88 protein-coding genes, 1 rRNA gene and 1 riboswitch (1 of these 90 running past the window's edge) are annotated in these 115,343 nt (G+C 67.1%); of the genes, 41 read left to right on the forward strand and 48 right to left on the reverse strand.

Annotated features, from left to right (window positions below):
- Positions 1-4 precede the first annotated feature (4 nt).
- Positions 5-117, forward strand: a 5S ribosomal RNA gene (gene rrf, locus CFB45_RS17770).
- A 645-nt stretch (positions 118-762) separates the two neighbouring features.
- A complete protein-coding gene (locus CFB45_RS17775; RefSeq protein WP_089426681.1) occupies positions 763-2,187 on the forward strand; it encodes an MFS transporter in 1,425 nt (474 codons plus the stop codon).
- A gap of 224 nt (positions 2,188-2,411) precedes the next feature.
- Here the strand turns inward: CFB45_RS17775 and CFB45_RS17780 are convergent, their stop codons facing one another.
- From CFB45_RS17780 to CFB45_RS17790, 3 genes are all read right to left on the reverse strand, one after another.
- Positions 2,412-3,155, reverse strand: coding sequence for a 2OG-Fe(II) oxygenase (locus CFB45_RS17780; protein WP_179255079.1), 744 nt, complete (start codon positions 3,153-3,155; stop codon positions 2,412-2,414).
- Between the two features lie 382 nt (positions 3,156-3,537).
- Positions 3,538-5,130, reverse strand: coding sequence for an inorganic phosphate transporter (locus CFB45_RS17785; RefSeq protein WP_089426683.1), 1,593 nt, complete (start codon positions 5,128-5,130; stop codon positions 3,538-3,540).
- Positions 5,131-5,291: 161 nt separating this feature from the next.
- Positions 5,292-5,897, reverse strand: a complete 606-nt coding sequence (locus tag CFB45_RS17790; RefSeq protein WP_089426684.1) for a histidine phosphatase family protein — start codon at positions 5,895-5,897, stop codon at positions 5,292-5,294.
- Between the two features lie 55 nt (positions 5,898-5,952).
- Positions 5,953-6,090, forward strand: a riboswitch (cobalamin riboswitch).
- Between the two features lie 33 nt (positions 6,091-6,123).
- On the opposite strand from CFB45_RS17790, the gene CFB45_RS17795 reads away from it, so the two are divergent.
- Together CFB45_RS17795 and CFB45_RS17800 are read left to right on the forward strand one after the other, a co-directional pair.
- Positions 6,124-6,333, forward strand: a complete 210-nt coding sequence (locus CFB45_RS17795; protein ID WP_006488502.1) for a CbtB domain-containing protein — start codon at positions 6,124-6,126, stop codon at positions 6,331-6,333.
- Between the two features lie 13 nt (positions 6,334-6,346).
- Entirely contained in the window at positions 6,347-7,069 is a 723-nt protein-coding gene (locus CFB45_RS17800; RefSeq protein WP_089426685.1) for a CbtA family protein, read from the forward strand.
- A 22-nt stretch (positions 7,070-7,091) separates the two neighbouring features.
- Here the strand turns inward: CFB45_RS17800 and CFB45_RS17805 are convergent, their stop codons facing one another.
- Entirely contained in the window at positions 7,092-8,000 is a 909-nt protein-coding gene (locus CFB45_RS17805; protein WP_089426686.1) for a LysR family transcriptional regulator, read from the reverse strand.
- Between the two features lie 128 nt (positions 8,001-8,128).
- Between CFB45_RS17805 and metE the strand changes: the two genes are divergently transcribed.
- Entirely contained in the window at positions 8,129-10,423 is a 2,295-nt protein-coding gene (gene metE / locus CFB45_RS17810) for a 5-methyltetrahydropteroyltriglutamate--homocysteine S-methyltransferase (protein WP_089426687.1), read from the forward strand.
- 106 nt (positions 10,424-10,529) lie between these two features.
- Here metE and CFB45_RS17815 read toward each other — a convergent pair whose 3' ends face one another.
- The 3 genes from CFB45_RS17815 to speB form a co-directional block, all read right to left on the reverse strand.
- Positions 10,530-12,032 carry a purine-cytosine permease family protein gene (locus tag CFB45_RS17815; RefSeq protein ID WP_089426688.1) on the reverse strand — a complete coding sequence of 501 codons (1,503 nt, stop codon included), beginning with the start codon at positions 12,030-12,032 and terminating at the stop codon, positions 10,530-10,532.
- A 173-nt stretch (positions 12,033-12,205) separates the two neighbouring features.
- Positions 12,206-13,531 carry an MFS transporter gene (locus CFB45_RS17820; RefSeq protein ID WP_089426689.1) on the reverse strand — a complete coding sequence of 442 codons (1,326 nt, stop codon included), beginning with the start codon at positions 13,529-13,531 and terminating at the stop codon, positions 12,206-12,208.
- A gap of 54 nt (positions 13,532-13,585) precedes the next feature.
- The gene (gene speB, locus CFB45_RS17825) at positions 13,586-14,542 is read right to left on the reverse strand and encodes an agmatinase (RefSeq protein ID WP_011353980.1); all 957 of its coding nucleotides are present in this window, start codon (positions 14,540-14,542) and stop codon (positions 13,586-13,588) included.
- A gap of 140 nt (positions 14,543-14,682) precedes the next feature.
- Between speB and CFB45_RS17830 the strand changes: the two genes are divergently transcribed.
- A complete protein-coding gene (locus tag CFB45_RS17830; RefSeq protein WP_089429028.1) occupies positions 14,683-15,594 on the forward strand; it encodes a LysR family transcriptional regulator in 912 nt (303 codons plus the stop codon).
- A gap of 125 nt (positions 15,595-15,719) precedes the next feature.
- Here CFB45_RS17830 and CFB45_RS17835 read toward each other — a convergent pair whose 3' ends face one another.
- Positions 15,720-16,184: an Lrp/AsnC family transcriptional regulator gene (locus CFB45_RS17835; protein ID WP_046549763.1), complete on the reverse strand. Its 465-nt coding sequence runs from the start codon at positions 16,182-16,184 to the stop codon at positions 15,720-15,722.
- Between the two features lie 134 nt (positions 16,185-16,318).
- Between CFB45_RS17835 and CFB45_RS17840 the strand changes: the two genes are divergently transcribed.
- The 3 genes from CFB45_RS17840 (at position 16,319) to CFB45_RS17850 (ending at position 20,553) form a co-directional block, all read left to right on the forward strand.
- Complete coding sequence (locus tag CFB45_RS17840) at positions 16,319-16,945, forward strand: LysE family translocator (protein WP_043180813.1); 627 nt, start codon at positions 16,319-16,321, stop codon at positions 16,943-16,945.
- A 248-nt stretch (positions 16,946-17,193) separates the two neighbouring features.
- Positions 17,194-18,801 (forward strand): S53 family peptidase, encoded by a 1,608-nt coding sequence (locus tag CFB45_RS17845; RefSeq protein ID WP_089426690.1) that lies wholly within the window; start codon positions 17,194-17,196, stop codon positions 18,799-18,801.
- A 75-nt stretch (positions 18,802-18,876) separates the two neighbouring features.
- Complete coding sequence (locus tag CFB45_RS17850) at positions 18,877-20,553, forward strand: S10 family peptidase (protein ID WP_089426691.1); 1,677 nt, start codon at positions 18,877-18,879, stop codon at positions 20,551-20,553.
- 75 nt (positions 20,554-20,628) lie between these two features.
- Here the strand turns inward: CFB45_RS17850 and nadE are convergent, their stop codons facing one another.
- The 3 genes from nadE to CFB45_RS17865 all read right to left on the reverse strand — a co-directional run bounded on the left by nadE (position 20,629) and on the right by CFB45_RS17865 (position 22,953).
- The gene (gene nadE / locus CFB45_RS17855; protein WP_089426692.1) at positions 20,629-21,477 is read right to left on the reverse strand and encodes an ammonia-dependent NAD(+) synthetase; all 849 of its coding nucleotides are present in this window, start codon (positions 21,475-21,477) and stop codon (positions 20,629-20,631) included.
- A gap of 243 nt (positions 21,478-21,720) precedes the next feature.
- Entirely contained in the window at positions 21,721-22,590 is an 870-nt protein-coding gene (locus CFB45_RS17860) for a DMT family transporter (protein WP_089426693.1), read from the reverse strand.
- Between the two features lie 177 nt (positions 22,591-22,767).
- The gene (locus CFB45_RS17865) at positions 22,768-22,953 is read right to left on the reverse strand and encodes a hypothetical protein (RefSeq protein WP_006480515.1); all 186 of its coding nucleotides are present in this window, start codon (positions 22,951-22,953) and stop codon (positions 22,768-22,770) included.
- Positions 22,954-23,161: 208 nt separating this feature from the next.
- Here CFB45_RS17865 and CFB45_RS17870 point away from each other — a divergent pair, with 208 nt between their 5' ends.
- Both CFB45_RS17870 and CFB45_RS17875 read left to right on the forward strand, forming a co-directional pair.
- Positions 23,162-23,920: a DeoR/GlpR family DNA-binding transcription regulator gene (locus tag CFB45_RS17870; protein WP_039339705.1), complete on the forward strand. Its 759-nt coding sequence runs from the start codon at positions 23,162-23,164 to the stop codon at positions 23,918-23,920.
- A gap of 105 nt (positions 23,921-24,025) precedes the next feature.
- Positions 24,026-25,819, forward strand: a complete 1,794-nt coding sequence (locus CFB45_RS17875; RefSeq protein WP_089426694.1) for a phospholipase D-like domain-containing protein — start codon at positions 24,026-24,028, stop codon at positions 25,817-25,819.
- Positions 25,820-25,894: 75 nt separating this feature from the next.
- Here the strand turns inward: CFB45_RS17875 and CFB45_RS17880 are convergent, their stop codons facing one another.
- The 3 genes from CFB45_RS17880 to CFB45_RS17890 form a co-directional block, all read right to left on the reverse strand.
- Positions 25,895-26,569: a TetR family transcriptional regulator gene (locus CFB45_RS17880; RefSeq protein WP_089426695.1), complete on the reverse strand. Its 675-nt coding sequence runs from the start codon at positions 26,567-26,569 to the stop codon at positions 25,895-25,897.
- Positions 26,570-26,685: 116 nt separating this feature from the next.
- On the reverse strand, positions 26,686-27,954 hold the full coding sequence (locus CFB45_RS17885; protein WP_089426696.1) for an NAD(P)/FAD-dependent oxidoreductase: 1,269 nt from the start codon (positions 27,952-27,954) through the stop codon (positions 26,686-26,688).
- A gap of 156 nt (positions 27,955-28,110) precedes the next feature.
- Entirely contained in the window at positions 28,111-29,691 is a 1,581-nt protein-coding gene (locus tag CFB45_RS17890) for an amino acid permease (RefSeq protein WP_089426697.1), read from the reverse strand.
- Between the two features lie 621 nt (positions 29,692-30,312).
- On the opposite strand from CFB45_RS17890, the gene amaB reads away from it, so the two are divergent.
- Positions 30,313-31,824 carry an L-piperidine-6-carboxylate dehydrogenase gene (gene amaB, locus CFB45_RS17900; RefSeq protein WP_069252500.1) on the forward strand — a complete coding sequence of 504 codons (1,512 nt, stop codon included), beginning with the start codon at positions 30,313-30,315 and terminating at the stop codon, positions 31,822-31,824.
- A gap of 163 nt (positions 31,825-31,987) precedes the next feature.
- A complete protein-coding gene (locus tag CFB45_RS17905; protein ID WP_089426699.1) occupies positions 31,988-32,482 on the forward strand; it encodes a hypothetical protein in 495 nt (164 codons plus the stop codon).
- 117 nt (positions 32,483-32,599) lie between these two features.
- On the opposite strand, the gene CFB45_RS17910 is transcribed toward CFB45_RS17905, so the two are convergent.
- Entirely contained in the window at positions 32,600-35,044 is a 2,445-nt protein-coding gene (locus CFB45_RS17910; RefSeq protein ID WP_089426700.1) for a DUF3772 domain-containing protein, read from the reverse strand.
- 449 nt (positions 35,045-35,493) lie between these two features.
- On the opposite strand from CFB45_RS17910, the gene CFB45_RS17920 reads away from it, so the two are divergent.
- The 4 genes from CFB45_RS17920 (at position 35,494) to CFB45_RS17935 (ending at position 40,964) form a co-directional block, all read left to right on the forward strand.
- Positions 35,494-36,912 (forward strand): MFS transporter, encoded by a 1,419-nt coding sequence (locus CFB45_RS17920; RefSeq protein WP_089426702.1) that lies wholly within the window; start codon positions 35,494-35,496, stop codon positions 36,910-36,912.
- Positions 36,913-37,308: 396 nt separating this feature from the next.
- Positions 37,309-38,628 (forward strand): hypothetical protein, encoded by a 1,320-nt coding sequence (locus CFB45_RS17925; protein WP_089426703.1) that lies wholly within the window; start codon positions 37,309-37,311, stop codon positions 38,626-38,628.
- Between the two features lie 160 nt (positions 38,629-38,788).
- On the forward strand, positions 38,789-39,901 hold the full coding sequence (locus CFB45_RS17930) for a porin (protein WP_089426704.1): 1,113 nt from the start codon (positions 38,789-38,791) through the stop codon (positions 39,899-39,901).
- 10 nt (positions 39,902-39,911) lie between these two features.
- Positions 39,912-40,964, forward strand: a complete 1,053-nt coding sequence (locus tag CFB45_RS17935) for a nucleoside hydrolase (RefSeq protein ID WP_089426705.1) — start codon at positions 39,912-39,914, stop codon at positions 40,962-40,964.
- 6 nt (positions 40,965-40,970) lie between these two features.
- Here CFB45_RS17935 and CFB45_RS17940 read toward each other — a convergent pair whose 3' ends face one another.
- Positions 40,971-41,882: a LysR family transcriptional regulator gene (locus tag CFB45_RS17940; protein ID WP_089426706.1), complete on the reverse strand. Its 912-nt coding sequence runs from the start codon at positions 41,880-41,882 to the stop codon at positions 40,971-40,973.
- Between the two features lie 94 nt (positions 41,883-41,976).
- Here CFB45_RS17940 and CFB45_RS17945 point away from each other — a divergent pair, with 94 nt between their 5' ends.
- The 4 genes from CFB45_RS17945 to CFB45_RS17960 all read left to right on the forward strand — a co-directional run bounded on the left by CFB45_RS17945 (position 41,977) and on the right by CFB45_RS17960 (position 48,127).
- Positions 41,977-43,326, forward strand: a complete 1,350-nt coding sequence (locus CFB45_RS17945; protein WP_089426707.1) for an NCS2 family permease — start codon at positions 41,977-41,979, stop codon at positions 43,324-43,326.
- Between the two features lie 46 nt (positions 43,327-43,372).
- Positions 43,373-44,473: an adenosine deaminase gene (add, locus tag CFB45_RS17950; RefSeq protein ID WP_089426708.1), complete on the forward strand. Its 1,101-nt coding sequence runs from the start codon at positions 43,373-43,375 to the stop codon at positions 44,471-44,473.
- A gap of 408 nt (positions 44,474-44,881) precedes the next feature.
- Positions 44,882-46,144: a hypothetical protein gene (locus CFB45_RS39480; RefSeq protein WP_256978262.1), complete on the forward strand. Its 1,263-nt coding sequence runs from the start codon at positions 44,882-44,884 to the stop codon at positions 46,142-46,144.
- A 54-nt stretch (positions 46,145-46,198) separates the two neighbouring features.
- A complete protein-coding gene (locus CFB45_RS17960; RefSeq protein WP_089426709.1) occupies positions 46,199-48,127 on the forward strand; it encodes a WG repeat-containing protein in 1,929 nt (642 codons plus the stop codon).
- A gap of 46 nt (positions 48,128-48,173) precedes the next feature.
- Here CFB45_RS17960 and CFB45_RS17965 read toward each other — a convergent pair whose 3' ends face one another.
- Entirely contained in the window at positions 48,174-50,402 is a 2,229-nt protein-coding gene (locus CFB45_RS17965; RefSeq protein ID WP_089426710.1) for a penicillin-binding protein 1A, read from the reverse strand.
- A 192-nt stretch (positions 50,403-50,594) separates the two neighbouring features.
- Entirely contained in the window at positions 50,595-52,109 is a 1,515-nt protein-coding gene (pdxR, locus tag CFB45_RS17970; RefSeq protein WP_089426711.1) for a MocR-like pyridoxine biosynthesis transcription factor PdxR, read from the reverse strand.
- Between the two features lie 123 nt (positions 52,110-52,232).
- Between pdxR and CFB45_RS17975 the strand changes: the two genes are divergently transcribed.
- A complete protein-coding gene (locus CFB45_RS17975; protein WP_089426712.1) occupies positions 52,233-52,871 on the forward strand; it encodes an FMN-binding negative transcriptional regulator in 639 nt (212 codons plus the stop codon).
- A gap of 55 nt (positions 52,872-52,926) precedes the next feature.
- Here the strand turns inward: CFB45_RS17975 and CFB45_RS17980 are convergent, their stop codons facing one another.
- Positions 52,927-53,508, reverse strand: coding sequence for a thioredoxin family protein (locus CFB45_RS17980; protein WP_089426713.1), 582 nt, complete (start codon positions 53,506-53,508; stop codon positions 52,927-52,929).
- A 226-nt stretch (positions 53,509-53,734) separates the two neighbouring features.
- On the opposite strand from CFB45_RS17980, the gene CFB45_RS17990 reads away from it, so the two are divergent.
- Positions 53,735-54,475 (forward strand): response regulator, encoded by a 741-nt coding sequence (locus CFB45_RS17990; protein WP_089426714.1) that lies wholly within the window; start codon positions 53,735-53,737, stop codon positions 54,473-54,475.
- Complete coding sequence (locus CFB45_RS17995; protein WP_089426715.1) at positions 54,472-55,794, forward strand: ATP-binding protein; 1,323 nt, start codon at positions 54,472-54,474, stop codon at positions 55,792-55,794. Before CFB45_RS17990 ends, CFB45_RS17995 begins: the two co-directional genes overlap by 4 nt.
- Positions 55,795-55,854: 60 nt before the next feature.
- Here CFB45_RS17995 and CFB45_RS18000 read toward each other — a convergent pair whose 3' ends face one another.
- From CFB45_RS18000 to CFB45_RS18015, 4 genes are all read right to left on the reverse strand, one after another.
- Positions 55,855-56,466 carry an alpha/beta fold hydrolase gene (locus CFB45_RS18000; RefSeq protein ID WP_089426716.1) on the reverse strand — a complete coding sequence of 204 codons (612 nt, stop codon included), beginning with the start codon at positions 56,464-56,466 and terminating at the stop codon, positions 55,855-55,857.
- A 62-nt stretch (positions 56,467-56,528) separates the two neighbouring features.
- Entirely contained in the window at positions 56,529-57,263 is a 735-nt protein-coding gene (locus CFB45_RS18005) for a metallophosphoesterase family protein (protein WP_089426717.1), read from the reverse strand.
- 111 nt (positions 57,264-57,374) lie between these two features.
- Positions 57,375-57,908, reverse strand: coding sequence for a GNAT family N-acetyltransferase (locus tag CFB45_RS18010; RefSeq protein ID WP_089429029.1), 534 nt, complete (start codon positions 57,906-57,908; stop codon positions 57,375-57,377).
- Between the two features lie 12 nt (positions 57,909-57,920).
- The gene (locus CFB45_RS18015; protein ID WP_089426718.1) at positions 57,921-58,553 is read right to left on the reverse strand and encodes a LysE family translocator; all 633 of its coding nucleotides are present in this window, start codon (positions 58,551-58,553) and stop codon (positions 57,921-57,923) included.
- Positions 58,554-58,859: 306 nt separating this feature from the next.
- Here CFB45_RS18015 and CFB45_RS18025 point away from each other — a divergent pair, with 306 nt between their 5' ends.
- The 3 genes from CFB45_RS18025 (at position 58,860) to CFB45_RS18030 (ending at position 62,608) form a co-directional block, all read left to right on the forward strand.
- A complete protein-coding gene (locus tag CFB45_RS18025; RefSeq protein ID WP_089426719.1) occupies positions 58,860-60,053 on the forward strand; it encodes a porin in 1,194 nt (397 codons plus the stop codon).
- Positions 60,054-60,109: 56 nt separating this feature from the next.
- Positions 60,110-60,247: a hypothetical protein gene (locus CFB45_RS39035; protein WP_179255080.1), complete on the forward strand. Its 138-nt coding sequence runs from the start codon at positions 60,110-60,112 to the stop codon at positions 60,245-60,247.
- Between the two features lie 438 nt (positions 60,248-60,685).
- Positions 60,686-62,608, forward strand: a complete 1,923-nt coding sequence (locus CFB45_RS18030) for an SMP-30/gluconolactonase/LRE family protein (RefSeq protein ID WP_089426720.1) — start codon at positions 60,686-60,688, stop codon at positions 62,606-62,608.
- A 52-nt stretch (positions 62,609-62,660) separates the two neighbouring features.
- Here the strand turns inward: CFB45_RS18030 and CFB45_RS18035 are convergent, their stop codons facing one another.
- The 5 genes from CFB45_RS18035 to CFB45_RS18055 all read right to left on the reverse strand — a co-directional run bounded on the left by CFB45_RS18035 (position 62,661) and on the right by CFB45_RS18055 (position 68,814).
- Positions 62,661-63,596: a c-type cytochrome gene (locus CFB45_RS18035; protein WP_089426721.1), complete on the reverse strand. Its 936-nt coding sequence runs from the start codon at positions 63,594-63,596 to the stop codon at positions 62,661-62,663.
- On the reverse strand, positions 63,593-64,279 hold the full coding sequence (locus CFB45_RS18040; protein WP_089426722.1) for a c-type cytochrome: 687 nt from the start codon (positions 64,277-64,279) through the stop codon (positions 63,593-63,595). Before CFB45_RS18040 ends, CFB45_RS18035 begins: the two co-directional genes overlap by 4 nt.
- A gap of 58 nt (positions 64,280-64,337) precedes the next feature.
- Positions 64,338-65,402 (reverse strand): molybdate ABC transporter substrate-binding protein, encoded by a 1,065-nt coding sequence (locus CFB45_RS18045; protein ID WP_089429031.1) that lies wholly within the window; start codon positions 65,400-65,402, stop codon positions 64,338-64,340.
- Between the two features lie 8 nt (positions 65,403-65,410).
- A complete protein-coding gene (gene tetH / locus CFB45_RS18050) occupies positions 65,411-66,202 on the reverse strand; it encodes a thiosulfate dehydrogenase (RefSeq protein ID WP_089426723.1) in 792 nt (263 codons plus the stop codon).
- 422 nt (positions 66,203-66,624) lie between these two features.
- Positions 66,625-68,814 carry a TonB-dependent siderophore receptor gene (locus tag CFB45_RS18055; RefSeq protein WP_089426724.1) on the reverse strand — a complete coding sequence of 730 codons (2,190 nt, stop codon included), beginning with the start codon at positions 68,812-68,814 and terminating at the stop codon, positions 66,625-66,627.
- Positions 68,815-69,213: 399 nt separating this feature from the next.
- Here CFB45_RS18055 and CFB45_RS18060 point away from each other — a divergent pair, with 399 nt between their 5' ends.
- Entirely contained in the window at positions 69,214-69,660 is a 447-nt protein-coding gene (locus CFB45_RS18060; protein WP_089426725.1) for a hypothetical protein, read from the forward strand.
- 25 nt (positions 69,661-69,685) lie between these two features.
- On the opposite strand, the gene CFB45_RS18065 is transcribed toward CFB45_RS18060, so the two are convergent.
- From CFB45_RS18065 to CFB45_RS18085, 5 genes are all read right to left on the reverse strand, one after another.
- Positions 69,686-70,777: a porin gene (locus CFB45_RS18065; protein WP_089426726.1), complete on the reverse strand. Its 1,092-nt coding sequence runs from the start codon at positions 70,775-70,777 to the stop codon at positions 69,686-69,688.
- Between the two features lie 102 nt (positions 70,778-70,879).
- On the reverse strand, positions 70,880-72,223 hold the full coding sequence (locus CFB45_RS18070) for an MFS transporter (protein WP_089426727.1): 1,344 nt from the start codon (positions 72,221-72,223) through the stop codon (positions 70,880-70,882).
- A gap of 155 nt (positions 72,224-72,378) precedes the next feature.
- Entirely contained in the window at positions 72,379-73,440 is a 1,062-nt protein-coding gene (locus CFB45_RS18075) for an aromatic ring-hydroxylating dioxygenase subunit alpha (RefSeq protein WP_089426728.1), read from the reverse strand.
- A gap of 49 nt (positions 73,441-73,489) precedes the next feature.
- Positions 73,490-74,455, reverse strand: a complete 966-nt coding sequence (locus CFB45_RS18080; protein WP_089426729.1) for a PDR/VanB family oxidoreductase — start codon at positions 74,453-74,455, stop codon at positions 73,490-73,492.
- Positions 74,452-75,531 carry an aromatic ring-hydroxylating dioxygenase subunit alpha gene (locus CFB45_RS18085; protein WP_089429032.1) on the reverse strand — a complete coding sequence of 360 codons (1,080 nt, stop codon included), beginning with the start codon at positions 75,529-75,531 and terminating at the stop codon, positions 74,452-74,454. Before CFB45_RS18085 ends, CFB45_RS18080 begins: the two co-directional genes overlap by 4 nt.
- Before the next feature lie 199 nt (positions 75,532-75,730).
- On the opposite strand from CFB45_RS18085, the gene CFB45_RS18090 reads away from it, so the two are divergent.
- Positions 75,731-76,219 (forward strand): MarR family winged helix-turn-helix transcriptional regulator, encoded by a 489-nt coding sequence (locus tag CFB45_RS18090; protein ID WP_089426730.1) that lies wholly within the window; start codon positions 75,731-75,733, stop codon positions 76,217-76,219.
- A 55-nt stretch (positions 76,220-76,274) separates the two neighbouring features.
- Here CFB45_RS18090 and CFB45_RS18095 read toward each other — a convergent pair whose 3' ends face one another.
- Positions 76,275-77,021 (reverse strand): TetR/AcrR family transcriptional regulator, encoded by a 747-nt coding sequence (locus tag CFB45_RS18095; RefSeq protein WP_089426731.1) that lies wholly within the window; start codon positions 77,019-77,021, stop codon positions 76,275-76,277.
- Positions 77,022-77,191: 170 nt separating this feature from the next.
- Here CFB45_RS18095 and CFB45_RS18100 point away from each other — a divergent pair, with 170 nt between their 5' ends.
- The 6 genes from CFB45_RS18100 to CFB45_RS18125 all read left to right on the forward strand — a co-directional run bounded on the left by CFB45_RS18100 (position 77,192) and on the right by CFB45_RS18125 (position 85,548).
- Positions 77,192-78,373 carry an isovaleryl-CoA dehydrogenase gene (locus CFB45_RS18100; protein ID WP_039339638.1) on the forward strand — a complete coding sequence of 394 codons (1,182 nt, stop codon included), beginning with the start codon at positions 77,192-77,194 and terminating at the stop codon, positions 78,371-78,373.
- 31 nt (positions 78,374-78,404) lie between these two features.
- Complete coding sequence (locus CFB45_RS18105) at positions 78,405-80,012, forward strand: carboxyl transferase domain-containing protein (RefSeq protein WP_089426732.1); 1,608 nt, start codon at positions 78,405-78,407, stop codon at positions 80,010-80,012.
- A 19-nt stretch (positions 80,013-80,031) separates the two neighbouring features.
- Positions 80,032-80,817, forward strand: a complete 786-nt coding sequence (locus CFB45_RS18110) for an enoyl-CoA hydratase/isomerase family protein (RefSeq protein ID WP_089426733.1) — start codon at positions 80,032-80,034, stop codon at positions 80,815-80,817.
- A gap of 45 nt (positions 80,818-80,862) precedes the next feature.
- The gene (locus CFB45_RS18115; RefSeq protein ID WP_089426734.1) at positions 80,863-82,860 is read left to right on the forward strand and encodes an acetyl/propionyl/methylcrotonyl-CoA carboxylase subunit alpha; all 1,998 of its coding nucleotides are present in this window, start codon (positions 80,863-80,865) and stop codon (positions 82,858-82,860) included.
- A 327-nt stretch (positions 82,861-83,187) separates the two neighbouring features.
- Entirely contained in the window at positions 83,188-83,391 is a 204-nt protein-coding gene (locus CFB45_RS18120) for a hypothetical protein (RefSeq protein ID WP_039339629.1), read from the forward strand.
- A gap of 42 nt (positions 83,392-83,433) precedes the next feature.
- Positions 83,434-85,548, forward strand: coding sequence for a phosphocholine-specific phospholipase C (locus CFB45_RS18125; RefSeq protein WP_089426735.1), 2,115 nt, complete (start codon positions 83,434-83,436; stop codon positions 85,546-85,548).
- A gap of 104 nt (positions 85,549-85,652) precedes the next feature.
- On the opposite strand, the gene CFB45_RS18130 is transcribed toward CFB45_RS18125, so the two are convergent.
- Positions 85,653-86,975: a galactosyl transferase GMA12/MNN10 domain protein gene (locus CFB45_RS18130; RefSeq protein ID WP_089426736.1), complete on the reverse strand. Its 1,323-nt coding sequence runs from the start codon at positions 86,973-86,975 to the stop codon at positions 85,653-85,655.
- Between the two features lie 445 nt (positions 86,976-87,420).
- Between CFB45_RS18130 and CFB45_RS18135 the strand changes: the two genes are divergently transcribed.
- The 3 genes from CFB45_RS18135 (at position 87,421) to CFB45_RS18145 (ending at position 90,654) form a co-directional block, all read left to right on the forward strand.
- Positions 87,421-88,563 (forward strand): DUF2827 domain-containing protein, encoded by a 1,143-nt coding sequence (locus CFB45_RS18135; RefSeq protein WP_089426737.1) that lies wholly within the window; start codon positions 87,421-87,423, stop codon positions 88,561-88,563.
- A gap of 778 nt (positions 88,564-89,341) precedes the next feature.
- Positions 89,342-90,145: an EAL domain-containing protein gene (locus tag CFB45_RS18140; protein ID WP_089426738.1), complete on the forward strand. Its 804-nt coding sequence runs from the start codon at positions 89,342-89,344 to the stop codon at positions 90,143-90,145.
- A gap of 92 nt (positions 90,146-90,237) precedes the next feature.
- Entirely contained in the window at positions 90,238-90,654 is a 417-nt protein-coding gene (locus tag CFB45_RS18145) for a hypothetical protein (RefSeq protein ID WP_089429033.1), read from the forward strand.
- Between the two features lie 98 nt (positions 90,655-90,752).
- Here the strand turns inward: CFB45_RS18145 and CFB45_RS18150 are convergent, their stop codons facing one another.
- The 11 genes from CFB45_RS18150 to CFB45_RS18235 all read right to left on the reverse strand — a co-directional run bounded on the left by CFB45_RS18150 (position 90,753) and on the right by CFB45_RS18235 (position 109,324).
- Entirely contained in the window at positions 90,753-92,732 is a 1,980-nt protein-coding gene (locus CFB45_RS18150) for an FkbM family methyltransferase (RefSeq protein WP_089426739.1), read from the reverse strand.
- A gap of 23 nt (positions 92,733-92,755) precedes the next feature.
- A complete protein-coding gene (locus CFB45_RS18155) occupies positions 92,756-93,892 on the reverse strand; it encodes a DUF2827 family protein (protein ID WP_089426740.1) in 1,137 nt (378 codons plus the stop codon).
- Positions 93,893-93,923: 31 nt separating this feature from the next.
- On the reverse strand, positions 93,924-94,388 hold the full coding sequence (locus CFB45_RS18160) for a DUF4019 domain-containing protein (RefSeq protein WP_089426741.1): 465 nt from the start codon (positions 94,386-94,388) through the stop codon (positions 93,924-93,926).
- A gap of 25 nt (positions 94,389-94,413) precedes the next feature.
- Entirely contained in the window at positions 94,414-95,568 is a 1,155-nt protein-coding gene (locus CFB45_RS18165; RefSeq protein WP_089426742.1) for a DUF2827 domain-containing protein, read from the reverse strand.
- A 14-nt stretch (positions 95,569-95,582) separates the two neighbouring features.
- Positions 95,583-96,728, reverse strand: a complete 1,146-nt coding sequence (locus tag CFB45_RS18170; protein ID WP_089426743.1) for a DUF2827 domain-containing protein — start codon at positions 96,726-96,728, stop codon at positions 95,583-95,585.
- A gap of 402 nt (positions 96,729-97,130) precedes the next feature.
- Positions 97,131-97,793, reverse strand: a complete 663-nt coding sequence (locus CFB45_RS18175; protein WP_089426744.1) for an OmpA family protein — start codon at positions 97,791-97,793, stop codon at positions 97,131-97,133.
- A 124-nt stretch (positions 97,794-97,917) separates the two neighbouring features.
- Positions 97,918-105,603, reverse strand: coding sequence for an ESPR-type extended signal peptide-containing protein (locus CFB45_RS38455; RefSeq protein ID WP_144025248.1), 7,686 nt, complete (start codon positions 105,601-105,603; stop codon positions 97,918-97,920).
- Positions 105,604-106,611: 1,008 nt separating this feature from the next.
- Positions 106,612-107,514 carry an aminomethyltransferase gene (locus tag CFB45_RS18220; RefSeq protein WP_089426749.1) on the reverse strand — a complete coding sequence of 301 codons (903 nt, stop codon included), beginning with the start codon at positions 107,512-107,514 and terminating at the stop codon, positions 106,612-106,614.
- Between the two features lie 95 nt (positions 107,515-107,609).
- Complete coding sequence (locus CFB45_RS18225) at positions 107,610-107,828, reverse strand: hypothetical protein (protein ID WP_011354057.1); 219 nt, start codon at positions 107,826-107,828, stop codon at positions 107,610-107,612.
- Positions 107,829-108,056: 228 nt separating this feature from the next.
- Positions 108,057-108,707, reverse strand: coding sequence for an NADPH-dependent FMN reductase (locus tag CFB45_RS18230; RefSeq protein WP_089426750.1), 651 nt, complete (start codon positions 108,705-108,707; stop codon positions 108,057-108,059).
- 311 nt (positions 108,708-109,018) lie between these two features.
- Positions 109,019-109,324: an NIPSNAP family protein gene (locus CFB45_RS18235; RefSeq protein WP_089426751.1), complete on the reverse strand. Its 306-nt coding sequence runs from the start codon at positions 109,322-109,324 to the stop codon at positions 109,019-109,021.
- A gap of 279 nt (positions 109,325-109,603) precedes the next feature.
- Here CFB45_RS18235 and CFB45_RS18240 point away from each other — a divergent pair, with 279 nt between their 5' ends.
- The 3 genes from CFB45_RS18240 to CFB45_RS18250 all read left to right on the forward strand — a co-directional run bounded on the left by CFB45_RS18240 (position 109,604) and on the right by CFB45_RS18250 (position 113,548).
- Positions 109,604-110,392 (forward strand): GNAT family N-acetyltransferase, encoded by a 789-nt coding sequence (locus CFB45_RS18240; RefSeq protein ID WP_089426752.1) that lies wholly within the window; start codon positions 109,604-109,606, stop codon positions 110,390-110,392.
- Between the two features lie 359 nt (positions 110,393-110,751).
- Positions 110,752-112,809 (forward strand): potassium-transporting ATPase subunit KdpB, encoded by a 2,058-nt coding sequence (gene kdpB / locus CFB45_RS18245; protein ID WP_089426753.1) that lies wholly within the window; start codon positions 110,752-110,754, stop codon positions 112,807-112,809.
- A gap of 40 nt (positions 112,810-112,849) precedes the next feature.
- Positions 112,850-113,548: a winged helix-turn-helix domain-containing protein gene (locus CFB45_RS18250; protein ID WP_089426754.1), complete on the forward strand. Its 699-nt coding sequence runs from the start codon at positions 112,850-112,852 to the stop codon at positions 113,546-113,548.
- 8 nt (positions 113,549-113,556) lie between these two features.
- Here CFB45_RS18250 and CFB45_RS18255 read toward each other — a convergent pair whose 3' ends face one another.
- Entirely contained in the window at positions 113,557-114,210 is a 654-nt protein-coding gene (locus CFB45_RS18255; protein WP_089426755.1) for a lytic transglycosylase domain-containing protein, read from the reverse strand.
- Positions 114,211-114,331: 121 nt separating this feature from the next.
- Positions 114,332-115,343: the 3' portion of a DUF3999 domain-containing protein gene (locus CFB45_RS18260; protein ID WP_089426756.1), read on the reverse strand. Its footprint extends 332 nt past the window's final position; the window shows 1,012 of its 1,344 coding nt (coding positions 333-1,344); its start codon lies off the right edge, out of view; its stop codon occupies positions 114,332-114,334.

Consider the following 115,343-nt stretch of genomic DNA (forward strand, 5'->3'; position numbering starts at 1 on the left):
TTTGCCTGATGACCATAGCGAGTCGGTCCCACCCCTTCCCATCCCGAACAGGACCGTGAAACGACTCTACGCCGATGATAGTGCGGATTCCCGTGTGAAAGTAGGTAATCGTCAGGCTCCCTAAGCCAGAAACCCCCGCCCGAAAGGCGGGGGTTTTTGCATTGGCGCGGCGGAAATGCATGGGCGCGCGGAGTGGACGGCCTGGCTGGAGTTTCCTCATCGCCTACTCCCCAATTAGAAGCGCTCGCAGCTCCCGGCACGCCAATCGGCCAGTATCATCCGCGATCCCTTGGCCTATTGCTGCTATCTCCGATCAAAGCTGCAATTTCTCTCTGCGACGCCTCGGTTGGTCTTGAGCGATCTACAGCTCGGTGCCACCGACATCTCCCGGTGCGCTCTCTACATCAACCGACACGCAGTGAGTGCTCATCTAACGTTGAGCCATCCATAAATGGCCAAAAAATGGCCGACGATGAGCGATGTTTGTCGAAAATTGCCTGAAATTGATGAGTCTGGACGAAAACCCACTAGACCATCCACTGGTCCTTCGACACGTTGTGCCAACATGATCATCGAAGCACGCAACGCACACAGCGCTAAATCATCACAAAAATCTATGCGCATAAAGTCCATTCGGGCGACATGCCCTGCAGAGCGGGGTGCAAGCCCTTCGGGGTAATATCACCATTCGTCCCGATTCCCGGTGCTTCCAGGCAACCGCCGGCGGTCGGGGTTCGCCGTATCCCGTCTCCCGCACCGTTCATGACTGATAGCCCTGCCCAAAGTGGTCAGACGACCGACTTCTTGCCGTATCTCGTCGCCGCAACGTTCTTCATGGAGTATCTCGACACGACCGTGATCGCGACCGCGCTACCGCAAATGGCGCGCTCGTTCGATGTCGGGCCGAACGCGCTGAGCCTCGGGATGACCGCCTATATGCTGGCGCTGGCAGTGTTCATCCCGATCAGCGGCTGGATCGCGGACCGCTATGGCTCGCGCACGGTGTTCGCCAGTGCAATCGTCGTCTTTACCGGTGCGTCGGTGCTGTGCGGGTTGTCCGAAGGTGTCGTGACATTCACCGCTGCGCGCCTGCTGCAAGGCGTCGGCGGGGCGATGATGGTGCCGGTCGGGCGCATGATCGTCGTTCGCAGCACCGAGAAGGCGAAGCTGATGCGCGCGATCGCGACGATCACGTGGCCAGGCATCGTCGCGCCTGTCGTCGGGCCGCCGATCGGCGGCTTCATCACGACCTATGCGTCATGGCGGTGGATCTTCCTGCTGAACGTCCCGTTCGGCATTGCCGCACTAGTCTGCACCTGGCTGATCGTCCGGAACACGCGGGCCGACGAGCAACGACCGCTCGACTGGGGCGGCTTCGTGCTCGCCGGGGGCGCGCTGACCTGTCTGCTGATCGGCACCGAAGCGGCCGGCCAGCAGGACGTCCACTTTACGCGCGCAGCCGTCCTGGTGGGCGCGAGCGTGCTGTTCGGCATCGCCGCCTGGTGGCATGCGCAACGTTGCGCGCATCCGCTGCTCGACTTCACGACATTGAACGTACCGACGTTCTCGGTGACCGTGATTACCGGGTCGATCACGAGAATGGCCATCAATGCGGTGCCGTACCTGCTGCCGCTGCTGTTCCAGATCGGTTTCGGGCTGTCGCCGTTCCAGTCCGGCCTGCTGCTGCTCGCGAGTGCGCTCGGCAATCTCGGGATGAAGGCGGGAACGTCGTGGATTCTCGACCGCTACGGCTTCCGGCGCGTCGCACTCGTCGACGTGACGATAGTCGGCCTCTTCACGATCGCGTGCGGCTGGCTGACTGCATCGACGCCACTGGCGATCACGCTGTTCGTCGTATTCGTCTATGGACTGACGCGGTCGATGCAGTTCACGACGCTCGCGACGCTAGCCTATGCGGATATCCCGGCCCAGCAGACAAGCGCGGCCAGCACGTTGTGGAGTGCTGCTCAGCAGATGACGATCGGGATGGGCATCGCGTTCGGTGCGTTGTCGCTTCGACTCGCGGCGTTGGTGCGGGGCGATGCGGCCGGCATGCACTACGTACTCGACGACTTTCGCTGGGCGTTCGTTGCAGCGGGCGTACTCGCATTGCTGACGTTGCCGGGCTATGCTCGGCTCGCCTCCGATGCGGGCGACCGGCTGCGGGCAAATGTGGCACGCGGGTAGGACGGGCCTTCTGTCGACTGTGTGCTGCGACAGGTGAGCGTCTGGGCGCTCTGTCGCTCACGCCAAACAGGGGCCCAGCGCGCCGCGACGGGCTGACGAGAAACGAAAAGGTCATCTGCCATGGTGGCTGCCTGAACTGATCGCCTGGTGATACCCGTTCGCGAAGAACCCTGGTCGATCACGCGCGATTGACACGTCGGATGCGCAGCATGTCCCGCTCGCCGTCACTGCGCGTCATGGAAGATGATGCCGACCGTGTGGCGGTGGCCGCTCCGAATCCGGCTGACGCCGTGGCGCAGGTTGACGCGATAGACGCCGCGCGTTCCCTGCACCGGCCTGCCGTGCACGGCGAAGATGACGGCGTCGCCTTGTGTCAGCGGCACCACTTCCGCGCGCGATTGCATGCGTGGTCGCTGTTCCGTCAGCACGAACTCCCCACCTGTGAAATCGCGGCCGGGCGCCGACAGCAGGATCGCGACCTGGAGCGGAAAGACGTGCTCGCCATACAGATCCTGATGGAGGCAGTTGTAGTCGTCGGCGCCGTATTGCAGGATCAGCGGCGTCGGTCGCGTCTGTCCTGCTGCGTGGCAGCGATCGAGGAAGGCCGCGTGGCCTGCCGGATAGCGGACGTCGATCCCGAGTGCCGTGTTCCAGCGATTGGCGATTGGCGCGAGATGCGGGTAGAGCGTCGCACGCAACTCGGCGATGACCGCGGGGAGCGGATACGCGAAATACTTGTATTCGCCGCGGCCGAACCCGTGCCGCGCCATCACGACGCGCGAGCGATAGAGTGCATCGTGTGGATAGAGTGACGCGAGCGTCGTACATTCGCTGGCCGAGAGCAGGCCCGGCACGCGCGCGCATCCGTAGCGATCGAGATCGGCATCGACAGTCATCCAGTCGATCGCGTCGACGCGTTGCGCAATTTCCAGTGAATCGACGGCAGGTTGCAGGTCGGCAATGTTCACGGGCATTCCTCGGTTCGTCAGCAATGTGGCGCCATGCGGTCGTGCGGAATGCTTGGGGCACGTCGTCCGCACGGTCGAGTCCACGGTAAATGTTGATGAGCCCAGTCTACAAATGTCCATGCGCCGGCGCGCTCCAGATCTTGCGCTTCAATTCTGGAAAGGAAGAGGGTGAGCATTCGCGACGGCATGGGCGCACCGAATGCCTCGACGAGTCGAATTGGAGAGACGGAGAGACGGAGAGACGGAGAGACGGAGAGACGGAGAGACGGAGAGACGGAGAGACGGAGAGACGGAGAGACGGAGAGACGGGACGACGAGGGACGTGGAACGAATATTCGCCAGCAGGTAGCCGGCTCCGTCCGGCCACCCGCTGCATCACCGCTTACGCCACCGACCGGAACAGCCAATAGAGCCCGCCGGCAAGCACGATCGACGCCGGCAGCGTCAGCACCCACGCCAGCACGAGGCTGCGCACCGTGCCCCACTGCAAGCCCGATCCGTTCGCCGCCATCGTGCCCGCGACGCCCGACGACAACACATGCGTCGTCGACACCGGCAATCCGTACACGTCGGCCGCGCCGATCGTGAGCATCGCGACGAGTTCGGCCGATGCACCCTGTCCGTACGTCAGATGCTGCTTGCCGATTTTCTCGCCGACGGTCACGACGATCCGCTTCCAGCCCACCATCGTGCCGAGGCCCAGTGCGATCGCGACCGCCACCTTCACCCACGTCGGAATGAACTTGGTCGCGTGGTCGAGCTGCTTGCGATAGTTGTCGATCGCGAGCTTGTCGTCGGCGGCGAATGCGGGCTGACCGGACTTCTCGATCAGGCGGATGGCTTCGGATACCAGATACATCGTGTTGCGCACGTTGTCGACGTCACGTTGCGGCACGGCCGCCATCGAGCCCGATGCACCGACGGCGGTCGCGAGCGACGTCGACAATTGCTGTACGGCGGGGATCACGGCCGGCGTCAGTTCGCGATGCTGGACGTAAAGCTCGACGTCGGCGCGCGGGTTCGCGGACGGTGCAACGCCGTTCGTGTACTTCCCGAACGTCGCGGCTGCCTGGTTCGCGACTGCCACGAAGGTCTGCGTCTCGGCCGGCGTGACGGCCTTGTTCAGCGCATAGGCGGTCGGCACCGTGCCGATCAGGATCAGCATGATGAGCCCCATCCCTTTCTGGCCGTCGTTCGAGCCGTGCGCGAACGACACGCCCGTGCAGGTCAGGATCAGCAGGCAACGAATCCAGAACGGCGGCGGCTGGTCCTTCGGCGGCTCCTTGTACAGCTCCGGAATCCGCACGAGGGTTTTCAGCACGAGCAGCAGCAGCGCCGCGCACAGGAAGCCGACGAGCGGCGAGAGCAGTAGCGACTTGCCGACGCCGAGCGCCTGGCCCCAGTCGACGCCGCTCGTGCCGGACGGCCCGTGCATCAGCTGGTTCATCAGCCCGACGCCGATGATCGACCCGATCAGCGTATGCGAGCTCGACGACGGCAACCCGAAATACCAGGTCGCGAGGTTCCATACGATCGCGGCGATCAGCAGCGCGAACACCATCGCGAAGCCCGCGCCGCTGCCGACCTGCAGGATCAGCTCGACCGGCAGCAGCTGCAGGATGCCGAACGCGACGGCGCCGCTCGAGATCATCACGCCGAGGAAGTTCCACAGGCCGGACCAGATCACCGCGACGTTCGGTGTCAGCGAGTGCGTATAGATCACGGTGGCCACCGCGTTCGCGGTGTCGTGGAAACCGTTGACGAATTCGAAGCCGAGCGCGATCAGCAGCGCGGCGCCGAGCATCAGGTACGGGAACAGCGATCCTTCGCGCATCGGCGACAGATCGTCGATCAGGTGCGTGGCGATATAGATCGCGCCGATCGCGAGCACCAGCAGGAAGACGGCATAGCCGAGCTGCTTGGTGCGCTCGACGGAACCCGAATTGCTCGGGGCAGACGAAGCAGGTTGATTCATGACGGTATCTCGTAAGGGAACCGCGACCGATCCTAGCTTCGGCTAGCAGTCAGTTTGATGACAGCTGGGACAACGAATGGGGTGTCTTACAGCGACGTAAGGTGAACATCGCCGGGCAATTGCGATACGACGCGACACGTCGGCTCGTGTCGTGGTCGATATCACGAACGCGACACGGCAGGCGGCCAGGTCGCAGTGTCGCGCCGATCGTCGTCGGCGATCAACGTCCATCCGTGCGGCGACGCAGCGAATGTCGTGCACGACAGCGGTGCGACGTCGATGCGTGTTGCCGCGTCGGGGTCCATCCGCAGCGCATGCGCGACGGCCGCGCGAACGATCGGCGCATGCGTGATGGCGACGATGTCGCGGCCGTGTTGCAGCGCGTTCAACCATGTGCCGACGCGACGCATCGCTGCATCGAACGATTCGCCGCCGTGCGGCGACGCGGAAGGATCGCCGATCCACGCGCCCAGTTCGCCAGGCAGGTCGCGCGCGAGGTCGTGCAGCCGCTTGCCGCGCCAGTTTCCGTAGTCGATGTCGCGCAGCGCGTCATCGATGTCGGCATGCAGGCCGAGCGCATCGGCGGTCTGCACCGCACAGCGGGCCGGGCTGCACAGCACGAGCGCGCCGGTCACGCGTGCCCACCGGTCGTGCAGCGCCGCGGCGTCGGCGAGCCCGTGCGCGTCGAGCGGGTCGTCGTCGGGAAACGTACCGGTGCGCATTGCCCGGGTCGAGGCGTGTGCGATCAGGCGCAGCGAGGCAGGCATGTTCGTGTCGTGTTTCGGATGATCCGGGACGAGTGAATTCGATCACCCGTCGCCGCTTCAATACGCGAACGTTCGCGCGTACAATTCGCCCGATACGAAACGCGGAAGCCGGTGCAATCCCGGCGCGGTCGCGCCACTGTAACCGGTGATCCATGATCCTGGAAGCCAGACCTGCCTTCGTACCCATCCAACATTTGTCGGGGCGCGATTCCCCTGAGGTGCATCCATGAGCGAAGCAGTGCTGAAGCCGGCGGTCGTGCCGGCACCCATCCCCGTCCGCGAACTGTTGCCGTGGGCCGTGTTCGTCGGCCTGATCCTGTTGCTCGCGCTGTATTTCGTCGGTGCGGAACAAGGGGCGACGTCGCTGGTGCCGGGCATGTATGTCCACGAGTTCGTCCACGACGGCCGCCATCTGCTCGGCTTCCCCTGCCACTGACGCGGAGTTCACGATGATCGGAAAGCTGCTCATGCGCGGGATGCTCGCAGGCATCGCCGCAGGCCTCCTCACGTTCGGTTTCGCGAAAATCGTCGGCGAACCGCAAGTCGATCAGGCAATCTCCTTCGAAGAAAAAACCGAAGCCGCCCGAGGCGAAGCACCGGAACCCGAACTGGTCAGCCGCCACACGCAAGCCGGCCTCGGTCTGCTGACGGGCGTCGTGACCTACGGCGCGGCATTCGGCGGGCTGTTCTCGCTCGTCTTTGCGTATGCGTATGGCCGAGGCAGCCGTCTCCCGGCCCGGCCGCTGGCTGCGTGGCTTGCGCTGGCGTCGTTCGTCGCGCTCGTGATCGTGCCGAACCTCAAGTACCCGGCCAATCCGCCGTCGGTTGGCGACCCCGACACGATCGGCTATCGCACGGGGTTGTTCTTCCTGATGATCGCGATCTCGGTCGCGACGATGGTGTTCTCGGTCAGCGTGCGCCGCCATCTGCTGGCGAAGCTCGGGCAGTGGAATGCGTCGATCGTCGCCGGGCTCGTGTTCGTCGCGATCATCGCGGCCGTGCAGATCGGGCTGCCGTCGGTCAGCGAGTTGCCGGCCGATTTTCCGGCGGCCTTGCTGTGGAAGTTCCGCGTGGCGGCCATCGGCATGCAGGTGATCATGTGGACGACGATCGGCCTGCTGTTCGGCGCATGGGTCGAGCGCGGCGAACGAATCGGCATGCGCGCCGCCTGACGCGCATTGCCACGGATCGCGCCTAGCGCAGCATGCGCGGTGCGCTCCACGTCGATTCGCGCGCCAGCGCGACGAACGCGGCCAGATAGTCGATCGATGCATCTGCTTCGCGGATGCCGAGGAAGATCTGCTTCGCGATCCCCTTCTTGCCCAGCTTGACCGGCACGACCGGCATCCGGTCCGCGTATTCGTCGGCAAGCCATCTCGGCAGCGCGGCCACGCCGCGCCCGCTCGCCACCATCTGCAGCATGATGTCGGTCGTTTCGATCGACTTGTGTCGCCTCGGCACGATGCCGGCCGGCGTCAGGAACTGGTTGTAGATGTCGAGCCGGTCGGTTTCGACCGGGTAGGTGATCAGGATCTCGTCGGTCAGCTGCTCGGGCGTCACGTAGTCGGCGTTCGCGAACCGGTGTGAATCGGCGACCACCAGCACCTGCTCGTAATCGAACACAGGGTCGAAGCGCAGGCCCGGCTTGTTCAGCGGATCGGGCGTCACGAGCACGTCGATGTCATAGCCGAACAGCGCGCCGATGCCGCCGAACTGGAAGCGCTGCTTCACGTCGACGTCGACGTCGGGCCAGCGCGACAGGTAGGGCGACACGACCTTCAGCAGCCACTGGTAGCACGGGTGGCACTCCATCCCGATGCGCAGCGTGCCGCGCTCGCCCTTCGCGTACTGCTTCATCCGCTCCTCGGCGAGCTCGAACTGCGGCAGCAGCCGGTGCGCCAGCTTCAGCAGATACTGCCCGCCCTGCGTGAGCCGCAGGCCGTGACCCTCCCGATCCCAGATCGGCGTGCCGAGCTGCTGCTCGATTTTCCGGACGGTATGACTGAGCGCCGATTGCGTGAGGTGCAGCGCATGGGCGGCCGCGGTCAGCGAGCCCTGGCGCTCGACCTCACGAATGACGACGAGATGGAATCGTTCCAGCATGGATATCGCTCGCGCAACAAATGCATGAGTAACTTTAATGGATGAATGAAATAATGCCATTTTATTTCATGATTTGATATCCCTATCATGGCTCCCGGACATTCAATTTCTCTTCTGGACGGCAGCTCATGGTCACGACACACAACCTCGGTTTTCCGCGCATCGGCGCGAAGCGCGAACTCAAGTTCGGTCTCGAACGCTACTGGAAAGGCGAATCGTCGCGCGACGAGCTGAAGGCGCTTGGCGCCGAGCTGCGCCAGCGTCACTGGAACGATCAGCGCGGCCTGGACCTGGCGCCGATCGGCGACTTCGCGTTCTACGATCAGGTGCTGGACATGAGCTTCACGCTCGGCAACCTGCCGAAGCGCGTGCAGGGCTTCCAAGGCGACGTGCTCGACAACTATTTCCGTGTCGCGCGCGGCCGTTCGGTGGAGTCGGCCGAAGCGCATGCCGCGTGCTGCGGCGGCGTCGCGGCCGGTGAAATGACGAAGTGGTTCGATACGAACTACCACTACATCGTGCCGGAATTCCATGCGGACACGAACTTCTCGCTCGACCCGTCGCGCCTGCTCCAGCAACTGGCGGAAGCGCAGGCGCAGGGTGTGGCCGCGAAGCCGGTGATCCTCGGCCCCGTCACGTATCTGTGGCTCGGCAAGGCGAAGGACGATTCCGACCGCCTCGCGCTGCTGCCGAAGCTGCTGCCGGTATACGGCGCGCTGCTCGACACGCTGACCGCGCAGGGCGTCGAATGGGTGCAGATCGACGAGCCGATCCTCGTCACCGAACTCGACGCCGAGTGGCAACAAGCCTTCGAGACCGCCTACGCCGCGCTCGAAACGCGTCGCATCAAGGTCCTGCTCGCGACGTACTTTGGCCAACTGCAAGGCAATCTGGCGCTCGCGCGTTCGCTGTCGGTCGACGGCCTGCATGTCGATGCGATCAACGCACGCGACGAAGTCGACGCGCTGGCGCGTGACCTGCCGGCCGGGCGCGTGCTGTCGGTGGGTGCGATCAACGGCCGCAACATCTGGAAGACCGACCTGAACGCGACGCTCGACTGGCTCGAGCCGCTCGCGAAGCAACTGGGCGATCGCCTGTGGCTCGCACCGTCGTGCTCGCTGCTGCACGTGCCGGTCGATCTCGCGAGCGAAGAGAAGCTCGATGCGGAAATCCGTTCATGGCTCGCATTCGCGCTGCAGAAGCTCGACGAGCTGAAGGTCCTCGCGACCGCACTGAACGAAGGCCGCGACAAGGTGGCCGACGCGCTGGCCGCGAACGCCGCCGCGATTCATTCGCGCCGCCAGTCGCCGCGCGTGAACAACCCGGCGGTGAAGGCCGCGATCGCCCGGATCGACGCGCAGCTCGGCAACCGCGCGAGCCCCTATCCGCAACGCGCGCCGAAGCAGTCGGCACGCCTGAACCTGCCGGCGTTCCCGACGACGACGATCGGCTCGTTCCCGCAGACCGGCGAAATCCGCCAGGCCCGCAGCCAGTTCAAGGCCGGCGCGCTGGATGAAGCCGGTTACCGCGCGGCGATGCAGGCCGAGATCGAACGCAGCGTGCGCGAACAGGAATCGCTCGAACTCGACGTGCTCGTGCACGGCGAAGCCGAGCGCAACGACATGGTCGAGTACTTCGGCGAACAGCTCGACGGCTACGCGTTCAGCCAGTTCGGCTGGGTGCAGTCGTACGGTTCGCGCTGCGTGAAGCCGCCGATCCTGTTCGGCGACATCAGCCGCCCGAAGGCGATGACGGTCGAGTGGATCACGTACGCGCAGTCGCTGACGAACAAGCCGATGAAGGGCATGCTGACCGGCCCGGTGACGATCCTGAACTGGTCGTTCGTCCGTGACGACCAGCCGCGCTCGGTGTCGTGCTACCAGCTCGCACTGGCGATTCGTGAAGAAGCGCTCGATCTCGAGAAGGCCGGCGTGCGCGTGATCCAGATCGACGAGGCCGCGCTGCGCGAAGGGCTGCCGCTGCGCCGCGCGCAGTGGGGCGAGTACCTGAAGTGGGCGGTCGAATCGTTCCGCATCACCGCGAACGGCGTGCGGGACGATACGCAGATCCACACGCACATGTGCTATTCGGAGTTCAACGACATCATCGCGTCGATCGCCGACATGGATGCGGACGTGATCACGATCGAGACGTCGCGCTCGGACATGGAGCTGCTCGACGCGTTCGACACTTTCAAGTATCCGAACGAAATCGGGCCGGGCGTGTACGACATTCATTCGCCGAACATCCCGACGCAGGAGCACATCGTCGGCCTGATGAAGAAGGCGGCCGAGCGGATTCCGGCGGAACGCCTGTGGGTGAACCCGGACTGCGGCCTGAAGACGCGCCAGTGGGCGGAGGTGATTCCGGCGCTGACGAACATGGTCGCCGCCGCGAAGACGCTGCGCAACGCGGTGCAATAACGCGCGCAGGTTGCGTGCCGGCCGCCGCGCTCGATGGTCGGGCGGGGCGGCCGGCGGCGTGACTCATTCCGTGACGGGCTGGCCCGGCGTCACGGGCAGTGCGGGATCATGCGCGCTCGTGTTCGAGGGGGCCCGCGAGCGTCTCGGGTGATGGCGTCTCGGCAATGATGCGGCGTTCGCGTGCGAGGTCGAGCGACCGCGACAGCAGCCAGTACGCAGCGCCCGCGACGACCAGGCCGACGAGCCACGCGATATCCACGCCGCCGAGCATGCGAGCGAACGGCCCGACGAAAATCTCGCGGTTTGCTTCGGCGTCGAAGATGTAGAAGAACGGCACCATCGCCGCGAAGCCGACGAGGTAGGCGACGATGCCGCGCGGTTGCCACGCGCCGTAGAGCCCGTTCGGCATGAAGAAGTGCGCGATCGCATAGTGACCGCGGCGCACGAAGAAATAGTCGACGAGATTCACGGCGGTCCACGGCACGAGGAAGTAGAGCATCAGCGTCAGGAACGTCTGCAGCAGCGCGATGCCGTTGCCGCGGATCGCGAATACGCAGGCAAGCACGAACGTGCTGATCGCGATGATCGATGCAACGCGCGCGCGGCGCGTCGGCCGGATCGGCACGATCGAATCGGCGGCGGTCAGTACGGTCAGCATCGCGCTGTACGCGTTGAGCGCGATGATCGGCAGGAAGCCGACCACTGAGACGATCGCGATCAGCTTGCCGAGGCCCGGCATGAGTGACGTGCCGACGGCGTTCATCGCGACCAGCGCATCGGCCGCATGCAGCTTCTGCGCGAGCCACGCGCCGAGGCCGATCATCCAGGTGCCCGACAGCGACGCGCCGGCGAAGATCACGGCGATCAGCTTCGCACGGCGCGTGTGTTTCGGCAGATACCGCGAATAGTCCGACACATACGGGGCATACGAAATGTTGTAGCTCGCGGCGATCGCGAATTGCGTGGCGAACGCGATCCAGTTGAAGCCTGGCGCGGCAACCGGTGCGACGGCGGTGGGTGCCGGCGTCACATGGCCGAACGCGAGCGCGAGTGTCACGAGCGCATAGAGCGGCAGTGTCGCGATCAGCGCCCACGTGAAAGTCCGATGCATCAGGTCGTGGCCGTAGATGGCGAGCAGTGCGCCCGTCGTCACGGCGGCGACGGCGACGAAGCCGCCATCGATCCCGAATACGTTGTGCACGCCGTCGACCATCAACGACACGTTGACGACATTGAAGCCGACGAACACGAACAACGTCGCGAGCAGTGCGACGATCACGCCGCGATAGCCGAACTGCGCGCGCGACTGGATCATCTGCGGCAGCCCCATTTCGGGCCCCTGCGAGCCGTGAAACGCCATGAAGATCGTGCCGAACATGATCCCGAGCGCGCCCGCGAGCGTCGTCCAGCCGGCGGACAGGCCCATGCCGGGCCCGACGAAGCCGATCGAGATCGTGAAGAAATGGAAGTTGCCGAGGAACCAGAACGGCCCCTGGCTGGCGAGCTTCGCGTGGCGCTCGTGTTCCGGAATGTAGTCGATCGAGTGGTGCTCGATCGCAAGGCCGGCCGATTCGGTGCGACCGAGATCGAGGGTGTCGGGGCGGGTCATGACGACTTGTCTCCTGGGTCGTGCGCGGTTCGGCGGGGCGACCGCGTGCGCCGGCCTGCCGCGACGTCCGCGTGGCAAGCGATGAATAGCGTGGAACCGGAGGGCGGTGCGACGCACCGCACGAGGCGTGCAACGAAAAACGGGCAGGCGAGGGGCCTGCCCGTTGCGAGCGGTTACGCGGTGCGTGCGCCGCGCGGCAGCGGCGTTTCCTTCCGGTCCGCCGCGCCCGCATCGTCGATGCTCACGCGGCGCGAGATCAGCCACACGCACAGCGACGACAGGATCGCGGCGCTCGTGTACTGGAGCGCAAGCGGCCACCATTGCGGCGCGGTGTTCTGCGCGATGATGGTCGCGACGAGCGGCGTGAGGCCGCCGGCGAGCGCGCCGCACACCTGGTACGCGATCGAGATCGCCGTGTAGCGGATGCGTGCGACGAAGATGCCGCTGACGAAGCCTGCGACCACCGAGTAGTAGCCGGATTCCGCGAGCGTCGCGAGGCCGACGCCGACCGTGATCGACAGCGGCGTGCCCATGTGCACGAGCGGCAGCATGACGAACGGGACGATCGCGGCCCATGCGCCGGTGATCAGCAGCACGCGCGTGGTGCCGAAGCGCTGCGCGAGGAACGCGGCCGCGAGCTGCACGACGAACTGCAGCACGGCGACGATCGTCATGCAATGCAGCACCATCGACCGGTCGAGCGACAGGAACTGCGTCGCGTAGCTGATCATGAAGATGTTGCTGAAATACACGCCGGCGATGCCGTACACGTTCGCACCGATCGCGAGCAGCAGCAGCGGCCAGTACTTGAGCGCCTCGCGCAGCGGCTTTTGCGCGATGTTGCCGCTCTTCTTGACTTCCTCGAACTCGGGCGACTCCGACACGCTCGCGCGGATCACGAAGCCGACGATCAGCAGCACGGAGCTCGCCAGGAACGGCACGCGCCAGCCCCAGCTCATCATGTCTTCCTTCGACAGCGTGCTGATCGCGCCGAACGCGAGCATCGACAGGATCAGGCCGCTTGCGCTGCCGAGCTGCGCGAACGATGCGAAGAACGTGCGCTTGCCTTCCGGCGCATGCTCGCCGGCGAGCAGCACCGCGCCGCCCCATTCGCCGCCGACCGCGATGCCTTGCAGCACGCGCATCAGCACGAGCAGGATCGGTGCGATCACACCGGCTTGCGCATGGGTCGGCAGCAGGCCGATCGCAACCGTCGACACGGCCATCAGCATCAGCGTCGCGAGCAGCGAGCGCTTGCGGCCGAAGCGGTCGCCGAGGTAGCCGAACATCACGCCGCCGAGCGGCCGCGCGAAGAAGCCGACCGCGAACGAGCCGAACGACGCGAGCAGGCTGATGAAGCGGTTTTCGCCGGGAAAGAACAGCGGCCCGAACACGATGGCGGCGGCGGTCGCGTAGCTATAGAAGTCGTACCACTCGATCGTGGTGCCGACGAACGACGCGAGCGCCGCCCGCTTGGGTTGCTTGACGGAAGTCCCCATCTTTATGTGTGCTCCTCTGAATCCTCTGATTTGGAATAGGTGGCGGCGCGAGGATCAGTCGCGGTACGCGACGCCCGGCAGCACGCACAGCAGCTCGTACGCGAGGTTCGCGCCGAGCAGCGCCGTGGTGCCGAACGGGTCGTACGGCGGCGCGACTTCGACGAGATCGCAGCCGACGATGTTCAGCCCCTTCGCGCCGCGGATGATCTCGAGCGCCTGCGGCACCGTGAGGCCCGCGATTTCCGGCGTGCCGGTGCCCGGCGCGTACGCCGGATCGATGCCGTCGATGTCGAAGCTGATGTAGACGGGCGTGTCGCCGACGCGTGCGCGCACTTCTTCCATCAGCGGCGCGAGCGACTTGTTCCAGCATTCCTCGGCCTGGACGACGCGGAAGCCCTGCTCGCGGCACCAGTCGAAATCCTCGGCGGCGTAGCCGGTGCCGCGCAGGCCGATCTGCGTGACCTTGTCGCCGTGCAGCAGGCCTTCCTCGACCGCGCGGCGGAACGGCGTGCCGTGCGCGATCTTTTCGCCCATCATCGTGTCGTTCACGTCGGCGTGTGCATCGACGTGGATCAATGCAACCTTGCCGTGCTTGCGGTGGATCGCGCGCAGGATCGGCAGCGCGATCGTATGGTCGCCGCCGAGCGTGATCGGCTTGCAGTCGTGCTCGAGGATCGCGTCGTACGCCGCTTCGATGCGCGCGATGGAATCGTGCAGGTTGTACGGATTGATCGCGACGTCGCCGATGTCGGCGATCTGCAGCGAATCGAACGGTGCGGCGCGCGTGGCCATGTTGTACGGGCGCAGCAGCACGGATTCGGTACGGATCTGGCGCGGGCCGAAGCGCGCGCCGGTGCGGTTGGAGGTGCCGAGATCGAACGGCACGCCGACGAAACAGGCGTCGAGGCCTTCGGCGCTCGCCACGTGCGGCAGGCGCATCATCGTCGCGATGCCGCCGCAGCGCGGCATTTCATTGCCGCCGAGCGGCTGGAAATGAGTGTGGTCGTTCATGGGGCTGTCTCTTCCGATGTGGGGTTGCCGTATCATGCGACGCGGCTTGACGCACAGTTTTACGCGCTCGGCCCGCAAAGAAGAATGCGAAGATATCGACGTAAACATCGATTTTCATCGATGTATGGAAGGGGATGAACGTGCTGGGGAATCTGTCGACCCTCGATCTGCGGTTGATCCGCGTATTTCTCGCGGTCACGGACGCGGGCGGCGTCTCGGCCGCGCAGGCCGTGCTGAACGTCGGCCAGTCGACGATCAGCGCGCAGCTTTCGTCGCTCGAGACGCGGCTCGGCTACCGTCTCTGCGAGCGCGGCCGTAGCGGTTTCCGGCTCACGCCGAAGGGCGAGCGGTTTCACGCGATGAGCCGCAAGCTGCTCGCCGCGCTTGACGAATTCGGGATGGCCGCGCGGCACATGGACCGCCAGCTGGTCGGTACATTGCACATCGGCCTGATCGGCCATACGCCTGTGAGCCAGAACGCGCGGATTGCCGAAGCGATCGCCGCGTTCCGCACCCGCGACGAGGCTGTGCGTTTCTCGATTTCCGTGCGCGCGCCGGGCGATCTCGAGGAGAAGCTGCTGAGCGACGAGATCCAGATCGCGGTCGGCTACTTCTGGCACCGGGTGCCGTCGCTGCACTACACGCCGCTGTTCATCGAGCGCCAGGTCGCGTACTGCGGGCGCGGCCATCCGCTGTTCGACGGCGCCGGCGCGCTGACGCCGGCCGATGTCGCGGGCTTCGAATGGGCGTGGCGCTCGTATCCGCTGCCCGAAGCGCAGATGTCGACGACGCCCGACCGCGTGACCGCGACCGCCGACAACATGGAGGCCGTCGCGCTGCTGATCCTGTCCGGCCACCACCTCGGCTACCTGCCGCAGCACTTCGCGGCGCCGTACGTCGCGCAGGGCCTGCTCGCGCCGCTCAATCCGGAGCAGCTGCGCTACGACGTGACGTTCCACATGGTCGTCGCGCGCAACGGGCGCGGCAATCCGCTCGTGGAAGCGTTTCTCGAGGATCTCGAACGCGCGCACCAGCCGCCCGACTTCGCATAGGCTGCCGGCCTCAACAATGTGGACGAGTGTTGCGGCGGCGCGGCCTGACGCGGCCCACATCGATCGGCGTCGACGTGACGAACCGGGCGACGGGATCGGCTTGTGCGTGGCGGCCACCACCGGCATCACGGCACCGGCAGCCCAGCGTCGTGCTTGACCTCGCGCAGCGACAGTGCCGATTCGATCGACGTCACGCCCGGCAGCATCCGCAGCGATTCGCGCAGGAACGTGCCGTAGTCGTCGAGGTCACGCGCCACGACCTGCAGCAGATAGTCGGCCGTGCCCGCCACGTTGTGGCACGCCAGGATCCGCTCGATGCCAAGGACTTCCCGCTCGAAGCGGTCGGCGGTCTTGCGATCGTGCGTCGCGAACCGCACGAGCACGAATGCGACGACACCGAAGCCGAGCGCCTGGCGTGACAACTGCGCGCGGTAGCGCTCGATGTAGCCGTCGTTTTCGAGACGCTTCAGGCGCCGCGCGCAAGGCGTCTCGGAAAGACCCACGGAATCGGCGAGGCGCGCGATCGGCAGGCGGCCGTCGCGCTGCACCGCGGCAAGGATGGCGCGGTCGGTTTTGTCGAGTTCGGTCATGTTGGCGGAATCCTTTTATGGATTGCATGATTGTGGCGGATTCCCCTACGGATCGCCAATCCTGAACCAAATATGGCCAATAATCCCTCGCCCTCTGGCGGCAATATATCGTCGTAAGAGGACAGGGGCGGACCATGATTTCCACGCATTTGCTGTTGATTTATCTCGCCGCGCTGGCGGCCATCTACGCGGTGCCGGGGCCCGACATGGCGCTGGTGCTGCAGACCAGCATCGGCCGCGGCGTGCGGCCGGGGATGGCGGCGGCGGCCGGCCTGTCGCTCGCGCGCACCGCGCACGTGACGCTGTCCGCCTGCGGCGTCGCGGCGCTGATTCGCAGCGCACCGTGGCTGTACGAAGTGATCCGCTACGGCGGCGCGCTCTATCTCGCCTATGTCGCGATCCAGGTGTTCCGCTCGCCCGTGTTCGCGCTCGGCGACGGCGATGCGGCGGCCTCGGCGGGCGAGCTGCGCCAGTCGTTCGTGAAGGGCCTGCTCACCAACCTGCTGAACCCGAAGGCGCTGCTGTTCTGTTCGGTGCTGCTGCCGCAGTTCGTGCGTCCCGAGGCCGGGCCGGTCGTGTTGCAGATGTTCGAGCTGGGCGCACTGCTGGTGGCGGCCGGCGTGTGCTTCGACCTCGCGTGCGTGTTCGGCGCGTCGCGGATCGCCGCGTGGATGCGCGCGCATCCGCTCGCGCAGACGGTGCAGCGCTGGACGTTTTCCGCGGCACTGATCGGCTTCGCGCTGCGCCTGTCGATGGACTGAGTGCCGATGCGGCGGCGCGCCGGCGCAGGTCGCGCGGCGCGTCGCCGCACTCGATGCAGGCCGTGCGCAACGCCGGCCCGTGCGTGCGCCCCGTCGCAGAAGGGCGTGCGCGCAAATCGTCTGACTGTTCTAAACTCCCTGTTACTTCGCGCTGCGCGAACCCGACCGACCGAACGGAACCGTCTCCCGCCGGCCCTGTCCGATTTCCTGGCTGTTCCGTGCAACGCGGTACCAAGGAGGGTCTGAACATGGCAAGGCATCTTCACGCCGACCGTGAACCCCGAATCGTCGCCGAGTCCAAGTGCCTCGGCCCGTGCGATCCGGCAGAACGCATCCACGTCACGATCATGTTGCGGCGGCAGGAAGAAGGGCAACTCGATACGCTGCTTCACCAGCTCGCCACCGGCGACGCGCAAGCGAAACCGGTGTCGCGCGCCACCTTCGCGCAACGCTTTTCCGCCAATCCCGACGATATTCGCAAGGCCGAGGACTTCGCGCATCGTCATCAGCTGACGGTCGATCGCGTCGATCCCGTTGAAAGCGTCGTCGTGCTGTCCGGCACGATCCAGCAGTTCGAAGCCGCGTTCAGCGTCAAGCTCGAGCGCTTCGAGCATCGGTCGATCGGCCAGTATCGCGGCCGCTCCGGCCCGATCGCGCTGCCCGACGATCTCGGCGATGCCGTCACGGCCGTGCTCGGCCTCGACAGCCGCCCGCAGGCACGGCCGCACTTCCGGCTGCGACCGCCGTTCAAGCCCGCGCGCGGCGGTGCGGCGGGCGTCACGTTCACCCCGATCCAGCTGGCCTCGCTGTACGGCTTCCCGGCCGGCGACGGCGCCGGGCAATGCATCGCGATCATCGAGCTCGGCGGCGGCTACCGCGCGGCCGACATCCAGCAATATTTCCGCGGGCTCGGCATCACGACGCCGCCGACGCTCGTCGACGTGAACGTCGGCACCGGCCGCAACACGCCCACCGGCGACCCGAGCGGCCCGGACGGCGAAGTCGCGCTCGACATCGAGATCGCCGGCGCGATCGCGCCGGCCGCGAAGATTGCCGTGTACTTCGCGCCGAACAGCGACGCGGGCTTCATCCAGGCCGTCAACGCGGCCGTCAGCGACACGACCAACAAGCCGTCGGTGATCTCGATCAGCTGGGGCGGGCCGGAAGCGATCTGGCAGGCGCAGTCCGCGCAGGCGTTCAACCGCGTGCTGCAGGCGGCGGCCGCGCAGGGCATCACGGTGTGCGCGGCATCGGGCGACAGCGGTTCGGGCGACGGGCTGCAGGACGGCGCCGATCATGTCGACTTCCCCGCATCGAGCCCGTACGTGCTCGGCTGCGGCGGCACGCAGCTCGACGCGCTGCCCGGGCAGGGCATCCGCAGCGAGGTCACGTGGAACGACGAGGCGGCCGGCGGCGGCGCGGGCGGGGGCGGCGTCAGCACGCTGTTCGACCTGCCGGCGTGGCAGCAGGGGCTGAAGCTCACGCGCGCCGACGGCAGCAGCGCACCGCTCGCGAAGCGGGGCGTGCCGGATGTGGCGGGCGACGCGTCGCCGCAGACGGGCTACGAAGTGTCGATCGCGGGCACGGCCACGGTGATGGGCGGCACGAGCGCGGTCGCGCCGCTGTGGGCCGCGTTGATTGCACGGATCAATGCGGCGGCGAGTGCGGCGGCGGGCGGTGCGACTGCCGGCTGGATCAATCCGGTGCTTTACAAGAATCCGGGTGCGCTGCGCGACATCACGCAAGGATCGAACGGTACGTACGCGGCCGCGCAGGGCTGGGATGCGTGCACGGGCCTCGGCAGCCCGAACGGCGCGCAGCTCGCCGCGATCCTGACGCGCAAGCCGTCGAGCTGACGGCCGCGTTACACGTCTTTCCGTATGGCGCGGGCTTCCTGTCCGCGCCTTTTTCTCACCTCCAGGAGCAGCACGATGGGCATCGATTCCGCATCTTCCGGCGGCGTGTATCCGCTGCATCACGGCGACCACAATTCGCATGGCGTGCCGCCGACCATCAACCCGGTCGCGCTGAGCCACGGCCGCGACCAGCCGTTCTTCGATCCGGTCGCGTACGGCAATGGTCCCGACGACTCGGTGACCGACACGACCGAGGCGGCCGCGATCACGCATCACACGATCCTGATCGACGGGAAGCGCATCGCGTACACGGCGACGGCCGGCCACCTCGTGACGGTCGACCCGAGCAGTTCGCAGCCGGCCGCGAAGCTCTTCTACGTCGCGTTCACGGCCGACGGCGCGAAGGAAGAAACGCGGCCCGTGACGTTCTTCTATAACGGCGGGCCGGGCTCGTCGTCGGTGTTCGTGCTGCTGGGCTCGTTCGCGCCGAAGCGCATCAAGACGTCGATGCCGGGGTTCACGCCGCCCGCGCCGTACCAGATGGAAGACAACCCGGACAGCATGATCGACCACAGCGACCTGGTGTTCATCAACCCGGTCGGCACCGGCTATTCGGCAGCCGTCGCGCCGAACAAGAATCGCAACTTCTGGGGCGTCGATCAGGATGCGGATTCGCTGAAGCAGTTCATCAAGCGCTACCTGACGAAAAACAACCGCTGGAATTCGCCGAAATACCTGTTCGGCGAATCCTATGGCACCGCGCGCAGCTGCGTGCTCGCGTACAAGCTGCACGAGGACGGCGTCGACCTGAACGGCATCACGCTGCAATCGTCGATCCTCGACTACCGGCAGGCCGGCAACCCGGTCGGCGCGCTGCCGACTGCCGCGGCCGATGCGTGGTATCACAAGAAACTCGGCGTCACGCCGGCACCGACCGATCTCGGCGCGTTCGTCGAGGAAGTCGCGCAGTTCGCGCGCACCGACTATCTGACCGCATTGCGCAACGTGCCGCATGCCGACCCCGCCGCCGTGAAGAAGCTGTCGCAATACACGGGCATCGACACGGCGACGCTGCAGACGTGGGGGCTCGACATTGCGGGTTACAACGCGCGCGGCAATTCGCTGTTCCTGACGACGTTGCTCCAGGCACAGGGGCTCGCGCTCGGTTCGTACGACGGCCGCGTGACCGGGATCTCGTCGGGCATCGCCGGCAAGATCGACCCGAACTCCGGCGGCAACGATCCGACGATGACGGCCGTGACGGGCGTCTATACGGCGATGTGGAACAGTTACCTGAACGAGCAGTTGAAGTTCACGTCGAGTTCCGCGTTCACCGACCTGAACGACCAGGCGTTCCAGAACTGGGATTTCCATCACACCGACCCGACCGGCGCGCAGCAAGGCATCGATGCGCAAGGGAACGTGATCCTCTACACGGCCGGCGACCTCGCGGCGGTGATGGCGTTGAACGTCGACCTGAAGGTGCTGTCGGCGAACGGCCTCTATGATTTCGTCACGCCGTTCTACCAGACCGTGATCGACCTGCAGCAGATGCCGCTCGAGGATCAGAAGGTGCGGCAGAACCTGTCCGCGCGTTTCTATCCGTCGGGGCACATGGTGTATCTCGACGGCGGCTCGCGCACCGCGCTCAAGCGCGATCTCGCGGCGATGTACGACGCGACGGTCAGCGATACGGGTGCGCGGATGCGGATTCGTGCGCTGCAGGCGACGAAGACGGGCGGGCACGCATAACGGTGCCCATCAGTAATACGCCGCGCGCAGCCAGGACGGTGCGCGCGGCGTTGTTTTTTTGCGTGGGCGGCCGGCTTACGCGGCCGGCCAGTCGAACATCGTGTACGGCAGCGCGCGCTTGTGGCGCGACGCGTCGTAGAAGCGCAGCACGGTTTCGTACACGTGGTCGGCGACGGGCTTGCCTTCGAGGAAATCGTCGATCTCGTCGTAGGTGACGCCGTACGCGTGCTCGTCGGGGCGCAGCGGGCGCAGTTCCTCGAGGTCGGCCGTCGGCACCTTCATCACGATCAGTTCGTCGCCGCCGAGCGCACGGGCCACCGCGCGCACGCGACGCTTGTTCAGCCCCGCGAGCGGCAGGATGTCCGCGCCGCCGTCACCGAACTTCGTGAAGAAACCCATCAGCGACTCGGCCGCGTGATCGGTGCCGATCACGATGCCGCGCCGCGCGCCGGCCACCGCGTACTGCGCGATCATGCGCTCGCGTGCCTTGACGTTGCCGTGCACAAAGTCCTGCTGGGCCGGCGTCTCGAACGCATGGCCGGACGCGACCAGCGCGCCGAGCATCGCGTCGGCGGCCGGCTTCACGTTGACGGTCAATTCCTCGTCCGCACGGACGAACGCGAGCGCGCGCTGTGCATCGGCTTCGTCGTTCTGCACGCCGTTCGGCAAGCGCATCGCGATGAAGCGGGCATCGTAGCCGCCGGCGCGCAGCTTTTCGACCGACAGCTGGGCGAGCCGGCCGGCCGTCGACGAATCGACGCCGCCGCTGATGCCGAGCACGTAGGTCCGCAGGCCGGTTGAACGAAGGTATTGCGCGAGGAACTCGACGCGGCGGGCGATTTCGGCCTCGGCGTCGAAGTGCGGGGCGACGTTCAGTTCGGCAATGATCGCGCGTTGGCGGCTGGCGTAATCGGCGGATGTCATGAAAGGAGTTCCGGAACGAAATCAAGGCGCCCATCATAAGCGCAATCGCGGCGCGGTGCCGCGCCAGGCGTGCGATCCGGCGATTTCGCGTTGCTTCGGCGAGACGGGCCGCATCGCCGTGGTGCACGGTGCGCCGGGCGGGTGCGACGATGCCGCGGAACGGGCGTTCGCGCGGCCGGTATTCGATGCGCGTGGCGGCTGGTGTGGGCGCGGCCGCATGGCGCCCCCACACGGTCGGCCGCGTCAGCGCCGCGCGAGCACGACGCCCACCAGCGCGAGCGCGAAGCCGGCGAGCTGGATCGCCGCGAGCGTTTCGCCGAACAGCCAGTAGCCCTGCAGCGCGGCCAGCGGCGGTGCGAGGAACAGCAGCGACGTCGCGCGTGCGGCGTTGCCGCGCCGCAGCATCCACATCAGCATCGTGACCGCGCCGCCGGACAGGAACACGACACCCCACACGAGCGACACCCACAGCGCCGGCGCGCCGATCCAGCGCGTCTCGTGCAGCAGCGCGACGAAGATGGCCGCGACGATGGCCGCACCGAAGTTCTGGATGGCCACCGCCGTGCGCAGGTCGCTCTGCGCGAGCTTGCCTTTCTGGTACAGCGAGCCGGCGGTGATCGACCCGACCGCGAGCACCGAGACGGCAACGACCAGCCACGCGGGCGCGGCGCCCGGCGGCGGCGCGACACCGCCCGTGACCTTCGGCGCCAGCACGAGCGCGACGCCGGCGAGGCCGAGCGCCATCCCGAACCAGCCGCGCGCCGGCAGGCGCTCGTTGAACAGCGGGACGGCGAGCACGGCGGTGGCGAGCGGCTGCAGTGCGCCGAGCAGCGCCATGACGCCGGCGTTCAGCCCTTGCGCGACGGCCCAGTAGCTCGCGCCGAGATAGACGCCCTGCAGCAGCGCGCCCGCGATCAGGTGGCGCGGCCATTCGCGCCGGGCCGGCCATGGCGCGCGCGAGACGAGCGCGACCGCGCCGAACAGCGCGGCGGTGCCCGCGAAGCGCGCGAGCAGGAACAGGTTGGGATCGGCGTAGGGCTTGATTGCCCGCGCAACGATGAAGCCGGTGGACCAGAGGGCGACGAAAGCGGCGGCGACGAGCGAGGTCAGCATGCGTGGCGGGCCGCGACGCGGCCGGACAGAATCGTGAAGTCGGCCAGTATCGGGGGAAGCGACGCGGGCGTCTTGTCGAATCCTGCACTCATGCCGCGTGCCGCGCAGGCGGCCGCCGGTGCCGGGAGAAGGCGGGGCGTCGCCCCGGGATGCGGAGTGAGCGTGAAGCCGCGGCGATCAGTCGATCGAGAACGTGTCGAGCGGCTGGTTGGCGCGTGCGTCGGTCGCGAAACGCGCGGCGAGCTGTTCGTAGAGCCGGCGGGCCTCGTCGAGCGTCAGGTCGATCCAGTACGGATCGCCGGCCGCGTCGTTGAGACGTTCGGGCGGAAACTGGATTTCGATCACACTGCCTTTGCGATACATGGCGCGAGCCCCTTTGCTTGGTCGGTCGTTCGGCGAAGCGCAAAGTGTAGCAACCGGCGCCGCGCCGATTCGCGCGCGTCAGGCAATACAGAATTTCGCTTTCGGGAAACGCGGCCCGGCGCGTTTCCCGCCGCAGTCAAATGCCGGTCAAACGGCCGTAATACAATGGTCGGCTTACCCATTACCAGTCGCCTCGGGCGCACACGCGATGCTGGCGGAACAACGTCATCAATTCATCCTGTCGGAACTCGGACGGTCGGGCGCATTGTCGGTCGCGGAACTCGTCCGCTCGCTCGACGTGTCGCGCGAGACCGTGCGGCGCGACCTGAACGCACTGGCCGCACGCGGCCTGCTCGTGATGACGCACGGCGGCGCGCTGGCCGCGGATCGCCGCGAGCCGAGCCTGTCCGAGCGCGAAGCCGCGAACGCGGAGGCGAAGCGCACGATCGGGCGGCGCGCGGCCGAGTTCGTGCCCGATGATGCGTCGGTGCTGATCGACTCGGGCAGTACGCCGCATGCGGTCGCGCTCGCGCTCGCCGACCGGCACCGGCTGTCGATCTACACGAACGACTGGCGCACCGCGTTCGTGCTCGCGCGGCGCAACGGCAACCGCGTGACGCTGCTCGGCGGCGAGCTGTCCGACGACGAGGACGCCACCTTCGGGCTCGACACGATCCAGCAGCTTGCGCAGTACCACGTCGATTTCGCGTTCGTCGGCGCCGGCGGCATCACGCCCGACGGCGAATGCACCGACTACTCGCGGCTCGCGGCCGAGGTGCGCAGCCGGATGATCGCGGCGGCCGGCACCGCGATGATCGTCGCCGACCATTCGAAATTCGGCCGCGTGACGCCGGTGCGGATCAACGGCACGGCGGCGGCCCGCTATCTCGTGACCGAGCGCGCGCCCGACAAGGCCGTGCGCCGCGCGCTGACCGCGCGCGGGATCGAGCTGCTCGTGTGCGACTGACGCGCGTCCGACATACAAGGTTCATCGAACCGTCATCCGCAGGGAAGAACTGCCGTCAAGACTGACCCATTCACCTCGACCGGCCGCCAGGCCAGGGAGCAACGAATGACCGTCAGCGTGCGCAGCTATCTTTCCCCCACCCTGGTCCTGCTGGCCTTCGACTGGCCCGATGCGGCGTCGCGTTCCGATTTCCTCGGCTTCGCGATCCGGCGCACGCCGGGGTTCTGGTCGGCCGACGGCAAGACGCGCGCGCCGGACAGCTGGCTGCCGAACCGCCTGACGTTCGATGGCCCGGCCGCACACACGCAGGGCGATGCGCCGACCGACCAGGCGCCGATCCAGAAATTCATGTGGTGGGATGCACGCATCGATCCGCAGGACCGCGGTGCGGCGTTCCGCTACGACGTGTATCCGGTCGTCGGCACGCCGGCGAACCTGCAGGTGCTCGACGTCCAAGCCGGCGTGTGCGACGTGGTGCTGCCCGCGCACATCGAGGACGGCATCGGCACGTGGTTCAACCGTGCGGTGGTCAGCTCGCAGGCCTTCGCGAGGCAGGTGGCGGCGCTGGGCCTCGCGCCGAATGCGGCGCCGAGCGCCGCGCAGGCGCTGAAGCTGCGCACGTGGCTCGCGAACGACATGGAGCAGGTGTTCGCGGAGATGCTCGACCCCGCGTCGCGCGCGGCGTCGGCCGTCTATCACCTGACCGACACGCTGTGGGCGCTGCCCGCGTTCGAAGCGTTCGGACGCCAGCACGGCGAAGCGTCGCTCGCGATCGTCTACGACGCGCACACGACGGCGCGCAAGGGCAAGCCGCCGCTGCCGTCGCCGAACCAGCCGGCCGTCGACGCGCTGCAGGGTCTCGCGACGCTCGCGCCGCGCGACAAGACGCACATCATGCACGACAAGTTCATCGTGACCGATGCGTCGGCGAATGCGGCGCCCTCGCGCGTGCTGACCGGTTCCGCGAATTTCACGACCGAAGGGCTCACGGAGCAGGCGAACGTGCTGCACGCATTCGATTCGCCCGCGCTCGCCGCGCTGTACAACGATCGCGCGCATGCGCTGGCCGGGAATCCGTCGATCGCGGAGACGGCGAAGCTGTCGCCGGGCTGGTCGGCACCGATGACGATCGGCAGCGCGCAGGTGCGGCTCGCGTTTTCGCCGGAGCCGGCGGGGCAGCGCACCGAGATCGACACGATCGTCGCCGCGATCGCGGCCGCGAAGCATTCGGTGTCGTTCTGCCTGTTCATGCCGACCGACGCGGCGCTGCGCGACGCGTGTTTCGCGGCCGGTGACCGCGGGCTGATGATGTTCGGGCTGGTGAACAAGATCAACGTCGGCAGCGCGACGAAGGCCGATGCCGGGCAGCAGGCCGGCCAGACGCTCGATGCGGCCACGCTCGCGAACCTCGAGCTGTACCACCGCAGCCGCGACAACCACGACGTGATCGATGCCCAGTATTTCTCGCCGGCCACCGTGCCGCAGGGTTTCGAGCCGGAATTACGGTTGTTTCCGGGGGAGCCGGCGCCGGCTTTTCCGCCCGTCGTGATCCATCACAAGTTCATCGTGATCGATGCGGAGGGCGCGAATCCGGTCGTCTATACGGGCTCGGCGAACATGAGCCGCAATTCCGAGCAGTTCAACGACGAGAACCTGCTCGAGATCCGTGATCAGCGGATCGCGGCGATCTATCTCGCGGAATTCCTGCGGCTGTACGAGCACTACCGCGCGCGGGCACTGGCGATCCATGCGAAGCAGCACGGCACGGACGGGGGCACGGGCGCGCATGCGCGACTCGCGCTTGCACCCGATTCGAGCTGGGCGAAGAAGTACTACGTGGCGGGAAGCCCGGAAGAGAAGGCGAGGATCGCACTGGCGTCGACCGCGCCGACGGATTGACCCACGAGAGAAGGCCGGGCGCGGATGTCGCGCGCCCGGCCTGAGTCCGGCAGGGAAACCGGCTGCCGCCGCCGCTTACGCGGCGACGTAGCGCAGCACGGCGTCGGCGATCGTGTCGCGGTGCCGCGCGCGCAGGCGCGGCGCCGACGGATCGCGGCCGAATGCGGCGCCGAACGTGTAACGGTTCGACACGCGGTGGAAGCAGAACGAGCTGATCAGCAGGTGCAGGTCGAATGCGTCGATGTCCTTGCGGAACGCGCCGCTCGCCGCGCCGCGCTCGACCAGTTCCTCGAGCGTCTTGATGATGCTGACGTTGCGGTTCTTGAACGACTTGAGCTGTTCGAGATACTTCGCGCCGTGGATGTTCTCGATCGACACGAGGCGAACGAAGTCGCGATGCTTGTCGTGATAGTCGAACGTGAATTCGACGAGGCGGCGCATGCCCTCGCGCGGCTCCATGTCGCCGACGTGCAGCTCCTGCTCGAGCGCGCGGATGTCGCCGTACACCTTCTCCAGCACGGCTTCGTACAAGCCTTCCTTGCTTTCGAAGTAGTAGTAGAGCATCCGCTTCGTCGTGTTCGTGCGCTCGGCGATGGCATCGACGCGTGCGCCGGCGAGGCCCATCGCAGAGAATTCCTGCGTGGCGACGTCGAGGATGTTGCGCTTGGTTTGCTCGGGATCGTATTTGCGCCGCGCATCGGACGGAAGCGCGCGGGGGTCGGACGTGGCGGCCTTGCTTCCTGCTTTCATGTGGCTTTATTGTGGCTTCGGCGGCTTGGAAAAGCCATTCTAGCATGTGGGAAATTCCCGCCCGGCCGACCTTCCGCTCTAATCGACGGGGCGGTTTCGGCCGCCGTGGCCGCCGCTCAGCGGCGGCAGGACGCGAGCGCGTCGCGGGCCTGGTACGCCGTGTACGTGAGCTGGGCGGCAGCGAGGCCCGCCAGCCCGAACGTGCGCGTGAGCCCGAACGCGTTGAAGCCTTCCGGCACCGGCCGGCCTTCGGCCAGCGTGGCCGCGAGCACTTCGCCGGCCACCGTGGTCGGCGCCATCCCGTGGCCGCCGAACGCGATCGTGTGCCACACGCCGTCCGCGTCGCGGCCGATCTGCGGCATCTTGTGCCGCGCATAGCTCATCAGCCCGCCCCACGCGTAGTCGACCTTCACGCCTTCCAGTTGCGGATACACGCGCAGCAGGTCGCGCCGCAGCAGGCGCGCGATCGCGTCGGGGCCGCGGTCGAGCACGGAGATCCGGCCGCCCCACAGGATGCGCGTGTCCTTCAGCGGACGGTAATAGTCGAACGCGAAACGCGTGTCGTAGATCGCGTACGGCGCGTCGATCGCGTCCGGCAGGCGCGCGCCGAGCGGTTCGGTCGCGATCACGTAGGTCGCGATCGGCAGCACCGCGCGCTCGATGCGCGGCGACACGCCGCGCGCGTAGCCGCCGCCGGCGAACACGACGTCCTTCGCGCGCACCGTGCCCTGCGCCGTGCGCACGACGTACCCGGCGCCTTCGCGCGCGATGCCGAGCGCGGCCGAGCGTTCGTACACCCGCGCACCGCCGCGCGACGCGGCCGCCGCGACGCCGAGCACGTACTTGAGCGGATGGAAGTGGAAGGCGTTCGGCTCGAACAGGCCGCCGTAGTAGCGCTGCGTCTTCAGCCGCTTGCGCAGCGCGTCCGTCGAAACGGGTTCCCAGTCGACGCCGAGTTCGTCCTTCATCAGCGTGCGCACGCTGTCGAGCCGGGACGGATCGTCGAACCAGTTCGCGAGCATCACGCCCTGGTCGACGATGTCGCAGTCGATGCCATAGCGCGCGATCCGTGCGCGGATCAGGTCGACCGCGTCGACGGTGAGCCGGTACAGCCGGCGCCCTTCGTCGCGGCCGAGCGTGCGCAGCAGGTCGGCGTTGTCGAGGCTGTAGCCGCCGAAGACGAAGCCGCCGTTGCGGCCCGATGCGCCGAAGCCGACGCGTTCGCTGTCGAGCACGACGACGTCATGCACGCCGCGCTCGACGAGGCCGAGCGCCGTGCACAGGCCGGCGAGGCCGCCGCCGACGATGCAGACCTGCGTGTCGATCGTGCCGGTCAGTTGCGGGTAGGGCTGGCGGGTAACGGTGGCTTCGTAGAAGTTCTGCATGCGATTTCGTTGACTCTTGACGGCGGAAAAACAGACGGCGCGCGTCGATCTTGCCTGAACGTGCGCGCCGCGTCGAATAGGGGTTGTCTGGGCACCGGCCGCCGCACTCGCATGGCGGCCGGTGCGATCCGGATTGATCCAGGCCGATCCGCGCGATCAGGCGCCCGGCGTCGGGTTGGCCGGACGGGCGCCGTAGCTCGCGTAGCCGGTTTCAGCTTGGCGGGCGGGCTCGGGCGTCGCGTTGCGTTCGATCCAGGGAGCGATCTCCATGTCTTCGTAGCGCACGAGACGGCATTTGCGCACGATCGCGTAGCCGAGCCAGATCGCGAGGAAGAACGGCAGGCCGATGTAGGTCGCGGCGACGCCGACCCAGTCGATCTTGTCGGAGAGGAACGCCTGGTAGTCCTGGCCGAGCGCGATCACCGCGCACAGCGCGAACGCGAACAGCGGGCCGAACGGGAACCACTTCGACCGGTACGGCAACTGGTCGAGCCGGTAGCCCTGCTTCAGGAAGCCCTTGCGGAAGCGGTAGTGGCTGACCGCGATGCCGAGCCACGTGATGAAGCCGGCCATGCCCGACGTGTTCAGCAGCCACAGGTACACGGTCTTGTCGCCATACAGCGACGTGAGGAAGCACAAGGCGCCGACGGCCGTCGTCGCATACAGCGCATTGCGCGGCACGCCGCCGCGCGACAGCTTCGCGAAGATCTTCGGCGCACGGCCTTCGACCGCGAGGTTGTAGAGCATTCGCGTCGATGCATACATGCCCGAGTTGCCGGCCGACAGCACGGCCGTCAGGATCACCGCGTTCATCACGCCGGCGGCGAATGCGAGGCCCGCGTGGCGGAACACGAGCGTGAACGGGCTCACGCCGATGTCGGTCACGTCGCTCTTCAGCAGGCTCGGGTCGGTGTAGGGAATCAGCACGCCGATCACGAAGATCGCCAGCACGTAGAACAGCAGGATGCGCCAGAAGATCTGGCTCACCGCACGCGGGATCGTCGTGCGCGGGTTTTCCGATTCGCCGGCGGCGACCCCGATCATCTCGGTGCCCTGGAACGAGAAGCCCGCGATCATCGCGACGCCGAGCATCGTCGCCCAGCCGCCGGCGAACGGCGCGTCGCCGATCGTGAAGTTGCCCCAGCCCGCGCTCGGGCCGCCCTGCATGATCCCGAAGATCATCAGCAGGCCGACGCCGACGAACGCGAGCACCGTCAGCACCTTGATCAGCGCGAACCAGTATTCGGCTTCGCCGAAGCCGCGCACCGACAGCGCGTTGAGCGCGAAGATCAGCGTGAGGAACAGCGCGCTCCACCAGACGCCCGGTACATGCGGGAACCAGTAGTTCATCACGAGCTGCCCGGCGACGAGCTCCACGGCCAATGTCACGGCCCAGCTGTACCAGTAGTTCCAGCCGAGCGCGAAGCCGAAGCCTTCGTCGACGAACTTCGCGCCGTAGGTCGCGAACGAGCCCGACACCGGCATGAACGCGGCCATCTCGCCGAGGCTCGTCATCAGGAAATAGACCATCAGGCCGATCACCATGTACGCGAGCATGGCTCCGCCGGGGCCGGCCTGCGAGATCGACGCGCCGGACGCGACGAACAGGCCCGTGCCGATCGAGCCGCCGATGGCGATCATCCGCAGATGGCGTGCCTGCAGCGCGCGGTGGAGGGACGGCTTCGCGGGCGGCGAGCCGGAGGGGCGGGGCGAATCGGGGCGGGCATCTGAATGCATGGCGGGCGCTGGGCGCTGTCTCCGGGATTGTATTTTCGGTGACGAAGCGCGACGCGTTGCCGGCAGCGGTGATGCGGTGCTGAAACGGGCCGGGTGAGCGGGCCGCGATGCGTGTCGCCTTCGTCTGTCGTCCGGCAGCCGTGATGGCGGCCGGCGGCGCGCCGGGTGCGGTGCACCCCGACGTCGCAACGATTGTGTGTGCCCCGTGCACGGGCGGCAAACGATATTTCCGAATAGGGTGATGCGGGATTGTCATCAACTTGCGTCGTACCGCGATGCGTCCGATGGCCCCGCCACGGGCTTTGGAAACGTCCCGTGTCGGCGCCCAAACGCATCCGGTCGATCCGTCGAGGTATTGCGTTTTCGGAATGAAGTCGTGAGTTAATATCAATAGCGGCCCGACTTGTGGCCACCGACAATGTGTTTCATGGATCGTGCCCTGCGAGGCGGGAGCGCGCCGTCCGGCGGGCTTCCGGCGGCGGCGCGGCGCGATGCGCCCGACGGCGCACCGGGCCTGCCGCGCGGCGCATCCGCTTGCACAGGGCGCGCGAACGCGCTCCAATCGAATCACGTGGGCGGCGTTGCCGCCGCACCGATCAATCTGTCCCTGAAGAGGAAGTGATGCAATTCAACGACATTCTTGCCGCGCTCGACATCGATCTCGCCCAGTGGAAAGGCAATGCGCTGACCGCGCGTTCGCCGCTCGACGGCGCGACGCTCGCGACGCTGGCCGTCGACACGCCCGCCGACGCCGAGCGCAAGATCGACGCCGCGCACGACGCATTCCTCAAGTGGCGCACGGTGCCGGCACCGGTGCGCGGCGAACTCGTGCGCGTGTTCGGCAACGTGCTGCGCGAGCACAAGGCCGAACTCGGCCGCCTCGTCACGCTCGAAGCCGGCAAGATCACGTCGGAAGGCCTCGGCGAAGTGCAGGAAATGATCGACATCTGCGATTTCGCGGTCGGTCTGTCGCGCCAGCTTTACGGCCTCACGATCGCCTCGGAGCGCCCGGGCCACCGGATGATGGAAACGTGGCACCCGATCGGCGTGTGCGGCGTGATCTCGGCGTTCAACTTCCCGGTCGCCGTGTGGGCATGGAACGCGGCGCTCGCATTCGTGTGCGGCGATTCGGTCGTGTGGAAGCCGTCCGAGAAGACGCCGCTGACCGCGATCGCATGCCACGTGCTGCTGCAGAAGGCGATCCGCGAATTCGAGAAGACCCACCCGGGCGTCGCGCCGGCGGAACTGAGCCAGCTGGTGCTCGGCATGCGCGATGTCGGCGAGGTGCTGACGGCATCGAAGAAGGTGCCGGTCGTGAGCGCGACGGGCAGCGTGCGGATGGGCCAGGAAGTCGCGAAGGTGCTGAGCCAGCGTCTTGCGCGCGGCATCCTCGAACTCGGCGGCAACAACGGGATGATCGTCGCGCCGAGCGCCGATCTGGATCTCGTGGTGCGCGCGGTCACGTTCGCTGCGGTCGGCACGGCCGGCCAGCGCTGCACGACGCTGCGCCGCCTGATCGTGCATCGCAGCCTGGTCGAGCAGCTGCTGCCGCGCATCGAGAAGGCCTACGCGTCGGTGAAGGTCGGCAACCCGCTTGAAGAAGGCACGCTGGTCGGTCCGCTGGTCGATCGCGCGTCGTTCGATGCGATGCAGAAGGCGCTGGGCGATGCACGCGAGCAGGGCGGCGAAGTGAAGGGCGGCGAGCGCGTCGACGTCGGTCACGCGGATGCGTACTACGTGCGTCCGGCCATCGTGCGGATGCCGAAGCAATCGGCGGTGGTCGAGCGCGAGACGTTCGCACCGATCCTGTACGTGATGGTCTACGACAACTTCGACGACGCGATCGAACTGCACAACGCGGTGCCGCAAGGCCTGTCGTCGGCGATCTTCACGAACGACATGCGCGAGGCCGAGCAGTTCATGTCGGCAGCGGGCAGCGACTGCGGGATCGTCAACGTGAACATCGGCACGAGCGGCGCGGAGATCGGCGGCGCGTTCGGCGGCGAGAAGGAAACGGGCGGCGGCCGCGAGTCGGGTTCGGATGCGTGGAAGGCTTACATGCGCCGCGCGACGAACACGATCAACTACAGCCGTCAGTTGCCGCTGGCGCAGGGCGTGAAGTTCGACGTTTGATGCGGGGCGCCCGGGAGGGCGCTGCGTAGAAGGAGAAAGGGCCGGCTGCCGCGTTGCGGTGCCGGCCCTTTATGTTTGGAGCGGGGAATACGGTATCGTGCGCGTAGGCGTCGATTGGGGCGATTGGCGCGGGTGATTAATCGATGACCGGCCGGGAACGCGTATGGGCGACACGTCGACAGACTCTTTCTCGGGCAAAACGGATCAGCCGACCCCGGTTGATGGTACCGAGATCGTGAACGGAAAAGAGCTTCTCGAGAGACTGGCGATGTTGTCGCCGGTCGGGATGCAAGTCTATGCGTCTTCGTGTTTGCGTCGCTATTGCGACGCAAACGGGTTTTCGCACGCGGCCATCGACGCGCTTCTCGCTCATCTCGATTCCATCGCTGTCGCCGGAAGCTTGCCCGAGTGGGAGTACAGCGGAGCTTTGCTCGAACTCAACGGCAGAGGCGATCCCGTTCCGGCAGGAATCGAATCGGCACTGCCGGAGGGCGAGTTGCAAAGATTCATGACGTTGGTCGAAGCCGTCGTCGAAGTCGGGATCGTCGATTTGTACGGCACGAGAACCGATCAGCCGCTGGCCTTTCTTCGCAAGGCCATCGCCGTCCTGGAGCAGGGCGGGATTCCCTTGCCGCCATTGACGAATGCGTCGGGTTGATCGGCATCCGGCCGAATACCGGCAAACCAACCGCAGGCGAGCGGGACGATATCGCGAACCTTCGCACCGCCTGCGGACAGCTCGCCTAGCGTGAATGCGCGCGGCGCGGAACGTGAATCACTGCTCCGCCGCCGGCATGTTCTGCACGACCAGCATCTGCGGGCTCGACAGCGTGATGCCCGCCGCGCGCAACTGCTTCAGGATCTCGAACAGCAGGTCGCTCTTCGTCGAGCCGGCGATCCGCGGGCTCGACACGTAGCCCGTCACGCTCAGCGTGATGCCGTCCGGCGTGAGCTGGCTGAACGTGACCGACGGCGCCGGCTTCTCGAGAATCGCCGCATGCGAGCGATAGGCTTCGAGCAGCAGGTCGCGCACCTGCTCGGGATCGGTGTTCAGCGGGAACGTCAGCACCAGCGTCGCGACGCCCTGCGTGCTGTTGCCCATCGTCACGTTGCGCAGGTTCTGCGAGATCAGTTGCGAGTTCGGCACGATCACGGTCGAGCGATCGCTGAGCTGGATCTCGGTCGCGCGCACGTTGATGCGGCGGATGTCGCCTTCGACGCCCGCGATGCTGATCATGTCGCCCACCTTCACCGGGCGCTCGGTCAACAGGATCAGCCCCGACACGAAGTTCTTCACGATCTCCTGCAGGCCGAAACCGATACCCACCGACAACGCACTGACGATCCACGCGAGGTTGTTCCACCGGACGCCGAGCAGCCCGAGCGTCATCAGCACGAGCAGCACGTAGCCGACGTTGGTGAACAGCGTGATCAGCGACACGCGCATCCCGGTATCCATGCCGAGCGCGGGCATGAACTCGCTGTCGAGCCAGCGGCGCAGCGAGCGCAGCAGGTAGAAGCCGATCGCGAACCCGATCACGGCGTTCATGATCCGGTCGGGCATGATGTTCAGGCTCTGCAGCCGCTGGCTGCCGATCATCGCGACTGCACTGTCCATCAGGTCGCCCGGCGTCGTGCCGAAGCCGCCCGTCAGCAGCGCGATGGCCGCGATCAGCATCAGCAGGCTCGTGCCGAAGCCGGACAGGACCGTGCGAGCCTGATCGAGGTGACGATCCTCGAGTGCGAACAGGTGCTTGATCTGCTGGCCCGTCGTCAGGCTCGACGAGAACAGGCTTTCGCTCGCGTCACGCGTCAACTGGATCAGGATGTAGGTGGCGCCCAGCACGATCTCGAACCACACGAGCTCGTAGGTAATGAAGCGCGCGACCGTGATGTAGCCGATCAGGAGCGCGATCAGGGTCGCGATGATGGCGAGCGTGACGGCGGCATGGATCAGCCCGGCGAGCGTCGAGCGCTGCTCGGGCGCTTCGCCGGCAGCCGCGAGCGCGCTGCGCGCGCGGTTCGAGCGCAGCAACGATGCACCGACCGTCACCGCGACGACGAGCGACACGATCCCGCGGCCGAACAGCGTGACCGACAGGCTGGTGTCGACGATCCGGTTGATCGATTCGAGCGTGCCGGATACCAGCAGCAGCGCGGCCAGGATGCCGGGGAACGGCTTCATCGCGAGCGCGACCGGATCGGCGAGCGCGGGCAGGCGCCACGACGGATGCTTCGTGCAGAGCAGCGCACGGCCGAGTCCGGCGATCAGGGCGCAGGTCGCGGCAAGCTTCGCGAACTGGTCCCACAGATCGTTCAGCGCCGGCGTGAGGTCGTAATGGCGCGCGACGGCGAGGTAAAAGATCTGGACGGCAATGGCGGTTGCCAGCAGCGTCGACAGCGCGGTCGACAACGCCAGCGCGCTGCGGCGCAAACGCGTGGCCGGCAGGCGGTTCACGCAGAACCACGCGAGCCCGCGCTCGATGAGCCGGCGGCCGCCCAACCATGCCGCGAACGCGGCAACCAGCAGCACCACCGTGATCGCCTTTTGCCCGGGCACCCACGACGAGCGCAGCATGTCGAGCATTTCTTCGTCGAAATCCCCGAGCCGCTGGGTGTCGTCCGGCGAAAGATGGAACAGCGGCAGCCAGAACTGCGCGCTGAAAATGCCGCCCGAACGGAACGCGAGCTGGTTCTTCAGCAGGCCGCGATGCAGCTTCGCGAACTGCTCGTTCAGGTTCGTGAGGCTGGCCTTCTGGTCGGCGGCCTGCTTCAGCGCTGCATCGAGCTGCGTCTTGCGCGCGTTCAGCGTGGCCCGTTGCTTCGCGACGGCCGGCGTTTCCGGCGCGGCGCCTTCCGCAGGCGCGGGGCCGAGCACGTCGAGCTGCCCCTGGATCTGCGCACGCTGCGGCACGAGATCGCTCTGCAGCTTCTCGACATCGGTGCTCAGCTCCTGCGTCGAGTCGCTGAGCCCGTCCAGCTCCTTGCTGTTGGACGCGGTCGAGGTCTGTTGCTTGATGCGGTCGAGTTCGGCCTGCATCTGCTTGAGCTGCGCGACCGCGTCGTTCAGCGAGATGGCCGGGACGGGCGCGCCGACGCCGCTCGCGTTCGGGGCCGAGGCGGCCGCCGGAAACGCCGACGCGGTCGCGATCGCCGCGAACTGCAGCAGCGCGATCAGGGCGATCCGCCGAGCGTAGGTGGATAGTCGTTGTATGAACATGGAATGCTTACGATTTGCCGACAATACCGGTCGCCGAAAGGCGCCCGGAAGCCGGTGGTTGGCCCGGTAGCATGTTACCGGGGTGTGGAACGCGTGGTTGTACCGATTGGGTCCCCCGTTTGTGGTGATTCCGGTGGTGCGTGCCCGCGCGAAACGGCGCACCAGGCCCGGACGGTGGGGCCGGCGCCGCCGCGATGTGACGCCGGATAGCCGTTCCGGCGCGTTTCTCGTACCCGACAGACGGTTACGCAAGTTACACAATATCTGACGCAAAAATGGGGTATCCGAAGCGGTTCGGCGGCCGGGGGCTGCACGTCATCGCGTTCGGGATATCGGGGCCGGGGTGCGCTCGCACCGGACGGACCTGCCGGTACAATGCAGCGATTCGCCCGACGGCGGCTCGCGGGTCGCCGGACAACAACACGACACGATCAGGAGACGCGCCCACGATGGCCTCAACGGACAGCCTTTCGCAGGCACCTGCCCAATCCCCACCCGTCGACCCCGGCTCCATTTCGGCCCGCCTGGATCGCCTGCCGCCCACCCGCACCGTCTGGAAGCTCGTCGTCCTGCTGAGCCTCGGCTTCTTCTTCGAGCTCTACGACCTGCTCTATAGCGGCTACGTCGCCCCCGGCCTCGTGAAAGGCGGAATCCTGTCGGCAACGACGCACGGCCTGTTCGGCACCACGGGCGTCGCGAGCTTCATCGCCGCGCTGTTCTCCGGGCTCTTCATCGGCACGATCGCGTGCGGCTTCCTCGCCGACCGTTTCGGCCGCCGCGCGATCTTCACGTGGTCACTGCTGTGGTACACGGCCGCCAACGTCGTGATGGCGTTCCAGGACACCGCCGCCGGGCTGAACTTCTGGCGCTTCGTCGTCGGTCTCGGCCTCGGCGTCGAGATGGTGACGATCGGCACGTACATCTCCGAGCTCGTCCCGAAGCAGATCCGCGGCCGCGCATTCGCGTGCGAGCAGGCGGTCGGGTTCGTCGCGGTGCCGGTGGTCGCGTTCCTCGCGTACCTGCTCGTGCCGCACGCCCCGTTCGGCCTCGACGGCTGGCGCTGGGTCGTGCTGATCGGCGCGCACGGCGCGCTGTTCGTATGGTGGATTCGCCGCGAACTGCCGGAAAGCCCGCGCTGGCTCGCGCAGCAGGGCCGGGTCGAAGAAGCTGACCGCATCATGCGTGCGCTCGAGGCGAAGGTCGAAGCCGAATACGGCCGGCCGCTGCCGCCGCCCGCGCCTGCCGAGCCCGTGCCGCCGCGCGGCAGCTTCCGCGACATGTGGGTGCAGCCATATCGCAGCCGCACGATCATGATGACGATCTTCAACGTGTTCCAGACGGTCGGCTTCTACGGCTTCGCGAACTGGGTGCCGACGCTGTTGATCAAGCAGGGCATCACCATCACGTCGAGCCTGATGTATTCGAGCGTGATCGCGCTCGCCGCGCCGATCGGCCCGCTGATCGGTCTCGTGATCGCCGACCGCTTCGAGCGCAAGTCGGTGATCGTCGCGATGGCGGCGGCGATCGTCGTCTGTGGGCTGCTGTTCAGCCAGACGACGGTGGGTGCATTCCTGATCGTGCTCGGCATCGGCCTCACGCTCGCCAGCAACATCATGTCGTACAGCTTCCACGCGTATCAGGCCGAGCTGTTCCCGACGTCGATCCGCGCACGGGCCGTCGGCTTCGTCTATTCGTGGAGCCGCTTCTCGGCGATCTTCTCGTCGTTCGTGATCGCGGCGGTGCTGAAGGGATTCGGCACGTTCGGCGTGTTCGCGTTCATCGCGGGCGCGATGGTGATCGTGATGGCCGCGATCGGGTTCATGGGGCCGCGCACGAAGGGCATCGCGCTCGAAACCATCTCGAAGTAACCGGTGGTTGCGCACGCATGTCGCACGGTTCGTGCGGCGTGCGTGCGTGCGTGTGATGCGATGGCGATTGCATCGCGCTTACGGCATGTACCGCGTATCTGGAGTGATCTGGCATCCGAATTGATTTGAAGACCCAGTCGTGCCTTGGCGAATCACACCGCTTCCTGTATCGATCGCGCACGCCCAATAAATCAGACTGCCACGTAACGAACAAGCAAGCGGCAACGAGTTGAAACAAAGCGTGACGAAGCGCAAAACCGCGACGTTCGCCCCTGCCGATTCTTGCTCGGACGCGTAGAATGAAGGGCCTGACGACTCATTAGCCGCCATCGGACCGACCGCGTTGCAACAGCGAACGGCTCCGCCGCGAAGAGGCGTCGGCGCCGGGCGCACACGATGCGCCGGACGTGTCGATGGCTTGCGCGGAAGATGCGCCGCCCGCAACAGCAGCATGCGGCGGCCGGATCGGCCGATGGCTTCGAACGTATGATGCCTTTCAGCTTCACGCGGCGATTTGCGAAGCCGCGTTGCCTTGCCCGTGTCGCCGCTGCGTGTATCGGGATCGCCGCGGCACTGCCGATCTCCATGCTCGTCGAGCGGCCTGCCTTGGCGGCGTCCGACGCATCGGCGCCCGTCGCTACGTCATCCTCATCAGTCGAGTCACCCGCATCGGCAGCTTCTCGGGCGCATCCCGCTTCGGCGGCGCATGCATCGTCGGGTGCGTCGGCGGCCAGGCCCGCGCCTGCCGCATCACACGTGCATCCCGTGGAGCCTGCCAGCCCGGCGTCGGGCGCAGCGAATGCATCGGGCGCATCCGCACCTTCCGCAGCTTCCGCCGCCGCACCTGCATCGGCCGCTTCCGCTGCGGCCGCCAGCGAAGCCGAGCCACCCGCACCGACACCGCCGCGCCAGCATCCTCCCCTGTCGGCCGAAGAGGCAAAAGATGCGACGGCGCGCGCGATCGACATGCGCAAGCGCTTCACGCAGGAAGTCACGCGGCGCCTGAACGTGCCCGCAAGTGAGCAACGCGCGTACGGCGAGCGTCTCCAGAAAGCGCTCGTCGATGCGAACCTCGGCGACCTCGCCGGCGAATACATCGCGATGGTCGACCGCGCGCCGAACGTCCAGGCGCTGTTCATCTACTTCCGCGCGACGCCGGCCAACGCGTGGATGATGATTGGCGCATCGCCGGTCGGCACCGGGCTGCCGGGCACGTACGACCATTTCCTGACGCCGCTCGGCGTGTTCCATCACTCGCCGGACAACATGGATTTCCGCGCGGAAGGCACGACGAACGAGAACGGCATTCGCGGCTATGGGCACCGCGACATGCGCATCTACGACTTCGGCTGGGTGGACGGCGAGCGTGGGTGGGGCAAGGGCGGCGTGTCGCCGATGCGCTTCCAGATGCATGCGACCGATCCCGATCGCCTCGAAGCGCTGCTGGGCATCCGGCACTCGAAAGGGTGCGTGCGCATTCCCGCCTCGCTGAATACGTTCTTCGACCAGCACGGCCTGCTCGACGACGACTACCAGGCACGCGTCGAGGCCGGCAAGTCGCTGTGGGTGCTGCGTCGCGATCGCGACATCACGCCGATCGCGGGCCGCTACCTGGTCGTGATCGACAGCGCACGCAAGACGCGGCCGGCATGGTCGCCGTTGCCGGGGCGCAAAGCGTGGTCGAAGCTGCCGAAGGGCGGCGACACGGCGGATTGACGGCCGGCGAGGCGGGCACGGGAGCGATCCGGATGAGAATAAATCCGTTTTATTGAACCATAATAAAAGCAAACTTTTATTATCCGATCCGGGTTCGTATAGTCGAGGCCAGTTTCGCGGAACCCTGCCGCGCCTGGACCACCACCGATCACACGACCCGATGAAAACTCTCTACAAGCTCGCCCCGCTCGCGATGCTCGGCGCCTTCGCGACGCATGCCTGTGCGCAAAGCAGCATCACGCTGTACGGTCTCATCTCGGCCGGTGTCGGGTTCGCGACCAACCAGGGCGGCAAGAACGCCTGGCAGGCGCTGTCCGGCACGAACCAGAACCCGCGCTGGGGGCTGAAGGGCAAGGAGGATCTCGGGCAGGGGCTGTCCGCGGTCTTCCAGCTGGAGAACGGCTTCAACGTGATGACCGGCACGGCCGCGCAGAACGGCCGCGAGTTCGGGCGGATGGCCTACGTCGGCCTCGCCGACCGCACCTACGGCTCGCTGACGTTCGGCCGCCAGTACGATGCGATCCACGACTACATCGGGCCGGTGATCATCGCGAGCAACGGCGTGAACATCGGCGACAACGACAACGGCTACAACGACATCCGCGTGCAGAACTCGGTGAAGTACGTGAGCCCCGTCTACTACGGCCTGAAATTCACCGCGCTGTACGGCTTCAGCAACGCGACCGGCTTCGCGAACAACAGCGCATACAGCTTCGGGCTCGGCTACGAGCAGGGCCCGCTGCGCTGGAGCGTGGTCTACGCGCAGTACAACCATCCGTACAGCGCGACGAACCAGGACGGCGCGATCGCGAACGACTATGCGTCGCCGCTGTTGATCTTCAGCAAGAGCGCGATGTCGCCGGCGGCTTACGCGAGCCGGCAGCGGATCGCGGGCACGGGCGGCTTCTACACGATCGGCCGCGCGCAGTTCGCGGCGATGTTTACCGACGTGCGCTACGATTACCTCGACAATTCGCACCTGCACCTGCAGAACCTCGGCGTGAACGTCGTCTACACGATGACGCCGCAACTCTTCCTCGGCGCCGCGTATGCGTTCACGAACGGCAAGTACGACGTGATCGACAAGCGGCCGAAATGGCACCAGGTGAACCTGCAGGCCGATTACTTCCTGTCGAAACGCACCGACGTCGCGCTGACGGTGATCGCGCAGCAGGCGGCCGGCGACGCGGACCATGCGCAGATCTTCGCGTACGCACGGTCGACCGGCACGCGCCAGATGATGGCGACGCTCGGCGTCCGGCATGTTTTCTGAGCGCCCGACCATGACCCATCCGATCGCATCCCGCCGCACCTTCCTGAAACTGTCCGCCGCGCTGGCCGGCACCGCGCTGCTGCCGGAAACGGGCGCGTTCGCGGCCGGCGACGCCGCCGGGCGCCGCACGGTGATCATCGATACCGACCCGGGGCAGGACGACGCCATCGCGATCCTGTTCGCGCTGGGCGCGCAAGACAAGCTCGACGTGCGCGCGCTGACCGCCGTCGCCGGCAACGTGCCGCTCGACCTGACTGAACGCAATGCGCGGATCATTCGCGACTGGGCCGGCCGCACGAAGACGCTGCCCGTCTACGCAGGCTGCCCGCGTCCGCTCGTGCGCGACCTCGTGACGGCCGCGAACGTGCACGGCAAGACCGGGCTCGAAGGCGTCGAGCTGCACGAGCCGCGCGCACCGCTTGCCGCCGGTCACGCGGTGGCGTACCTCGTCGATACGCTGAGCCGCGCGGCGCCGGGCAGCGTGACGCTGTGCGCGCTCGGCCCGCTGACGAACCTCGCGACCGCGTTGGTCGAAGCGCCGCAGATTCGCGGCGCGCTGCGCGAGATCGTGCTGATGGGCGGCGCGTTCTTCGAGCGCGGCAACATCACGCCGGCCGCCGAATTCAACCTCTACGTCGATCCGCAGGCGGCCGAAGTCGTCTTCGGCAGCGGCGTGCCGATCGTCGTGCTGCCGCGCGATGTCGCCGTGAAAGCGCCGATCACGCCGGCACGCGTCGCGCCGTTCCGCGCGCTCGGCAATCGCTGCGGCGCGATCGTCGCCGACATCATGGAGGCCGAACTCGCGTACAACAAGAAGCGGCGCGGCGCCGAAGATGCGCCGATGTACGACCCGACCGCGGTCGGCTATCTCGTCGATCCGACGTTGTTCGGCGGACGCAAGGTGAACGTGACGGTCGAGACGACCGGGCAGTGGACGCTCGGCGAGACGGTCGTCGACTGGAACGGGCGCAGCGGCCGTACGGCGAACGCGACGTGGATCAACGAGGTCGATGCGGACCGCTTCTACGCGGCGCTCGTCGAGCGCATCGCGAAGTTGCCCTGAAGGCATTCAGATGTGCTTCGCAATCCATTCGCGGCACGCGCGCACGTGCGGGCCGCGATCGTCGCCGGTGAGCGAGATCAGCGAGATCGCGCGCGTGACGCGCGGCTTGTCGACGCGCAGCGCGACGAGTTCGGGATCGTGCAGATGCATCGTGTAGAGGCTCGGCAGTACGGCGGTCGCGAGGCCGTTGCGCGCAAGCGCGTAGAGCGGCTCGGTGTATTCCATCCGGTACGTGACGTTCAGGCGCAGCTTCTCGGCGCCGCCGGTGCGATGCAGCGATTCGCTGACGCTGCCGCGCACGAACACCGCGAGCTCGCGATCGACGAGCCTGGCCCACGTGACGCTCTTCGCGCGGGCAAGCGGATCGTCATGCCGCACGACGATCACGATCTCGTCCTCGAAGAGCTGCTGGTAGCGCAGCGTGCCGTCGTCGCTGTCCGGTTCGCGCACGCCGATGCCGAGATCCGCGACGCTGTCGCGCACGGCTTCGACGAGCGCGCTGTTGGGCAGGTCGGTGAGGGTGAAGCGCAGGGTCGGATGCGCGTCGCGCAGCGCATTGAGCGCGGGCAGCAGGCGGCCCGCGACCGACGGGATGAACGCGATGCGCACGGTCTGGATGCGTTCGCCGATGAGCCGCGTCATGTCGTCGAAGGTGCCGCGCGCCTGGTTGAGCAGGCGTTCGGCGAGCGGCAGCACGGCAACGCCTGCGGAGGTGAGTGTGAGCCGGTGCGCGGAGCGCGCGAACAGGCGCCCGCCGAGCAGGAACTCGATCTGGCGGATCGACGCGGTGAGCGCGGGCTGCGTGAGCGACAGCGCCTGCGCGGCCTGCGTGAAGCTGCGTGCGTGGGCAAGCACGACGAAGTGCTGGACCTGCCGCAGCGTGAGCGCGGGCAGCAGCGACGAGCGGTCGGACGACATCGGGCAATAGCGGTCGGGATGCGGTACGCGGCAGTATAAGACCGCGCCGCGTGAATCGACACAGGACAATATTCGGAATCACAGGAGAACCACCATGTCAGCGACTGACACGATGCCGGCGCACGCGCCGGCCAACTGGCTCGAACGCCGCTTCGCGCTCGCCGCGCGCGGCACGAGCGTGCGCACGGAGACGATCGCGGGCGTCACGTCGTTTCTCGCGGCCGCGTACCTGCTCGTCGTGATCCCGTCGCTGCTCGCGACGGGCGGCATGGAGCGCGGCGCGGCGACGACCGCGACGATCATCGTGTTCGTGCTGTTCACCACGCTGATGGGGCTCTACGCGAACCTGCCGTTCCTCGTCGGCCCCGGCATCGGCGGCTCGGTGATCATCGGCGTGACGCTCGCGACGACCGAGCACGTCGGCTGGCAGACGGGTCTCGGCATTGCCTGCGTGTCGGGCGTGCTGTTCTTCCTGCTGACGATCCTCGGCGCACGCGGCGTCGTGGTGCGGCTGATTCCGGTGCAGATCAAGCTCGGGCTCGGCGCGTCGATCGGGCTGTTCGTGACGATGCTCGGGCTGCGCAACGCGGGGATGGTCGTCGCGAACGCGAAGACCAACGCGTTCGCGCTCGGCGATTTCTCGCGGCCGGGTGCGCTCGTTGCGCTGATCGGCCTCGCGGTCGCGATCGTGCTGCAGGCGCGCAAGGTGCCCGGCGCGATCCTGATCGCGATCCTCGTCGCAGCCGCGGCCGGCGTGCCGCTCGGCGTCACGCATCTGCCCGCGTCGTTCGTGTCGCTGCCGCACAGCATCGCGCCGATCGCGTTCAAGCTCGACATCGGCAGCGCGTTGAGCCTCGCGGCCGCGCCGTACCTGTTCGCGTTCTTCGCGGCGGAATTCTTCTCGACGCTCGGCACCGCGCTCGCGGTCGGCGCGAAGGCGAACCTGCTCGACGAGCAGGGCAACCTGCCGAACATCAACCGGCCGTTCCTCGTCGATTCGCTCGCGGCGACGCTCGGGCCCGTGTTCGGCATTCCCGCGCTGACCGCGCTGATCGAATCGGCGGCAGGCGTCGAGGCCGGCGGCCGCAGCGGGCTGTCGTCGCTGGCGGCGGCCGTGCTGTTCGCCGCGATGCTGCTGTTCGTGCCGGTCGCGCTCGCGATCCCGAAAGAGGCGACCGCGCCGGCGCTGATCCTGATCGGGCTGTCGATGTTCGCGACGATCCGCCATACGCATTTCGACGACTTCACCGATGCGCTGCCCGTGATGTCGATGGTGCTGCTCACGCTGATGTCGAACAGCTTCGGCACCGGCATCGCGGGCGGGCTGCTGTGCTACGTGCTCGTCAAGCTGCTGGCCGGCCGCTGGCGCGACGTGTCGTGGGGGCTCGTCGTGCTCGCGCTTCCGCTCGGCTACTACTTCTGGACCGTCGTGAAGCCGCACTGAGAGACGGCTTTCGCGACGCATCGGCACTACCCATAACGAGACTGCAATGAAGGCAACACCAGGTAACGTCCCGGCCGCGCGCACGGGCATCGAGATCACGCCGGCCCACCGGGCCTTCTTCCACGCGCTGCCGAAGGTCGAGCTGCATTGCCACCTGCTCGGCGCGGTGCGGCACGACACGTTCGTCGCGCTCGCGGCGCGCAGCGGCGCGCCGATCGAGCGCGCGGAGATCGACGCGTTCTATGCGCGGGGCGAGAAGCCGGTCGGCGTGCTGCATGTGCTGCGCGCGCTCGACCGGTATCTGCTCACGCAGCCCGACGACCTGCGGCGGATCGCCTACGAGTATCTGGAGGATGCGGCCGCGCACCACGTCCGGCATGCGGAATTCTTCTGGAATCCGACGGGTACGGTGCGCGTGTCGGGGATCGCGTATGAGGATGCGCAGGCCGCGATCGTGACGGGTATTCGCGACGCCGCACGCGACTTCGGGATCGGCGCGCGCCTGATCCCGAGCATCGACCGCGAGCAGGATCCCGACGAAGCGGTGGCGATCGTCGAATGGATGAAGGCGAACCGCGCGGATGAAGTGGCGGGGCTCGGGATCGACTATCGCGAGAACGACCGGCCGCCGGAGCTGTTCTGGAAGGCGTACCGCAATGCGCGCGCGGCGGGCTTTCGCACGACCGCGCATGCGGGCGAGTTCGGGATGCCGTGGCGCAACGTCGAGACGGCCGTCGATCTGTTGCAGGTCGATCGCGTCGATCACGGTTACACGATCGTCGACAACCCGGAGCTGTGCGCGCGCTATGCGGAGCGCGGGATCGTCTTCACCGTCGTGCCGACGAATTCGTACTATCTGCGTACGCTGCCGCCGGAGCAATGGGCGGAACTTCACCCGATGCGCAAGATGCCGGGCCTCGGGCTGAAGATCCATCCGAACACCGACGATCCGACGCTGCACAAGGTCAATCCGTCGGAGGCATGGGAACTGATGTTCAGCCATTTCGGGTTCACCGTGGCCGAGCTGAAGCAGTTCATGCTGAACGGGATCGACGGCGCGTGGGTGGACGACGCGACGAAGGCTGCGTGGCGTGCGGCGTGGGCGCCGGAGTTCGACGTGCTGGCTGCCACGCTCGCGGCGGGCTGAACGCGGCTGCGTTTTACGCCGGCTGGTGCTTCAACCGGCCGGCGACTCGTTGTGCCGGAACAGCTTCACGACGCCCGGCAGGCCGCCGGCGTCGAGCGATTCCGCGTAGCGGTGCAGCAGGTTCGCGATCGCGACTGCGCTCTGGGTCATGCGGGCTCCCCCCTCGTTGAGCGATGACGACGATGGTGCGCGGCGCGCGGCGGCTCCGCTTCGTCCGGGTGGCCTGAGCCGGCACACGCCTCTCCATACCTTTTCATTTCCTGCACATCGCCGTTATTGCCCGCGCCGGCTGGCACGCGTCGCCCGCGTTCGCTATATTGGCGTCCGGTAGCGATTGGTCGTGTCGCAGCCGCCGTGCGCTGTCGCGCCGGATATTCCCAAAACAATTCGAAGAGAGAGGCTTCAGCCGTGCGTACCCCCTTGTTCTGTCTGCTGTTGCTCGCGTCGCTGTCCGCGCGGGCCGGCACTGCCTGTGATGCGTTGCTCGGCGATTACGCGCCGGCGGCCGGCAAACCCGCGACGCTGCGCGTCGAGAAAGTGGGCGGCGAGATCGTGCTGCGTGTGCGCGACGCCGGCCAGTGGAGTGTCGAAACGGCGCCGACGCACGAGGCCGAGCTGGAAACCGACGGTCCCGACAAGGCGCCGCCGGGCACCTGCGTGCTCGACGTGCCGGGCGGCGAACTGATCAAGCTGCCGATCGGCGCGCCGTATCAGGTTACATCGATTGCCGGCAAGAACTTCGAGACGAAGCATTCGACGACTGGCGTCGTGATGTTGGCGATACAGGGTTTTCAGGTCAACGGCATGGAACTGTATCCGGTCGCGCGCAGCGGCGATTCGCCGCCGGAGCCCGTGAAGGCGGTGGCGGGGCGGGAGATTGCCGGCGCGGGCCCGTGCCCGGGCCACCGTCCGCCCGACATGAGCCAGGCCGACTTCGATGCGCTGCCGGAAGCCGCGCACACGTATTTCGCCGACCTCGATCCGGTGCGGCAGCGCGCGTTCGTGTGCGGCCAGGCGCTCGACGAGATCGTTGGCGACGGCCTGATGTCGAACGACGACAAGGAAATCGATACGATGTGGCGCCGGCTCGGCATGCTGTTGCGCGCGCATCAGGTGCCGCGTGACGAACTCGGCCGCGACGATCGCTGGCGCGTGGCCGGCCAGTTGCTGCGGCAGATCCGGCCCGACGCAGGCGCGCAGGCGTCGCCCGATCGCGCGCGCCGGCAGGCACTCGTGCTCGACGCGCTGGTGCCGAGCCTGCCGCCGCCCGACACGCTGCGCGATGGCCGCGAAGAGCACGCGAGCGACCTCGTCGCCGAAATCGTGAAACTGCCGGAACCGGAGGCACTCGCCGCGCTCGGCAAGTTGCAGGCGCGCGGCGTGCTGCGCTGGCAGCTCCATGACAACAACCCGTACCGGCTCGCCGACGTCGCATTGCCGGACGCATTGAATCCGCCCGTGGCCGCTTCGGTCTTCGTGCTGCTCGCGAAGGAGGCGAACCCGGACGTGCTGCATGACGATGCGCTGCTCGACGGCGAGGTGACTGCGCGCCGTGTCGACGGCGTGCAGCGCCTGCTCGACGCCGGCGTGAAGCCGTCCGCGAAAGTGCTGGCGGACGCCGCCGACACGCCGGAGATCCTGCGGCTGCTGAAGGCATCCACCGCACGCTGATGGCGGGCGAACCGACGCAATACGACGACAACAAGAACCAGGGCGACCCTTCCAATGGGCAATCGATCATGGCTGTATCTCCAGGCCGGTGACGGCGACGACGCGCGGACGATCGCGCTGGCGGAATCCAACAATCACTTTCCGCTGCTATGGCGCGTATTGCTCGCCGACGGCGGCGCGGGCGACGCGATCACCGATCAGCGCGTATTCGGCGATGCCGGCACGCCGAATCTCACCAGCGACGCGCGCGCCGCGCTTGCGCGACTCAGCCGGCTCGCGTCGTTCGTCGTCGCGTATCCGCTGCCCGGCGACGATCCGGCGCTCGCGCGCCAGTTCGATGCGGTCGTGCGGCATCTCGGCGAATCGATCGATGCGCTCGGCGACGCGCACGGCGCAGCCCGGTTTTCCGCGAATCTCGACGAGTTGTCGTGGCTCGACGGCGGCGATCCGAACGACTACATCGACCAGGAACGCGATGCCTGCACGCGGCTGTGGTGGCAGGTCGCGAACTGCATGGATTTCCGCGACGTGCGCGGCGTGCGCGATGCGCTCGAGATCGAGTCGCCGCCCGACTGGCGCGACTGGGCGTGGGGCTTCGGGTTCGGCGGCCTGTTGCATCACTATTTCGTTCGTCAGCAGCCGCCGCGCGGCGTGGCGTTTGCCGAGCTGTTCGATGCCGGCGAAGTGCACGGCGACCGGCTCGGCTACGGCACGTTCAGCTTTCGCGCACGCAACGGGCTGTGGGGTGTGCGACGTGAAACCAACGATGCGTGGCACGTGATCGTGCCGCCCGAGTGGACGAACCTGTGGACGAGCGGCGCGCGCGACGACCGGCTCCTGTGGGCCGAGCGCGACGGGAAGGTCGGCCTGCTGTTCGCCGATGGCGATGTCGACCGCGACGGTGATGGCGACAGCGACGAGATGCGGATCGTGCGCGAACCGTCGTTCGACGCCGTGTGGGATTTCAGCGGCGACGTCGCCTGCGTGCGCGTCGGTGAGCGGTTCGGGCTCGTGCGCACGGACGGCACGTGGGTGCTCGAACCGTCGCTCGACGATTTCGGCGACTTCACGGGCGGAGTCGCGTCCGCGAGCCTGGACGGCCGCTGGGGCTTCGTCGACACGCGCGGTGCGTGGGCGATTCCGCCGCGTTTCGACGATGCGCACGAGTTCGAGAACGGCACCGTCGCGGCGGTATCCGAGGGCGAACGGTGGGGGCTGATCGGGCGCGACGGGCAATGGCGCGCGCAGCCCGAGTGGGATGCGCTCGAATGGTCGTCCGAATGCGGCGCCTTCGTCGCGCGGCGCAACGGTCACGTCGGCCTCGTCGATGCGAAAGGCCGCGTCGTCGTCGAGCCGCATTATGCGGAAGTCGCCAGGCTGACCGACGACGAACGGACGGACATGCTGACGGAGCTCGGCGCGATCCGCCATGTCGTGCGGCGCGACGACGGGCGTTGCACGATCGTCGACGGGCAGGGCCGCGTGCTGACGCCGTTCGACTTCGTCAACATGGGGGCGCTGCCGTGGTTGCCCGATGACGAAGCCGTGCCGGGCGAGCTGTTCACGCGTTACGCGATCGGTGTCCTGCCGGGCGAGCCGGTGCAGCTCGCGATCTGCGATCTCGAGACGGGCGCGACGCTCGTGCAGGGACGCTACGACGACGTGGCCGGCCTGTTCTGGGGCGCCGGTCACGGCTGGCTGGCGTGTGTGGAGGAAGAGGGCGGCAACGACGTGCGTGCGACGGTGCTTCGCGCGGACGGCACCGTGCTGCATCCGGCGCGTTACACGCGCATCGGTGACGATGCGCTGTTCGACGACGATCGCGATGCCGCCGACGGACACGCGATGCTGATGCCGTGGTTCGTCCGCCGTGTCGCGGTCGCGCAGAGCTGGAGCGTGGGCGAACCGGTCGCCGCATTGCGCGACGACGGCGTGCCCGTATGGCTGTACGCGGACGGGCACGTGACGACGACGCTTCGATAGGCCGAGCCGTTGTCGTGGAGGCCGGCGTGGCGCGCCGGCACTCCGATCAGCGGAAGAACTTCAGCCAGTCGAACAGGCCCGGATGCGGCGTGCGCCGCCGTGGCGCCGGCGCGCTGCGCGGCCGGAAATCCGGCGAGAACTGCGCGTGCGGATCGATCGCCCGCGCGCGCAGCGCCGCATCGTAGAAACTGCCGACGATCGGCAGCGCGCTGTGCGCGCCCGCGCCCCAGTAGTCGCTGCGCAGCGTCACGCTGCCGTCGTCGAAGCCGACCCACGCGCCGGCCACGAGCTGCGGATGCATCAGGATGAACCAGCCGTCCGCGTTGTCCTGCGTCGTGCCCGTCTTGCCGGCGACGTCGACGCGAATGCCGTAACGCGAACGGATGTCGGCGCCGGTGCCGCGATCGACGACATCGCGCATCACGTCCACTAGCGTCTGCGCGGCGGGCTCGGGCAACGCACGTTCGGGCGGCGCGCTGCCGAAGACGGCGAGCACCTTGCCGTCGCGGTCCTCGATGCGCGTGATCATCTGCGGTGCGACGTATACCCCGCGGTTCGCGATCGTGCCGTACGCGGACACCATCTCCTTCAGCGTGACGGGGCTCGTGCCGAGCGCGAGCGACGGCACCGCGTCGAGCGGACTCTCGCGCACGCCCATCGCGCGGGCGAGCTGCGCGACCTTCGCGGCGCCTTCGTGCTGCATCACCTGCGCGGTGATGCGGTTGCGTGACAGCGCGAGCGCATCGCGCAGCGTCATCGGCTCATCGGTCGGCGGCTCGGCATCGGTCGGGCGCCAGACCGCGCGCCCGTCGATCGGGATCGCCACGGGGCGGTCCATGAACGTATCGCCCGGCCGCATGCCGTCCGCGAACGCGGCGCCATAGACGAACGGCTTGAACGTCGAGCCGGGCTGGCGCCGCGCCTGCGACACGTGATCGAACGGCTCGCTGCCGAAATCGGGGCTGCCGACCCACGCACGGATCGCGCCGTTGCGCGGATCGATCGCGACGAAGCCGGCCTGCACCTGCGTCTTGCGCTCGCACAGCGCGCGCATGAAATCGCGATTGGCGCCGAGCCGCTTCAGCGCCACGACATCGGTCAGCCCCGCGTCGCGCGCTTGCCGATAGTCGGGCGTCTGGCGGATGAAGCCGCGGAACAGGTCGTTGCGCAGCCCGCAGCCGGACGGGCCGCGCCACGCGCTGTCGGCGATCGCCTGCAGCCGTTCGGTCTGCCGCGTCAGCGCCTGCGTCGCCATGTCCTGCAGTCGCGCGTCGAGCGTCGTGCGCACGACGAGTCCATCGGCGTACAGATCGTAGTTGTTGCGATCGGCCCACGCGATCAGCCATTTGCGCAACTGCACCGCGAAGTGCGGGGCGAGGCCGGGCTGCCCGGATTGCGGCTCGAAGTCGACGCGCAGCGGCTGGCGCTGCAGTTTCGCGAGCTGCTGCGGCGTCAGCATGTGCATCTGCGCCATCCGGTCGAGCACGATGTTGCGTCGCTGTACCGCGCGCTCCGGGTTCAGCACCGGGTTGTAGTAGCTGTTGCCCTTCAGCATCCCGACGAGCGTCGCGCTTTCGACGATGTCGAGCTGGTCGGCCGACTTGCCGAAGTAGGTGCGCGCGGCCATTTCGACGCCGTACGCGTTGTACAGGAACGGCACGGTGTTCAGGTAGGTCTCGAGAATCTCGTCCTTGCTGTACACCGACTCGATCTTGAACGCGGTGATCAGCTCCTTCACCTTGCGCGTGAGCGTCGGCGCGCGGCCGACTTCATCCGGATACAGGTTGCGTGCAAGCTGCTGCGTGATCGTCGAGCCGCCCTGGCGGTCGCCCGAGAACGTGTGCAGCCCGGCCGCGAGCGTGCGGCGCACGTCGATGCCGTGATGCGCGTAGAAACGGTGGTCCTCGGTCGCGATCAGCGCGTCGACCATGTGCGGCGAGATCTGCTTGAGCGGCACCCATTCACGGTTGACGGGCCGGAACTCGGCGATCAGCTGGCCGTCGGCGGACAGCACGCGCGCGGGACGATCGATGCGCGCCTTGCGGATGTCGCCGATGCTCGGCGTGAACGGGACGAACGCGAGCAGCACCAGCAGGCCCAGCACCGGGATCGCGGCGAGCGTCAGCGCGACGCCGCGTCGCGTCGGATGGCGCAGGCGATGCAGCACGCCGGCGCCCAGCGCGCGGAGGCGGGCGCCGCAGGCGGCGGCGAACGGTACGACGCGGGCGCGGCAACGGAGCCACGCGTGTCGGAGAAGCGGCACGAAGCGATTCAAGGCGACAGGAGCGCGGATGGAAGAGGCGCGATCCTAGCAAACGGCACACGGGCGACGCCCGCCAAAACAGCCGTTTGCTTGCAGGATTTACAGACGATTACGTTTGTTGCCCGCCGACAACCTTTTACGGGGCGGCGTGGCGCGATTCTCCCGACGAATCGCGCCACGCCGCCGGCGCTCGAAGCCGTCCGGTCAGCGCGGCACGGCGTCGTCGGCGGCCATTGCGACCACCTCCGCGAGCCGCTGCGCGGCCGCTTCCATCTGCGCGCGGCCGAACCCGCCGAAGCCGAGCACGAGCCCCGGGCGGGCCGTACCGGGCGCGAACATCGGCGACACCGCGCGCACCGCGACGCCGGCTTGCGCGGCGCGCTCGACCACGTCGAGATCGTCGATCCCTTCCGCGAGCCACAGCACGACGTGCATCCCCTGATCGCCCGGCTGCACCCACGCGCGTTCGCGCGGCAGCCGCGCACCGAGCGTGTCGATCAGCAGCGTGCGCTGTTCCGCATACACGCCGCGCACGCGGCGGATGTGGCGGTCGAGGTGGCCTTCCGCGATGAACGCGGCCAGCACGTGCTGGTCGGCGGTCGGCACATGGCGATCCATCAGCACGCGGGCGCCGCAGAACGCGGGCACGAGATCGTCGGGCGCGATCACGTAGCCGAGCCGCAGCGACGGAAACAGGATCTTGCTGAACGTGCCGAGGTAGATCACGCGGTCGGGGTCGAGCCCTTGCAGCGACGGGAACGGATGGCCTTCGTAGCGCAGCTCGCTGTCGTAATCGTCCTCGACCACCCACGCGCGTTGCCCACGCGCCCAGGCGAGCAGCGCATTGCGCCGCGCCATGCTGAGCGGCATGCCGAGCGGATATTGATGCGACGGCGTGACGAACGCGACCCGCGCATGCGGCGCGAGACGGATGCCGGCATCGACGTCGATGCCGTCGGCGTCGACCGGCACCCGCACCATCGCGTCGCGCCGCCCGGTGCTGTCGAGCAGCGCGGTGATGCCGCGATAGGCCGGATTCTCGACCCACGCCTGATCGCCTGCGCCGAGCAGCACCTGGCTCGCGAGATGCAGCCCCTGCTGCGTGCCGCTGGTGATCACGACCTGGTCGGCATGGCAGCGCACCGAGCGCGAGCGGCGCACGTAGTCGGCGATCGCCTCGCGCAGCGGCAGCGCGCCTTGCGGATCGGCATAGCCGGACGGCGCGCCGGCGCCGCGCGCGCGCAGGCGGTTGCCGAGCCGGCGCCAGATGTCGTCGGGCGCGGTGAGGCCGATCGGCACCGAAATCGCGAACGGCATGGCTGGCAGCGGGCGGAATTCGCCGGCGATCCGCGCGAAGGTGGCGGCCGGCTCGGGGAGGCCGGCGCGCGCGGGAGGGCGCCGCCGGGCAGGCGGTTCGGGGGCGTTGACGGGAGGCGGCCCGGCGAGCGCGAGCGCGCTCGCGACCCGCGTGCCCGCGCCGCCGCGCGATTCGAGAAAGCCTTCGGCGATGAGCTGCGCATACGCATCGACGACGGTGCCGCGCGCCACTTGCAGCGACGCGGCGAGCAGCCGTGTGGACGGCAGCGCGTCGCCCGGGTGGACGTCGCCGCGCCGCACGGCGTCGCGCAGCGCCTGCGCGAGCTGGCGGCTCAGGTCGCCGGCTGCACGATCGAGCGCGCCGAGCGACGGGATGTCGACGTTCCGGGCCGTTCTTGCCATGATTCTGGTCTGCTGAAATTGTTTCAAACCGGCTCTACAGCATAAACCAGTTTGGCGCCACAATCGGCGCATGACGGGCCCGCGCCCGTTCCATTCCCACCCCCGCATGACCGTGGAGCCGCCATGTACGTCCCCGCCGATTTCAACGAACCCAACCCCGACGCGCTGCGCGAGCTGATCGTGCAGCATCCGTTCGGCAGCCTGATCACGCACGGCAAGAGCGGGCTCGACGCGAATCACATCCCGTTCGAGCTGCAGCCCGGCGACGGTGGGCTCGGCGAACTGCATGCGCACGTCTCGCGCGCGAATCCGGTCTGGCAGGACGTCGCGAACGGCGACGAGGTGCTCGTGATCTTCCGCGCGGGCGACGCGTATATCTCGCCGACCTGGTATCCGAGCAAGCATGTCGCACACCGGCAGGTGCCGACGTGGAACTACGTGGTCGTGCATGCGCACGGCCGCATCACGGTGCGCGACGACGCGAAGTTCGTGCGCGGCGTGGTCGCGCGGCTGACGCGCACGCATGAGGCGTCGCAGCCGGTGCCGTGGAAGATGGGCGACGCGCCGGCGGATTATCTCGACGCGATGCTGCAGGCGATCGTCGGGCTGCAGATTGAGATCACGCGGCTCGTCGGCAAGCGCAAGCTCGGGCAGAACAAGGACGAGGCCGATATCCGCGGCGCCGGCGACGCGCTGGTCGCGAACGGCAGCCTCGCGATCGGGGAAGCGATGATCGCGGCGGCCGACGCGAAGCACGGGTGAGCGCCCGCGACGGGCAGGCATGCGCGGGCAAGCGCCACGCCCGCACGCCGGCCCGTCACTGCGTGCGCGTCGCGCCCTTCGCGCCTTCACCGGCCTGCGCGAGCGCGCCGCGGATCGCGGCCTCGGTCTTGTCGTACCCGCCTTCGCCATAGCGCGTATAGACAACTTTCCCGTTCGCGTCGATCAGGTACAGCGCGGGCCAGTACTGGTTGCCGTACGCGCGCCACGTGTCGTAGCGGTTGTCCTGCGCGACCGGATACCGGATGCCGAAGCGCTTGATCGCATCGGCGACGTTGCCCGCGTCGCGCTCGAACGGATACTCGGGCGTATGCACGCCGACCACGACGAGCCCCTGGTCGCGATACTTCCGGTCCCACTCCTTCACGTACGGAATCGTATGAATGCAATTGATGCACGAGTACGTCCAGAAGTCGACGAGCACGACCTTGCCGTGCAACTGGCCGAGCGTCAGCGGCGCGCTGTTGTGCCAGCGGTCGATGCCGGTGAAATCGGGTGCGGCCATGCCGGCCTGCGAAGTCGGCATGCCCGCGTCGTCGCGGGTGCCCGCGAAGGCGGCGAGCCCGGCCGTGGCGGCAAGGGCGAAGACGAGGGCGGCGATCTTGAGTCGGGGCAGCATGGCGTTCTCCTGAGCGGGAGGCCGCCGCGCGGTGGCGGCGGCCGGACGGGTTTCGACAGGCCCCATTAAGCGGCGCCGACGTATCTGCGATGTGTCCGGCGCGCCACGCGTGTGCAATGTTGTGTGTCGTCACGGCGGCGCGATACATTGGGATACAAACGCATGCCCGCCGTGAGGTATAAAGCGGACATCACCTGCCCGAATACCTCGACACCGACCACGACTCATGGACAAGATCGACCACGTGCTGATCGTCGACGACGACCGCGCGATCCGCGAACTGATCGCGGATTACCTGGAGAAGAACGGCATGCGCGTGTCGCTGGCCGCGAACGGCCGCGAGATGCGCAACGTGCTGGACGACGGCGCGCCCGACCTGATCGTGCTCGACCTGATGATGCCGGGCGAGGACGGCCTCACGCTGTGCCGCGACCTGCGCGCCGGCAAGTTCCGTACGGTGCCCGTGCTGATGCTGACCGCCCGCGGCGAGGAAACCGACCGCATCATCGGCCTCGAGATGGGCGCCGACGATTACCTGGCCAAGCCGTTCGCGGTGCGCGAGCTGCTCGCGCGGATCCGCTCGGTGCTGCGGCGCGCGCGCATGCTGCCGCCCGGCATGCAGGTGACGGAAACCGCGGAGATGCTCGCGTTCGGCGAATGGCGGCTCGACACGACCGGGCGCCACCTGCTCGATGCGGAAGGCACGCTGGTCGCGCTGAGCGGCGCCGAATACCGGCTGCTGCGCGTATTCCTCGACAACCCGCAACGCGTGCTGACGCGCGACCAGTTGCTCAATCTCACGCAGGGTCGGCAGTCCGATCCGTTCGACCGGTCGATCGACCTGCTCGTGAGCCGGCTGCGCCAGCGCCTGCGCGACGGCGCGCGCGAACCGCGCTACATCAAGACGCTGCGCAACGAGGGCTATGTGTTCTCGTCGGCCGTGACCGCCGTCGACGGTGCGCCTTGAGCGCGCGCATCCCGTGGCACTGGCCGCGCTCGCTGTTCGCGCGGCTCGCGCTGATCCTGTGCGTGGGCCTCGCGCTCGCGCAGACGCTGTCGTTCTGGCTCACCGTGACCGAGCGCGACCAGGCAACCACCAACCTGATGATGGGCTACATCGAGCGCGAGGTCGCGAGCTCGGTCGCGCTGCTCGACCACCTGCCGCCGGCCGAGCGGGCCGCGTGGGTGCCGCGCCTCGCGCGGCGCAGCTACGCGTTCATCCTCGGGCCCGGCGAGACCGGTACGCCGCCGGAAGCGCGGCTGTCGGCGCGCGTCGAGCGCTCGATTTCCGACGGCATCGGCGGCGACTACCCGCTGACCGCGAACGCGATTCCCGGCGACCGCGAACATCTGCAGGTGCATCTGCGGCTGACCGACGGATCGCCGCTGACGATCGACATCCATCCGATGTCGACGGTGCCGCTGTCGGGCTGGCTGCCGGTCGTGCTCGTGCTGCAGCTCGCGGTGCTGGCCGCGTGCTGCTGGCTCGCGGTGCGGCTCGCGACGCGGCCGCTCAAGCAGCTTGCGCAGGCCGCCGATGCGCTCGGCCCCGACCTGAAGGGCGAGCGGCTGAACGAGGGCGGGCCGTCGGAAGTCGCGCGCGCCGCGCGGGCGTTCAACGCGATGCAGGATCGCATCGCGCAGTACATGGCCGAGCGCATGCAGATCCTCGCGTCGATCTCGCACGACCTGCAGACGCCGATCACGCGGATGCGCTTGCGCGCCGACATGATGGACGACGATGCGCAGGGCGCGAAGCTGCGCCAGGACCTGCTCGAGATGGAGCATCTGGTGAAGGAGGGCGTCGCGTATGCGCGGACGCTGCACGGCACCGAGGAAGCCGCGCGCCGCATCGATCTTGATGCGCTGCTCGACAGCATCGTGTGCGACTACACGGATGCGGGGCAGGACGTCGCGCTGCACAGCCGCGCGCCGCTCGCGCTCGTCACGCGGCCGAAGGCGCTGCGCCGCATCGTCGGCAACCTCGTCGACAACGCGCTGAAGTTCGCGGGTGCGGCCGAGATCGACGTGCGCACCGCGCCGGACGGCGGCGCGGTGATCGCGGTGCTCGACCGCGGGCCCGGCATTCCGGACGATCAGCTCGACGCGGTGTTCGAGCCGTTCCGGCGCGTGGAGACGTCGCGCAACCGCGAGACGGGCGGCACGGGGCTCGGCCTCGCGATCGCGCGGCAGCTCGCGCTGGCGATGGGCGGCACGCTCACGCTGACCAACCGGGCGGACGGCGGCGGGCTCGAGGCGCGGCTGACGTTGAGGAATGCGGCGTGACAGCGTGCGGCGTGTGAGCACGTCGGCTTCAGGTTTGTGCTGAAGCTGAAGCGCGCGCCGTCACCCGCGCCGCAGATGCGCATCGACGAGCGGCGCGAGCGTCGTCGCATGCACGGCCGCGAGATCGTGCCGGCCGCCCGGCACGACATGCAATTGCGCATCGGGCAGCCGTTCGAGCAGCCGCCGGCCGGCCGCGACGGGGCTGATCGGGTCGTCGTCGCCCCACAGCAGCAGCGTCGGCTGCGCGATGCGGTCGATATCCCGCGACAGGTCGGCACGGAACGTCAGGAACCAGTCGGGAAGCTGCGGGTTCGCTTCCGCGAAACCGGTGCGCCAGTCCTGCGCGCCGAGCCCGGCCATGTCGAGGCCGCCGGACGTGACCGTCAGCACGAGGTGCGTGATCAGTGCGGGCTTGTCGAGCGCCGCGCGCATCGCGATCACGCCGCCCATCGATTGCGCGATCACGGCGGTCGGCCGGTCGATCGTTTCCAGCGCATGACGCACGAGGCTGTCGAAATCGTCGACGGCCGGATCGTGCGGCGTGTCGCCGAAGCCCGGGTAGCCGACGATCCGGCGCTCGGCAGGATGCGTGAGAAGGCCGGCGAGCGGTTGCCAGAAAGCGGTGCTGCCCGATGCGCCGGGCAGGAAGAGCAGTTGCGACGGAACGGGCATGGCGGTGCGGTTTCCCGGTGAATGAAGTGAAGCGGAAGGGGGCGCGATGCGAGCCGGGCGGATCAGCACCGGCCGGTGCGCAGCGCGACGGTCCAGTCGTCGCGCCCGCGCGAGGCCGCGGTGGCGGCCGCCGTGTGCCAGTCGTATTCGACCGCATGGAATTCGACGTTCCAGCCGGCGGCCGTGCGCGTCACCATCGCGTAGCGCGCGTGCGGCGAGCCCGTCTCGATGCGGTGCGGATGCGGCAGGTCGTCCGTGTAGGCCTGCAGCCCGACGCTGCCCGGGTTGACGATCAGCCGGCCGTCGTCGAGCCTGGCCGTCCGTGGAATGTGCGTGTGGCCGCACAGGATCAGCGATGCCGGTTCGTCACCCGCGCGCTGCGCGATTTCATCGGGCGTGGCCGCGCGGCAGCCGTCGGGCGTGACCGTTTCGAGGAAATAGACGAGGTCGCTGTCGGGCGTGCCGTGCACCATCAGCACGTCGTCGTCGAGCGTCATGCGTTCGGGCAGCGCGGCGATCCATTCCAGATGATCGGCGCGCAGCGTGTCGTGCGCCCAGCGATCCGACAGCCGCATCGACTCGCGGTCGCCGGTGAGCAGTTGCCGCTCGTGATTGCCCTTGATGGTCGGCAGGTCGAGCGCGATCAGGCGGTCGGCCGTTTCGGGCGGATGGAGCGCGCCGGACAGGATGTCGCCGAGGTTGACGATCACGTCGGCGCCGCGGCGGCGGACGTCGTCGAGCACCGCGTCGAGTGCGGCGAGATTGCCGTGGATGTCGGACAGTGCGGCGATTTTCATGGCAAATCGGCGAGGAAGGGAACGGCGATTGTCGCCAATTCGGCGCAGGCCGTCCAATGGCGTGCGCATGCGAAGCGGTGAGCGGTTTGACGTGACGCCGCGATGGGTGTGTCAGTCGGTCGCGAGGCGCGCGTACATCGCGAAATCGCCCGGCGTGCCGCGCACCATCTTGTACGCGCGCAACAGCCCTTCGTAGCGGTAGCCGCATTTCTGCAGCACGCGCGCGGAGCCTGCGTTGCTGGTCAGCACGACGGCCTGCATGCGCATGAAGCCCGCGGCGAATGCCCACTCGGTGACGGACGTACACAGCGCGCTCGCGATCCCGCGCCCCCAGCGCGACGGCGCGAGATCGTAAGCGATTTCCGCCGAGCGGTTCACGGTCGAGACGGTATGCAGGCCGATCGTCCCGGCGAGCGCGCCCGATGCGTCGTCGATCACGGCGAGACGCCGGATCGAGTCGGGGTCCGTCGATTCGATGGCGTCGAACAGCGGCAGCAGATCGTCGGGCGAGCGCAGGTTCCAGCTCGTATGGCGATAGACGTCGGGGTTCGTCAGGTACGCGTACCACGCGTCGAGGTCGGCGCGTTCGATCTGGCGGAGCGACAGGCCCGGAAAGCCGGAGCGGGGCGGCGCAGCGATTTTCAACGGCATCCGCTCCTATGCCGCATGACGCCGATACAGCGCCAGCGACCCGGCGAGCGCGAGCAGCATCGCGCCGCACGTACGTTCGAGCCACAGCGCCCCCGCGCGCTTCAGCAGCCGCACCGCGCGTGCGCCGAGCAGCGCGTAGCCGAACATCACGACCCCGTCGAGCAGCGCGAACGTGACCGCGAGCGCGACGTATTGCGGCGCGAGCGGCGCGGACGGATCGAGGAACTGCGGCAGGAAGGCGGAGAAGAACAGATAGCCCTTCGGGTTCGTCACCGCCGTGAGGAAACTCTTCGCGAAGATCGACGCGTTGCGCCCGGATATGTCGCCACCGTGCGTGGCGGCGACGTCGAGCGAGCCCTTCGACATCAGCAGCCGGATGCCGACGTACGCGAGATACGCGGCGCCGAGCCACTTCACCACCGAGAACCAGAACGCCGACGCCATCAGCAGTGCGCCGAGGCCGAGCGCGACCGCGACGATCAGCACGAAGTCGGACAGCATCGCGCCCGCGAAGCCGTAGGCCGCGCGGCGCACACCATAGCGCGAGCCGTTGGTCAGCGCGAGCAGCACGGTCGGGCCGGGTGTCGCGATACCGACGAACGCGACGGCGGCGAAGATCAGCAGGGTCGTTTCATGCATGAAGGCACTCCCGATGGATGGCGGCGCGTTCGATTATCGGTTGCGCCCGCCCGGGCTGTACAGGTGCGGCGTGCTGCGCACAAGGCCGCCCGCCCGACTATCTCGATTTTGGCAAGAAACTGTTTTCATTATTGTGCTTTCGACGGGAACCGGTTCCAACTACCATGGCGGCCGCAGTGGGCATGCCCGCCGCGTCGTCGCGCGCGGACGCGGCCGGCCTCGCACCGCCGGCATATATCGCCGCCCGCGCGCTGCTCGCAACTGACAGCCAGAACAACGGGTTCAACGCCCGGAGACACGACAATCATGAACAAGCAACTGATCGCAGCCCCGCTGCTGCTCTCGCTCGCGGGCATCGCCGCCGCGCAAAGCTCCGTCACGCTGTACGGCATCGTCGATGCGGGCGTCACCTATCGCAGCAACGAGCGGGTCGGCTCCGCGGGCGCGTACACCGGGCATTCGAGCGTCGGGCTCACGACCGGCAACCTGTCCGGCAGCCGCTGGGGGATCAAGGGTTCCGAGGATCTCGGCGGCGGGATGCGCGCGCTGTTCGTCCTCGAGAACGGCTTCGACATCACGAACGGCACGTCGGGGCAGGGTGGCCGCCAGTTCGGCCGCCAGGCATTCGTCGGCCTCGGCAGCGACCGCTACGGCACGGTCACGCTCGGCCGCCAGTACACGTCGCTCGACGACTTCGTGAGCCCGGTCGGCCCGTCGTCGTACATCGGCGGCTTCGGCGCGCACCCGGGCGACATCGACGACCTCGACCAGACCGCGCGGGTCGACAGCTCGATCAAGTACACGAGCGCCAACTACTCGGGCTTCACGTTCGGCGCGCTGTACGGCTTCGGCGGCCAGCCGGGCAGCATGAAGCAGCGCAACACGTGGAGTGTCGGCGCGGCGTACGCGGCGGGCCCGCTGCGCGTCGGCGTCGGTTACGAACGGTCGGACAACAGCAAGACGGGGGCGACCGACCCGACGGCCGGCAAGTGGCAGAGCACCGACGACGGGCTGTTCAACTCGTCGATCAACGAAGGCTATGCGAGCGCGCAGTCGCAGCAGATCATCGCGACCGGCGCGACCTACGACTTCGGGCCGGCCGTCGTCGGCGTGAACTACAGCAACGTGCAGTACCGCAGCGGCGGCCAGTCGCTGTTCACGGGCCACGCGACGTTCAACGTCGCAGGCGTGTTCACGCGCTGGAACGTGCGCCCGCAGACGCAACTGTTCGCGGGCTACAGCTACACGCGCGGCAGCGATGTCGACGGCGTGGACGACCGCGCGCAATATCACAACGTCACGCTCGGCGCCGTCTACGACCTGTCGAAGCGCACCAGCGTGTACCTGCTCGGCGCGTACCAGCATGCATCGGGCATGACGCTCGACGCGCTCGGCCACCCGGTGGCCGCGACGGCCTCGGTGTCGGACAAGGCGAACGGCCACTCGTCCGATTCCCGCTCGCAGGCCATCGTCAGCCTCGGCCTGCGCCAGAAGTTCTGACGCGCAGCGATCGTTGCAGCCGCAACGTTGCCCGCCGCCGATGCCGGCAACGTTGCATGCAGGCTTCCGTACTGTCGCCGCCTTTCCTGGACTACCGGTACCGCGTGATCGACGTCGTCGGACGCGCGGCCGAAATTCCTCGACGGCCGGGCTGGCCCGACGCTCGACGCTCGACGCTCGACGACGCGAACTGAACGATCGCGGTTGTTTGGTTTTCTCCACCGTATCCCGCTTTCCTCTCCCTTCCTCCCGCCGCATGCCGCCGTGCCGAATCGCGATGACGTGATTGCGCCGGATATTATTTTTTCTCTTTCATTTCAATTTCGATTTGTAATCATTTGGCCCATTTCCGGGGAATGAAAAAGACAATGCGGGCATTTCAGAAAAAATGACGCATTCGCATTGAGTGAGCCGGAAGAAAATGCCGGGGAAAAAGCGCCGAAACCGTGCGCCTGGCCAGCTGATGCGGCGCGGTGAGCGGGTTTGACCATCGTTGACGGAAAAGCGCCGGACGGCAAAAGGAACGGAGTGAATAATTCGGGATGGCGGCGAATGCGCTTTAGCCGGAATCACCAATATTTCACGCGCCGCGATTTACAGTGTCGACCATTGAACGTTCGGGAGCATTATTCATGTCAATGAAACAAATTCGGGCGGCGTTGCTGGGAATGTGCATGGCAATGCTGGCGCCGGCGAGTCACGCGCAGGTGCAATACTCGACCGACTGGCTCGCGAACACGTACGGCACGCTGGCCCAGCACGTCGGCAATGCCGCGCGCTCGATGTGGGTCGCGCCCGAGGGCGTGATCTATACGTCGTCGCGCTGGGACGAGAACGCGGGCGGCGTCGCGCTCTACCAGAACGGCCAGACGTTGGGCACGATCGGTATTCACGACGAATTCCAGGGCGGGGCGATTACCGGCAACGCGACGTCGATCTTCGTCGCGCTCGGCTACAACCGCACCTTCGGCAGCGGCTCGGTCGGCCGCTACGATCGCAGTACGAACAAACGCGACCTGCGTATCCCGGTCAGCACGTGGACGGGCCTCCCGAACCCGGACGTGATCACCGGCCTCGCGACGGCCGGCAACCTGCTGTACGCGAGCGATTTCTACGGCAACCGCGTGCGCGTCTATACGACCGACGGCGTCTGGCAGCGCGACATCGGCGTGACCGGGCCCGGCGCGCTGGCGCTCGATGCGGCGGGCAACCTGTGGGTCGCGCGCATGAGCGCGGGCGTGGTCGCGCAGTACAGCGCGACCGGCACGCTGCTGAACACGATCCAGATGGCAACCGGCGCGCGGCCGTCGGCGCTGTATTTCGATGCGTCGACGGGGCAATTGCTGGTGGGCGACCAGGGCCCGGACATGAACATCAAGCTCTACAGCCTCGCCGGCCTGCCGCAGCAGATCGGCACGTTCGGTGTGCAGGGCGGCTATCTCGACACGACCTCGGGCATCAAGGGGCAGGTCGGCGACAAGCGCTTCACGCGCGTGGTCGGCATCGGCAAGGATTCGGGCGGCAACCTGTACGTGCTCAACAACGCGTGGGGCGGCGGCTGGGATCTCGGGCGCAACGGCAGCACCGATCTTCATTCGTACAGCCCGACCGGCGCGCTGCAATGGAAGCTGCAGGCGCTGAACTTCGAGGCGATCGCCGCGCCCGACCCGGCGACCGACGGCGCGTTCTTCTACAGCGGCAACAACGTGTATACGGGCTCGGCGGGCGGCACGTTCGTCGCGAACACGGTCGACCCGTTCACCTATCCGAAGGACCCGCGCCTCGACATGAACGACTACCAGCGCGGCCAGCATTTCGGCCAGCTCGTGATGGTGGGCGGCAACCGGATTCTCGTCGCGTCGGGCCAGAACCCCGGCAACTTCAATTTCTATTACTTCACGCCGGCGACCGGCTACATCGCGAATCCGGCCGGCTCGCTGCCGGGCAAGCCGTTCAACACGACGTTGCAGGTCACGACCGGTTTCGACATCGACGGCAACGGCGACGTGTGGGCCGGGCTGAACGGCACCAACGCGATTACCCGCTACCCGATGACGGGCTTCGATGCGACCGGCAAGCCGTCGTGGGGCAAGCCGGTGACGACGCCCGTGCCGAGCACCGTGGCGCCGACGACGCGCATCGTCTACCAGGCGGACAGCGACACGATGATCCTCGCGCAGGGCCTCGCGAACAACTGGGACTGGACCGCGATGAACGGGCACATCGAGGTCTATCACGGCTGGAAGAACGGCAACACGACCGCGCCGAACCCGGTGATCAACCTGACCAGCGCGAACCCGAAATCGATCGCGGCGGCCGGCCACTACCTGTTCGTCGGCTACGTGCACACCGTGCCGAACGTCGACGTGTTCGATCTCAACACCGGCGCGCTCGTGACGACGCTGACCAACTCGAACACGTCGGCGATGGACGTCGGCAACGACGTCGACTCGATGTACGGGATCCGCGCGTACCTGCGCTCGACCGGCGAATACGTGATCACGAAGGACAACTACAACGGCACCAGCATGATCGTGTATCGCTGGCATCCGTGAACGTGCAGGCAGCGCAGGCCGTGCGGGCCCGACGGCCTGCACGGCGTTTGCATCACGGTGCGCCGAGCACGCGCCCGTTCACGCTGAGCCCGTACATCGAATCGGGCGAATCGTGGAACTTCGCGCGCGTGTCCTGCACCGAGCCCGTGAAGCGTGGGTCCTGCGGACGTTCGTGGCTGTCCATGAAGGTCGCGACGTCCCACGCCTCCTGATCGGTCAGCGTGCCGCCGAGCCCGAGCGGCATGTTGGCCTTGATGAAGCCGGCCGCATTGCGGATGTCGCCCATCCCCGCGCCCCAGTTGAACGAACGCGCGCCCCACAGCGCGGGGAAGACCGCCTTGCCGCCGCTCGACTGCCCCTGGCCGTCCGCACCGTGGCACAGCGCGCAGTGCTGCGTGTAGACGGCGCCGCCGCGTGCATAGTCGGCCTTCTGCGCGGGCGGCGGCAGTTTCAGGAACCCCTGCCCCGGCAGCTTCGTGCCGACCGGCGCGCCCTTCGCGAGCCAGTACGAATAGGTCTCGAGCGCGACTAGGATCGGGTCGCCGGCCGGCGGTGCCTTGCCGTTCATGCTGTATCGAAAGCATCCCTGCAGGCGCTCGGCGAACGTGTTCACGTGGCCGTTCTTGCTGCGGTATGCCGGATACAGCAGGTACGCGGCCCACATCGGGCTCGAATCGGGCCGGCGGCCCGCGTCGAGGTGGCAGCTCGCGCAGGTCAGCTTGTTGCCGACGTACTTGCCCGCGAACTCGGGCGTGTGCAGGAAGATCTGCTCGCCGAGCTTCACGGTCTTGCCGAATTCGTCGGCGGGTATCGCGGATTCGGCGGGCGGCGCGAAGGGTTTGGCGGCCGTTGCCATCGTGGCCGGCGCGGGTGCGGAAGCCGCGGCCGGTGCATCCTGCGGGGTAGCCGCGAACGCCAGCACGGGCATCCAGGCCGCGCCGAGCAGGGCCGCGCGGGTGCGGCGGATCAGCGTCCTGCGGTCGATCATCGCTTGTCTCCTTGTGCCGCGCCGCCGCGCGCGTAGTAGGCGGCCACCGCGTCGATGTCGGCGTCGGACAGCTTGCCGGCGATCGCCGGCATCAGCGCCATTGGCCCGGGCGGGCGCGTGCCGTGTTTCCAGCCGTTCAGCTGGCCGGCGATATAGGCGGCCGGCTGGCCCGCGAGCGGCGGAAACGCGGTGCCCACCCCGAGGCCGCCGGGGCCGTGGCATTGCGCGCACGCGGGCAGGCCCTGCGACCAGCGTCCGCGCGTCGCGAGCCACGCGCCGGTGTTAGCCGGGTCGATCGACGTGTCGTTGGAGGCCACGATGCCGGCCGGCGCGGGCAGGCTCGCGAAGTACGCGGAGACCGCATCGCGCTCGTGCGGCGTCAGCAGTTTCGAGAGCGGCTGCATGACCGGGTTCTGGCGGCTGCCGTCCGCGAACGCGGCAAGCTGCGCGGACAGATAGGCGGCAGGGGTGCCCGCGAGGCGCGGGAAGCCGGCCGCCGCGTTGCCTTCGCCCTGGCTGCCGTGGCAGCCGATGCACGCGGCGACGCCCGTCGTCGTGCCCTGTGTGGCGATCGTCTTGCCGAGCGCCGCGTCGTCCGCGCGCGCCTGGCCGGCCAGCAACGCGGCCGCTGCGAGCAGCAGCGGTGCGAGCCGGCGTCGCGGTGTGTCCACCGTATCGTTCACGTATCCCCTCCTTGTTGTAGGTCCCTCGCGCCGCCGAACTGCCGGCGCGGCCGCGCGGTCAGCCCGCGTCGGATTGCAGTTGCTCCGGCGCGAGGTGCTGCGTCGGTGTCGCCGCATCGTATCGGCCGAAGCCGTAGCGCTGGAAAATCCGGAACGCCTCCGGCGACCGGATGAACGCGAGCCACGTGCGCGCGGCCTCCGGATGCGGCGCGTCCTTCACCATCGCCCCCGCATAGATGGCCGTCGTATTCTGCTCGGCCGGAATGTCGATGTGCATCAGCGGATGCCCGACCTGTTCCTGGAACGCCGCTTCGGATTGCCACAGCACGCCCGCGTCCGCGCGACCCTGCATCAGGAACAGCGCGGTTTCCCGATGATGGATGTGCGTGAGCTCGGCCGTGCCGGTGCGCACCTTGTCGTCGTAGACGGTACGCGCGAGCGCGTCGCCGCCGGCTTTCACGAGCGACGCGCGGATCTGCCGCGCGACGCCTTCGAATGCCGGATTGGGCATCGCAAGCTGCACGTCGGGCCGCGCGAGGTCGTTCAGCGATGCGATCCGCTTCGGATTGCCGGCGCGCACCATGATCGTCAGCTGGTTCGTCACGTACGGCACGGCCGGGCCGATGAGCGTGCCGTCCGCGATCAGCCCGTTGATCTTGCCGAGCCCCGCGAAATACGCATCGGGCTTGACCGTCCACGTCATGTTGCCGACGGTGATCGTGCCGCCCGCCTGGATCTGCTTCACGAGCAGGCCGGGCGGGATCGTCTCCCAGTAGATGCGGCCGCGGTACTCGGGGTGATCTTCCTCGAACTTCGCGACGAGCGGCGCCATCGCGAAGAAATAGTTGCCGCCGACGAACAGCACGAGCTTCGGCGCGGTGAGGTCGCCGTGGAAATCGGCGAGCACGTCGACCTGCGGCACCGTGAATTCGAGGCCACGGTGCGTCGCGTCGTTGTTGCGGCCGTTTTGCCAGGGCGGAAAGACGGTTGCGGCGGTGTCGGCGGGCGCGGCGAGCGAGAGGGCCGACGCGCAGCAGAGCCACGCGGCCAGCACGGCGCGCAGCGTGCGCCGACGGCGGCGCGATGGCGATGGAGGTTGCAGTTGCAGCGGGATCGATATCATCGCGGGGCTCATTTTGCGTACGTGAAGCCGGCCTGCTGCAGTTCGGGCAGCGTGCCGACCGCGCCTGGCGTGACGATCGCCGACGGGATCACGTGGTTGGTCAGGTCCGCCGCAAGCGCATCGAGCGGCAGCTTGTCGGGATTTGCGTTCGCGCCGTCGAGCCGTTCCGCGAGTTCCCAGATCGCGTTGTGGCACGACAGGAACACGACACCACGCTGCTGCAGCGCGGCGATGCTGTTGTCGTGCGACGAGAACGCGCCGTCGGATAACTCGTGGTCTTGCGCGCCTTTCGATTGCGCGGGCATTGCATCGAGCAGCGTGTTGGACGGAAACGCGGCACCGGCGAATTTCGCGAGGCCGTATTTGTCCCACGCGGCCTGGTCGAACAGCGCGAGATGCGCGCTGCCGTGCGTGGCCGAAACGACGAGGAAATCCGGGTGACGGTACGACCAGATCTGCGCATTCAGCGAATTGCGCATCAGGTTCAGCCATGGGCCGCCGAGCTCGGTGTTGTCCCATACCTGCTTCGGGCCGCCGCGGTAGCCGGTCACTTCGGTGAGCGCCGCGTGATCCCACTGGTCGGGGCGTTCGAGGATCATCGGCACCGTCTTGAAGTCGCGCCGCCTCGGCGCGGCCGCGAGGCGGCGCGTGAGGTCGGCGAGGTGCGTGGCGCCGCCCGGCAGCAGCGCGCCGGTGTCGGGCGTGGCGGCGTGAGCGGGGCGCGCGGCGGCGAGCAGCGCGGTGCCGGCCGCGAGGCCGAGTGTCTTGAGCGCGCCTCGGCGTGCATGCCGGTCGGACATGGCTTATCTCCCGAAATCGTTTTTGTGGGGGGCGTGTCGCGTTGCCGTGCGGCGATTCGGCGTCGCGAATGCGTAGCCAGTCTAGCGGCCCGTGCTCGATACGGAAAATCGCGATATCGGATGGGAGGTATTCGAGGGTCTGATGATTGGACGGGCGGGCGGGGGCGGTGCGAACGGTGCGGCGACCGTCGGGGCGAGCGTTGCATCCGACCTTCTTCGCAGCGCCGGGTCGTCGGAAGCATCCAGCGGACGGGTCCGGTTGCGGTCGACGAATTGACCTGATTATTGATATTGATAACTGATTATAAGGCGAGGGGAGCAAATGGTCGGCTTGTATAATCGCCCCCCACGAGTGTGATGCGGGTTTGCGGGTGGGCCGCCGCTTGCCGGCCAGCCCACGCCCGCATCAGCGCATCAGACCATCAGAACGACACCGTCGTCGTCAGCGTGACGAGCCGCGGCTCGCCGACCGCGATGATCAGGTTGTTGTTGCTCGACGGGTAGTAGGTCTTGTCGAGCAGGTTCTTCACGTTGAGCTGGAAGCGCGTCGGGAACTTGCCGATCGTCGTTTCGTAGGCGGCGAATGCGTCGACGGTCACGTAGCCGGGCAGCGTGAAGCTGTTCGCGGTGTCACCCGAACGTGAGCCGACAAGTCGTGCGCCGCCGCCGAAGCGCCAGCGGCCGGGCAGGTTCGCGATCGCCGTGTCGTATACCGCGAAGAGGCTGCCCGTATGGCGCGCAACGTTGGTTAGCGGCGTGTTGCTGTCGCGATCGGTCGCATTCGTGTACGCATAGCTGCCGATCACGCTCAGGTGGCGCGTGATCTGCCCCGCGACGTCGAGCTCGATCCCGCGCGAGCGCGCGGTGCCGATCGTCGACGTCAGATCGCCCACCGTGACCGCGACGTTGCGCTTGTCGATCTGGTAGACCGCGAGCGTGCCGGTGATCGCCGGCTTCAGGCTGAACTTCAGCCCGGCCTCGAGCACGCGGCCGTATTCCGGTGCGAGCGGCGCCGCGACGTTCGTGGCGACGTTCGGCTTGAATGAGCGGCTGACGTTCGCGTAGGCGGTCAGCGCCGGCGTGAGCGCATAGGCGAGCCCGAACTGCGGCAGCCACACGCTGCCGCGCGAGCGGTCGGCGAACACGAACGGCCGCCCCATCCCCGATTCCTGCTGCCAGTTTTCCCAACGCAGCCCGCCTACCGCGGTAAGGCGATCAGTGAGCTTCACCGAGTCCTGCACGATCGTCGAATACGCATGCACCACCGAGCGCGAATCGCTTTGCTTCGGGTTGGGTATGCCGCCCGGCGCGAGCAGGTCGTACACGGGATCGTAGAGATTGAAGCCCTTCGTTGCCTTGCCGCGGATCGTGTCGCCGCGGAAGCTGCGCTGCCGCTCGTATTCGCCGCCGATGTAGATCGCGTGATTCATGCCGGCGAGCGTCACGTTGCCGAGCAGGCCGAGCGTCGCGATCTGGTCGGAATCGTTGCGCCCGAGGTTCGCATCGGACGAGCGCGTCAGTGCGCCGGTGGTGCTGTTGAACGCGGTTGCGCGGGTAATGTACTGATCGTAGCGATCGCGGCCCCAGCCGTAGGTTGCACGCGCGCGCCACGCATCGGAGAAGCGGTGCTCGACGCGCGCACGCAGCGTTTCCTGGATGCCGGTGCTCTGCGACCACGCTTCCTCGTAGCGGCGATAGCGGAGCGCATCGTCGAGCTGGCCGTTCACGAGCACCGTGCCGCGATCGAACGGCGTCGTGTAGTCGACGTACTGGTAGCTGACGTCGATCGACGTGCTCGCGTCGTGCCACGACAGCGCGGGTGCGATCAGCGCGTCGCGCTGGCGGCCGAAGCTGCGCCAGTAGCGGCTCGTGTCGTACTGGCCGGTCAGCCGGAACGCGAGCGTGCCGCCCGCGACCTGGCCCGGCTTGCCGAGCGGGCCCGTGAGATCGAACGTCGCGCTGCTGCCGCCGTGGCTCGTGCGCGAGGCCGAGATCGAGCCGCCGAACGTGTCTTCCGGCTTGCGCGTGACGAGGTTGATCACGCCGCCCGGATCCTGCATCCCGTAGAGCAGCGACGCCGGGCCCTTCAGCACTTCGACGCGGTCGATCGTCGCCAGATAGCTGTGCAGCACCGGCGTGCGCACGCCGTCGACGAGCACGGAGCCGTCGTTGTTCGACCCGAAGCCGCGCTTGATGAACGCGTCGCGCGTGCCGCCTAGGGTGTTCGTTTGCGTGACGCCGCTGATGTTGCCGAGCACGTCGTCGAGCGTGCGCGCCTGCTGGTCCTGCATCACGCTGCTGCTGACCACCGCGACCGATTGCGGAATCTCCTTGATCGAACGGTTGTCGCCGCCCGCGATGCTCGTGGTGCGCGGCTGATAGCCGACCGTCGGATCGGCGGTTGCCGATGCGCTGACGCTGATCGCCGGGAGTTCGCGCGCGGCCGGCGGCGCGGGTGTGGAAGCGGAAGCAGGGGCGGCGGATTCGGCGTCGGCGCGTTCTGCGGCGGACGCATGCGTGCCGCTCGCGACGCACAGGGTGATCAGGGCAGGCAGGCTCGTGCGCCACGGACGCAGGGTCCGGGCACGGCGGGGTGTTCGGCGGGATGGCATGAATCGATGCAGGACGGAGTGCTAAGGATCGGGGCGCGGGCCGCGGCGTTTCGCCACGACCAGGACGCGAATAATATATGTAATGAGAATCATTTGCAATTGTAATGAAATGATCGGCGCCACGGGGACCTTGGTTGCCGGGCCGTCGGCCGTCTGCTACCGTAGCGACCAAAATCAGACGCAGTGAAATTCAATGAGAGAGCCGGGGGCCGCACCATGTCACCTTCCTGTCACGTCGCGTTCAGCGCGACGCTGCGCACCGCACACGACCATGCGGGTGGAGAAGTGATCGCAGCCGTGTTCCGCCATTCGAACGATTAAAGCAACGGAAGCGAATTCGTCCGGCGCAAGCGCCGGGCTTCAATTACTTCAACCACCACGCTAGACGGGAGACCACCCATGAAGAAGATTTCCGCGCCGTTCGCGGCGGCCGCGCTTGCAGCATGCACGATGCTGGCGGGCGTTCACCAGACCGCCTGCGCCGCATCGGACACCGAGCCCGCGATCGACGCGCATTACGGCGCCGTGATCGAGGCGTACACGCAGGACATGGCCGCCGCGAAGACGAAGTACGACGGCAAGCGCCTCGTGTTCGTCGGCGCCGTGATCCGGATGGGCAGCGATCCGGGCGGCACCTATTTCGGCGCGCTGACGAAGGACGGCGAGCAGTTCGACACGCATTTCGACGTGGCCGACCAGGATGCGCTGAAGCCGAAATTCCCCGGCGGCGAGATCAAGCCGTTCGTCACGTCGGCGGCGTTCCGCTTCAGCTGCGTGAACGAAGGCTATATCGATGCGCCGGTGCTGCCGGGGTTGAAGCTCTCGCACTGCAAGCTCGCCAACTGACCTGCGCCGGCGCGGTGTCCGGCGTTCAGAACTTCTGCTGGATGCCGGCCATCACGCCGAGCTGGTTCATCCCGGTCCCGACCGTCCCGCCGGCGGCGACCGCGTTCGCAGCCAACTTGCTATTGAACATGTAGCCCACCGACGTATAGACGGTCGTCCGCTTCGACAGGAAATAGGTCGCGCGGCCGACGAGCAGCGTGGCATTCGTGCCTTCGCTGTTTTCGCGGCGCTGCAGGTAGCGTACGCCCTGCAGGTCGAGCGCGAGGTAGGGCGTCGCGTAGTACGTGCCGCCGGCGAACACGATATCGGCCTGCAGGTGGTCGGCCGCCGCGAGATTGCGGCGGATCCACCCGGCGCCGAGTTTCGCGGGGCCGATCTTCACGTAGCCGGCGACGATGTCGCGCGTGTCGGTGTATGCGGGATTGTTCAGCGGCGCGAGCGCGCCGCCGCCGCCGCGCATCACGTCGTGCGACGCGGCGAGCCCGAAGTTGCTCGCGTCATACGCGAGCATCGCCGTGTACTGGCGGCAGGCGACGATGTCGCCGGGCACCTGCCCGGCACAGCCCGTCGCCGACGGCCCTGCCGGCCCGGCCGCGTCGCGGCCGAAGCTGTAGGTGGCGCCGAGCGTCACGCCGTGGAACGTGCCCTTGTAGCCGATCGCATTGTCGCTGCGCGCGTTCGGCAGATAGGAATCGAAATCCGCCATCGAGTGAATCGACGGGCCGATCACGTCGGCATTGGTCAGCACGATCATCGACATGTTCATCTGGCGGCCGAGGGTCAGCGCGCCGAACGGACCGTTCACGCCGACGTTCGCCTGTCGCCCGAACAGGCGCCCGCCGTAGTTCAGTGCGCCGGTGCCGGGCTGGAAACCGTTTTCGAGCACGAAGAAAGCCTGGTAGCCGCCGCCGAGATCCTCCGTGCCTCGCAGCCCCCACCGTGACGGCACCTCGCCGGTCAGCGTCGGCATGCCCGTGAACGATCCGCCGTGCGCGGCGTTGTTGTAGTAGGACACGCCGGTATCGATGATCCCGTACAGCGTGACGCTGCTTTGCGCGCAGGCCGGTCCGGCCAGTGCCATTGCCGTCGCTAGCGCGACGCCCAGTTTCTTTTTCATGATTGTCTCCAAACGGTATGTAGCTATGCTTATCGATTTTTATAATGACCCGGACGAATCCGGGGTGCCGACAGGCAGCGGCAAGACGGCTGGCGTCGCGTGTTACGACATCGCCGGGTCGCGTTGCCGGTGCGGCGCCGTGGCCCGCGCGCCCACCATGACGACGGCGATTGCCGCGCCGGCCATCGGCACGAGGAACGCGAGATAGAGATGGGACACGGACCAGCCGTCGTCCAGCAGCGCACCGACCGTTATCGGCGACAGGATCGCGCCGAGGCGGCCGATGCCGACCGCGAGGCCGATGCCGGTCGTGCGGATTTCGGCGGGGTACGGCGTCGGCGACAGCGCATACATGCCGGCCACGCACGCATTGATCACCGCGCCGAGGAGCACCGCGACGGTCATCCCGATGCCGAGCGAGCCCGTGTTCGCGCCGAACACGACCATCAGCGCGCCGCCGAGCAGCAGGGTCGCGCCCAACAGGTTGCGCAGGCCGAAACGCGTCGACAGCAGGCTGAAGAGCGAGGCGCCCGCAATGCCACCGAGGTTGAGCAGGACGCCGCCGGTGACGCCCTGCGATGCCGACAGCCCGGCCTGGACCAGCAGCTTCGGCGTCCAGCTCACGACGAAATAGAAGCTGCCCATCACGAGGAAGAACGCGATCCACAACGCGATCGTGCGGCGCGCGAGCGGTGCGCGGAGCACGGCCGTCCAGCTCGACGCGGGGCTTGCCGTGCCGGTGGACGAGGCCACGGGCGGCAGCGCGTCGATCGGTGCGCGCTTCATTCTCGCGAGGATGCGGTTGATTTTCTGCAGCGCGTGGTCCGGACGCCTCGCCAGCAGGAAATCGAGCGATTCCGGCAGCAGCGCGAGCACCATCGGGATCGCCAGCAAGGTCAGGATGCCGCCGAACGCGAATACGCTGCGCCATCCCCACGTCGACAGCAAGTAACCGGCGATGACGCCGCCGGCGGTGGCGCCGATCGGGTAGCCGGTCGACTGCATGCCGATCGCGGCGCTGCGCCATTTGTTCGATGCGTACTCGCCGCTGATCACGGTCAGGCTCGCCAGCATGCCGCCGATGCCGAGCCCCGTGTACGCACGCGCGACGGCGAGTTGCAGCGTGCTGTGCGTGGCCGCGCAGGCGAGCATCCCGGTCGAGATCACGGCGAGGCAGAGCAGGATGATGCGGCGGCGGCCGACGCGGTCGGCCAGCGGCGCGATCAGCACCGAGCCGATGCCCATGCCGGCCAGCCCGGCGCTCAGCAGCAGGCCGATTTCCTTGCCGCTCAGTTTCCATTCGGCCGCCAGGTGCGGTGCGGCAAACGCGACGGCCAGCACATCGAAGCCATCGAGCATGTTCAGCACGACGCAGGCCGTGACCGCCATCGTCTGGAACGCGCTCATCGGGGATTCGTCGATCGTATTGCGGATATTTGCGCTCACGTCAAAGACCCTTCATAAAATAGTATGACTAATCAAATGGAATGGCATCGAAGCCGGGGTAGCGAATGGGACGAAAGCGAATGCGTGGGTTGACGGGCATCCCCGGGGAACACCCGCTGCGATCGGCAGGCGCCGCAAGTGCGCCGGCAAGATGCTTACGCGGGTTCGGGTTGCAGCAGCAGCCGCTCGATCACGCGCCGCGCACGATTGGGGCCCGCGTCGACGTGAATGTCGAGCTGGCGACCGTCCGGAAAGCGCAGCTGATTCCGGTATTGCGCTTCGATCACGGCCTTGTCCTCGTCGAACGTCGCCGCGGATTGCTCGATGACCGTTTGCGCGATGCGCTCGACGTCGTGCTGCGGATTGGTCGCGACGGTCCAGAAGTAGTGCGTCGTCGTTTCCGTCTCGGGCGTGATGCCGTGGAAGCCGCGCATGTGAAGGCCGCCGCGTGCCGGATCGTGCAGGTCGCCGGTGCCGGCGTCGATCGCGCCGGTCCAGATCCGGATGTGCGACACGTGGAACTCGATTTCCTGCCAGCGATCGACGCGGGCCGCGAACGGCCATGCGGCGGTGTAGGTCGGCGGCGGGACGGAATCCGGCATCCGGCGCACCAGCGTCACCGTGTCGCCGTCGCTGCTGACGCGGGTTTCCGCGCCCATGTGCAGCGGCGCGTTGCCGCCGATCGTTTTCAGATGGACATAGCCGAGGTGGCTCAGGTCCATCAGGTTGTCATGAATCAGTTGATACGGCGCGTCGTAATGGTACTGGCCGCCGCCGAACCGGTATTGCGGATCCGTATGGAACACGTAGCGTGGCGGCGCGCAGGTCGGTCGAGCGTGCGCGTCGGCGCCGATCCAGATCCACACGATCGCGTCCTGCTCCTGCACCGGATACGCCGACACGCACGCCTTGGCCGGAATCCGGTCTTGCCCGGGAATTTCCACGCATGCACCGCCGCGGTCGAACAGCAGACCGTGATAGCCGCAGCGCAGGCCGCGTGCTTCGAGCGAGCCGCACGACAGCGGCAACGACTTGTGGCAGCAGCGATCCTCCAGCGCACCGACTTCCCCGGACGGCAGCCGGAACAGGACGACCGGATGGCCGAGCAGCGTGCGGGCGATGGGCTTGTCCGTCAGTTCTGATGACAGTGCGGCGACCCACCATCGGTCGACCGGGAATTTAGCAGTATTGATTGATGGCCGGGCAGGTTGCGCCATTGATCGTCTCCATTGTGGTGGTGGGTCGCCTCGGGTCGGGCGTGTCCGTCTACAGATCGAGTACCAGCAGGTCGGTTCGCGCTCGCGAGCAGCAGGGCATGAACTGGTCGCCGGCGGCTTTTTCCTCGTCGGTCAGATACGCATCGCGGTGATCGGGCTCGCCTTGCAGCACGCGTGTCAGGCAGGTTCCGCATACACCTTGCTCGCACGACGTCAGCACGTCGACGCCGTTGGCCGCCAGTGCGGCGATGACGGTGCATTCGGCCGGCACGTCGATCACCTGGCCGCTGCTCGCGATCCGGACCTGGAACGCGCGATCCGCGCCGGACGCCGCCACCGCGCCGCCGAAGAACTCGTAGTGCAGTCGCGCTTCCGCCCAGCCGCGCTCGCGCGCGGCGTTCAACACCGCATCCATGAAGCCGCGCGGCCCGCATACGTACAGGTGCGTACCTTCGGGCGCCGCGGCGAGCACGGCGGCCACGTCGAAGCGTTGCTCGGGCGCGCCGTCGTCGACGTGGAAGCGGGCACGATCACGGAACCCGGCCGCGTTGATCCGTTCGACGAAGGCCATGCGGTCGGCCGAGCGCGCGCAGTAATGCATGTCGAACGCGACACCGGACGAGAACAACCGTTCCGCCATGCTGAGGATCGGCGTGACGCCGATCCCGCCTGCGAGCAGCAGGTGGTGCGGCGCGTCGGGGGCGAGCGGAAACTGATTGCGCGGCACGCCGATCCGCACGGTATCGCCTTGCCGGACTGCATCATGAATGGTGCGCGACCCGCCGCGGCCGTCGGCATCGCGCAGCACGGCGATCTGATAGCGATCGCCGTGCTCCGGGTGGTTGCACAGCGAATACTGGCGCACGAGGCCGCCCGGCAGATGCACGTCGATATGGGCGCCGGCGTCGAAGCGCGGCAGCGGCGAGCCGTCATCGCTGACGAATTCGAAGCCGCAGATGTCGCGTGCTTCCTGCCACTTGCGGGCCACGCGGACCGTCAGCGTCGCGGCGCTCATGACGCCTCCCTGACCTGCGCGACCGGAATCACGGGCCGCGACGGGCTCGACGCATGCTCGTCGGCGAGCAGCCGTTCGATCACCTTGCGCGACAGCACGCCGCCGGCGTCGATGTTGAGCTTGAGCAGCTTGCGATCGGGCCACTTCTCCAGGTTGAGCTGCTGGCGCTCGAGCATCTCGAGATCCTCGGCGAAGATCTTGCCCTGGCCTGCGCGGATCTCGTCGGTCAGTGCGTGATCGTCGGGCCGGAAGTTGCGCGCCATCCCCCAGAAGTACCAGATCGAGGTGTCCGTCTCGGGCGTGATGAAATCGACGACGATCGACGACGCCTTCAGTTCGGCCGGCGCGTCGTAGCCGCCGTGGCCCGCATGTGCGACACCCACTTCGATCATCACGTGGCTCGGCGGGGCGAAGCGGCAGATCTGCCAGCGATCCACCGGCACGTCGTCGGCCAACCCGTTGCCACGCAGCGCCATCTGCCAGAACGGCGGCGGCATCACGTTCTCCATGAAGCGGCTCGTGACGACTTCGTCGCCGTGGCTGGTGGTCTTCGGCGGCGCTTCGTCGATTTCCTTCTGGCCGATGCTCGACGCATGCACGTAGGTTTCGTGCGTGAGGTCCATCAGGTTGTCGATCATCAGCCGGTAGTCGCAGCGGATGTGGTACAGGCCGCCGCCGTGGGCCCAGGCCGGATCCTCGGCCCACGCCAGCGCGGGCAGTTTCGCGGGATCGGCTGCCGACGCATCGCCCGGCCAGACCCAGATGAATCCATATCGCTCGATCACGGGGAAGCTGCGAATCGGCGGGAAGCCGCCGACACGCTGGCCCGGCATGCCGGCCGCCTTGCCGTTGCAGCCCATTTCCAGCCCGTGATAGCCGCACACGAGCACGCCGTCGCGCACGAATCCCAGCGACAGCGGTGCGCCGCGGTGCGGGCAGAAGTCCTCCAGCGCGGCGACCTGGCCGTCCACCGCGCGATAAAACACCATCGACTCGTTGCAGATCTGGCGGCCCAGCGGCTTACCGTCGATTTCATCGGGCGTGCACGCCACGTACCAAGCATTCTTGAGAAACACGTTCGTCGTCTCCTTCAGGTCGATGCCGCCGGTACGCGGCATCTTTTCATTCCGTGTACTGAATGAGATTCAGTGTACTCATCGAGATTGGCTGGAGCAAGGCGGGCGGTATACTGGTTTTCCCGGGAAATGGCGCGAGGCAGCGCCATGCCGTCGGCGCGTGCAACCGGCATGCGCCGTTTATGTCATCGACTCATTCATGGAAAAAACGAATCCCGCCGACCTGCCGGTTTTCCCGCTCGATCTGTACGACGAACCCGGGCACCTGATCCGGCGCGCACACCAGATCGCGGTTGCGATGTTCTACGAGAAGCTGGGCCGGGACGTGACGCCCGTGCAGTACGCGGTCCTGCGGATGCTGTACGAGTGCCCGGGGCTCGATCAGGTGACGCTCGCGCAGCGGGTCGCGCTCGACACGTCGACGACCGCGGATCTCGCGGTCCGGCTCGAAGCGAAAGGATTGATCGTGCGCGAAGTGCTGCCGCGGCGTCAGCGCCGCTTGCTGCTGACACCGGCGGGCGTCGAACTGCTGACGCACCTGATTCCGTCGGTGAAGGAATTGCGCGCCGGCCTGTTCGACGGGATGGGAGAGGACGATTCGCAGGAACTGGTGCGCCTGTTGCGCAAGTTCGTCCATTTGAACAACGAGCAGAGCCGCGCGCCGCTGCGCGTCGGCGACGAGTCGTAACGCCCTCGACCCCCAGCAGCGGCGGGGAAGCGGCGGGCGCGCTGCCCGCCGTGCGTCACCCGCGCGTGCTGTCGCCTTCCAGCCGCCGCACGGCTTCCGCCACTTCGTTCCTGAAGCGCACGAGCGCCGCCTGTTCCGGCGCCGGCGGCTGCACGGCCGCCCACAGCATGTCGACGAGCTGCGTGGCCGTCGTTTCCGTATCGAGCTTGCGGTGCCCGAGGATCGCATCCCACAGCACGTGCTCGATCGGCCCGAACACCATCGAGCGCAGCAGGCTCAGCGGCAGGTCGGTGCGCACCTGCCCGGCCGCCTGGCCGCGCGCGAGCACGTCCATCAGCGGCGCGGTGTAGCGGCGCTGCAGCGCGGTGAGCTCGTCGCTCAGCGCATGCTGCTTCGCGCGGCCTTCCGACAGCACCAGCGCGCACAGGCCGGTGCCGTTCACCAGCATCAGCCGCAGGTGGGTGCGCACGATGAACGCGAACTGCTGCTGCACCGATGCGTCCTGCGGCATCCCTGCCTCGAATGCGGCGATGTTTTCGTCGTACCAATCCGCGATGACACGCGCGCACAGCTCGCGCTTGCCGCGGAAATAGCTGAACACCGTTGCCTCCGACACGCCCACGCGCTGCGCGATCTCGGCGGCCGTCGCATGCTCGTAACCTTTTTCGGCGAACACTTCCCGGCCGGCGCGCAGAATGTCCTGCACGCGTTGCTGGGATTTGCGCCCGGCGGGCGCGCGCGAGGTATCGGCGCGGTCGGCTTTGACGGTGGCGGTCATGGTGTCGGCGGTAGCGGCTGTCATCTCGGCATGATATCTGAGTGTCACTCAAAAAACTATTGACGCCGAACCCGGCGAGGCGCGAAACTGTGCAAAATTTACGCTGTATTGGTCAATGAATCTAGGTATTCATTCGATTTGAGCGAAACTCAGAAATCGGTGGGTGCCACACACTTTCTGGAGACGGAGGAGACATGATCAACCTGCCCGGTGTGCAATTCATGCTCGGTGAAGACATCGAGATGCTGCGCGACGCCGTCGCGACGTTCGCGGCGAAGGAAATCACGCCGCGCGCGGCGGAGGTCGACCGCACCGACCAGTTTCCGATGGATCTGTGGAAGAAGTTCGGCGATCTCGGCGTGCTCGGCATGACGGTGGCCGAGGAATACGGCGGCGCGAACATGGGCTACACCGCGCACATGGTCGCGATGGAAGAGATCTCGCGCGCATCGGCATCGATCGGCCTGTCGTACGGCGCGCACTCGAACCTGTGCGTGAACCAGATCCACCGCAACGGCACGGAAGCGCAAAAGCAGAAATACCTGCCGAAGCTCGTGTCGGGCGAACACATCGGCGCGCTCGCGATGAGCGAGCCGAACGCGGGCTCCGACGTCGTCAGCATGAAGCTGCGCGCCGACAAGCGCGGCGATCGCTACGTGCTGAACGGCACGAAGATGTGGATCACGAACGGCCCCGATTGCGACACGCTCGTCGTCTACGCGAAGACGGACGTCGAAGCCAACTCGCGCGGCATCACCGCGTTCATCGTCGAGAAGGGCATGAAGGGCTTCTCGGTCGCGCAGAAGCTCGACAAGCTCGGCATGCGCGGCTCGCACACGGGCGAGCTGGTGTTCCAGGACGTCGAAGTGCCGGAGGAGAACATCCTCGGCCAGCTCAACGGCGGCGTGAAGGTGCTGATGAGCGGGCTCGACTACGAGCGCGCGGTGCTGTCGGGCGGCCCGACGGGCATCATGGCCGCGTGCCTCGACGCGGTGGTGCCGTATATCCACGACCGCAAGCAGTTCGGCCAGGCGATCGGCGAATTCCAGCTGATCCAGGGCAAGGTCGCCGACATGTACACCACGTTCCAGGCCTGCCGCGCGTACCTGTACGCGGTCGGCCGCCACCTCGACTCGGCCGGCAGCGACCACATCCGCCAGGTGCGCAAGGACTGCGCGGGCGTGATCCTCTACACGGCCGAGAAGGCGACGTGGATGGCCGGTGAGGCGATCCAGATCCTCGGCGGCAACGGCTACATCAACGAATACCCGGTCGGGCGCCTGTGGCGCGATGCGAAGCTGTACGAGATCGGCGCCGGCACGAGCGAGATCCGCCGGATGCTGATCGGCCGCGAGCTGTTCGCGGAAACGATGTAACGCCCCACTTCACGCGAACGGAGCCCCGTCGATGCCGATCATCGAATCGAAACTGAATCCGCGCTCGGAAGACTTCCGCGCGAATGCCGCCGCGCTCGAGGCGGTCGTCGCCGACCTGCGCGCGAAGATCGAACAGCTCGCGCAGGGCGGCGGCCAGGCCGCGCGCGACAAGCACCTGTCGCGCGGCAAGCTGCTGCCGCGCGACCGCATCGCGCAACTGCTCGATCCGGGCGCGCCGTTCCTCGAGTTCTCGCAGCTCGCGGCGAACGGCATGTACAACGACGACGCGCCGGGCGCGGGCGTCATCACCGGGATCGGCCGCATCGCCGGCCGCGAATGCGTGATCGTGTGCAACGACGCGACGGTCAAGGGCGGCACGTATTACCCGGTCACCGTGAAGAAGCATGTGCGCGCGCAGGAAATCGCCGCGGAAAACCGGCTGCCGTGCGTGTATCTCGTCGATTCGGGCGGCGCGAACCTGCCGAACCAGGACGACGTGTTTCCCGATCGCGACCACTTCGGCCGCATCTTCTTCAACCAGGCGACGATGTCGGCGGCGGGAATTGCGCAGATCGCCGTCGTGATGGGTTCGTGCACGGCGGGCGGCGCATATGTGCCGGCGATGAGCGACGAGTCGATCATCGTGAAGGAGCAGGGCACGATTTTCCTCGGCGGGCCGCCGCTCGTGAAGGCCGCGACCGGCGAGGAAGTGAGCGCCGAGGATCTCGGCGGCGGCGACGTGCATACGCGCCTGTCGGGCGTGGCCGACCATCTCGCGCAGAACGACGCGCATGCGCTGTCGATCGCGCGCAACATCGTCGGTCACCTCGCGCCGAAGATTGCGTCGCCGGTCGCGCTGCGCGAGCCGAAGCCGCCGCGCTACGACGCGAAGAGCCTGTACGGCGTGATTCCGGTCGATACGCGCAAGCCGTTCGACGTGCGCGAGGTGATCGCGCGCATCGTCGACGATTCCGAGTTCGACGAATTCAAGGCGCGCTACGGCACGACGCTCGTCACGGGCTTCGCGCACATCTGGGGCCACCCGGTCGGGATCGTCGCGAACAACGGCATCCTGTTCTCCGAATCGGCGGTGAAGGGCGCGCATTTCATCGAGCTGTGCTGCCAGCGCAAGATTCCGCTGGTGTTCCTGCAGAACATCACGGGCTTCATGGTCGGGCGCAAGTACGAGAACGAAGGCATCGCGCGACACGGCGCGAAGATGGTGACGGCCGTGTCGAACGCGAAGGTGCCGAAGTTCACGGTGATCATCGGCGGCTCGTTCGGCGCCGGCAACTACGGGATGTGCGGTCGCGCATTCGGCCCGCGCTTCCTGTGGATGTGGCCGAACGCGCGCATCTCGGTGATGGGCGGCGAGCAGGCCGCGTCGGTGCTCGCGACGGTGCGCCGCGACGGCATCGAGGCGAAGGGCGGTTCGTGGTCGGCCGAGGAAGAGGATGCGTTCAAGCAGCCGATCCGCGACCAGTACGAGCGCCAGGGGCATCCGTATTACGCGAGCGCGCGGCTGTGGGACGACGGCGTGATCGACCCCGCGCAGACGCGTGACGTGCTGGGGCTCGGCCTCGCCGCGTCGATGAACGCGCCGATCGAGGACACACGCTTCGGCGTGTTCCGCATGTAACGGCCGGGAGGGCTGAACGATGCGATACGAAACGATCAAGGTAAGCGAAGCCGGCCGCGTGGCGACCGTCACGCTCGCGCGTCCCGACGTGCGCAACGCGTTCAACGAGACGACGATCGCCGAGCTGACCACCGCGTTCGAATGGCTCGACGCGCATGAAGGCGTGCGCGCGATCGTGCTTGCCGCGGAAGGCGCGGCGTTCTGCGCGGGCGCCGACCTGAACTGGATGAAGAAGATGGCCGGCTACTCGGACGACGAGAACCGTGCCGATGCGCGCAAGCTCGCGCGGATGCTCGAGGCGATCCATCGCTGCGGCAAGCCGGTGATCGCACGCGTGCATGGCGACGCGTATGCGGGCGGCGTGGGCCTCGTGGCGGCGGCCGACATCGCGATCGCCGCCGACGGCGTGAAGTTCTGCCTGTCGGAAGCGCGGCTCGGGTTGATCCCCGCGACGATCGCGCCGTACGTGGTGCGCGCGATGGGCGAGCGCGCGGCGCGCCGCTACTTCACGACGGCCGAGGTGTTCGACAGCACGCGCGCGGCGTCGCTCGGCTTCATTCACGACGCGGTGCCGGCCGATGCGCTCGACGACACCGTCGCGAAGCTGGCCGCGACGCTCGTCGCGAATGGCCCCGACGCGGTGAAGGCGTGCAAGCGGCTCGTCGCCGACGTGGCCGGACGGCCGCTCGATGCGACGCTGATCGAGCAGACCGCCGACTGGATCGCGCGCACCCGCGCCGGCGCGGAAGCGCGCGAAGGGATTGCGTCCTTCCTCGAAAAGCGCACGCCGTCGTGGCGTGAATGATCGCGCAGCGCGCGTGACCCCCTCTTTCCGGACGACACCGAAGCCATGTTCGACAAGATTCTGATCGCCAACCGCGGCGAAATCGCGTGCCGCGTCGCCGCGACGTGCAAACGTCTCGGGATCGCGAGCGTCGCCGTCTATTCCGATGCGGACGCGAACGCGAAACACGTGGCCGCATGCGACGAGGCCGTGCACATCGGCGGCTCGGCCGCCGCGGACAGCTACCTGCGCATCGAGCGCATCATCGAAGCCGCGCGCGCCACCGGCGCGCAGGCGATCCACCCCGGCTACGGCTTTCTGTCGGAGAACGAAGATTTCGCACATGCGTGCGAAGCGGCCGGCATCGTCTTCATCGGGCCGCCGGTCGACGCGATCGCGGCGATGGGGTCGAAGGCGGCCGCGAAGGCGCTGATGCACGCGGCGGCCGTGCCGCTCGTGCCCGGCTATCACGGCGACGACCAGGATGCGTCCAACCTGCATCGCGAAGCCGACGCGATCGGCTATCCGGTGCTGCTGAAGGCCAGCGCGGGCGGCGGCGGCAAGGGGATGCGCGTGGTCGAGCGCTCCGACGATTTCCCGGCGGCGCTCGCGTCGTGCCAGCGTGAAGCCGCGAGCAGCTTCGGCAACGATCGCGTGCTGATCGAGAAGTACCTGACGCGCCCGCGCCACGTCGAGGTGCAGGTATTCGGCGACACGCACGGCAACACCGTGTACCTGTTCGACCGCGACTGCTCGGTGCAGCGGCGTCACCAGAAGGTGCTCGAGGAAGCGCCGGCGCCGGGTTTGCACGACGACGTGCGCCAGGCGATGGGTGAGGCGGCCGTCGCGGCCGCGCGTGCGGTGAATTACGTCGGCGCGGGCACCGTCGAATTCATCATGACGGGTGAAGCGTTCTACTTCATGGAAATGAACACGCGCCTGCAGGTCGAGCATCCGGTCACCGAGATGGTCACGGGGCTCGATCTCGTCGAGTGGCAACTGCGCGTCGCCTCCGGCGAGCCGCTGCCGCTGAAGCAGGACGAACTGCGCGTGCAGGGCCACGCGCTCGAGGCGCGTCTCTATGCGGAGAACCCGGCGCGCGGCTTCCTGCCGTCGACGGGTACGCTGAAGCACCTGCGGCTGCCGGCCGGCGTCGAGTTCGCGATCGGTGCGTCGGTGCGCGTCGACAGCGGCGTGCGCGAAGGCGATGCGATCACGCCGTTCTACGATCCGATGATCGCGAAGCTGATCGTTCATGGCGCGGACCGTGCGGAAGCGCTGAGCCTGATGCTGCGCGCACTGCGTGCCTGTGAAGTGGTCGGCCTGCACACGAACGCCGCGTTCCTGCAGCGAATCGTTGCGTGCGCACCGTTCGCGACCGCCGATCTCGACACGGGCCTGATCGAGCGCAACCACGACGCGCTGTTCGCGCCGCAGGCGCCGCCGCGCGCGATGCTGGCGCTCGCGTGCGCGGCGCTGCTCGCACGCGAACGCGGCGCGACTGCGCAGGGTTCGTCGCCGTGGGGCGCGCTGCCGGACTGGCGGCTGAACGGCGGCTATCGCCGCACGCTCGAATGGCTCGCGGCCGAGCGCGAAGCGGACGTGACGGTCACGTACGAGGACGACGGCGCGGGTACGCGCCTCGCGATCGGCGACGCCGCCGCGCAGCCGTTCGCGTGGACGCGTGGCGCCACGCCGCTCGATTTCGACGTGACGCTCGGCGGCGTGCGCAGCAGCGGCCGCGTGTATGCGGACGGCGACCACTTCCACGTGTTCACGCAAGGCGCGGCGGAGACGTTCGAATGGCGCAACCTGCTCGCGCATGCGGGTGACGCGGAGCAGGGCGGTGGCCGCCTGACCGCGCCGATGCCGGGCAAGGTGATCGCGGTGCTGGTCGAGCCCGGCCAGAAGGTCGAAGCCGGCACGCCGCTGATCGTGATGGAGGCGATGAAGATGGAGCACACGATCGGCGCGCCGAGCGCGGGCGTGGTCGCGGAAGTGCTGTACGGCGTCGGCGATCAGGTGTCGGATGGCGCGCAGTTGCTGATGATGGCGGAAGGCTGAGCAGCGCTTTCGTCGTACACGGGCTGGCGGCTGCCGGCCCGCGCAAAGCGCGTCGCGATTCACCGCGCGCCGGTGGTTGCGACAGCGCCGCTTCGATCGCGTCGACAAGCGGCAGCAGTACGAAGCTTTCGATTGGATTACGCATTCGCCGGCGCTGATGCCATGCAGCGCCGCACATTCCGCACCACGGGTGTTTTCACCCGCCGCACACCGATCCTCCCGCCGCACGACACCATCGTGTAACACGTCGAAATTAGCATCTCGCCGTCGATATGACCGGAGCGCATCCGCGCCTGGGTCACGTCGTCACATCCACGGAGAGACGTTATGCGAAACTCGGCCCTACGGCCCTTCGCGGTCGCTGGCCTGATCGCGCTGACCGCACTCCTCGGCGCCTGCAACGACGACGTGACCGCACCCGCCGCACCCGTCGCGCAGCAGAAGGCCGCCTGCGGCGGCGGCGTGGTCGCCACCGCGCAGATGCACTGCCCGCCCGGTTTCACCGCGCCTGCCTCCTCGCCCGCTTCCTGATCCCGGCCGTTTCCACCAGAAATCCAATCAAGAGCAACCAGCATGGCCACCCATTCGCGACGCGACTTTCTGAAGTTCTCCGCCGGCCTCGCCGGTGCGACCGCCGCCACCGCACTGCTGCCCGAATCGATCCGCAAGGCGCTGGCAATCGAGCCGAATACCGTGACGGGCACGATCCAGGATGTCCAGCACATCGTCGTGTTCATGCAGGAGAACCGTTCGTTCGATCACTACCTCGGTCACCTGAGCGGCGTGCGCGGCTACAACGACCGCTTCCCGGTCACGCTGCCGAACGGCAAGCCGGTGTGGTTCCAGCCGCGTCAGGAAGACACGTCGAGCGTGATCGCGCCGTTCCGCTACGACACGACCAACCCGGGCGTCAACGCGCAGTGCATCGGCGGCCTGCCGCATACGTGGGCGACGACGCACGGCGCGATCGACAACGGTCGCGCGGACCAGTGGGCGGTGCAGAAGTCGAACATGACGATGGGCTATCACGTCCGCGACGACATCCCGTTCCATTACGCGCTCGCGGATGCGTTCACCGTGTGCGACAACTACTTCTGCTCGATCCCCGGCAACACGCACCCGAACCGCATGTACCTGATGACGGGCATGGTCGACCCGCTCGGCACGGGCGGCGGCCCGCTGCTCGACAACACCGATTACATCGACAACCAGTTCGACAAGATCAAGCTGCCGCCTTTCAACTGGACGACCTACCCGGAACGGCTCGAAAAGGCCGGCATCTCGTGGCAGATCTATCAGCAGGGCACCGGGTTCGACAACTTCACCGGCAACTACGGCACGAACATGCTCGCGTGCTTCAACAACTTCGTGAATGCGCCGGCCGGCTCGTCGCTGCAGACGCGCGGGATGAGCACGCGGCCGATCACGCAGCTGAAGGCCGACGTACAGGCGAACGCGCTGCCGCAGGTGTCGTGGCTGCTGCCGCCCGCCGCGTATTCGGAACATCCGAAGTTTACGCCGCTCTACGGCGCGTACTACCTGTCGACGATTCTCGATGCGCTGACGTCGAATCCGGACGTGTGGAGCAAGACCGTCCTGCTCGTCATGTACGACGAGAACGACGGCTTCTTCGATCACGTCGTGCCGCCGTCGGCGCCGACGCTGCCGGGCTCCGGGATGAGCACCGTGGACGTGTCGCTCGAGCGGCACAACGTCGTGACCTCGACCCAGACCGGCACGTACACGGCCGACAACCTGCCGTATGGCCTCGGGCCTCGCGTGCCGATGTTCGTGGTCTCGCCGTGGTCGAAGGGCGGCTTCGTCTGCTCGCAGGTCTTCGATCACACGTCGGTGCTGCAATTCATCGAGAAGCGCTTCGGCGTGATGGAAACGAACATCTCGCCGTGGCGCCGCGCGATCTGCGGCGACCTGACGTCGGCGCTCGACTTCTCGAAATCGGATGCCACGCTGCCGACGCTGCCGAGCACGCAGGCGTATGTCGCGCAGGCGGACCTGCAGTGCTCGCGCGCGTCGTCGCAGACCGCGCCGGCCAGCACCGCGCAACAGGTCGTGACCGCGCAGGAACCCGGCACGCGGCCGGCGCGCGCGCTGCCGTACGAACTGCATGTGACCGGCCAGCTCCAGGCGCAGGGCTACGCGCTGACGTTCGCGAATACCGGCACGCAAGGCGCGCACTTCTGGGTCTATACGGGTGACGCGACCGCGATGCCGCGCCGCTATACGGTCGAAGCGGGCAAGCAGCTGACCGATACGTGGGCGCTCGACGCGAACGGCAACTACCTGGTGAGCGTGTGGGGGCCGAACGGTTATTTCCGGCGCTTCGCGGGTTCGGCCGCGGCGGATGCCGGCGCGAAGCCTGAAATCACGCCGTGCTACGACACGGCCAACGGCGACGTGTACGTGACGATCGCCAACGCGGGCACCGGCGCGCTCACGGTCACGGTGACCGATGTCGCGTACGGTAGCGCCGCGCGCACGCTGACGGTGCCGGCGGGGCAGCGCATCGAGGCGCGCTGGGATCTGTCGTGCAGCAGCCACTGGTACGACCTGCAGTTCGCGGTGGCGGGGAATGCCGGCTGGACGCGACGTATCGCGGGGCACGTGGAAACCGGCAAGCCCAGCCTTACCGATCCGGCCGCCGTCGCGCCGACGGTGACGGCGATCTGACCGCGGCCCGTGCGTGCCGGCGGCTCGCCGGCACGCGATGAGCGCCGTCGCTCGGGGGATGGATTGTAGTCATCCAGCGGCTTTTGCCGCTTCGAACATCGGTATCAGCCCAGCACCCCGTCGTCGTGCGCCATCATCAGCGCACGCATCGCGGACCACATTCCGTAGTAGTGGACGATGTAGCTGTCCGCGCGCCGAAACAGCCAGGGCGTGTTGAAGCTGACGAGATCGGCCACGCCTTCGCCGTCCAACTGCCCGTCGCGCTCCATCGCGCGAATGAAATGCAGCTGGTCGCCGTCGCTCGCGTAGACGCTCGACCGGTCGTGCAGCGCGGCGATCGTCGTCATCATGTCGCGCAGCATCGCGTCGTTGCGCTCGGTGTGCCGGAACGCCATCACGCCCGAGTTGAACGCCCACTGGCCGAGATCGTGCGCGAGCAGCCAGTCGCGCCCTTCGAGCAGCGGCGCCAGCGCTTTCTGCTGGTCCGCGATCAGCACGTCGGCATCGAGCCACACGACCCATTCGTGATGCTGCAGGTACGCATGCAGCAGCCACGGCTTGAACCAGTTGCCGGTCGCGTTCAGGCCGATCTCGGCCGGAATGTCGCGATGCACGTAGAGCGTGTAGCCGTGCGTGTCGCAGTACCGCCGGAAATTCCGTTCGGCGACGCGCGCATAGCTGCCGATGTTCGGCGTGTAGAGCGTCATCAACGCAATCGGGCGGCCCGGGTTGTAGGTGCTGCGCTCGGCGGCTTCGTCCGGCGTGTTGGCGGCGTCGTGATCGAACGAGAACATCGGCCGGCCGGCGGCACGGCATCGATTGACGTACGCGACGAGCGTGTCGCGGAAACGGGGTGTCGTGCCTTTCCGTTCGGGATCGTCCGGCGTGTCGTCGATGCTGATCGCGAACGTCGGTTCGCGGCTCCACATCGGATCGAGGTCGGGGCTGCTCGGCATGACCGGATACAGCCCGTCGATCGGGGTCATGTAGTGATGCGTGTCGAGCGCCGCGAACAGCGCGGCCTCCGAGGTCAGCCGCGGTTCGCTGCCGAGCTTGCAGCGTTGCACCAGCTGCATCACGATCGCCCGCACGGCCGCCGTATTGCGCCAGATCTGCACGTCGACCTGCGGCAACGGGGGCGCGAACGCGTCGACGAACAGCATGTCGCGGCCGCGCATCAGGCGATCGAGCGCGACGGGCTCGATGATCGCCGCATCTTCGCTGAGCAGCAGCACGAGCTCGTCGGGCTGCGCGCCGCGCAGCACATGAAGCAGTGATTCGTAGCGATGGAGCGGCCGCAACGGCAGCGCCTGCGGCATCGCGGAGGCGTCGACGATTGCGTGGCGATAGCCGTGCGCCTGCGCGTACTGCCGGTGATTCTCGAGGCTGGCGGGCGCGTCGTGACTGAAATGGCTGAGGACGATCATCGCGCGCTCCGGAGGCCGCGAAGCGGATCGCGGCGGGCGCCGGGCGCGGGGCGTGTCGGCACGGCATCGCGGCCGGGCACGCGTTCCGGCGCATGCCGCCCCTGTTCATGATGGATTGCCCGGAAGACTTGCGCGGCGTCGCGTTCCATTCTGTCAGCCATTTTTTCCGCAGCGTGGCTGCGAGGTCGTTGTCTGCCCGCGCCGGATGCCGATACCGTCCGGTCATCCCCCGGCATCCCGGTAGCGCGGCGGGTCGCCGGAGTATCGCACAACCGTCTCGCCGATTGGCATGCGCCGGCCGTGCGCTGACCATCCCTGACAGTATGCGGCCGGCGCTCCGCTAGAATGCCCGCTGGCCGCCGGCGAGCGCCGCTTGACGCGGGCGGCGCATCGCGCGCTACACTGCGTCCATTCCATCCCCATCCAACCTTCCATCCCGCCGACGATGACGTCCCCTGTCCTGAACGGCCTGCGCATCGGTATCACGATCGGATTGCGTGCCCCCGACGAAAGCCTGTGGATCAACGGCATCAAGCAGAACGCGCTGTTTCTCGCGAAGCTGCTGATGGCGTCGCCGCACGGCTACCGCGTGACGCTGGTCAACACCACCGATGTGCCGCTCACCGATGCGCTGCCGTGGGATCGCCACGTATTCGACACGCGCACGTTCGACGACATGAAGGATTCACTCGACGTGATGATCGAGCTCGGCGGCCAGGTCAACGGGGAGCAGACGGCCTACCTGAAGGCGCGCGGCGCGAAGCTCGTCAGCTACTGCTGCGGCGTCGAGTACATCAACGTGATGGAGTCGATGCTGTTCGGCCGCCGGCTGTGGGATTCGCTGTTCATCAACCGCGGCTACGACGAGGTGTGGGCGATTCCGCAGATCGCGCCCTCGTCGCTGCCGTTCCTGCAGTCGCTGCGCCGCTGCCCCGGGCGCGTCGTGCCGTTCGTGTGGGATCCGATGTTCCTGAGTGCGCGCGCCGCGCCGCTGCCCGAGCACGGTGAATACCGGCCGCGCAGCGAGCCCGGCAAGCGGCTGACGGTGATGGAGCCGAACCACGACGTGGTGAAGTTCTGCGTGTATCCGATGCTGATCATCGACGAAGCGTATCGGCGCGACCCCGATGCGATCTGCTTCACGCACGTGACGAATGCCCTCCATCTCGCACACGACAGCCCCGAGTTCGTGATGCTGATGAACTACCTCGACATCGTGCGCGCGGGCAAGGCGAGCTTCGTCGGGCGCTTCGATACGCCGCTGTTCCTGGCCGACCTGACCGATATCGTCGTGTCGCACCAATGGTCGAACCCGCTCAACTATTTCTATTTCGATGTGTGCTGGCAGGGCTATCCGCTCGTGCACAACGCGAGCCTCGCGCCCGATCTCGGCTACTACTATCCGGACAACGACGTGCAGCAGGGCGCCGATGCGCTGCTGCGCGCGCTGCATACGCACGATGACGACTGGGAAGCGTACACGCGGCGCCAGCGCGAGATCCTCGGCCGCTATACGTCGGCCAATCCGGCACTCGTCGCCGAATACGACGCGCTGCTCGCGAACCTGGTCGGCGCCTCGGCTGCATAAGGCCCGATGTTTCGCGCGACGCACACCGTCGCGCCCAATCCCGCCATCGGGATTGTCCCGCCCTAATGTCTGACGAAATAGTGCCGTTAAAAAAGAAACCGCCGAACCCGATCGGTTCGACGGTTTTGAAGGCACGAATTTGACGGCTCCGAGGGAAGTCCGTCGGAAATCATTTTAGAGGTTAACAAGTATTTAAGATTGTTAAAAATGATTCAATCTATAATCATCATATGAATTAAATTGATATTATCGATTAAATGCTGTTTGATTCATGTTTGAAAATTCAATAATTCGTTTGAAGCAATAAAATTGAATGCTGCGACGACCGAATGACGTGCGGCAGCCGATTTTCGACGTAGGTGCCGGCCTCCGCGATAGGCTCGACAGCGGGCGATGACACGATACTTCATGGGGCGGTATTTATCTGATCAATTCAGGATTTCCTGATTTAGAGATCCGTAAATTCCTGGTGAATTGATTTGGATCGAGTTGTTTAGTCGAAAGAAATAAACAGCATTCGAATCGGGGTTCCGTAATTTGCGTTAGTGTGACCTGTCGCACATTCGGTATCGTGCGCGCATGGTGTATTTCCAGTAACTGAATATCGTTGAAAAATATCGAATTTGACGGCGCGCCGAAGCGAACAGTACGCCCCCGGAAAAGATCGACATAACAGGATGGGCCGGGTAGGCGGCGGAGCGCGTCATGGGTCGGCTTGCTCCGCATGTTTGTTGAGGTCGAGCCGCGATCGGCGGCTCGCCATTTGCCGGAGCGCCGGATGAATGCGGTCGAAGCTCGCCTGGAGGCGAATCGGGAAGCGAATCGTGACGAAATCGATCTCGTGTTCGGCGCCCCCGACGATCATCCCGACCTTGCGTCGGTACGCAGTTTCGTGGAAAGCCGGCTCGGGTTCGCGCAAGAGCCCGTGTGCCGGGCGGACCTCTCGGGTGGTGTGCTGTACCAGGAATGCCTGGCGCGATTGCGGTGGGGTGAGCGCGATACGCTGCCGCCGGTCGCGTTCCTGCCGCGCCTCGAGGCGCTCGGGCTGATGCGGTGGTTCGACCGGCTCGTGGTCGGCCGGACGATCGATGCGCTGCGTGCCGATCCGGCTGCCGTTTACGGCTGCAACGTGGCGGCGGCGAGCGCGGTGGTCGACGACGCGTGGCTGGCCATCTTCAGGCGGCTCGAGCGCGAGCCGTCGGTCGCGGCGCGGCTGGTGGTCGAGATCACGGAGACGGGGCCGCTGAACCCCGTCGCGGGGCGATCGTTCGTGAACCGCTTCCGGCAGGCCGGGTGCCGCATCGCGATCGACGATTTCGGGGTCGGCTTCAGCGCATTGAACAACCTGGTGGTCGGCAATCCCGACATCGTGAAGCTCGACCGGTCGATCCTGTCGATGATCAAGCGCAACGCGATCGGGCGTTACCAGCTCCGCCGGCTGATCGCGTTCGCGCATGAAGGGGCGCGACACGTCGTCGTCGAAGGCGTGGAGAGCGAGGTCGACCGGCAGATCATCCTGGATGCCGGCGTCGCGTGGGCACAGGGCATCCGTTTTTCGTGGCGGTCGCCGGCCGCCGCGTGACGGCGCGGGAACAGGCGAGGTGGCGTGCAGGATGCACGCCGATGTCGGGCGTGATCGGCGCGTGGCCGGGACGAATCGCAAAGGGGCTGAGCATGGCAGGGACGAAGGCCGGAGGCGGAACGGGCACGCAGGCGGCCGGTGCGCGCGACCTCGTCGCGATCACCGAGCTGGCCGACATGCTGTGGCAACTGGGCGCCGAATCGACCGAGGTGCCGATCGACGTCGCACCGTATCTCGACGGCCTGAAAGCCATTGCACGCCGCATTCAGCGGATGACGCCGCTCGACGCCGGCGGCCGCGAGCTGGCGGCGCGGCACTATTACGCGGCCGTCATCGCGGGCGCGTGCGGCGACGATTCGGCCATCGCGCGCGGCGTGTCCGACAGCCTCGTCAAGCCATCCGGCGGCGCCAGCCGGCCGGTGGCGCATTGCTTCGCGGTGCTCGCGCGGATGGGGCGGCGGCATGGCCGTACGTTCGCCGCGCAGAGCGGCGATCGGGTGCTGGTCTAGCGCCTGTTCACGCCAGTCACGGGTGCCGGCGCGGCACGAGGCGCACGGCCCGCGTCGACATCATCCGCGCGCCGCGGCCCCGATCAACATCCTGTCGATCAATCCTTCCCGAATCCGCCGAGCACGAACGCCATCGCGCGGTCGACCGCGTCGTCCCATTGCCCGACGCGCGCGGCGCGCACGATCCGGATGCCGGGATAGAGCGCGGTGCGCGAGCCGGTTTCCCAGCGCGCGTCGGCTTTCGGGCTGAGCAGCAGCACGGCCGGCACGCCGAGCGCGCCGGCGAGGTGGATGTGCGCGGTGCAGGTGGTCACCACGGCATCCAGCGCCAGCATCAGCCCCGCCAGGTCGCTGAAGTCGCCGATCGCGTGATGCGGGAACGTCACCGGCAGGTCCGATTGCTCGGACTGCGCGGACAGGTCGCGGTTGATGCAGTACGCGGCGTGGCCGTGCATTCGCGTCAGCGGCGCGAAGTCGCGCAGGCTGGCCGCGCGATGGAAGCGCGCGTCGCTTTCGTCGCGCCCGCGCCAGTTGAGCCCGATGCGGCGCGTGCCGGCGGGATGGCCGTCGCGCGACACGCGCTCGCGCCACGCGGCCGCGCGCTCGGGCGGGCACGACAGGTAGGCGGCCGCCGAGCCTGCGGGCGCCGGCGCATAGCCGAACTGCGCGGCGAGCATCAGGCACGAACACCAGTAGTCGTGCGCGAGCGGCGACGTGTCGACCCATGCGCCCTGTGTGCCGATGAATTCGATGTGCGGGAACGTGTGACGCAGCAGGCCCGTCAGCGCGTCCGGCACGACGACGGTCACGCTCGTGCAGCCGAGTGCGCCGAGCGCAGGCAGGTAGCGCGCGTACTGGAGCTGGTCGCCGACGCCGCCGTAGCTGAGCACGAGCAGCCGTTTGCCTTGCAGCGGCTGGCCCTGGTAGAGCCGCTCCGTCGCCAGCCCGAACTGGGCGGCCGTCAGCACGTTTTCGCTGGCGATGGTGGCGAGGGCGGCCTCGTCGCGCCGGCCGGCGCGCAGCAGCAGCGCCGAACGCGCGAGTTCGATGCGCCCACGCGTCGCGTCGGGCAGGGCGGCAGGATCGCCGAAGCGTTCGAGCGCCGCGAGCCCGGCTTCGGGCGCGCCGGCGAAGCCGTAGCACGACGCGAGCTGCAGCGCGATCGCATCGTCGTCGAGCCCGCGGCCGCGCACACGGTGCCAGCGGTCGATGGCATGGCCCCATTCGCCGCGCGACTCGTGGTCGAGTGCGAGATTCCAGTTCGTTTCGGGCGCCTCGGCGTCGGCGGCTGCGGCTGTCGCTGCCGGGGGCGCCGTATCGCTTTCCGCCTCCGCCGTGACGGCGAGCGGTTCGCCCGAGATGATCAGCTTCTGTCGGTCCCAGCGCGGGTTCGGCACACACAGCATGTTCAGGCCGTCGATCCGGTAGAACGTGTAGTCGAGGCCGGCGAACGTGGCGATGATCGGCGCCTCGCCGACTTTCCAGTATTCGATCCAGCACCACGGCAGATGCGTCTCGATCAGCCGGCGCGCGCCGCGCAACGCGTCGATCTCCATTCCTTCGATGTCGAGCTTCAGGAAATCCAGCCGAGGCAGCCCGAGCGAGTCGAGCCGCACGACCGGGGTCGGCGTGCCGCCGTCAGCCTGCCCGCCGACGAGCGAGACCTGGCCGAAGTCGGCCTCCTGTCCGTAGTCGACGTCGGGCACCTTCATCGTCCCGTTGGCGCTGGCGAGCCCCATGTTCAGCAGATGGACGTTGTCGAGCTGGTTGAGCGCGACCGTGCCGCCGAGCGCATGGAACAGCGTGCGCTGCGGCTCGAACGCATACACGCGGCCGCCGCGCGCACGCAGCCGGTGCGCGATCGGCACGCACACGAGCCCCGCATTTGCGCCGCCGTCCACCGCGATCGCATCGTCCGGCAACTGGTCGATCACGTGCAGGATCGTGTCGAGCTCACCCTGGATGTGCGGCCGGCCGGTCTTGATCAGCGCTTCGGCCTGAAGCGCGCAGTGCCGGTTGATGACGAACGGGCCGTGGATCGAATCGATCACGACGAAATTGCGGACGGTCTGATTCATGGGCGGGGCGTGTGCGAAGGAGGTCAGCCGAGCGCGCGGCCGTCGAACAGCTGCCGGATCTGCGCGGAATACGCGTGGACGTTGTGCTCGGCGAGCGTGTCGACCTGGTGCAGGCAGCGGCGGGACGCGGCCGCGTAGTCGTCGAGCCGCCCGTCGTGCGTCTGCGCGGCGGTCGCGATCGCACGCGCCGCATCGAAAATCTCGAAGTCCGGGTAGTAGTAGCCGACGTCGCGCAGGAACGGCGAGTTGTGCACGAGCGGGTAGTTGCCGTACAGCGCGTCGTACAGCAGGTAGTTGAGGCCGTTTTCCCAGTGATGGGACACGACGATGTCGGTGTGGTGCGCGGCCCAGGCGACGAACGGCGCGCGCACGTCGGCGGTCGCCTTGCCGTCGCGCACCATCTCGAGCCCGAGCGCGAGATGCTTGAAGGCGACGTTTTCCTTCTTGTCGAACGTGTTGGTCATGAACACGTGCTCGACGAGCGCCGGATGCTCGACGTAGCACGCGTTCGCGGCGAGCATCGGCACGATCGAGCTCTTCACGACGTTCAGGTTCGGTTCGAAGAACGCGATGCGTTTCGCGGTGCCGTGGTTGCGATAGCCGAAGCGCGCCTTCAGTTCAGGGTCGGCGTCGAGGCTGCGTTCGATGAAATACGGCGACCAGATGTGCGGCAGCTCGATCACCGGTGCGCGATAGACGGCCTGGAAATAGGCCGCGCACGTGTGCATGTGCTGCGGGTTGGTCCAGATCTCGTCGAACTGCACGCGGTTCGGGTTCGGCCGCCACTGATTCTTCTCGAAGTTGATCGTCTCGACCGCGATCACGTAGTCGTTGCCGAAGCGGTACGACACGCACTTGCCGCCGCGCCGGCGTACCGCATCCGTGTGGGTCTGGTCGATGAACGCATTCATCTCGATCAGCAGGTCGGTCTGGTGGACGACGGCCGACAGCGGCCGCAGCGCGTCGCCGAACGCGTCCATCATCAGCGCTTGCGGATAGTCGGTGATGCCGTCGTCGTGCGCGAGCCAGACCTCGCCGATCAGCGGCGACTGCTTCAGCAGCATGTACAGGAACACGCAGTGCTGGTTCGCGCCGTTGTACCAGATCGACTGCGTCGCGTCGCGCTGCACGTTCATCGTTATCGCGACATTGAGTTTCATCGGAGGCTCCGTGGTGCGGGCGATGCGCGGATTACGGCGTGCCGCTCGGCGACTTGTATGGCACGTAGCCGGTCAGGTGCCACTGGCCGTCGTCGAGACGAAAGCTCAGTTTCTCGAACATGGTTTCGCCATTCGTCAGCGTCGTGGTGTAAGCGACGTTCGCGTAGAAGCCGTCGGGCGTCGTCGCGGCATTCACGGAGTGGATACGCGTGATCTGCATCCAGTCGCGGTGGCTGACCGAGCCGACGCTCTGGCGCGCACGCTGCGTGTCGGCCACGAACTGGTCCTGCTTGATGCGCGCCTTCACGAACGGGGCGGCGTCGGTCCACACCGCGCCGAACTGGCCGGCGTCGAGCTGCTTGAGCACCGCAGCCGAGTCGCTCAGCAGCGTGTCGGCCGACGGGCCGGTCGATTGCGCGTGTGCGCCGATCGCGATCGAAGCGACGGCGCAGCCGATCAGCCATTTTGCGCGGGTGAGGAGCGGGCGTGCGTTCATGTCGGAGTCCGGAAGGGGCGGCGCGTCACGCGTCGCGATAGAGGGTGGCGATCGCGTCCGTATAGGCGGCGACGTTCTCGGGGTTGTAGATGCTGACGGCGCTGAGCACGTGCTTCGATTGCTCGCGGTACGCGTCGAGGTTCGCGTCGTGCTCGGTGAACGCCTTCAGCAGCGCGCGGCCGCCGGCCTGGCAGTCGAAGTCCGGATAGAAATACCCGGCCTTGCCGAGGAACGGCGAGTTGTGGATCAGCGGGTAGTCGCCGTACAGCAGCTCGTAGTACAGGTAGTTCTGCGCGTTTTCCCACGTGTGCGACACCACCGCATCGCCGTATGCGGCCATGAACTCGTACACCGCATAGCGGCTTTCGAACGTCGTGATCCCGTGGTTCACGATGTCGAGGCTCTTCGCGAAGTGGACGAACGTCGCATGCTCCTTCAGGTGCAGCGTGTTGCACACGCGCACGAACTCGAGGAAATCAGGCTTGGCCCGATACGCTTCCTCGGCCACCAGCATCGGGATCACGCTCGTCTTCACCATGCAGATGTTCGGCTCGAACATCGTCACGCGCCAGCGCGGCTTGCCGGGCGCATAGCCGAACGACAGCCCGGCGCCGAGCGTCGCGCGCGCCTTGTCGAACAGCATCGGGTGCCAGATATGCGGGACGATCGTGACGGGCGCGCGCAGGCCCGTCTGGTAATAGTGCAGGCACGAGCGCTCGAATTCGGGGATCGTCCACACGGCGTCGTACGGCGCGCCCGAGAACAGGAAGCCCGACGGCTTGTCGAACATCGCGCGTTCGATGTCGATCACGTAGTCGTTGCCGACGCGCATCGTGACGACCTTGCCGCCGCGCTCGCGGAACGCGCGCAGATAGTCCGCGCCGAACTGCGCGCTCATTTCGATCAGGACGTCGCAGCGCTGCAGCGCTTCGTCCATCGACAGCAGCGGCACGTCCCATTCGCCGAGCATCATCTGCGGATCGGCAACCTGTTCGCCGCCGTTCACCATCACGGCTTCCGCGACGAGCGGCGACTGGCGCAGCAGCAGGATCAGCAGCAGGCAGTTCTGGAAGATGCCGTTTTCCCACAGCGACTGGCCGGCGCCGCGCACGAACAGCGACACGCCGACGACGAGACGCTTGCCCTCGCCGGGCGCTTGACGGGCATTGGAGTCCGACATGCGTATGCTCCGGTTCAGGCGACCAGACGCGAGACGAACGCGTCGAGGTTCGCGGGGTTGTCGATCGAGACCGACTGCAGCAGCCGGCCGGCCTTCGCGCGGTAGTCGTCGAGGCGTTCGTCGTGATGCAGCCACGCCTCGAGCAGTGCTCGGCCGCCCGCGGCGGAATCGAAGTCCGGGTAGTAGTAGCCGGCATCGCCGATCAGCGTCGAGTTGTGGATCAGCGGGTAGCCGCCGTACAGCACGTCGTAATACAGGTAGTTCTGCCCGTTTTCCCAGTGGTGCGACACGACCGCGTCCGCATGGCGCGCCATGAAGCCCGGCAGGTCGAGGCGCGGCTCGAAGGTCGCCTTGTGCTGGCGCACGAGCTCGAGGCTGTTCGCGAAGTGCACGAAGGTCGGATGCTCCTTCATGTGCAACGAATTCACGACGAACATGTGCTGGACCGCGTCCGGGCGCGCGCGGTAGAACTCGTCGCACGCGAGCATCGGGTAATGGCAGGACTTCGCGACCGAGATGTTCGGTTCGAGCATCGCCAGGTGCCACGGGCGGCGGCCCGGCCGATAGCCGAACGTCGCGCCTTCCGCGGCGAGCGCGGCGATGCGGCGATCGAGGAAGTACGGCGACCAGATGTGCGGCATCAGGTGGACCGGCGCGCGCAGGATGGTCTGCAGCATTGGCGCGGCGGTCTTGTCGTATTGCGGCAGCAGCCACACTTCGTCGAACGGCGCGCCGTTGAAGATGTGTCCCGACGGTTTGCCGAAGATCGGGGTTTCGCACAGGCCGGCATACACGTGCCCGCAGAAGAACGCGGCGATTTTCTTGCCGAGCGCCTTCATGTGCCTGAGCCATTCCACCGGCAGCTGCGCGCCCATTTCGATCACGACGTCGAGTTCGTGCGTGACGTCGGCGGGCTTCACGAGCGGGATGTCGAGGCCGTCGAGTTCGAGGCCGGCCGGCAGCGCGCTGGCGTCGCCGCCGTTCAGGAAGTAGACGGGGCCGACACGATCCGAGCGCTTGAGCATCATCGCGAGGAACGCGATGTTCTGGTGTATGCCGTTTTCCCAGATCGCCTGGCCGTCGCGCGCAAACAGCGAGATGCCGACCGCCGGCCGTTGCTTGCGGGTGCCGCCCGAGGCGGCTTCATTGATGTCCGTCACCGGTTGGTTTCCTCTGCGGCGTCGTGCGTCCGGGCATCGCGTCGAGCGTCTGGCCTGGAAGCGGCGCGCCGTGGATCGTCATGGTTGCATGTGCGCCGGTGCGCCGCGGCGGGCGAATCGGGCGACCGGGTTCGCGAGGGCGGCAGCCGGTTTCCGGCGTGTCGTCGGGTACGCCTGGCACGGCGTGCGAGTCGGGCAGGCTGCCCCGGCGACTGTCTGCGGCGATTGTGGCACGGAAACCACCGGTTTTGGCAGGACGTGACGAACTTTGACATAGCCGCCGGCCAACGGAAACGGGCGCCGGCGAAGCGGCGCCCGGGCGATCCGGCGGCGGTCGGGTGCGAGCGCGGCGCGGCGCTGGCGGCCGGCCGGATCGTTGCGCCGCGCGCGGCGGCGGCCCGCTCAGTGCTGCAGGCGGATTTCCACGCGGCGGTTGCTGGCGCGGCCTTCCGGCGTCGTGTTGGACGCGACCGGATCGGCCTTGCCGCGACCCGTGACCGTCAGCGAGTCGGTCTTCAGGCCGTGCGCCTTCAGGTACGCCGCGACGGATTCGGCGCGGCGCTTCGACAGCGCGAGGTTGTAGTCGTCGCTGCCCACCGAGTCCGTAAAGCCGGTGACGCTCACCTGCGAGTACGTGTGGTCGGCGCGCTCGCTCAGCAACCGGTCGAGCGATTCGCGCGCGGTCGGGGCGAGCGTCGCGTGGTCGGTCGCGAACAGCGCGTCGCCCGACAGGTTCACCTGTTCGACGACGGCAGCCGCCGGCGCGGCGGCCGACGCTGCTTCGGCCGGCGCCGCGCCGCACTGGAACACGAGCGTCGCGGGATCGGATTTGTCGCGCAGCGCGCGGGCCGAGTCGACGGCGCGCACCGGCTCTTCGCCGCAAATCTTGCGGGCGGCCTTCATGCAGGTTTGCGGGCCCGACAGCAGGCCGTGGCAGTCCACCTGGAAGGTCCGCACGCCGTCGCGCGGCTGCAGTTCGGAAGCGCTGAAGGTCGGGCCGGATGCGGTCGAGCACGCGGCGAGGGCCGTTGCGGAAAGTGCGAGCGCAAGAGCGAGTTTGTTCACGGTTACATCCTCAATGCTTGGGTTGACTGAAGCCCGCCACGGGTGGCGCGGCGGGCTCGTCCGGCCGTCGGGGCCGCCGCGGGCCGTCCGGCTGGCGAGCCGGGCGGCCTGGCGGCGCGACGCGTTACTTCCACTGGTACAGCATGCCGGCGCCGATCACCTTCTGACCGCCGCTGAAGCCGCCGTTGATCGACGCCTTCAGGTTCTCCGTGACGCGAGCCTGCATGTTGACCGCCATCGCCTTCTGGCCGAGGAAGGTCGACGTACCCACGCCCATCCCGAAGTTGGCATCGCGATCGAGCTGCGGGATCGATGCCATCGCGCCGACGGCCGCGATACCCTGCTTCGCCATCTGGTCGGTCTGCTGCAGTTGCGAACCCAGCGAGTTGATCTGCGCCTGCTGGCCCGACAGTGCCGTCGACAGCGTCGTCTGCACTTGCGTCAGCTGGTTCACGTTCACCGCGTCGGTGCCTTGCGTGCCCGGCGCGACGTTCGTGATCTGGCGCTGCTGCTGGTCGCTGCCGACCGACACCACGTTCGAGCGGCCGCCGTCGTTGGAGCCCGCACCGATCGCCACCGAGTTCGAACCGGCGGTGACGACCGGAAGGTCGTTGCCCTTGCCGTTCAGGTCGGCGGCGACGCCGTTGTTGTTGTTGGAACGAATCGTGTTGTTGTTGATCGTCGTCGACAGCGAGTTCAACGTGTTGTTGATGTTGGTCACGCCGGTCGACAGCGAGGCCACGTTGCTGTTCGTCGTGCTCAGGCCGGTGGACAGCGAGCCGATGCCGGTCGAGGTCGACGTCGACAGCGAGTTGACGTTGCTGTTGGTCGTGCTCAGGCCCGTCGACAGCGAGTTGATCGCGGTCGAGGTCGAGGTGGACAGCGAGGCCACGTTGCTGTTCGTCGCGCTCAGGCCGGTGGACAACGAGCTGATGCCCGTCGACAGCGACGCGACGTTCGACGCGGTCGACGTCGACAGCGTGTTGATCGCGTTGTTCGTCGCGTTGAGCTGGCTGCCGTTGATCGCGTCCGTGCTGCTGGCCGAGATCCGGCCCGCGGCGACGTTCGTGATCTGGCGTTCCTGGCCCGGTGCGCCGACGCTCACCACGCCGACCGGCGAGCCGCCTGCGAAGGGGTACGTGACACCGCCGATCGTGGCGCTCGACGTCGGGTTCGCGGCGCTCGTGACCGAGTTCGCGCCGAGCGCGATCGAGTTGGCGACGTTGGCCTGTGCGTTCGTGCCGAAGGCGAGTGCGTCGGCGGCGGTTGCCTTCGCAGCCGAGCCGTACGCTTGCGCGCCGGTGGCGCTTGCCGTGGCCTGGTTGCCGAGCGCGATCGTGTTGTCCGCGGTGGCCTGGTTCGAGCTGCCGAGGGCGAGCGCGCTCGCGCCGTTGGCCGTGTTCGCGTTGCCGAGCGCCACTGCGCCGTTGCCGGTCGCCGTGTCGTTCGCGCCCATCGCCACCGCGCCGGTACCCGTTGCGATGCTCGGGTCGCCGATCGCGACCGCGCCGTCGCCGGTTGCCGTGTTGCCGGAGCCGATCGACACGGCCTTGCCGCCCGTTGCCGAGGCGTTCTGGCCGATGGCGACCGCGCCTGCCGACTGTGCGTTCGAGCCGTCGCCGACCGCGACGCTGCTGGCGCCTGCCGCGCTGGCGTTCACGCCGGCTGCGAGGGCGTTGGTGCCCGTTGCGCCCGTGTTGTCGTAGTTGGCTTGCTGCACGCCGTTGTCGTTGACGCTGTAGTAGTGCGTCTTCGCGGCGTTGATCGCGGTCGAGGTCGAGGTCGACAGCGAGGTGATCGAGCTGGTCGCCGACGACAGGCCCGTCGACGTCGAAGTCGACAGCGAGATTACCGAACTATTCGTCGAGCTGAGGCCCGTGGACAACGAACCGATCGAGCTGTTGGCCGACGAGAGGCCCGTCGAGGTCGAGGTCGACAGCGAGGTGATGGAGCTGTTCGCCGAGGACAAGCCGGTCGAGGTCGACGTGGACAGCGACGTGATGGAGCTATTCGCCGAGGACAGGCCGGTCGAGGTCGAGGTCGACAGCGACGTGATCGAGCTGTTGGCCGACGAGAGACCGGTCGAGGTCGAAGTCGACAGCGAGGTCACCGAACTATTGGTCGAGCTGAGACCCGTGGACAGCGAACCGATCGAGCTGTTAGCCGACGAGAGGCCGGTCGACGTGGAAGTCGACAGCGACGTGATCGAGCTGTTTGCCGACGACAAGCCGGTCGAAGTCGAGGTCGACAGCGAGCCGATCGAGCTGTTCGCAGACGACAAGCCGGTCGACGTGGAAGTCGACAACGACGTGATCGAGCTGTTTGCCGACGACAGGCCCGTCGAGGTCGAGGTCGACAGCGAGGTGATCGAGCTGTTGGCCGAGGACAGACCGGTCGACGTGGAAGTCGACAGCGACGTAATCGAGCTATTCGCCGACGACAGACCCGTCGAGGTCGACGTGGACAGCGACGTGATCGAGCTGTTAGCCGAGGACAGACCGGTCGAGGTCGAGGTCGACAGCGAGGTGATCGAGCTGTTAGCCGAGGACAGGCCGGTCGAGGTCGAAGTCGACAGCGAGGTGACCGAACTATTGGTCGAGCTGAGACCCGTGGACAGCGAACCGATCGAGCTGTTAGCCGACGACAAACCAGTCGAGGTTGAAGTCGACAGCGAGGTCACCGAACTATTCGTCGAGCTGAGGCCCGTGGACAGCGAACCGATCGAGCTGTTAGCCGAGGACAGGCCGGTCGACGTCGAAGTCGAAAGCGACGTGATCGAACTATTAGCCGACGAGAGGCCGGTCGAGGTCGAGGTCGACAGCGAAGTCACCGAACTATCCGTCGAGCTGAGACCCGTGGACAGCGAACCGATCGAGCTGTTAGCCGACGAGAGACCCGTCGACGTCGAGGTCGACAACGACGTGATCGAGCTGTTCGCCGAGGACAAGCCGGTCGAGGTCGACGTGGACAGCGACGTGATCGAGCTGTTAGCCGACGACAGGCCGGTCGATGTCGAAGTCGACAGCGAGGTGACCGAGCTATTGGTCGACGAGAGGCCGGTCGAGAGCGAACCGATCGAGCTGTTGGCCGACGACAGGCCCGTCGAGGTCGACGTCGAGAGCGAACCGATCGAGCTGTTAGCCGACGAGAGGCCGGTCGACGTCGAGGTCGACAGCGAGGTGATCGAGCTGTTGGCAGACGAGAGCCCCGTCGACGTCGACGTGGACAGCGAAGTGATCGAGCTGTTAGCCGAGGACAAGCCGGTCGAGGTCGAGGTCGACAGCGAGGTGATCGAGCTGTTGGCCGACGACAAGCCGGTCGACGTCGACGTGGACAGCGAAGTGATCGAACTGTTAGCCGAGGACAGGCCGGTCGACGTCGAGGTCGACAGCGAGGTGATCGAGCTGTTGGTCGACGAGAGGCCGGTCGAGAGCGAACCGATCGAGCTGTTTGCCGACGACAGACCAGTCGAGGTCGAAGTCGACAGCGACGTGATCGAACTGTTAGCCGACGAGAGGCCGGTCGACGTGGAAGTCGACAGCGATGTGATCGAGCTGTTTGCCGACGACAGGCCGGTCGAGGTCGAGGTGGACAGCGACGTGATCGAGCTGTTTGCCGACGACAGACCAGTCGAGGTCGAAGTCGACAGCGACGTGATCGAACTGTTAGCCGACGAGAGGCCGGTCGACGTTGAAGTCGACAGCGACGTGATCGAGCTGTTAGCCGAGGACAGACCGGTCGACGTCGAGGTCGACAGCGAAGTGATCGAACTGTTAGCCGACGACAGGCCCGTCGACGTCGAGGTCGACAACGACGTGATCGAGCTATTAGCCGAGGACAGACCGGTCGACGTCGAAGTCGACAGCGAGGTGACCGAGCTATTGGTCGACGAGAGGCCGGTCGAGAGCGAACCGATCGAGCTGTTGGCCGACGACAGGCCCGTCGACGTCGAGGTCGACAACGACGTGATCGAGCTGTTGGCCGACGACAGGCCCGTCGACGTCGAGGTCGACAACGACGTGATCGAGCTGTTAGCCGAGGACAGGCCGGTCGAGGTGGAAGTCGACAGCGACGTGATCGAACTGTTAGCCGACGAGAGGCCCGTCGACGTCGAGGTCGACAGCGAGGTGACCGAGCTATTGGTCGATGAGAGGCCGGTCGAGAGCGAACCGATCGAGCTGTTGGCCGATGACAGGCCCGTCGACGTCGACGTGGACAGCGAAGTGATCGAGCTGTTAGCCGAGGACAAGCCGGTCGAGGTCGAAGTGGACAGCGACGTGATCGAGCTATTGGCCGACGACAGACCGGTCGAAGTCGAGGTCGACAGCGAAGTTACCGAACTATTCGTCGAGCTGAGGCCGGTGGACAGTGAACCGATCGAGCTGTTGGCCGACGACAGACCCGTCGACGTCGACGTCGACAGCGACGTGATCGAGCTGTTAGCCGACGACAGGCCGGTCGAGGTCGAGGTGGACAGCGACGTGATCGAGCTGTTGGCCGACGACAGACCCGTCGACGTCGACGTCGACAGCGACGTGATCGAGCTGTTAGCCGACGACAAGCCGGTCGAAGTCGAGGTCGACAACGAAGTCACCGAGCTATTCGTCGAGCTGAGGCCGGTGGACAGCGAACCGATCGAGCTGTTAGCCGACGACAGGCCGGTCGAGGTCGAGGTGGACAGCGACGTAATCGAGCTGTTGGCTGACGACAGCCCCGTCGACGTGGAAGTCGACAGCGACGAGACCGAACTGTTGGTCGAACTCAGGCCGGTCGACAGCGACGAGATTGCGCTGCTGGACGACGACACAGTTGTCGACAGCGAATCCACGGCCACATTGGTTGCAAAGAGCTGCGAGCCGTTGATTGCGTCGGTACTGGCCGCGGAGATCGCGCCGGCCGCAACGTTCGTGACCTGGCGCTGGTTGGTCGAGCTTCCAACACTGACCACGCTCGTCGGATTGCCGCCCGCGAACGTGCTGGTTACGCCACCGACGGTACCGGTAGGCGTCGGGTTGGCTGGGGCCGTAGTGGAGCCGCTGCCCAGCGCGACGCTGCCGACGTTGCTCGCGACGGCATTCGGGCCGATCGCGACCGCGTTGCTTGCGCTCGCGCTCGCAGCATTGCCGACGGCGACGCCGCTTGCGCCGGCTGCGTTGGCAGCATTGCCGACGGCGACACTGCTGGCGCCCGCGGCCGTGGCGGCTACACCGGCGGCGAGCGAGTTGATGCCCGTTGCGCCGTTGTTGTTGTAGTTGGCTTGCTGCACACCACCGTCGTTGACGCTGTAGTAGTGCGTCTTCGCGGCTTCGATCGCAGTCGAGGTCGAGGTGGACAGCGAGGTAATCGAGCTGGTGGCCGACGACAGACCGGTCGACGTGGACGTGGACAGCGAGTTGATACCGGTCGATGTGGACGTTGACAGCGAGGTGATCGAGCTGGTAGCCGACGACAGGCCGGTCGAGGTCGAAGTCGACAGCGAAGTGACCGAGCTATTGGTCGACGAGAGACCGGTCGAGAGCGAGCCGATCGAGCTGGTAGCCGACGACAGGCCGGTCGAGGTCGAAGTCGACAGCGAAGTGACCGAGCTATTGGTCGACGAGAGACCGGTCGAGAGCGAGCCGATCGAGCTGGTGGCCGACGACAGACCGGTCGAGGTCGAAGACGACAGCGAAGTGACCGAGCTGTTGGTCGACGAGAGACCGGTGGACAACGAGCCGATCGAGCTGGTAGCCGACGACAGGCCGGTCGAGGTCGAAGTCGACAGCGAAGTGACCGAGCTATTGGTCGACGAGAGACCGGTCGAGAGCGAGCCGATCGAGCTGGTAGCCGACGACAGACCCGTCGAGGTCGACGTGGACAGCGACTTGATCGAGCTGTTAGCCGACGAGAGGCCGGTCGACGTGGAAGTCGACAGCGAAGTGACTGAGCTATTGGTCGACGAGAGGCCGGTGGACAGCGAGCCGATCGAGCTGTTAGCCGACGAGAGGCCGGTCGACAGCGAACCGATCGAGCTGGTAGCCGACGACAGACCCGTCGACGTCGAAGTCGACAACGAAGTGACCGAGCTATTGGTCGACGACAGGCCGGTCGACAACGAGCCGATCGAGCTGGTGGCCGACGACAGACCCGTCGATGTCGAAGTCGACAGCGAAGTGATCGAGCTATTCGCCGACGACAAACCGGTCGAAGCCGACGTCGACAGGCTCGTGATGCTCGACGTCGTCGTGCTTGCTACCGAATAGAGCTGGCTGCCGTTGATCGCATCGGTGCTGGTCGACGTGACGAGGCCCGCTGCAACGTTCTGGATGCGACGCTCGTTGCCCGCCGTACCGACGCTGACGACGCCGTTGGCAGCGCTTGCGCCGGCAAAGTTGCCGAACGTCTGGCTACCGATCGTGGCGGAGCTGATCGAACCTGTGCCGCCGGTCGCCGAGTTCGCTGCACCAATCGTCGCCGAGTTGTTGCCAAGAGCAACGGAATTTGCCACGTTGGCTGTCGACAGGTAACCGAGCGCCATCGCGTTGCCGGCCGAAGCGGTCGACTGGTATCCCATCGCGACCGCATTGCCGTTGCCGCTGGCCGTCGCAAACGAACCGATCGAAATGTTTCCTGCCTGGGAAGCCGTGGATTGCTGGCCGATTGCCACGCTCTGGAGCGCACTTGCGGTGGCCACGCCAAGCGCCACGCTGCCCCCGCCAGCCGCGCTGGCATTGACGCCGATCGCGGTCGCATAGTTCGCCGTCGCGGAGCTGCCGTTGCCGTAAGCGGAAGCCGGTGCCGAAGAGCCGCCCGCATATGACGAAGCGCCGATTGCGGTCGAACCTGCGTAAGCCGCCGTGGCGCTGCTGCCGATACCGACCGAACCCGCACCCGTCACGCTGTTGGCACTGCCGAGCGCAACCGCGCCGGTGCCATTCGCCGAGTTGCCGTTGCCGAGCGTGACCGCGCCCGTGCCGCTTGCCGAATTGCTGGTGCCGAGCGCAACCGCGCCGTCGCCGCTGGCCGTCTGCGAACGACCGATCGCCACCGCGCCGCCAGTTGCGGAACCGCTGTTGGCCGTCGTGCCCGACGAGCCGATTGCGACGTTCTGGCCGGTTGCACCGGAAACGACGCCATCGCCCTGTGCGATGCCGTAGGCGCCGTTCGTCGTCGCACCACGGCCGATCGCGATGCCGGACGTTGCGCTCGAGGTGACCGACGATTGGCCGCCGATCGAGATCGAATCCTGCGCGGTCGCCTGTGCGCCCGCGGTGGAGTTGCTGCCGATCGCGGTCGAGCCGGCGCCGGACGCCAGTGTCTGAATGCCGTTGACCGCGCTGGTGCTACCCATGGCGGTTGCATAGTTGCCGGTTGCCTTCGTGCCGCTGCCAACGGCGGTGGCGAACTGGCCGGTTGCCGACGTGCCCTGGCCGAATGCGGAAGAGGCAGTGTTGGTGGCCGATGAGCCCGTACCGAAAGCCGTCGAGTTCGATCCGCTGGCGACCGTGTTGCTCGGCGAGTTGGCGCCAATAGCAATCGCGCCGGCATTGGAGGCGGTCGGGCTTTGGCCCGCCACGCACGAGCCGAAAGAGCCGGAGCCGATGGCGATCGAGGTTGAGCTGGTCGAATTGCCGCCCCCGGCGCTATACCCGGATGTCGAGCACTGCGCATAGGCGACGTTGCCGCCGGCCGCCCCGGCGACCATGATGGCGGCCGCGACGGCCTTGACGACGGCCGACTTGTTCGGCTTGCCCCGTGCCGAATCGATTTCCGATGCGGCGACCCACGCGCCGAGGGATTCGTTCCAGATCGAGCGGTATGTGCGGTTCATGTCCTGCTACCTCCAAATATGCACGCCACACACCGGTCTCTTTTGTTAGAGGAATACTCCGTGCGCTCGCGCGAATCTCAAAATTGATGGGCGGAGTTTATTGGAGGGGGATTTTTCAGATTGATAAAAAGTGATAAATAGCGGGTTTTGAAAGTTAAAGGATGGTTAATAAGTCGCGTTTTGATGCATCTGTGTGGAATGTATTTGAAAGTTGTAAGAATGTTTAGTGCAGGGTTTGAAACTTCCGGGGGCGCCTTGGTTTTTCGCATAAAAATCATAGGTTTACGGTAGTTTTGTGCGTTGGATTACACAACGGAGACACTCAATTGTAAGATGGATGAAATAGCAAACGTTTGCGGAGCGGAGGATTCTTTCGGCTATGTAATGTATGTGGATGTGCCATGGGATAATGTGATTCCCATCTTGTCAATGTGTTAATTCAAGATTTGTGTTTCGTTTTTATATTGATTTTATAGATTATCTTTAAATTAAATTAATTTGAAATATCGAACATCTGGCTGTGCTGATTTACGCATCGGGTCCACTGCGATGGCCCGCGAGACGGGCGTTTCGGGCCGGTTGGCCCGTCCAATTTGTAAAAAAGTGCTACAGGGTGGTGGGCCGAACCATCACCATTCATCTTTCGAATTTGTCCTATTGACTATTTCGATGATGGTGACAATCGGATGGGATTCGGCGACGGGGCGAATCCGTCTGACAGGCGTGACGGACTTCGATGGTGCGCCTGGCGGCGACAGGTTGTTAAAAGGGGCTGTCCGGCATCGGTGGCGACGTCCCCGAAACGTCAAATCCCGGGTGTGACAATTTGTCCGCGCGTGCCGAAGCGCCGAAGAAAAAAGGGCGCGAGTGAGTGTGTCAGCCGCGCCACATCAGCAGGTCGATGAAAGTCAGCGAGGTTCCGCACCGCGTGCGATGGGGCGGCCTCGAGTTGCCCGGTTGCCCGACCGGACAACCGGGGCAACCGGGCTGCTGCCCGGCGCGGCGCCCTTACTTCTTGAGAAACCGCAGCGCGAATCGCGCCATGCGCGGCACGAACAGCGGGCGCAGCAGGCGCTTGTCGTAGCCGGCCATCCGCCGGTCGTTCTCGGCGAGACACAGTTCGATCAGCTCGCGCGGATTGAGCGCGTCGCCGATATCGGCGGTGCCGGTTGCCGGGAAGTTCGCGTCACGTGCCACGCCGTCGGAATCGATGCCGCGCGCGATGCCGATGCGCTCCCGGATCAAATGCACCCACACGGCCGCGACCCGCGCGAAGAACCACGGCCGGCGCCACCACGGGAGCGAGCGCCAGTACCACGCGTACCAGTTCACGAAGAACAGGATGTGGCGGCCTTCTTCCTGGATCACCGGCTCGAAGGTTTCAACGAGTTCGGGCGGGAAATAGCCGGAGCGCTGCGCGGAACGGAACAGGCCGAACGCGAAGAAGCTGTCGATGCATTCGCTGAAGCCCGTGACGATCCACCACCACTCGGGATCTTTCGGTGCAGGGTAGGCCGGCTCGGGGGCGAGCCGGATGCCGTATGCCTCGACGAGCTTCGACAGCACGACCTTGTGCCGCGCTTCCTCGCCGCCGTCCATCTCGAGCGCGCGGCGCAATAGCGGATTGCCGATCGTCGCCGCATAGGTGGCCACGCGAATCGATGCGCGGCCTTCGGTCTGCACCGCGATGTCCCAGATCGGCAGCGACGTGAGCCGTTTGAGCTCGGCGGGCGTGAGCGCCGGCCAGTCGATCACGGCCGGCTTGTACGGATTGTGTGTGTCGAGCAGCATGCGGCAGAACATCTGCATGTGCGCATCGGAACCGATCCGGACCGGACCTTGCCTCTCGAAGGTCCAGTTGCGCATTGCGTGATCTGCTGCTGCATGCTGTTCCTGCAGCGTGTCACTCATGGCTGTTGTTATGCGATTACGGGTCGAAAGATTCTTGCATAGCTTCCGTAAACGCGTATTTTCGAGCGGCCATGCGCACGCCGGCCAGGCGTGCGTCACGCGTTCGTGTCGACCCAGAGGCGGCCCCAGCGGGACGCGTAGGCCAGAGCGTGCTCTTCCTCGAAGAAGAAATCGATCGCGTCGAACGAAACGGCGCGCGGCGACGGGCCGCCGCTCGCCTTCTCGATCGTCAGGTTGGCGGCGAACAGCCCGTTCGGCAACCGGGCGGCAGCGGGGGCGACTTCGTAGCCCTTGTAGCGGATCGTACGGTTCATGGCGTGCGCGGAGAAAGTTCGGAGGTTCAGCGTACGAAAACCCGCCCGCGGCGTGAACCAATCTTTCGGCCAATGCAAATCACGCGGCGGGCCGAATTCTTATCGGCGCGGGGAAAGGGCAGCAGGGAGAGGCGTCGACGTACACGGCGCGTGGCCGCTCGTCCGAATGTGCACCGCCCGCGCCGGCGAATGGAATCGTCCGGGCGCGGGCGGTGGAAGGCGGGGAAATTACTGGTTGGCGATCTTCAACACGGGTGCGAGCGCATCGACCGATGCCGCATGCGAGGCCGCGCGATGCGATGCGAACGCGAGCGCGAACTCGGCCGCCTGCGTGCCGACCGTCTCGAGCTGCGCGACGACCTTCGGATCCGAGCAGCTCTCGGCGCTGTCGAAGCGCGTTTCGAGCGTGTTCACGGTCGCGCCGAACGGCGTCGGCCAGCCGCGCAGCGCGTGCACGATCGAACGCAGCGACGTCAGCACGGTGCCGGCCGCCTGCCAGCCGTAGGCCGTGACGATCAGGCCGACCGCACGGCCGTCGAGATACGGGCGATCGTCCGCGCGCAGTTCCTCGAGCGTGTCGAGTGCGTTCTTCACGAGGCCGGAGACGCCGCCGTGATAGCCGGGCGTCGCGATGATGATCGCGTCGGCCTGGCGCACGGCGTCGATCAGTTCGCGCTGCGCGTCGGTCAGCGTTTTGTGCTCGGGCGCGTAGTGCGGCAGCGTATGCAGGAACGGGCCGTCGAACAGCCGCGTGCGTGCGCCGGCCGCTTGCGCGCCGCGCAATGCGAACGACAGCGCGCGTTCGGTCGACGACGCTGCCCGGGTGGTACCGCCAATGCCGACGACGAACGGGCGGCGGTGTAGATCGAATGCAGTCAAGGGGCGCTCCTGGGGGATGGCTTGCCCGGCTAAGCACAGGCTTAAAACCAGATGGTAACGACCCCGCCGCCACTCTGAAAACGACTTTTCGTTCTATCGATATGCCGCGCGGCAGGGGCAATCGTGTGCGCGGCCGCCCAGATCGATAGCAGAAATGCTTGGTTGGGACGGCGTGCCGCGGTCGATAAGATGGGCCCGTCTCCTCCATGATGTCTCTACTGACATGGGTTGGCCCCGCCGCGCGGATGCAGGCGGGGCTTTTTTTCGTCCCGGTCTGGAAAAAGGGGCGCGATGTGCGGGGCCGTTGCCCGTTACTCGAACACCGGCCGGAAGAAGCTGCGCTCGTAGCTGACGATGCAGCGTGTTTCCTCCGCGTAGCGGAACGCGGCCTGGCAGGCCGGATCGTCCATCGAGCGTTCGCGGTAGCGCTCGTATTCGGCGAGGCTCGGGAACGAGAACATCGCGAGCGCGATGTTGTTCGCCCCTTCGGACGGCAGGAAGTAGCCGTGATGCGTGCCGCCGAACTTTTCGACGAGCGGAATCCACATCCTGCCGTAGGTTTCGAACTGGTCGAGCTTGTACGGGTCGATGACGTAGCGAAGGTAGCAGGTGATCATGAGCGCGCTCGGTGAGGGAAGGAACCCGCGAGTCTGGAAGGCGTCGCCGCATGTGTCAACGGCGTTCGCCGGCGAGTGATTCGGCCGCGGGATGCGTTGCTTGCGCAAACAACGATCGGTGCGCTTTCATGCGTTCGCAACGACCCGCGCAGCGCCGCGGCGCGCACCTTTTCAACCATCTCTCCCGCACGCATTTCCCCAAACTTTTACGACATTTTTTCTTGCGAGGGCGGCTGGCGCGCTCATAGACTTCGGGCATCCCAACCACGGAGCAAGGCAATGTCGATACCCTGGAACGCGATCGCCGAACACATACCCGCCGCGCCGCCTTCCGTGCGCGCCGATCGGGTGATCGTGCGGCGTTTCGATCCGGCCTTCGACAGTTATGCACAACTCACGCCGATGCTGCATCGCGCGTTCGCGCGACTCGGTGCGATGGGACTCAACTGCACGTGCGTCGACCAGAGCGAGGACGTCACGCGCCGCCGCGCGGAAGCGGGCGAGTGCTACGTCGCCGTGTGCGGCGGGCGCGTGATCGGCACGGCCACGCTGTATGCGACCGATCCGTCGTCGGCGTGCTCGCTGTACCGGCGCGAAGGCGTCGCGAGCGTGCGGCAGGTGGCGGTGGACCCCGATTGCCAGAGCCGCGGGATCGGCGCGTTGCTGCTGTCGTTCGCCGAACAGTGGGCCGCGCTGCGCGGCTATACGCTGCTCGCACTCGATACGCCGCATCCCGCTTCGCACCTGCTCGCGTTCTACGGCGCGCAGGGTTTCGACGTCGTCGACGTGATGCGCTTCGACGGCAAGCGCTACGACAGCGCGATCCTCTGCAAGCGGCCCGTCGCGCAGGTGGCGCGCCGGGTGGCGCCGGCGTCGCGCATGGCCGCGCGCGTGGCGGCCGTGCGGCGTCTTGCGTATGCGTTGCCGTCGCGCGTGGTCGCCGTGGCCCGGCGCGGCCAGCACGTGCGCCGCGGCGCCGGCTGGGCGGCACGACGCGCGGCCGGTGCCGCGAGTTGCCGCTCGTCGCCGTGGCGTCCGCGTCAGCACGGGCGCTACACGTTCGGCTGAACGCCGCGCACCGGTTCGTTTTCCTGCTTTGCCGCGTAAGCGTCGGATGAGCGGAGTGTGGCGCTCCCGCTCGTGTACGGCCCTTGAGACACCCCCGCCGCGCCGCGGCGAAACGGACGTTTACGCGCTTTTTACACCCCGACGCGATCCTTTGCCGCGATCTTCACGCGAACCTTCATAAGATGGTTGCGTGGAAACGAAAGCCGCACGCGAGCATGCGCGAAGGCCGCCGGCTCGCCTGACCGATGCCGGATGTCGATGCGCGGGCGTGCCGGCAAAAGGAAACCGCCATGTCTCTCTCGCCCGTGACAGGTCCGCGCCCTGCGCAGCCCGGCCATCCGCGCACGGCCGTGCGCTCGATGTTCGATCCCGCGCTCGTGCGCCCGGCGATCGCCGATTCGTTTCGGAAACTCACGCCGCGCACGCAGTTCCGCAACCCGGTGATGTTCTGCGTGTACGTCGGCAGCATCCTGACCACGATCCTGTGGATCGCCGCCTTGTTCGGCCAGGCCGAAGCGCCCGCCGGCTTCATCGTCGCGATCGCGCTGTGGCTGTGGTTCACCGTGGTGTTCGCGAACTTCGCCGAAGCGCTCGCCGAAGGGCGTTCGAAGGCGCAGGCCGCATCGCTGCGCAGTGCGAAACACAACGTGGTCGCGAAAAAGCTCTCGGCGCCGCGTGCGAAGGCGGTCGTCGAAGTGATGGCATCGACCGACCTGCGCAAAGGCGACGTCGTGCTCGTCGAAAACGGCGACACGATCCCGGCCGACGGCGACGTGATCGAAGGCGTCGCGTCGGTCGACGAATCGGCGATCACCGGCGAATCCGCGCCGGTGATCCGCGAGGCGGGCGGCGATTTCTCGTCGGTGACGGGCGGCACGCGCGTGCTGTCCGACTGGATCGTCGTGCGTGTCGCCGTCAATCCGGGCGAGGCGTTCCTCGACCGGATGATCGCGATGGTCGAGGGTGCGAAGCGCAAGAAGACGCCGAACGAGATCGCGCTGACGATCCTGCTCGTTGCCTTGACGATCGTGATGCTGCTCGCCACCGCCACGTTGCTGCCGTTCTCGACGTTCGCGGTCGAGGCGATGAAGGCCGGCCATGTCGTGACGATCACCGCACTGGTTGCGCTGCTCGTGTGCCTGATCCCGACGACGATCGGTGGCCTCTTGTCCGCGATCGGCGTGGCCGGGATGAGCCGGATGATGCAGGCGAACGTGATCGCGACGTCGGGCCGCGCGGTGGAAGCCGCCGGCGACGTCGACGTGCTGCTGCTCGACAAGACCGGCACGATCACGCTCGGCAACCGCCAGGCGTCGGCGTTCGTGCCCGCGCCGTTCGTGACCGAGGAAGCGCTGGCCGATGCCGCGCAGCTGTCGTCGCTTGCCGACGAAACGCCGGAAGGCCGCAGCATCGTCGTGCTCGCGAAGCAGCGTTTCAACCTGCGCGAGCGCGACATGCAGGCACTGCACCCGGTGTTCCTGTCGTTCAGCGCGCAGACGCGGATGAGCGGCGTCGACCTCCCGGGCCGCGAGATCCGCAAAGGCGCCGCGGATGCGATCAAGCACTACGTCGAGTCCTACGGCGGCCGCGTCACCCGCGAAGTCGAGGCCGTCGTGACCGACATCGCGCGTCGCGGCAGCACGCCGCTCGCGGTGGCGGAGCGCGTCGACGGCGTTGCCCGCGTGCTCGGCGTGATCGAGCTGAAGGACATCGTGAAGGGCGGCATCAAGGAGCGCTTCGCGGAACTGCGCAAGATGGGCATCAAGACCGTGATGGTGACGGGCGACAACCGGCTGACGGCCGCGGCGATCGCGGCGGAAGCGGGCGTCGACGATTTCCTCGCGGAAGCGACGCCGGAAACCAAGCTCGCGACGATCCGCGAGCATCAGGCGGCGGGCCGTCTGGTTGCGATGACGGGCGACGGCACCAACGATGCACCGGCGCTCGCGCAGGCCGACGTCGCCGTGGCGATGAATACCGGCACGCAGGCGGCGAAGGAAGCCGGCAACATGGTTGACCTCGACTCGAACCCGACGAAGCTGATCGAGATCGTCGAGATCGGCAAGCAGATGCTGATGACGCGCGGGTCGCTGACGACGTTCTCGATCGCGAACGACGTCGCGAAGTATTTCGCGATCATCCCGGCCGCGTTCGCGACGACGTATCCGCAACTGCGCGTCCTCGATGTGATGCACCTCGCGTCGCCGGCGTCGGCGATCCTGTCGGCGGTGATCTTCAACGCACTGATCATCGTCGCGCTGATCCCGCTCGCGCTGAAGGGCGTGCGCTATCGCCCGCTCGGCGCCGCGCCGCTGCTGCGCAGGAACCTGTTGCTGTATGGACTCGGTGGCGTGCTGTTGCCGTTCCCGTTCATCAAGCTGATCGACATGGTGCTGGTGGCATGCGGATGGGCCTGAGCATGGGCGCGCACAATGCACCGGACGAAGGCGCTGCCGCATGAGCGAACCGAGCGTCGTCATCGTGATCGTCGACGAAGACAGGTTCATCCGGCATTTCGTCCGTATCGCGCTGAAGGCCGAGCACATGCACGTCTTCGAGGCCGCGACCGGAGCGGCGGGCGTGGCGGCCGTCGGCGCGCGACGTCCCGACCTGATCGTCGCGGACACGAACCTGCGCGACATCGGCGGCACCGACCTGATCCATGTGCTGCGTGCGTACTCGGCCGCGCCGCTGATCGTGCTGTCGGCACTGAGCGCGGAACGCGACAAGGTGGCGGCGCTCGACGCGGGCGCGGACGACTACCTGACCAAGCCGTTCGGCGCCGCCGAGTTGATCGTGCGGATTCGTGCGCACCTGCGGCGGCAAGCCGGCGGCGGGCGCATCGATGCGGCGTGCGCCCGCTTCGGCGACGTGACCGTCGATCTCGGCGATCGCCAGGTGTTGCGCGGCGGGGCGCGCGTGCATCTGAGCCCGATCGAATTCCGGCTGCTGGCCGCGCTCGCGCATCACGCGGGCCGGCTACTGACGCACGACCGCCTGCTGAGTGAAGTATGGGGCGCGGCGCACGGCAAGGATGCGCACTACCTGCGCGTGTATGTCGGCCACCTGCGGCGCAAGCTGGAATGCGATCCGCGGCGGCCCGCGTACATCGTCACGGAGACGGGCGTCGGCTACCGGCTCGACGGTGCGCGGTAGCGACGCGCTCAGGGATTCGCGGCCGTCCGCAGCGCGTCGCTCGCCGCGCCGTTCGAACGGCGCAGCTGCGCATCGAATTGCTGCACGCGCAGCGCGACCCGCTGCGCATAGCGCTTCGTGCCGCCGTTGTAGCGCACGAGCGCGGTTTCGACGTCGCCATCCGCATCGTCGAGATAGCCGCGGAAGATCGCCGCGCCGATCCGCACGTTGGTAGCCGGATCGGAGAGATCCTTCACATGCGCGACGAGATCGCGATGGGCGGTGGGCATCACCTGCATCAACCCGCGCGCGCCGGCGACACTGACCGCGTGGCGATCGAAGCCCGACTCGACCGCGATGATCGCGAGCAGCAGTGCCGGAGCAAGCCCGTAGCGATCCGATTCGGTCTGCACCGCGCGCGCGATCGTGCGCGCGTCGGCGTACGCGAGGTGAAAGCGGTTGCGCAGCGCGGTGACGATCGTGTCGAGGGTCGGGGGAAGCGAGGGTTCGGTCGTGCTGGCTGCGCTGGCCGGCGCCGCTGGCGTGTCGTCGGCATGCGCGGGCAATGCGATCGACAGCGGCAGCACGATCGGGAAGAGCAGCAGAAGCCGCTTCAGCCGCAGGGCCGGGCGCACGCGCGTGCGTGGCAGCAGCCGGTCATACGATGGATAGGTTTCCTGCATGTCGTCGCATCGTGGTTCCGATGCGACGACTGTACGCAGTTATGCATTGCGACCGTCGAAAGAAACCGGCACGCGAGATAAACGGCGCGTAAAGACGGGTGGTGCGCAAGACTGCGCGGCGTCACCCGTCGCGGCCGTGCGTATCGCCGCCACTTTTCGCGAGGCGCCACGCAATCGTGCCGAGCACGCCGACCGCGACGACCAGCGCGCCCCACAGCACATAGCGGCGCGGTGCATCCGGATCGGCGGCTGACGCCGGCGCGACTGCCGACACCGGCAGCACCGCGCCGACCCGCGCGGGCCGCACTTCGGGCGCCATGCCCACCAGCAATGCGTCGCGGCTCACGGCCGACGACACGAGCGACGCGTCGCCGACGCCGAGCGTAAACGGCGGCGTGCCGCGCGCGACGAACGTCAGCGCGGCCGGATGCCAGCCGATCGCGACGGCCGGCTGGCCGCCGCCGAATCCGCCATTGCGCATGTCGACGACGATCCGCCACGCGCGATCCGTATTCGCCGCGAATTCGAGCGGCGGATTGCGCTGTTCGCCGGTCTTGCCCTGCAGCCGGAACAGCACGGCGCCCGCGACGTCGCGCCACGGCGCCTGCGGGTCGGCGCGGCTCTGCAGCGTCGCGCGTGCGACGGTGTTCGGCTGCGGCAGGTCGATGCGCACGCGGTCGACCGGATACGCGCCGTCGGTGTCGAACAGATACTCGCCTGGCGTGGCGCCGGCCCGCACGCGCACGGCGTCGCGCCATTGGCGCGGCACGGAGGCGGTGTCGGTCCCGCGTGCATCGCGTGGGTGCGTCTCGACGTCGATCGACGCGATCGCGGGTGCGCCGTCGAGCCAGTCGAGCCGCAGGTAGCGCGGCGCCGCGCCTTCGAGCGCGATGCGTTCCTGCACCAGCATCGCGTCGCCGTGGCCCACCTTCAGCAGTTGCGTGCTGCCGAGCGGCCGCCAGCTGCGCAGGTCGTCGCTGGCTTCGACGGCGACACGCCCCTGGTAGCTGTCGTCGCTCACGTGCACGAGCAGCGCGTCGATCTCGCCGTCCGCATGCGACAGGTCGACGAGATCCGCGCCGTGCTTCGCGCGCACCGGTGCGGCGACGCCCGCGCGCAGCGCGCCGTCGGGG

It is taken from the genome of Burkholderia sp. HI2500 (assembly GCF_002223055.1).
Classification (GTDB): Bacteria; Pseudomonadota; Gammaproteobacteria; order Burkholderiales; family Burkholderiaceae; genus Burkholderia.

Excerpts from the sequence above, each read along its gene's own strand:
- CFB45_RS17775 (WP_089426681.1), top strand. The coding sequence starts at position 763 with ATGACTGATAGCCCTGCCCAAAGTGGTCAGACGACCGACTTCTTGCCG.
- CFB45_RS17785 (WP_089426683.1), bottom strand. The coding sequence starts at position 5,130 with ATGAATCAACCTGCTTCGTCTGCCCCGAGCAATTCGGGTTCCGTCGAG.
- CFB45_RS17790 (WP_089426684.1), bottom strand. The coding sequence starts at position 5,897 with ATGCCTGCCTCGCTGCGCCTGATCGCACACGCCTCGACCCGGGCAATG.
- CFB45_RS17795 (WP_006488502.1), top strand. The coding sequence starts at position 6,124 with ATGAGCGAAGCAGTGCTGAAGCCGGCGGTCGTGCCGGCACCCATCCCC.
- CFB45_RS17800 (WP_089426685.1), top strand. The coding sequence starts at position 6,347 with ATGATCGGAAAGCTGCTCATGCGCGGGATGCTCGCAGGCATCGCCGCA.
- CFB45_RS17805 (WP_089426686.1), bottom strand. The coding sequence starts at position 8,000 with ATGCTGGAACGATTCCATCTCGTCGTCATTCGTGAGGTCGAGCGCCAG.
- metE (WP_089426687.1), top strand. The coding sequence starts at position 8,129 with ATGGTCACGACACACAACCTCGGTTTTCCGCGCATCGGCGCGAAGCGC.
- CFB45_RS17815 (WP_089426688.1), bottom strand. The coding sequence starts at position 12,032 with ATGACCCGCCCCGACACCCTCGATCTCGGTCGCACCGAATCGGCCGGC.
- CFB45_RS17820 (WP_089426689.1), bottom strand. The coding sequence starts at position 13,531 with ATGGGGACTTCCGTCAAGCAACCCAAGCGGGCGGCGCTCGCGTCGTTC.
- speB (WP_011353980.1), bottom strand. The coding sequence starts at position 14,542 with ATGAACGACCACACTCATTTCCAGCCGCTCGGCGGCAATGAAATGCCG.
- CFB45_RS17835 (WP_046549763.1), bottom strand. The coding sequence starts at position 16,184 with ATGACCGAACTCGACAAAACCGACCGCGCCATCCTTGCCGCGGTGCAG.
- CFB45_RS17840 (WP_043180813.1), top strand. The coding sequence starts at position 16,319 with ATGATTTCCACGCATTTGCTGTTGATTTATCTCGCCGCGCTGGCGGCC.
- CFB45_RS17845 (WP_089426690.1), top strand. The coding sequence starts at position 17,194 with ATGGCAAGGCATCTTCACGCCGACCGTGAACCCCGAATCGTCGCCGAG.
- CFB45_RS17850 (WP_089426691.1), top strand. The coding sequence starts at position 18,877 with ATGGGCATCGATTCCGCATCTTCCGGCGGCGTGTATCCGCTGCATCAC.
- nadE (WP_089426692.1), bottom strand. The coding sequence starts at position 21,477 with ATGACATCCGCCGATTACGCCAGCCGCCAACGCGCGATCATTGCCGAA.
- CFB45_RS17860 (WP_089426693.1), bottom strand. The coding sequence starts at position 22,590 with ATGCTGACCTCGCTCGTCGCCGCCGCTTTCGTCGCCCTCTGGTCCACC.
- CFB45_RS17865 (WP_006480515.1), bottom strand. The coding sequence starts at position 22,953 with ATGTATCGCAAAGGCAGTGTGATCGAAATCCAGTTTCCGCCCGAACGT.
- CFB45_RS17870 (WP_039339705.1), top strand. The coding sequence starts at position 23,162 with ATGCTGGCGGAACAACGTCATCAATTCATCCTGTCGGAACTCGGACGG.
- CFB45_RS17875 (WP_089426694.1), top strand. The coding sequence starts at position 24,026 with ATGACCGTCAGCGTGCGCAGCTATCTTTCCCCCACCCTGGTCCTGCTG.
- CFB45_RS17880 (WP_089426695.1), bottom strand. The coding sequence starts at position 26,569 with ATGAAAGCAGGAAGCAAGGCCGCCACGTCCGACCCCCGCGCGCTTCCG.
- CFB45_RS17885 (WP_089426696.1), bottom strand. The coding sequence starts at position 27,954 with ATGCAGAACTTCTACGAAGCCACCGTTACCCGCCAGCCCTACCCGCAA.
- CFB45_RS17890 (WP_089426697.1), bottom strand. The coding sequence starts at position 29,691 with ATGCATTCAGATGCCCGCCCCGATTCGCCCCGCCCCTCCGGCTCGCCG.
- amaB (WP_069252500.1), top strand. The coding sequence starts at position 30,313 with ATGCAATTCAACGACATTCTTGCCGCGCTCGACATCGATCTCGCCCAG.
- CFB45_RS17905 (WP_089426699.1), top strand. The coding sequence starts at position 31,988 with ATGGGCGACACGTCGACAGACTCTTTCTCGGGCAAAACGGATCAGCCG.
- CFB45_RS17910 (WP_089426700.1), bottom strand. The coding sequence starts at position 35,044 with ATGTTCATACAACGACTATCCACCTACGCTCGGCGGATCGCCCTGATC.
- CFB45_RS17920 (WP_089426702.1), top strand. The coding sequence starts at position 35,494 with ATGGCCTCAACGGACAGCCTTTCGCAGGCACCTGCCCAATCCCCACCC.
- CFB45_RS17925 (WP_089426703.1), top strand. The coding sequence starts at position 37,309 with ATGCGCCGGACGTGTCGATGGCTTGCGCGGAAGATGCGCCGCCCGCAA.
- CFB45_RS17930 (WP_089426704.1), top strand. The coding sequence starts at position 38,789 with ATGAAAACTCTCTACAAGCTCGCCCCGCTCGCGATGCTCGGCGCCTTC.
- CFB45_RS17935 (WP_089426705.1), top strand. The coding sequence starts at position 39,912 with ATGACCCATCCGATCGCATCCCGCCGCACCTTCCTGAAACTGTCCGCC.
- CFB45_RS17940 (WP_089426706.1), bottom strand. The coding sequence starts at position 41,882 with ATGTCGTCCGACCGCTCGTCGCTGCTGCCCGCGCTCACGCTGCGGCAG.
- CFB45_RS17945 (WP_089426707.1), top strand. The coding sequence starts at position 41,977 with ATGTCAGCGACTGACACGATGCCGGCGCACGCGCCGGCCAACTGGCTC.
- add (WP_089426708.1), top strand. The coding sequence starts at position 43,373 with ATGAAGGCAACACCAGGTAACGTCCCGGCCGCGCGCACGGGCATCGAG.
- CFB45_RS17960 (WP_089426709.1), top strand. The coding sequence starts at position 46,199 with ATGGGCAATCGATCATGGCTGTATCTCCAGGCCGGTGACGGCGACGAC.
- pdxR (WP_089426711.1), bottom strand. The coding sequence starts at position 52,109 with ATGGCAAGAACGGCCCGGAACGTCGACATCCCGTCGCTCGGCGCGCTC.
- CFB45_RS17975 (WP_089426712.1), top strand. The coding sequence starts at position 52,233 with ATGTACGTCCCCGCCGATTTCAACGAACCCAACCCCGACGCGCTGCGC.
- CFB45_RS17980 (WP_089426713.1), bottom strand. The coding sequence starts at position 53,508 with ATGCTGCCCCGACTCAAGATCGCCGCCCTCGTCTTCGCCCTTGCCGCC.
- CFB45_RS17990 (WP_089426714.1), top strand. The coding sequence starts at position 53,735 with ATGGACAAGATCGACCACGTGCTGATCGTCGACGACGACCGCGCGATC.
- CFB45_RS18000 (WP_089426716.1), bottom strand. The coding sequence starts at position 56,466 with ATGCCCGTTCCGTCGCAACTGCTCTTCCTGCCCGGCGCATCGGGCAGC.
- CFB45_RS18005 (WP_089426717.1), bottom strand. The coding sequence starts at position 57,263 with ATGAAAATCGCCGCACTGTCCGACATCCACGGCAATCTCGCCGCACTC.
- CFB45_RS18015 (WP_089426718.1), bottom strand. The coding sequence starts at position 58,553 with ATGCATGAAACGACCCTGCTGATCTTCGCCGCCGTCGCGTTCGTCGGT.
- CFB45_RS18025 (WP_089426719.1), top strand. The coding sequence starts at position 58,860 with ATGAACAAGCAACTGATCGCAGCCCCGCTGCTGCTCTCGCTCGCGGGC.
- CFB45_RS39035 (WP_179255080.1), top strand. The coding sequence starts at position 60,110 with ATGCAGGCTTCCGTACTGTCGCCGCCTTTCCTGGACTACCGGTACCGC.
- CFB45_RS18030 (WP_089426720.1), top strand. The coding sequence starts at position 60,686 with ATGTCAATGAAACAAATTCGGGCGGCGTTGCTGGGAATGTGCATGGCA.
- CFB45_RS18035 (WP_089426721.1), bottom strand. The coding sequence starts at position 63,596 with ATGATCGACCGCAGGACGCTGATCCGCCGCACCCGCGCGGCCCTGCTC.
- CFB45_RS18045 (WP_089429031.1), bottom strand. The coding sequence starts at position 65,402 with ATGATATCGATCCCGCTGCAACTGCAACCTCCATCGCCATCGCGCCGC.
- tetH (WP_089426723.1), bottom strand. The coding sequence starts at position 66,202 with ATGTCCGACCGGCATGCACGCCGAGGCGCGCTCAAGACACTCGGCCTC.
- CFB45_RS18055 (WP_089426724.1), bottom strand. The coding sequence starts at position 68,814 with ATGCCATCCCGCCGAACACCCCGCCGTGCCCGGACCCTGCGTCCGTGG.
- CFB45_RS18060 (WP_089426725.1), top strand. The coding sequence starts at position 69,214 with ATGAAGAAGATTTCCGCGCCGTTCGCGGCGGCCGCGCTTGCAGCATGC.
- CFB45_RS18065 (WP_089426726.1), bottom strand. The coding sequence starts at position 70,777 with ATGAAAAAGAAACTGGGCGTCGCGCTAGCGACGGCAATGGCACTGGCC.
- CFB45_RS18075 (WP_089426728.1), bottom strand. The coding sequence starts at position 73,440 with ATGGCGCAACCTGCCCGGCCATCAATCAATACTGCTAAATTCCCGGTC.
- CFB45_RS18080 (WP_089426729.1), bottom strand. The coding sequence starts at position 74,455 with ATGAGCGCCGCGACGCTGACGGTCCGCGTGGCCCGCAAGTGGCAGGAA.
- CFB45_RS18090 (WP_089426730.1), top strand. The coding sequence starts at position 75,731 with ATGGAAAAAACGAATCCCGCCGACCTGCCGGTTTTCCCGCTCGATCTG.
- CFB45_RS18095 (WP_089426731.1), bottom strand. The coding sequence starts at position 77,021 with ATGACAGCCGCTACCGCCGACACCATGACCGCCACCGTCAAAGCCGAC.
- CFB45_RS18100 (WP_039339638.1), top strand. The coding sequence starts at position 77,192 with ATGATCAACCTGCCCGGTGTGCAATTCATGCTCGGTGAAGACATCGAG.
- CFB45_RS18105 (WP_089426732.1), top strand. The coding sequence starts at position 78,405 with ATGCCGATCATCGAATCGAAACTGAATCCGCGCTCGGAAGACTTCCGC.
- CFB45_RS18110 (WP_089426733.1), top strand. The coding sequence starts at position 80,032 with ATGCGATACGAAACGATCAAGGTAAGCGAAGCCGGCCGCGTGGCGACC.
- CFB45_RS18115 (WP_089426734.1), top strand. The coding sequence starts at position 80,863 with ATGTTCGACAAGATTCTGATCGCCAACCGCGGCGAAATCGCGTGCCGC.
- CFB45_RS18120 (WP_039339629.1), top strand. The coding sequence starts at position 83,188 with ATGCGAAACTCGGCCCTACGGCCCTTCGCGGTCGCTGGCCTGATCGCG.
- CFB45_RS18125 (WP_089426735.1), top strand. The coding sequence starts at position 83,434 with ATGGCCACCCATTCGCGACGCGACTTTCTGAAGTTCTCCGCCGGCCTC.
- CFB45_RS18130 (WP_089426736.1), bottom strand. The coding sequence starts at position 86,975 with ATGATCGTCCTCAGCCATTTCAGTCACGACGCGCCCGCCAGCCTCGAG.
- CFB45_RS18135 (WP_089426737.1), top strand. The coding sequence starts at position 87,421 with ATGACGTCCCCTGTCCTGAACGGCCTGCGCATCGGTATCACGATCGGA.
- CFB45_RS18140 (WP_089426738.1), top strand. The coding sequence starts at position 89,342 with ATGAATGCGGTCGAAGCTCGCCTGGAGGCGAATCGGGAAGCGAATCGT.
- CFB45_RS18145 (WP_089429033.1), top strand. The coding sequence starts at position 90,238 with ATGGCAGGGACGAAGGCCGGAGGCGGAACGGGCACGCAGGCGGCCGGT.
- CFB45_RS18150 (WP_089426739.1), bottom strand. The coding sequence starts at position 92,732 with ATGAATCAGACCGTCCGCAATTTCGTCGTGATCGATTCGATCCACGGC.
- CFB45_RS18155 (WP_089426740.1), bottom strand. The coding sequence starts at position 93,892 with ATGAAACTCAATGTCGCGATAACGATGAACGTGCAGCGCGACGCGACG.
- CFB45_RS18160 (WP_089426741.1), bottom strand. The coding sequence starts at position 94,388 with ATGAACGCACGCCCGCTCCTCACCCGCGCAAAATGGCTGATCGGCTGC.
- CFB45_RS18165 (WP_089426742.1), bottom strand. The coding sequence starts at position 95,568 with ATGTCGGACTCCAATGCCCGTCAAGCGCCCGGCGAGGGCAAGCGTCTC.
- CFB45_RS38455 (WP_144025248.1), bottom strand. The coding sequence starts at position 105,603 with ATGAACCGCACATACCGCTCGATCTGGAACGAATCCCTCGGCGCGTGG.
- CFB45_RS18220 (WP_089426749.1), bottom strand. The coding sequence starts at position 107,514 with ATGAGTGACACGCTGCAGGAACAGCATGCAGCAGCAGATCACGCAATG.
- CFB45_RS18225 (WP_011354057.1), bottom strand. The coding sequence starts at position 107,828 with ATGAACCGTACGATCCGCTACAAGGGCTACGAAGTCGCCCCCGCTGCC.
- CFB45_RS18235 (WP_089426751.1), bottom strand. The coding sequence starts at position 109,324 with ATGATCACCTGCTACCTTCGCTACGTCATCGACCCGTACAAGCTCGAC.
- CFB45_RS18240 (WP_089426752.1), top strand. The coding sequence starts at position 109,604 with ATGTCGATACCCTGGAACGCGATCGCCGAACACATACCCGCCGCGCCG.
- kdpB (WP_089426753.1), top strand. The coding sequence starts at position 110,752 with ATGTTCGATCCCGCGCTCGTGCGCCCGGCGATCGCCGATTCGTTTCGG.
- CFB45_RS18250 (WP_089426754.1), top strand. The coding sequence starts at position 112,850 with ATGAGCGAACCGAGCGTCGTCATCGTGATCGTCGACGAAGACAGGTTC.
- CFB45_RS18255 (WP_089426755.1), bottom strand. The coding sequence starts at position 114,210 with ATGCAGGAAACCTATCCATCGTATGACCGGCTGCTGCCACGCACGCGC.